109 protein-coding genes, 2 pseudogenes, 4 riboswitches and 1 other annotated feature (1 of these 116 only partly in view) are annotated in these 115,343 nt (G+C 30.7%); of the genes and pseudogenes, 99 read left to right on the top strand and 12 right to left on the bottom strand.

The features are described from left to right. Positions 1-399 precede the first annotated feature (399 nt). The 17 genes from KQI42_RS21230 (at position 400) to mgtA (ending at position 18,958) form a co-directional block, all read left to right on the top strand. Positions 400-522 carry a hypothetical protein gene (locus tag KQI42_RS21230; protein ID WP_281420282.1) on the top strand — a complete coding sequence of 41 codons (123 nt, stop codon included), beginning with the start codon at positions 400-402 and terminating at the stop codon, positions 520-522. Positions 523-662: 140 nt separating this feature from the next. After that, positions 663-1,712 carry a FecCD family ABC transporter permease gene (locus KQI42_RS03830; RefSeq protein ID WP_216516897.1) on the top strand — a complete coding sequence of 350 codons (1,050 nt, stop codon included), beginning with the start codon at positions 663-665 and terminating at the stop codon, positions 1,710-1,712. After that, a complete protein-coding gene (locus KQI42_RS03825) occupies positions 1,713-2,747 on the top strand; it encodes a FecCD family ABC transporter permease (RefSeq protein WP_246566039.1) in 1,035 nt (344 codons plus the stop codon). It begins immediately after the preceding gene. A 63-nt stretch (positions 2,748-2,810) separates the two neighbouring features. Beyond that, positions 2,811-3,644, top strand: coding sequence for an ABC transporter ATP-binding protein (locus KQI42_RS03820; RefSeq protein ID WP_246566037.1), 834 nt, complete (start codon positions 2,811-2,813; stop codon positions 3,642-3,644). 264 nt (positions 3,645-3,908) lie between these two features. Continuing rightward, positions 3,909-5,069, top strand: a complete 1,161-nt coding sequence (locus tag KQI42_RS03815) for a double-cubane-cluster-containing anaerobic reductase (protein ID WP_216516895.1) — start codon at positions 3,909-3,911, stop codon at positions 5,067-5,069. A gap of 254 nt (positions 5,070-5,323) precedes the next feature. Further along, positions 5,324-5,935, top strand: coding sequence for an NAD(P)H:quinone oxidoreductase (gene wrbA, locus KQI42_RS03810; protein WP_216516893.1), 612 nt, complete (start codon positions 5,324-5,326; stop codon positions 5,933-5,935). A 55-nt stretch (positions 5,936-5,990) separates the two neighbouring features. Beyond that, a riboswitch (Fluoride riboswitch) is annotated at positions 5,991-6,049 on the top strand. Positions 6,050-6,105: 56 nt separating this feature from the next. Next, a complete protein-coding gene (locus KQI42_RS03805) occupies positions 6,106-7,296 on the top strand; it encodes a cation:proton antiporter (protein ID WP_216516891.1) in 1,191 nt (396 codons plus the stop codon). 74 nt (positions 7,297-7,370) lie between these two features. Then, a riboswitch (TPP riboswitch) is annotated at positions 7,371-7,480 on the top strand. Between the two features lie 71 nt (positions 7,481-7,551). Further along, the gene (gene thiE / locus KQI42_RS03800) at positions 7,552-8,565 is read left to right on the top strand and encodes a thiamine phosphate synthase (protein ID WP_216516889.1); all 1,014 of its coding nucleotides are present in this window, start codon (positions 7,552-7,554) and stop codon (positions 8,563-8,565) included. Positions 8,566-8,580: 15 nt separating this feature from the next. Then, positions 8,581-9,894, top strand: coding sequence for a phosphomethylpyrimidine synthase ThiC (gene thiC / locus KQI42_RS03795; RefSeq protein WP_216516887.1), 1,314 nt, complete (start codon positions 8,581-8,583; stop codon positions 9,892-9,894). Positions 9,895-9,896: 2 nt separating this feature from the next. Then, entirely contained in the window at positions 9,897-10,391 is a 495-nt protein-coding gene (gene thiW, locus KQI42_RS03790; protein ID WP_216516885.1) for an energy coupling factor transporter S component ThiW, read from the top strand. A gap of 156 nt (positions 10,392-10,547) precedes the next feature. Continuing rightward, positions 10,548-10,730: a bifunctional hydroxymethylpyrimidine kinase/phosphomethylpyrimidine kinase gene (locus KQI42_RS03785; protein WP_216516883.1), complete on the top strand. Its 183-nt coding sequence runs from the start codon at positions 10,548-10,550 to the stop codon at positions 10,728-10,730. A gap of 310 nt (positions 10,731-11,040) precedes the next feature. Then, entirely contained in the window at positions 11,041-12,174 is a 1,134-nt protein-coding gene (locus KQI42_RS03780; protein WP_216516881.1) for an MGDG synthase family glycosyltransferase, read from the top strand. Then, the gene (locus tag KQI42_RS03775; RefSeq protein ID WP_216516879.1) at positions 12,164-13,270 is read left to right on the top strand and encodes an MGDG synthase family glycosyltransferase; all 1,107 of its coding nucleotides are present in this window, start codon (positions 12,164-12,166) and stop codon (positions 13,268-13,270) included. The genes KQI42_RS03780 and KQI42_RS03775 overlap by 11 nt, the downstream gene beginning before the upstream one ends. A 32-nt stretch (positions 13,271-13,302) precedes the next feature. Then, positions 13,303-14,010, top strand: a complete 708-nt coding sequence (locus KQI42_RS03770) for a polysaccharide deacetylase family protein (RefSeq protein ID WP_216516877.1) — start codon at positions 13,303-13,305, stop codon at positions 14,008-14,010. Continuing rightward, on the top strand, positions 14,003-14,545 hold the full coding sequence (locus tag KQI42_RS03765) for a YkoP family protein (protein WP_216516876.1): 543 nt from the start codon (positions 14,003-14,005) through the stop codon (positions 14,543-14,545). Before KQI42_RS03770 ends, KQI42_RS03765 begins: the two co-directional genes overlap by 8 nt. Next, positions 14,542-15,564, top strand: a complete 1,023-nt coding sequence (locus KQI42_RS03760; RefSeq protein ID WP_216516874.1) for a lysylphosphatidylglycerol synthase transmembrane domain-containing protein — start codon at positions 14,542-14,544, stop codon at positions 15,562-15,564. Before KQI42_RS03765 ends, KQI42_RS03760 begins: the two co-directional genes overlap by 4 nt. Before the next feature lie 218 nt (positions 15,565-15,782). Beyond that, a riboswitch (M-box (ykoK) riboswitch) is annotated at positions 15,783-15,944 on the top strand. Between the two features lie 371 nt (positions 15,945-16,315). Beyond that, on the top strand, positions 16,316-18,958 hold the full coding sequence (gene mgtA / locus KQI42_RS03755; RefSeq protein WP_216516872.1) for a magnesium-translocating P-type ATPase: 2,643 nt from the start codon (positions 16,316-16,318) through the stop codon (positions 18,956-18,958). A 42-nt stretch (positions 18,959-19,000) separates the two neighbouring features. Here the strand turns inward: mgtA and KQI42_RS03750 are convergent, their stop codons facing one another. After that, positions 19,001-20,545, bottom strand: a complete 1,545-nt coding sequence (locus tag KQI42_RS03750; RefSeq protein ID WP_216516870.1) for a putative polysaccharide biosynthesis protein — start codon at positions 20,543-20,545, stop codon at positions 19,001-19,003. A gap of 381 nt (positions 20,546-20,926) precedes the next feature. Beyond that, positions 20,927-21,039, top strand: a riboswitch (SAM riboswitch). A gap of 204 nt (positions 21,040-21,243) precedes the next feature. On the opposite strand from KQI42_RS03750, the gene KQI42_RS03745 reads away from it, so the two are divergent. From KQI42_RS03745 to KQI42_RS03620, 25 genes and pseudogenes are all read left to right on the top strand, one after another. Beyond that, on the top strand, positions 21,244-22,116 hold the full coding sequence (locus tag KQI42_RS03745) for a homoserine O-succinyltransferase (RefSeq protein WP_216516868.1): 873 nt from the start codon (positions 21,244-21,246) through the stop codon (positions 22,114-22,116). 22 nt (positions 22,117-22,138) lie between these two features. Continuing rightward, on the top strand, positions 22,139-23,368 hold the full coding sequence (locus KQI42_RS03740) for a homoserine dehydrogenase (RefSeq protein WP_216516866.1): 1,230 nt from the start codon (positions 22,139-22,141) through the stop codon (positions 23,366-23,368). A gap of 17 nt (positions 23,369-23,385) precedes the next feature. Next, the gene (locus KQI42_RS03735) at positions 23,386-24,597 is read left to right on the top strand and encodes an aspartate kinase (RefSeq protein ID WP_216516864.1); all 1,212 of its coding nucleotides are present in this window, start codon (positions 23,386-23,388) and stop codon (positions 24,595-24,597) included. Between the two features lie 62 nt (positions 24,598-24,659). Further along, positions 24,660-24,842 (top strand): annotated as a pseudogene (locus KQI42_RS03730) (Asd/ArgC dimerization domain-containing protein); the annotation flags it as partial. Positions 24,843-24,939: 97 nt separating this feature from the next. After that, positions 24,940-25,845 (top strand): acetamidase/formamidase family protein, encoded by a 906-nt coding sequence (locus KQI42_RS03725; RefSeq protein ID WP_216516862.1) that lies wholly within the window; start codon positions 24,940-24,942, stop codon positions 25,843-25,845. A 93-nt stretch (positions 25,846-25,938) separates the two neighbouring features. After that, positions 25,939-26,256, top strand: coding sequence for a nucleoside triphosphate pyrophosphohydrolase (locus KQI42_RS03720; RefSeq protein ID WP_216516860.1), 318 nt, complete (start codon positions 25,939-25,941; stop codon positions 26,254-26,256). A gap of 136 nt (positions 26,257-26,392) precedes the next feature. Beyond that, complete coding sequence (locus KQI42_RS03715; protein ID WP_216516858.1) at positions 26,393-26,986, top strand: histidine phosphatase family protein; 594 nt, start codon at positions 26,393-26,395, stop codon at positions 26,984-26,986. A gap of 301 nt (positions 26,987-27,287) precedes the next feature. Further along, positions 27,288-28,226 (top strand): metal ABC transporter solute-binding protein, Zn/Mn family, encoded by a 939-nt coding sequence (locus KQI42_RS03710; RefSeq protein WP_216516856.1) that lies wholly within the window; start codon positions 27,288-27,290, stop codon positions 28,224-28,226. 11 nt (positions 28,227-28,237) lie between these two features. Beyond that, entirely contained in the window at positions 28,238-28,954 is a 717-nt protein-coding gene (locus KQI42_RS03705) for a metal ABC transporter ATP-binding protein (RefSeq protein ID WP_216516854.1), read from the top strand. Positions 28,955-28,988: 34 nt separating this feature from the next. After that, complete coding sequence (locus KQI42_RS03700) at positions 28,989-29,909, top strand: metal ABC transporter permease (protein WP_216516852.1); 921 nt, start codon at positions 28,989-28,991, stop codon at positions 29,907-29,909. 16 nt (positions 29,910-29,925) lie between these two features. Continuing rightward, positions 29,926-31,065 carry a metal ABC transporter permease gene (locus KQI42_RS03695; protein ID WP_216516850.1) on the top strand — a complete coding sequence of 380 codons (1,140 nt, stop codon included), beginning with the start codon at positions 29,926-29,928 and terminating at the stop codon, positions 31,063-31,065. Between the two features lie 315 nt (positions 31,066-31,380). Further along, positions 31,381-33,207, top strand: a complete 1,827-nt coding sequence (glmS, locus tag KQI42_RS03690) for a glutamine--fructose-6-phosphate transaminase (isomerizing) (RefSeq protein WP_216516848.1) — start codon at positions 31,381-31,383, stop codon at positions 33,205-33,207. A gap of 157 nt (positions 33,208-33,364) precedes the next feature. Continuing rightward, positions 33,365-34,213: a TnsA endonuclease N-terminal domain-containing protein gene (locus KQI42_RS03685; RefSeq protein WP_216516846.1), complete on the top strand. Its 849-nt coding sequence runs from the start codon at positions 33,365-33,367 to the stop codon at positions 34,211-34,213. Further along, positions 34,210-36,261 (top strand): Mu transposase C-terminal domain-containing protein, encoded by a 2,052-nt coding sequence (locus KQI42_RS03680; RefSeq protein WP_216516844.1) that lies wholly within the window; start codon positions 34,210-34,212, stop codon positions 36,259-36,261. The genes KQI42_RS03685 and KQI42_RS03680 overlap by 4 nt, the downstream gene beginning before the upstream one ends. A 99-nt stretch (positions 36,262-36,360) precedes the next feature. Next, positions 36,361-38,046, top strand: a complete 1,686-nt coding sequence (locus KQI42_RS03675) for an ATP-binding protein (protein WP_216516842.1) — start codon at positions 36,361-36,363, stop codon at positions 38,044-38,046. Positions 38,047-38,048: 2 nt separating this feature from the next. After that, positions 38,049-39,943 (top strand): annotated as a pseudogene (locus KQI42_RS21765) (TnsD family Tn7-like transposition protein). A 31-nt stretch (positions 39,944-39,974) separates the two neighbouring features. Beyond that, positions 39,975-41,099, top strand: a complete 1,125-nt coding sequence (locus KQI42_RS03660; RefSeq protein ID WP_216516838.1) for a hypothetical protein — start codon at positions 39,975-39,977, stop codon at positions 41,097-41,099. Beyond that, on the top strand, positions 41,087-41,320 hold the full coding sequence (locus tag KQI42_RS21760) for a Tn7-like element transposition protein TnsE (RefSeq protein ID WP_216517063.1): 234 nt from the start codon (positions 41,087-41,089) through the stop codon (positions 41,318-41,320). The genes KQI42_RS03660 and KQI42_RS21760 overlap by 13 nt, the downstream gene beginning before the upstream one ends. 1,009 nt (positions 41,321-42,329) lie before the next feature. Continuing rightward, a complete protein-coding gene (locus tag KQI42_RS03650; protein ID WP_216516836.1) occupies positions 42,330-44,567 on the top strand; it encodes a YcaO-like family protein in 2,238 nt (745 codons plus the stop codon). A 45-nt stretch (positions 44,568-44,612) separates the two neighbouring features. Then, positions 44,613-46,403 carry an ABC transporter ATP-binding protein gene (locus KQI42_RS03645; protein ID WP_216516834.1) on the top strand — a complete coding sequence of 597 codons (1,791 nt, stop codon included), beginning with the start codon at positions 44,613-44,615 and terminating at the stop codon, positions 46,401-46,403. Beyond that, positions 46,400-48,190 carry an ABC transporter ATP-binding protein gene (locus tag KQI42_RS03640; RefSeq protein ID WP_216516832.1) on the top strand — a complete coding sequence of 597 codons (1,791 nt, stop codon included), beginning with the start codon at positions 46,400-46,402 and terminating at the stop codon, positions 48,188-48,190. Before KQI42_RS03645 ends, KQI42_RS03640 begins: the two co-directional genes overlap by 4 nt. 91 nt (positions 48,191-48,281) lie before the next feature. Further along, positions 48,282-48,482, top strand: a complete 201-nt coding sequence (locus tag KQI42_RS03635; RefSeq protein ID WP_216516830.1) for a hypothetical protein — start codon at positions 48,282-48,284, stop codon at positions 48,480-48,482. Positions 48,483-49,094: 612 nt separating this feature from the next. After that, positions 49,095-49,406: a hypothetical protein gene (locus tag KQI42_RS03630; RefSeq protein ID WP_216516828.1), complete on the top strand. Its 312-nt coding sequence runs from the start codon at positions 49,095-49,097 to the stop codon at positions 49,404-49,406. A 439-nt stretch (positions 49,407-49,845) separates the two neighbouring features. Then, a complete protein-coding gene (locus KQI42_RS03625) occupies positions 49,846-50,211 on the top strand; it encodes an ArsR/SmtB family transcription factor (RefSeq protein ID WP_216516826.1) in 366 nt (121 codons plus the stop codon). Between the two features lie 20 nt (positions 50,212-50,231). Continuing rightward, positions 50,232-50,600 (top strand): NifB/NifX family molybdenum-iron cluster-binding protein, encoded by a 369-nt coding sequence (locus tag KQI42_RS03620; RefSeq protein WP_216516824.1) that lies wholly within the window; start codon positions 50,232-50,234, stop codon positions 50,598-50,600. Positions 50,601-50,838: 238 nt separating this feature from the next. Here KQI42_RS03620 and KQI42_RS03615 read toward each other — a convergent pair whose 3' ends face one another. The 3 genes from KQI42_RS03615 to KQI42_RS03605 all read right to left on the bottom strand — a co-directional run bounded on the left by KQI42_RS03615 (position 50,839) and on the right by KQI42_RS03605 (position 54,883). Further along, on the bottom strand, positions 50,839-52,068 hold the full coding sequence (locus tag KQI42_RS03615) for a metallopeptidase TldD-related protein (protein WP_216516822.1): 1,230 nt from the start codon (positions 52,066-52,068) through the stop codon (positions 50,839-50,841). Between the two features lie 11 nt (positions 52,069-52,079). Beyond that, entirely contained in the window at positions 52,080-53,417 is a 1,338-nt protein-coding gene (locus tag KQI42_RS03610; RefSeq protein ID WP_216516820.1) for a TldD/PmbA family protein, read from the bottom strand. 332 nt (positions 53,418-53,749) lie between these two features. After that, positions 53,750-54,883 (bottom strand): YibE/F family protein, encoded by a 1,134-nt coding sequence (locus KQI42_RS03605; RefSeq protein ID WP_216516818.1) that lies wholly within the window; start codon positions 54,881-54,883, stop codon positions 53,750-53,752. Positions 54,884-55,564: 681 nt separating this feature from the next. On the opposite strand from KQI42_RS03605, the gene KQI42_RS03600 reads away from it, so the two are divergent. The 27 genes from KQI42_RS03600 (at position 55,565) to rsmI (ending at position 79,199) form a co-directional block, all read left to right on the top strand. Continuing rightward, complete coding sequence (locus tag KQI42_RS03600; protein WP_216516816.1) at positions 55,565-56,497, top strand: ABC transporter permease; 933 nt, start codon at positions 55,565-55,567, stop codon at positions 56,495-56,497. 18 nt (positions 56,498-56,515) lie between these two features. After that, entirely contained in the window at positions 56,516-57,697 is a 1,182-nt protein-coding gene (locus KQI42_RS03595) for an ABC transporter permease (protein WP_216516814.1), read from the top strand. Positions 57,698-57,712: 15 nt separating this feature from the next. Next, positions 57,713-58,705 carry an ABC transporter ATP-binding protein gene (locus KQI42_RS03590; RefSeq protein WP_216516812.1) on the top strand — a complete coding sequence of 331 codons (993 nt, stop codon included), beginning with the start codon at positions 57,713-57,715 and terminating at the stop codon, positions 58,703-58,705. Between the two features lie 26 nt (positions 58,706-58,731). Further along, entirely contained in the window at positions 58,732-58,947 is a 216-nt protein-coding gene (locus KQI42_RS03585) for an ATP-binding cassette domain-containing protein (RefSeq protein ID WP_216516810.1), read from the top strand. Positions 58,948-59,844: 897 nt separating this feature from the next. Then, on the top strand, positions 59,845-60,672 hold the full coding sequence (locus tag KQI42_RS03580; protein WP_246566035.1) for an ABC transporter ATP-binding protein: 828 nt from the start codon (positions 59,845-59,847) through the stop codon (positions 60,670-60,672). An 83-nt stretch (positions 60,673-60,755) separates the two neighbouring features. Continuing rightward, positions 60,756-62,423: a peptide ABC transporter substrate-binding protein gene (locus tag KQI42_RS03575; protein ID WP_216516808.1), complete on the top strand. Its 1,668-nt coding sequence runs from the start codon at positions 60,756-60,758 to the stop codon at positions 62,421-62,423. Between the two features lie 140 nt (positions 62,424-62,563). Beyond that, on the top strand, positions 62,564-63,766 hold the full coding sequence (locus KQI42_RS03570) for a metallophosphoesterase family protein (protein WP_216516806.1): 1,203 nt from the start codon (positions 62,564-62,566) through the stop codon (positions 63,764-63,766). Between the two features lie 119 nt (positions 63,767-63,885). After that, the gene (locus KQI42_RS03565) at positions 63,886-64,746 is read left to right on the top strand and encodes a MurR/RpiR family transcriptional regulator (protein ID WP_216516804.1); all 861 of its coding nucleotides are present in this window, start codon (positions 63,886-63,888) and stop codon (positions 64,744-64,746) included. A gap of 120 nt (positions 64,747-64,866) precedes the next feature. Further along, on the top strand, positions 64,867-65,700 hold the full coding sequence (locus KQI42_RS03560; RefSeq protein WP_216516802.1) for an Mrp/NBP35 family ATP-binding protein: 834 nt from the start codon (positions 64,867-64,869) through the stop codon (positions 65,698-65,700). Between the two features lie 306 nt (positions 65,701-66,006). Beyond that, positions 66,007-66,786 (top strand): zinc transporter ZupT, encoded by a 780-nt coding sequence (gene zupT / locus KQI42_RS03555; protein ID WP_216516800.1) that lies wholly within the window; start codon positions 66,007-66,009, stop codon positions 66,784-66,786. 125 nt (positions 66,787-66,911) lie between these two features. Continuing rightward, positions 66,912-67,793 (top strand): GGDEF domain-containing protein, encoded by an 882-nt coding sequence (locus KQI42_RS03550; protein WP_216516798.1) that lies wholly within the window; start codon positions 66,912-66,914, stop codon positions 67,791-67,793. Positions 67,794-67,857: 64 nt separating this feature from the next. Beyond that, positions 67,858-68,142 (top strand): DUF2508 family protein, encoded by a 285-nt coding sequence (locus KQI42_RS03545; RefSeq protein ID WP_216516796.1) that lies wholly within the window; start codon positions 67,858-67,860, stop codon positions 68,140-68,142. A gap of 56 nt (positions 68,143-68,198) precedes the next feature. Then, the gene (locus KQI42_RS03540) at positions 68,199-68,459 is read left to right on the top strand and encodes a pro-sigmaK processing inhibitor BofA family protein (protein WP_246566031.1); all 261 of its coding nucleotides are present in this window, start codon (positions 68,199-68,201) and stop codon (positions 68,457-68,459) included. Positions 68,460-68,564: 105 nt separating this feature from the next. Beyond that, positions 68,565-69,197, top strand: a complete 633-nt coding sequence (locus KQI42_RS03535; RefSeq protein ID WP_216516792.1) for a 50S ribosomal protein L25 — start codon at positions 68,565-68,567, stop codon at positions 69,195-69,197. Between the two features lie 228 nt (positions 69,198-69,425). After that, a complete protein-coding gene (locus KQI42_RS03530) occupies positions 69,426-69,908 on the top strand; it encodes a hypothetical protein (protein WP_216516790.1) in 483 nt (160 codons plus the stop codon). A gap of 11 nt (positions 69,909-69,919) precedes the next feature. Beyond that, positions 69,920-71,329, top strand: coding sequence for an AmmeMemoRadiSam system protein A (amrA, locus tag KQI42_RS03525; protein ID WP_216516788.1), 1,410 nt, complete (start codon positions 69,920-69,922; stop codon positions 71,327-71,329). A gap of 12 nt (positions 71,330-71,341) precedes the next feature. Continuing rightward, the gene (gene amrS, locus KQI42_RS03520; RefSeq protein ID WP_343231638.1) at positions 71,342-72,319 is read left to right on the top strand and encodes an AmmeMemoRadiSam system radical SAM enzyme; all 978 of its coding nucleotides are present in this window, start codon (positions 71,342-71,344) and stop codon (positions 72,317-72,319) included. A gap of 95 nt (positions 72,320-72,414) precedes the next feature. Further along, positions 72,415-72,606 (top strand): sigma factor G inhibitor Gin, encoded by a 192-nt coding sequence (locus KQI42_RS03515; protein WP_216516786.1) that lies wholly within the window; start codon positions 72,415-72,417, stop codon positions 72,604-72,606. Positions 72,607-72,701: 95 nt separating this feature from the next. After that, the gene (locus KQI42_RS03510) at positions 72,702-74,114 is read left to right on the top strand and encodes an aminotransferase class I/II-fold pyridoxal phosphate-dependent enzyme (protein WP_216516784.1); all 1,413 of its coding nucleotides are present in this window, start codon (positions 72,702-72,704) and stop codon (positions 74,112-74,114) included. A 17-nt stretch (positions 74,115-74,131) separates the two neighbouring features. Continuing rightward, entirely contained in the window at positions 74,132-74,764 is a 633-nt protein-coding gene (gene tmk, locus KQI42_RS03505) for a dTMP kinase (protein ID WP_216516782.1), read from the top strand. Between the two features lie 4 nt (positions 74,765-74,768). After that, positions 74,769-75,095: a cyclic-di-AMP receptor gene (locus KQI42_RS03500; protein WP_216516780.1), complete on the top strand. Its 327-nt coding sequence runs from the start codon at positions 74,769-74,771 to the stop codon at positions 75,093-75,095. Positions 75,096-75,109: 14 nt separating this feature from the next. Further along, positions 75,110-75,394 carry a cyclic-di-AMP receptor gene (locus KQI42_RS03495; protein WP_216516778.1) on the top strand — a complete coding sequence of 95 codons (285 nt, stop codon included), beginning with the start codon at positions 75,110-75,112 and terminating at the stop codon, positions 75,392-75,394. A gap of 15 nt (positions 75,395-75,409) precedes the next feature. After that, positions 75,410-76,387, top strand: coding sequence for a DNA polymerase III subunit delta' (gene holB, locus KQI42_RS03490; protein WP_216516776.1), 978 nt, complete (start codon positions 75,410-75,412; stop codon positions 76,385-76,387). A 4-nt stretch (positions 76,388-76,391) separates the two neighbouring features. Beyond that, positions 76,392-77,282: a PSP1 domain-containing protein gene (locus KQI42_RS03485; RefSeq protein WP_216516774.1), complete on the top strand. Its 891-nt coding sequence runs from the start codon at positions 76,392-76,394 to the stop codon at positions 77,280-77,282. 103 nt (positions 77,283-77,385) lie between these two features. Continuing rightward, complete coding sequence (locus KQI42_RS03480; protein ID WP_216516772.1) at positions 77,386-77,553, top strand: DUF362 domain-containing protein; 168 nt, start codon at positions 77,386-77,388, stop codon at positions 77,551-77,553. 73 nt (positions 77,554-77,626) lie between these two features. After that, a complete protein-coding gene (locus KQI42_RS03475; protein WP_216516771.1) occupies positions 77,627-78,370 on the top strand; it encodes a tRNA1(Val) (adenine(37)-N6)-methyltransferase in 744 nt (247 codons plus the stop codon). 1 nt (position 78,371) lies between these two features. Then, on the top strand, positions 78,372-79,199 hold the full coding sequence (gene rsmI, locus KQI42_RS03470) for a 16S rRNA (cytidine(1402)-2'-O)-methyltransferase (RefSeq protein WP_216516770.1): 828 nt from the start codon (positions 78,372-78,374) through the stop codon (positions 79,197-79,199). Between the two features lie 76 nt (positions 79,200-79,275). On the opposite strand, the gene KQI42_RS03465 is transcribed toward rsmI, so the two are convergent. Continuing rightward, the gene (locus KQI42_RS03465) at positions 79,276-79,515 is read right to left on the bottom strand and encodes an AbrB/MazE/SpoVT family DNA-binding domain-containing protein (RefSeq protein WP_216516769.1); all 240 of its coding nucleotides are present in this window, start codon (positions 79,513-79,515) and stop codon (positions 79,276-79,278) included. Positions 79,516-79,670: 155 nt separating this feature from the next. On the opposite strand from KQI42_RS03465, the gene KQI42_RS03460 reads away from it, so the two are divergent. Then, positions 79,671-80,660 carry a DNA double-strand break repair nuclease NurA gene (locus KQI42_RS03460; RefSeq protein ID WP_216516768.1) on the top strand — a complete coding sequence of 330 codons (990 nt, stop codon included), beginning with the start codon at positions 79,671-79,673 and terminating at the stop codon, positions 80,658-80,660. 11 nt (positions 80,661-80,671) lie between these two features. Beyond that, the gene (locus KQI42_RS03455) at positions 80,672-82,513 is read left to right on the top strand and encodes an ATP-binding protein (RefSeq protein ID WP_216516767.1); all 1,842 of its coding nucleotides are present in this window, start codon (positions 80,672-80,674) and stop codon (positions 82,511-82,513) included. A gap of 59 nt (positions 82,514-82,572) precedes the next feature. Here the strand turns inward: KQI42_RS03455 and KQI42_RS03450 are convergent, their stop codons facing one another. Then, on the bottom strand, positions 82,573-83,247 hold the full coding sequence (locus KQI42_RS03450; RefSeq protein ID WP_216516766.1) for a fructose-6-phosphate aldolase: 675 nt from the start codon (positions 83,245-83,247) through the stop codon (positions 82,573-82,575). A 63-nt stretch (positions 83,248-83,310) separates the two neighbouring features. Here KQI42_RS03450 and KQI42_RS03445 point away from each other — a divergent pair, with 63 nt between their 5' ends. Together KQI42_RS03445 and KQI42_RS03440 are read left to right on the top strand one after the other, a co-directional pair. Beyond that, positions 83,311-83,898 carry a nucleoside recognition domain-containing protein gene (locus tag KQI42_RS03445; protein ID WP_216516765.1) on the top strand — a complete coding sequence of 196 codons (588 nt, stop codon included), beginning with the start codon at positions 83,311-83,313 and terminating at the stop codon, positions 83,896-83,898. Continuing rightward, a complete protein-coding gene (locus tag KQI42_RS03440; protein ID WP_216516763.1) occupies positions 83,892-84,413 on the top strand; it encodes a spore maturation protein in 522 nt (173 codons plus the stop codon). Before KQI42_RS03445 ends, KQI42_RS03440 begins: the two co-directional genes overlap by 7 nt. 33 nt (positions 84,414-84,446) lie before the next feature. Here KQI42_RS03440 and KQI42_RS21225 read toward each other — a convergent pair whose 3' ends face one another. After that, positions 84,447-85,475, bottom strand: a complete 1,029-nt coding sequence (locus KQI42_RS21225) for a resuscitation-promoting factor (protein ID WP_216516762.1) — start codon at positions 85,473-85,475, stop codon at positions 84,447-84,449. Positions 85,476-85,881: 406 nt separating this feature from the next. Further along, positions 85,882-86,184 carry a hypothetical protein gene (locus KQI42_RS03430; RefSeq protein WP_216516760.1) on the bottom strand — a complete coding sequence of 101 codons (303 nt, stop codon included), beginning with the start codon at positions 86,182-86,184 and terminating at the stop codon, positions 85,882-85,884. 130 nt (positions 86,185-86,314) lie between these two features. After that, positions 86,315-86,548 (top strand) — a binding site (T-box leader). 44 nt (positions 86,549-86,592) lie between these two features. Here KQI42_RS03430 and metG point away from each other — a divergent pair. From metG to KQI42_RS20850, 6 genes are read left to right on the top strand one after another with little or no spacing between them, the layout of a single operon-like run. Continuing rightward, complete coding sequence (metG, locus tag KQI42_RS03425) at positions 86,593-88,548, top strand: methionine--tRNA ligase (RefSeq protein ID WP_216516758.1); 1,956 nt, start codon at positions 86,593-86,595, stop codon at positions 88,546-88,548. A 14-nt stretch (positions 88,549-88,562) separates the two neighbouring features. Then, complete coding sequence (locus KQI42_RS03420) at positions 88,563-89,330, top strand: TatD family hydrolase (protein WP_216516756.1); 768 nt, start codon at positions 88,563-88,565, stop codon at positions 89,328-89,330. A 59-nt stretch (positions 89,331-89,389) separates the two neighbouring features. Next, positions 89,390-89,938 carry a ribonuclease M5 gene (rnmV, locus tag KQI42_RS03415; protein WP_216516755.1) on the top strand — a complete coding sequence of 183 codons (549 nt, stop codon included), beginning with the start codon at positions 89,390-89,392 and terminating at the stop codon, positions 89,936-89,938. Continuing rightward, a complete protein-coding gene (rsmA, locus tag KQI42_RS03410; protein WP_216516753.1) occupies positions 89,928-90,794 on the top strand; it encodes a 16S rRNA (adenine(1518)-N(6)/adenine(1519)-N(6))-dimethyltransferase RsmA in 867 nt (288 codons plus the stop codon). The genes rnmV and rsmA overlap by 11 nt, the downstream gene beginning before the upstream one ends. 31 nt (positions 90,795-90,825) lie before the next feature. Further along, the gene (locus tag KQI42_RS03405; RefSeq protein ID WP_216516751.1) at positions 90,826-92,178 is read left to right on the top strand and encodes a hypothetical protein; all 1,353 of its coding nucleotides are present in this window, start codon (positions 90,826-90,828) and stop codon (positions 92,176-92,178) included. Between the two features lie 26 nt (positions 92,179-92,204). Then, the gene (locus KQI42_RS20850; RefSeq protein WP_216516750.1) at positions 92,205-92,573 is read left to right on the top strand and encodes an ArsR/SmtB family transcription factor; all 369 of its coding nucleotides are present in this window, start codon (positions 92,205-92,207) and stop codon (positions 92,571-92,573) included. A 12-nt stretch (positions 92,574-92,585) separates the two neighbouring features. On the opposite strand, the gene KQI42_RS03395 is transcribed toward KQI42_RS20850, so the two are convergent. Next, positions 92,586-92,867, bottom strand: coding sequence for a late competence development ComFB family protein (locus KQI42_RS03395; RefSeq protein WP_216516748.1), 282 nt, complete (start codon positions 92,865-92,867; stop codon positions 92,586-92,588). A 259-nt stretch (positions 92,868-93,126) separates the two neighbouring features. Between KQI42_RS03395 and KQI42_RS03390 the strand changes: the two genes are divergently transcribed. Then, the gene (locus KQI42_RS03390; RefSeq protein ID WP_216516747.1) at positions 93,127-93,360 is read left to right on the top strand and encodes a glutaredoxin family protein; all 234 of its coding nucleotides are present in this window, start codon (positions 93,127-93,129) and stop codon (positions 93,358-93,360) included. A gap of 45 nt (positions 93,361-93,405) precedes the next feature. Here the strand turns inward: KQI42_RS03390 and KQI42_RS03385 are convergent, their stop codons facing one another. Further along, positions 93,406-93,591 carry a DUF1858 domain-containing protein gene (locus tag KQI42_RS03385; RefSeq protein ID WP_216516746.1) on the bottom strand — a complete coding sequence of 62 codons (186 nt, stop codon included), beginning with the start codon at positions 93,589-93,591 and terminating at the stop codon, positions 93,406-93,408. A gap of 157 nt (positions 93,592-93,748) precedes the next feature. Here KQI42_RS03385 and KQI42_RS03380 point away from each other — a divergent pair, with 157 nt between their 5' ends. The 6 genes from KQI42_RS03380 (at position 93,749) to KQI42_RS03360 (ending at position 98,645) form a co-directional block, all read left to right on the top strand. After that, positions 93,749-94,147: a phage holin family protein gene (locus KQI42_RS03380; protein WP_246566030.1), complete on the top strand. Its 399-nt coding sequence runs from the start codon at positions 93,749-93,751 to the stop codon at positions 94,145-94,147. Positions 94,148-94,291: 144 nt separating this feature from the next. Continuing rightward, positions 94,292-94,588, top strand: coding sequence for an iron-sulfur cluster biosynthesis family protein (locus KQI42_RS21625; RefSeq protein ID WP_343231637.1), 297 nt, complete (start codon positions 94,292-94,294; stop codon positions 94,586-94,588). Positions 94,589-94,876: 288 nt separating this feature from the next. Next, positions 94,877-96,214: a magnesium transporter gene (gene mgtE / locus KQI42_RS03375; RefSeq protein ID WP_216516744.1), complete on the top strand. Its 1,338-nt coding sequence runs from the start codon at positions 94,877-94,879 to the stop codon at positions 96,212-96,214. 313 nt (positions 96,215-96,527) lie between these two features. Next, positions 96,528-97,133, top strand: a complete 606-nt coding sequence (locus KQI42_RS03370; RefSeq protein ID WP_216516742.1) for a nucleoside recognition domain-containing protein — start codon at positions 96,528-96,530, stop codon at positions 97,131-97,133. A gap of 18 nt (positions 97,134-97,151) precedes the next feature. Further along, positions 97,152-97,691, top strand: a complete 540-nt coding sequence (locus tag KQI42_RS03365) for a spore maturation protein (protein WP_216516741.1) — start codon at positions 97,152-97,154, stop codon at positions 97,689-97,691. Positions 97,692-97,715: 24 nt separating this feature from the next. Beyond that, complete coding sequence (locus tag KQI42_RS03360; RefSeq protein ID WP_216516739.1) at positions 97,716-98,645, top strand: S66 peptidase family protein; 930 nt, start codon at positions 97,716-97,718, stop codon at positions 98,643-98,645. 86 nt (positions 98,646-98,731) lie between these two features. On the opposite strand, the gene KQI42_RS03355 is transcribed toward KQI42_RS03360, so the two are convergent. After that, positions 98,732-99,916 carry an iron-containing alcohol dehydrogenase gene (locus KQI42_RS03355; protein ID WP_216516738.1) on the bottom strand — a complete coding sequence of 395 codons (1,185 nt, stop codon included), beginning with the start codon at positions 99,914-99,916 and terminating at the stop codon, positions 98,732-98,734. A 442-nt stretch (positions 99,917-100,358) separates the two neighbouring features. Between KQI42_RS03355 and KQI42_RS03350 the strand changes: the two genes are divergently transcribed. The 6 genes from KQI42_RS03350 (at position 100,359) to KQI42_RS03325 (ending at position 106,427) form a co-directional block, all read left to right on the top strand. After that, positions 100,359-102,311 (top strand): BglG family transcription antiterminator, encoded by a 1,953-nt coding sequence (locus KQI42_RS03350; protein ID WP_216516736.1) that lies wholly within the window; start codon positions 100,359-100,361, stop codon positions 102,309-102,311. Positions 102,312-102,323: 12 nt separating this feature from the next. Then, on the top strand, positions 102,324-102,782 hold the full coding sequence (locus KQI42_RS03345) for a PTS sugar transporter subunit IIA (protein WP_216516734.1): 459 nt from the start codon (positions 102,324-102,326) through the stop codon (positions 102,780-102,782). Position 102,783: 1 nt separating this feature from the next. Further along, positions 102,784-103,092 (top strand): PTS fructose transporter subunit IIB, encoded by a 309-nt coding sequence (locus KQI42_RS03340; RefSeq protein WP_216516732.1) that lies wholly within the window; start codon positions 102,784-102,786, stop codon positions 103,090-103,092. Further along, complete coding sequence (locus KQI42_RS03335; protein WP_216516730.1) at positions 103,092-104,132, top strand: PTS fructose transporter subunit IIC; 1,041 nt, start codon at positions 103,092-103,094, stop codon at positions 104,130-104,132. Before KQI42_RS03340 ends, KQI42_RS03335 begins: the two co-directional genes overlap by 1 nt. A 34-nt stretch (positions 104,133-104,166) precedes the next feature. Next, positions 104,167-105,069 carry a class II fructose-bisphosphate aldolase gene (locus tag KQI42_RS03330; protein WP_246566029.1) on the top strand — a complete coding sequence of 301 codons (903 nt, stop codon included), beginning with the start codon at positions 104,167-104,169 and terminating at the stop codon, positions 105,067-105,069. Between the two features lie 131 nt (positions 105,070-105,200). Continuing rightward, on the top strand, positions 105,201-106,427 hold the full coding sequence (locus KQI42_RS03325; RefSeq protein WP_216516728.1) for an MFS transporter: 1,227 nt from the start codon (positions 105,201-105,203) through the stop codon (positions 106,425-106,427). 37 nt (positions 106,428-106,464) lie between these two features. Here KQI42_RS03325 and KQI42_RS03320 read toward each other — a convergent pair whose 3' ends face one another. Continuing rightward, a complete protein-coding gene (locus KQI42_RS03320; RefSeq protein WP_216516726.1) occupies positions 106,465-108,267 on the bottom strand; it encodes a heme NO-binding domain-containing protein in 1,803 nt (600 codons plus the stop codon). A 111-nt stretch (positions 108,268-108,378) separates the two neighbouring features. On the opposite strand from KQI42_RS03320, the gene KQI42_RS03315 reads away from it, so the two are divergent. The 7 genes from KQI42_RS03315 to KQI42_RS03285 all read left to right on the top strand — a co-directional run. Beyond that, positions 108,379-109,743 (top strand): N-acetylmuramoyl-L-alanine amidase, encoded by a 1,365-nt coding sequence (locus tag KQI42_RS03315; RefSeq protein ID WP_216516724.1) that lies wholly within the window; start codon positions 108,379-108,381, stop codon positions 109,741-109,743. Positions 109,744-109,900: 157 nt separating this feature from the next. After that, positions 109,901-110,170 (top strand): Veg family protein, encoded by a 270-nt coding sequence (locus KQI42_RS03310; RefSeq protein WP_216516722.1) that lies wholly within the window; start codon positions 109,901-109,903, stop codon positions 110,168-110,170. A 428-nt stretch (positions 110,171-110,598) separates the two neighbouring features. Next, on the top strand, positions 110,599-112,146 hold the full coding sequence (locus tag KQI42_RS03305) for a DUF3794 and LysM peptidoglycan-binding domain-containing protein (RefSeq protein ID WP_216516719.1): 1,548 nt from the start codon (positions 110,599-110,601) through the stop codon (positions 112,144-112,146). Between the two features lie 73 nt (positions 112,147-112,219). Next, complete coding sequence (ispE, locus tag KQI42_RS03300; protein ID WP_216516717.1) at positions 112,220-113,068, top strand: 4-(cytidine 5'-diphospho)-2-C-methyl-D-erythritol kinase; 849 nt, start codon at positions 112,220-112,222, stop codon at positions 113,066-113,068. Between the two features lie 62 nt (positions 113,069-113,130). Next, positions 113,131-113,340, top strand: coding sequence for a CLC_0170 family protein (locus KQI42_RS03295; RefSeq protein ID WP_216516715.1), 210 nt, complete (start codon positions 113,131-113,133; stop codon positions 113,338-113,340). Between the two features lie 10 nt (positions 113,341-113,350). After that, positions 113,351-114,847 (top strand): spore germination protein, encoded by a 1,497-nt coding sequence (locus tag KQI42_RS03290; protein ID WP_216516713.1) that lies wholly within the window; start codon positions 113,351-113,353, stop codon positions 114,845-114,847. A gap of 4 nt (positions 114,848-114,851) precedes the next feature. After that, positions 114,852-115,343: the start of a GerAB/ArcD/ProY family transporter gene (locus KQI42_RS03285; protein ID WP_216516711.1), read on the top strand. The gene runs 603 nt beyond the window's last position; only the first 492 of its 1,095 coding nucleotides appear in the window; its start codon is at positions 114,852-114,854; its stop codon lies beyond the right edge, outside the window.

Genomic DNA, 115,343 nt, shown 5'->3' with positions numbered 1-115,343 from the left:
TATATACTCGTGTTATTTCCTCCTAATTTTCTACTTTGGTTGTTTGGGAGCTACAAGCAGAAAGCAATCCACCTAACACCAGTATGATAGAAAAAGATAATACTATTTTTTTATATGTTTCATAATTTAACCTCCATAATTTAGTATAACGATTAATAAAGATTTTCATTATTAGTTATTATCTTAATTAGAACTAATAGTTATTTCAATGGATAAATTTAAATATTGTAAATTTTTTGTACAAAAAAGTTACGTCTATGAGATTCTAGTATTGGAGGTATTGAATTATATTGACTTCCCAGTAATAAGCTGATAAAATGAAAACGATAATCATTATCAACGAGGGAAAACATTTATGTTTAAAAAGGATTAAGGCAATCATTACTTATTTTAGTTGCTATGCTTTCTTTACTTACTACCGCTTATAGTGGAAAAAGTGAAAAAGAAGTTTCTTTGGAAAATACAAGAGTTAAAACAAAAATTGTAAATACAATTAATGGAGATATTGAAATACCAGTGTAACCCAAAAGAGTTATAGTAGATGTTTTTATAGAGCGCAGTTTAGTGCTTAACTGCTGAATGAACTGAACAAGTCGAAGTTTATAATATTTAACAAATATATAGACATGAAAAAATGATTATATTTGAGGAAGGTATTTGCAATGATACAGACAAAAACAAATAAGAATGAAATTGAAAATGAACTTAAAGATAAAAGTCATCCGTTAACAGCTTCTTTTATTATAATAGGAGGATTATTTGCTCTATTAATAGGAATGGCTGTATCCGTTTCTTTTGGAGCTGCTGATATTAAAATAGCTACTGTATGGGAAGCAGTATTTCATTTTAATCCTGATATAACGGAACATATTATAATTCAAGAGCTTAGACTGCCAAGAGTATTAGGAGGAGCTTTGGTCGGAGCCTGTTTTGCTGTTTCGGGGGCTTTAATGCAGGGGATGACTCGTAATCCTTTAGCAGATTCAGGTTTAATGGGACTAAATGCTGGCGCAGGCTTTGCTTTAGCCGTTTGTTTTGCTTTTTTCCCAGGTACTCCATATTTACATTTGATTTTTTATTCCTTTTTAGGAGCAGGTGTTGGTGCAGGTCTTGTTTATGGGATAGGATCTTTTGCAAGAAATAGATTGACACCAGTTAGGTTAGTACTAGCAGGCTCTGCCGTAAGTGCTTTGTTGGGTGCTCTTAGTCAAGGAATAGCTATCTACTTTGATGTTGCACAGGATTTAGCTTTTTGGACAGCAGGAGGAATAGCAGGAACTACTTGGCTACAACTTAAAATCATGTTTCCGTGGGTAGCTGTAGCCATTATTGGATCTCTTATTATTTCACGCTCCATTACTCTTCTAAGTCTTGGAGAGGAAGTTGCTCAAGGTCTTGGCTTGCAGACTGGTATGGTAAAATTGGCAGCTACAATCATTGTACTTATGTTGGCAGGAGCAGCTGTATCCGTAGTTGGTGCAGTAGGATTTGTAGGTTTGATTATACCTCATCTTACTCGCTATCTTGTAGGAGTTGACTATCGTTGGATTGTTCCTTGTTCAGCGGTACTTGGAAGTTTATTGGTAGTATTAGCGGACCTTGGAGGAAGAATGATTAATCCTCCATATGAAACTCCAATAGGAGCTATCATTTCTCTAATAGGAGTTCCTTTCTTCCTTTGCCTTGCACGAAAGGAAAGGAGGGAATTATAAATGAATATGGTAGATATTTCTATAGAGGAGAAAAAGAAAAAAACAAGAGGAATTACTGTACTTAGTATTCTAAGTATATTAATAATAATAACTTTTATCATTAGCATAAATACAGGCTATATTAGATTATCGCCTATAGATGTAATTAGAGTTTTATTTGGAGGAGGAACAGATAAAGAAAAATTAATTCTTTTTGATTTTAGACTTCCTCGTATTGTAATCTCCATTATGATTGGAGCAGGTCTTTCTCTATCTGGATGCATTATGCAGGGAGTTTCAAGAAATGCTTTAGCAGATCCAGGGATTTTGGGAATTAATTCTGGTGCAGGTTTAATGGTAGTGTTATTTGTTTCCTTTTTTTCAACTAACTCTATAACTTCTATTTTCTTCTTGCCCTTTTTAGCTTTAATAGGAGCAGGATTAACAGCAACATTAATCTATGTATTGGCCTATAAAAAGCATGAAGGAATATCTCCAACACGATTGCTTTTGACAGGAATTGCAGTTCAATCAGCAATAAGTGCTGCAATGATCGTATTGACTATTCGTTTAAATCCTGAAAAATTTAAATTTGTTTCTGTATGGTTAGCGGGAAGTATTTGGGAAGCTAACTGGAAATTTGTACTTGCTTTATTACCTTGGCTAGTAATACTTATTCCCTTTGTTTTCTATAAAGCGAAAGTACTTAATGTTATGAACATGGGAGATCAAATTGCTACTGGTTTTGGAGTCGAAGTTGAAAAAGAAAGACGGGTTTTATTAGCTAGTGCTGTTGCTTTAGCAGGATCTTGTGTTGCTGTTAGTGGAGGAATAAGTTTTGTGGGGTTAATTGCTCCTCATCTGGCTAGACGACTTGTAGGTCCTAAGCATGAATTTTTACTTCCTGCTTCAGCATTGACAGGTTCATTATTGGTAGTTGTAGCAGATACATTAGGACGTTGGATAGTACAGCCTTCAGAAATACCTACGGGCATTGTTGTAGCCATTGTGGGAGCTCCTTATTTTTTATATTTGCTGGCTAAAACTAAAGAATAAAAGATTAGTGAAAGTAATGGCAAATATATTGCAATAGAAAATTTATAGAAGGGTGGAATAAGTTTGTCAGAACGACTGAACACAAAAAACCTAGATATTGGATATAATGAAAATTTAATTGTTAAAGAGCTTAATTTAGAAATACCTATAGGAAAGATAACAGCTTTAGTGGGAGCAAATGGTTCTGGTAAATCTACTATATTAAAAACTATGGCAAGAATTATGTCTCCAAAAGAAGGAACCGTTTTATTAGATGGAAAGTCCATTCATGCCCAATCTACTAAGGAGGTAGCTAAGCAATTAGCCATATTGCCACAGAATCCTACGGCACCCGATGGTTTAACGGTTTATGAACTTGTAAATTACGGAAGATTTCCTCATCAGCAAGGATTCGGGGCATTAAGTACTGAAGATAAACGAATTATCAATTGGGCATTAGAAATGACAGGAATGAATAAATTTTACAATCGACCAGTAGATCAACTTTCTGGTGGACAGCGTCAACGAGCTTGGATTGCTATGGCACTTGCACAGCAAACAGATATCTTATTCTTAGATGAACCTACAACTTTTCTAGATATGGCTCATCAGTTAGAAGTATTAAAATTACTAGAAAAGTTAAATCGTGAAGAAAAAAGAACGATTATTATGGTAGTTCATGATTTAAATCATGCTTCTAGGTATGCTCAACATATGGTAGCTATACGATCAGGAACTGTAGTTAGTGAAGGGGCACCAGAAAAAGTTATGACTCAGAAGGTGCTTAGAGAAGTGTTCGGCATCGAAGCAGATATCATATTGGATCCAAGAATAGGGGTACCCCTATGCATACCTTATGAGCTAGCGTCTATAAATGAGAAAGAAAAACATAAATATAAAGCTTTGAAAACTGGATAGAGGTTAAAGGGGGATTTTTCGGTAATTAATACTAAGTGTAAAAGATACACGTAGAAATTTATTTAAGGTTTAATTAAATAACACAAAGTAAAGAAAGCTTTTCAACCATAGTTGAATAAGCTTTCTTTTTTATTTGTTATAGATAAATATAATATGAACCTTTGAGCATATTGATATTTATTATTGGTAGGTAATTTAACCTAATGTTACAATTAAATAGGAAAATTATATAAAAAATTAATAATGTAAAGAGGAGAGATAAGGATGAGACCACTACTTATGGAGGAAGTAGAAGCGTTAAGAGGAGTAAATTCCGTGAAGATTAAGGAAGCCCATGAAGCTGGGAAAAAGGTAGTAGGCATGTATTGTGTATTTTCACCTCAAGAAATTGCTTTAGCTGCTGATGCAATTGCTGTAACCCTTTGTGGCACTGCACAAGCACCTATTGAAGATGCAGAAAAAGAACTTCCAAGAAACCTATGTCCACTTATTAAATCTAGTTATGGATTTGCAATTACGGATAAATGTCCCTATTTTTTCTTTTCCGATGCATTATTAGTGGAAACTACTTGTGATGGGAAGAAGAAAATGTATGAGTTAATGAGCAAAATAAAACCTATGCATAGAATGAATTTACCACAGACTGCCGAAGATGAAGATGCGCTAGAAATGTGGAAAAAAGAAATGATTAAATTTAAAAATTTTTTAGAGGAACAATTTAGTGTAGAAATTACAGAGGATAAGCTTAGAGATTCTATCAAATTAATGAATAGAGAAAGAGATGCAATGAAAAGATTGCATAAATTAAATGCTCATAAGCCTGCTCCATTAACTGGAATGGATATGATGCTATCACAATGGCTAAAGGGTTTCAATGTAGATAAGGAATCTGGTATAGAGTTAATTGAAAAACTAATTACTCAAGTTGAAGAGCAAATGGAAAAAGGTATTTACGCTTTTGATGAAGACGCACCAAGAATTTTATTAACAGGATGTCCAATTGGAAGTGGTTCAGAGAAAGTATTGAGAGCTTTAGAAGAAGCAGGAGCATCTGTAGTTGCTTTAGAAAATTGTACAGGCTATAAAGGTTTAGATGTAATGGTAGATGAGGATAAGGATCCTATTACAGCGTTGGCTGAAAAGTATTTATCAACGCCTTGTTCTTGTATGACACCTAACAATACAAGATTAGATTTAATTAAGAGATTATCAGAGGAATATAAGGTAGATGGGGTAGTAGATTTAACGTGGCAAGCTTGTCATACCTATAATATAGAATCTTTTACTGTTGGAAACTTTGTAAAAAATGAATTAAATCTGCCATTTATTCAAATAGAGACAGATTATTCTGAAGCTGATACTGGTCAAATTAAGGTTAGAGTTGAAGCTTTTCTAGAAACTATAGTTTCATCAGCAGAAGCTTAATAACTTGATTTATATAACTGCGAATAATTACGACAACATCCTTATGTTTAAAGGTGATTTAAAATAAGAATCAAGAAGAACAAGAGAATGAACGGCACAATTTCTTGTTCTTTTTTGATTTATTAAAGAATATTCGTTTTAAATAATTCAAGAATTTCTTTGATTAAATTTTTTGAAAATAGGGTAAATTACAAGTAAGATTTAGAATTAGTATTGAAGTTTATTATAAAGGTTATCTGAAGGGAGACAATTAAATGGGAAAAGTAAAATTAGGGATTATTTATTATAGTTCTACAGGAACAAATTATAAATTAGCTAAATGGGCAGAAGAAGCAGCATTAGAGGTCGGAGCAGAAGTAAGAGTATTAAAAGTCCAAGAATTAGCACCAGAAGCAGCAATTAACTCTAATCCAGTATGGAAAGCTCATGTGGAAGAAGCCAAAGATGTACCGATAGCGACTACTGATGATCTAGAGTGGGCAGACGCCATAATATTTAGTACACCTACACGTTTTGGAAATATATCTTCTCAAATGAAGCAATTTATAGACATTACAGGTGGAATCTGGGCACAGGGGAAATTGACTAATAAGGTTGTAAGTGCCATGTCTTCTGCTGGAAATCCTCATGGTGGGCAAGAAGCTACCATAAAAGCCTTATATACATCTATGATGCATTGGGGAGCAATTATAGCAACTCCTGGATTTACAGATAGATCGATATATAAAGCAGGGGGAAATCCTTATGGAACCAGTGTTACAGTGGATCAAGATGGTAAAATGGTAGAAGACGTAGAGGATGCTGTAAAACATCAAGCAAAACGTACAATAGAAATTGCCTCTTGGATTAAAAAAGGAAAAGAATAATTAAATTATATTTTATTGAACTTAGTATGAAAATATAGTAATATATAACATATAAAAGTAAATAGGCGATGGAGTTCGCCATAACTGCTAAATGCTAATGACTCCTACAGATATAATTATAATGTATCTGTAGGATTTTTTGTTTTTTAGAATTTTAAGGAGGGATTTTTTTGGCAACAGATTTAGCTATTATAATATTGTTGGGACTTTTAGCAAATGCTCTATTTACAAAAATGAAATTACCAGGACTATTGGGAATGCTTATCTTAGGAATCATTATAGGTCCTTATGGACTCAATTGGTTAAAAACAGATATTATAAACATATCTCCAGATCTCCGTAAAATTGCCTTAATAGTAATTCTTTTGAGAGCAGGACTTGGTATTAGTAGAGATGATTTAAAGAAGGTAGGTATACCTGCTATTAAGTTAAGTTGTATTCCAGGTTTAATTGAAGGCTTTACTATAGTTTTTATTTCAACAAAACTGTTAGGATTTTCTTTTATACAAGGAGGAATATTAGGATTTATACTAGCTGCCGTTTCTCCAGCAGTAGTTGTTCCTCAAATGCTAAATTTTATGGAAAGAGGTGTAGGAACAGATAAGGGGATACCTACTTTGATATTAGCAGGAGCTTCTATAGACGATGTTTTTGCAATAACTATATTCAGTACATTTTTAGGATTATATAGCGGTAATCAAGGTAATATAGGAGTAAAAATACTGGGGATTCCTTTTTCAATTATTTTAGGTATTGTTTTAGGCGGGATTATTGGATTTATTATGGTAAAGCTCTTTGAAAAATACCATATTAGAGATACAAAGAAGATACTTTATATACTTGGATCTGCAATTTTACTTACAGCATTAGAAAATTTATTAAAAAATAAAATTGAAATAGCAGGACTTTTAGGAGTCATGACTATTGGATTTATTATTCTAGAAAAAATGCCTCAAGTAGGAAAAAGACTGTCTATTAAGTTTAACAAAATATGGGTATTTGCAGAAATCTTGCTCTTTGTTTTAGTGGGAGCTCAAGTAAATATTGGAGTAGCTTTAGAAGCAGGAATTAAAGGAATTATATTAATATTTATAGGCTTAATAGGGCGAAGTATTGGAGTTATGATTTCTCTTATAGGAACCAATTTAAACTGGAAGGAAAGATTATTTTGCATCATATCCTATATTCCTAAAGCTACAGTACAAGCAGCTATAGGAGGAGTCCCTCTATCTTTAGGAGTAGCATCAGGAGATGTGATCTTAGCCTTAGCTGTACTAGCCATTGTAATAACTGCACCATTGGGAGCTTTAGGAATTAGTTTATCTGGTGATAAATTGCTTAATAAGAGAAAAGGGATATAAACTTGTAAAAGCTTTAATTCTATGTTATATTTCTATTAAGGATATAAAGTTGTATCTAAAAACTGAAATTTAATATCAAGTTAAAGGGGGGCTTATATTGATAGGCTGAGATAGGAATGTTATTCCTGACCCTAAGAACCTGATTTGGGTAATGCCAACGAAGGGATTTAGCTAGGGAACTAGAGGAGCTGTATTTTTGCTGTATACTTTTGTTGGTATACAGCTTTTTTATTTTTTGTAAAAGGAGGTGAAAAGATGGAAGTGCTTAGAATAATAGATGCAAATATAAACAGAGTTTCAGAAGGGTTACGAGTAATTGAAGATATACAAAGATTTATCTTTAATAATGAAGAAATATCAAAGAAGTTAAGGGAAATGAGACATTTGGTAAGAAAGGGTTTTTATTGTAAGGAGTTGTTAGAAAGTAGAAATGTAATAGGAGATATTGGTGTAACCATATCTAAGAATAGTTTATTAGATCAGAAACATAGTCTAGAAGATCTGTTAATATCAAATTTTAAAAGAGTAGAAGAAGGGCTAAGAAGTATAGAAGAATCTTTAAAAATAATTGACCACTATAAAGAATCTAAAATCTATGAAAATATTAGATTTCAGGTATATGATTTAGAAATAATGCTGTTAGCGAAAAAGAATATTCCTAAAACTGATATTTATGCCATATTAGGAGAAGAGTTTTCAAAAAGTAGAAGTAATATTGAAGTAGCAAAAGAATTAATAGAAGCAGATGTAAAGATAATTCAATACAGAGAGAAAGATAAAAGTAAAAAGAAGAAATACGAAGAATGTAAGGCTATTAGAGCATTGACTAAGGAAAAAGGAGTTACTTTTATAGTTAACGACGATATATCCATAGCCTTAGCTGTTAAAGCTGATGGTATCCATATTGGACAAGATGATATGCCTATTGAAGAGGTAAAAAGACTAGCACCTAATATGATAATTGGACTATCAACTCACAATGAGAGCCAAGCAAAATTGGCTATAGAAAAAGAAGCAGACTATATTGGAGTAGGATCGATATTTAATACTACAACAAAGGAAAATGTAGAAAAATCAGAAGGACTAAATTACTTAAAATGGGTTTCTGAAAACATAAGTATACCTTATGTGGCAATAGGTGGAATAAAGGAAGAAAACATAATCTCTGTGAAAGATTATGGAGGATATTGTTTCGCTATGATATCTGAAATAACAGGTGCAGAAAATATTAAAGGAAAAATCAAGTCTATAAGATCAAAACTAAGGTAAGGGAGGATTCTGAAAATGAATTATACGACTCAAATGGATGCAGCCAAAAAAGGGATTATCACTAAAGAAATGGAAGTAGTTAGTAGAAAAGAAAATATAGATATAGAAATTCTAAGAGAAAGAGTAGCTAAAGGTCAAATTGTAATACCTGCCAATAAAAATCATAAATCTCTAGATGCAGAAGGAGTAGGGAAAGGGTTAAAGACAAAGATCAACGTCAATTTAGGAATTTCTAGAGATTGTCCTAATGTAGATACAGAGTTGGATAAAGTGAAGACCGCTTTAGATATGAAAGTAGAAGCCATAATGGATTTAAGTTCCTTTGGTAAAACTGAAGAGTTTAGAAAAAGGTTAATAAATATGTCTACAGCTATGATTGGAACCGTTCCTGTATATGATGCTGTAGGTTTCTATGATAAAGAACTTAAAGATATTACAGAAAAAGAATTTTTAGATGTAGTAAGAAAACATGGAGAAGATGGAGTAGACTTTATCACTATTCATGCAGGTATGAATAGAGAGACGGCTAAAGTTTTTAAGAAAAATGAAAGAATTACTAATATAGTTTCAAGAGGTGGATCTTTATTATATGCTTGGATGGAACTAAACAATAAGGAGAACCCCTTCTATGAATATTTTGATGAGTTATTAGAAATATGCCAAGAATACGATATGACCATAAGTCTTGGAGATGCTCTAAGACCAGGAAGCATAGAAGATGGAACAGATGGACCTCAGATAGCAGAACTTATGGTATTAGGAGAGTTAACAAAGAGAGCATGGGAGAAAAATGTACAAATTATAATAGAAGGACCAGGGCATATTCAGCTAAATGAAATTGAAGCTAATGTTCTTTTAGAGAAAAAGCTTTGTTATGAAGCACCTTTTTATGTATTAGGACCTATTGTAACAGATATAGCTCCTGGCTATGATCATATAACCAGTGCTATAGGGGGAGCCATAGCTGCTAGTCATGGAGTAGATTTCCTATGTTATGTAACTCCAGCAGAACATTTAAGATTACCTACTTTAGAGGATATGAAGGAAGGGATTATAGCTTCTAAGATAGCTGCCCATGCAGGAGATATTGCCAAAGGTGTACCAGGTGCTAAAGAATGGGACTTAAAAATGAGCAGAGCAAGACAAAAATTAGATTGGGAAGGAATGTTTAAGTTAGCTTTAGATGAAGAAAAAGCTAGAAGATATAGAGCTGAATCTAACCCAGAACATGAAGATAGTTGTACTATGTGTGGTAAAATGTGTTCCATGAGAAATATGAATAGAGTCATGGAAGGTAAAGATATAAATATATTAAGGGCAGAAGATTAAGAATGGATACAAGAAAATTAACTATTTCTGCTATGTTTATTTCTATAGGAGTAGTATTAGGGAATTTAGTATATATTCCTGTAGGAGTTTCTAAATGCTTTCCAATACAGCATACAATAAATTTATTATCTGCAATAACCTTAGGACCTTTTTATAGTACAGCTATAGCTTTTCTTATTTCTCTAATTAGAAATCTTATTGGTACAGGAAGTTTTCTTGCTTTTCCCGGTAGTATGATTGGAGCTTTTTTAGCAGGAGTAATATATAAGAAAACGAAAAATAGTTATGGAGCAGCTATTGGAGAAATATTTGGGGCAGGAGTATTAGGAGGATTAACAGCTTTTCCTATAGCAAAGTATATAATGGGAAAAGAAGTTATAGCTTTTTTCTTCGTTTATCCTTTCCTATTAAGCACTATAGGAGGAAGTATAATAGGTTTAATATTAATTAAAATATTTAATTCCATGAAATGTAATTTAAAAATATTAAAGCATTAGATTAAGTCAGGAGAAGCTTTATGAGTTATGATAATATTGGAGAACATCTTTGTAATGATATCTAAAAGTAGATTTAAACTCATTTAAGAATATGGAAATGAAATTTTTTATAAAAGTTATTGCTTTTAGTCACCATTATAATTTCTAGTTTATTTGATGCTGAAGAAAACTATAAATGAAGGAAAAATCATACAATTTAAATCAAATAGGACAAATACTAAAAACCTTCATGGAACTAGTTGTACCTTTTCATTAATTATAGCTTCTAATTTAGCCAAAGGTATGAATATTGAAAAAGGAATAGGTCCTGTAAATCATTTTTATAAATTTAATATGTAAAAACCTAGGATGTTTAGTTATATTTTAACTAACATCCTTTTTATTTGGGAAAAAGTAAAGTTTCTTTTATAATAAATATAATTAAAATATACTAAATCATTAGCCTCCATTTACCAGGATATAAACCTAGGAAAATACGGATACTATAAATAGAAAGATAAGTCTATATTTAACTTTCATAATAGATGGAAATTATTATATTATATATATATAATAATTTAAGAAACTTTTAAGACATTGTTAACGTTATATTAACGTAAATATGATATCTTATTTATGACATAATAATTTAGTAAATGGAGGATTAAATATGGAGAAGGTTTTAATATTTACTGCTGCCACAGGCGGTGGTCATAATGAAGCTGCTTCCTCTCTAGAGAAAGAATTTATAAAGAATGGTTATGAGGTAAAAAAAGTAGATATTTTAAAAGAAATAAATAAAATGCTAGATATTCTTATTTCAGATTCCTATAGGATTCTTGCCAGCAAGCTTCCTAAATTCTATGGAAGCCTTTATGAAATAAGCAACAAAGAAATAACTAATAAGTTTATTACTAAGTCTTTTACTAAAATTGCACGACAAAAAGTTTTTCATATTATTTTAGGAGAAGACCCTAGTTTAATCATAGGAACTCATGCTTTTACAGTAAGCGTAATAGGATATTTAAAAGCAAATAAGTTAATTAATATACCTTTTATTTCAGTGATAACAGATTATGAAGCACATCAAACTTACATTGATAACAATGTAGATGCATATATTACTGGAAGTATTTATACAAGCAAAACTTTGGAGAAGTATGGTATAGAAAGAGACAGAATCTATCCCTATGGAATACCTATTAAAAGAGAATTTTTCCGTAGTTTTAATACTGAAGAATTTAAAAAAGAGCATTTTCAAATTTTGTTAATGGCAGGTAGCTTAGGACTTAAAAATATAAAAAAAGCATTAAAGAGTATAATAACTTTACAAAGAAATTTTCATATTGTAGTAGTTTGTGGGAACAATAATGAGCTAAAAAAATCTATAGAAAAGACTTACACTGACTTAATTAATAATGGTAAGATTAGATTATATGGCTTCACAAAAGAGATTCCCTATTTGATGGAAACTTCTAACATTATAATAACTAAACCCGGAGGTTTAACGGTTTCTGAAGCTATAGCAAAGAAATTACCTATGATTATACCATATTATATACCAGGACAAGAAAAAGAAAACTTAGATTTTCTAGTAAAGCAAAATGTGGCCATTTATGTAGATGAAGAAAATCATATAAGTAAAATTGTAGAAAAGATTATGGACAATCCTGAAATTCTAGAAAGTATGAGAAACAACATGACAAAATTGGCTAAACAGTTTTGTCTAGATAATATATGTAAACTTGGAAAAAAATTAATAGAAGATTATAATTGTGGAGTAGGTGTAGTTGATGAAGGATAGGATAGATATATTAATTTTGACAGCAAACTTTGGTCAGGGACATATATCTGTATCTAAAGGGATTAAGGAGAATATTTTAAAAATAGATCCTTCAATAAATATAGAAATTGCAGATTTATTTCAGATATTTATGCCCAAACTATCAAAAAATATGTACAAGGGATATGGAGTCTTAGTGAAGAGTAGTCCTGAAATTTATAATCATTTTTATTATAAGAAGAATAAAGAAAGTTCAATAGGGAAAGATCAATTTTCTTATAAATATAATTTAAATAAATTACAAAACTATCTTATAAAACTTCAGCCTAAAATGATAATTTCAACTTTTCCTGGAGCAACATACTATATTTCAAAACTTAAAGAACATCCTTTTTTCTCCTTCCCATTAATTACTTGCATTACAGATGTAGTTTCTAGTTGGGAATGGATTGTTCCAAACTGTGATAAGTACTTTGTAGCAACGGAAGAAATAAAGGAAAGAATGATTGAAAAAGGAGTACAAAGTGAAAAAATTGTAACTACAGGAATACCTTTAAGGAGGGAGTTTATAGAAGAAAATAAACCTGTCCCAAACATTACTCTGCCTAAAGATGGACTAGTCATGATGATTATGGGTGGCGGTATGGGACTTTTGCCTAAAAATAAAAACTTTTATAATTGGCTCAATAATTTAGAAGGGGTAACTACCTTAGTTCTAACAGGAAAAAATGAAGAATTATTAGAAAAACTTATAGAAACAGATATGGATAGAGTTATACCCGTTGGATATATTGAAGAGGTAGCTTATTTGATGGATAAATGTGACTTGTTAATAACAAAAGCAGGGGGAGTAACTGTGTTTGAAGCCATTGCTTCTAATTTACCTTTAATTGTATACAAACCAAAATTAGGACAAGAAATAGAAAATACAAATTTTATAGAAGAAGAATCTATAGGTCGTATTGCATTCAGTATGAAGGATTTACAATGGATTGTTGAAGACCTAATAAACAACAGAGAGAAGATTAAAAATTATAAGAGGAATATAGATGCTTTAAAAAAGTATATAAATATGAATAGATTAGCGGAAGAATCAATAAAATTGCTTTATAGTTAACCTAGTATGAGAACAAAAAAGGGATGATATGAATGAGATTTTTTATTGTAGTGGGACTTTTAGGTCTAGGATTTTTACTTTATGCTGTAATACCCAACTTATATTATAGAAACAAATCCCCTCACATAGTTAAAAGATTTGATAGTTCTAACAGTATTTTCTTAACCTTTGATGACGGACCCGATATTAGATACACATTAGAGTTATTAGATCTTTTAAAAGATTATAATATAAAGGCAACTTTTTTTATGGTAGCCGAAAAGATGGAAGATAATTATAACATAGTTAATAGAATGATAAGTGAAGGACATGGCTTAGGGATACACTCCTATAGCCATAAAAGTGCTTGGTTATCTTTTCCCTGGCAAACCAAAAAAGACTTTGAAGAATCATTAAAAGTCTTTAAAAAATTTAATTATTCTGTAGAATATTTTAGACCGCCATGGGGTACTTTTAACTTATTTACCCATTACTATTGTAAAAAATATGGATTGAAAACTATATTATGGACCTTAAATGCTAAAGATTGGAGCAAAAAAACTACTCCAGATTATATTGTTAATAAAATTTTAGATAATATAAAGTTTGGGGACATAATAGTACTACATGATAGTAATGGAGCTGAAAATGCACCAAGAAATACTATTAAGGCTCTAGAAACTATTATTCCCAGCTTAATAGAAAGAGGTTTTAATTTTAAAACTATAAACAATGGTATAAGGAGTGGAGTCAATGAATAGATTATTTCAAAAAAATTTTGAAATAATTGATAGGAAAATAGTAGAACATAGAAATTGGTTTCATATTCCAAAGACTAAAGCAGAAGTATTATATATAGCACCCCATATTTATAAGGGGAGGGATAAGTATTTACCTGATGGTACTGTTATTAAAAGAGGAGATTTGTTAGCAGGGATTCATATTGATAATCAAAAAATAAAAAATATGAATATAAATATTAAAGCTATCTTGAGACTTCTTGATGACGAATTAAATTGTTTATCCTATGCTATTGTTGCAGATACTAGGTTTAAAGATATTAAAGCTTTTCACGGAAAAACTTTATTTTACCCTTTTTTAAAAAGAGAAGGTTTTATGATTGTGGACTTAGATTTCTCTTTGAATCTTTTATTTGTTAAATCATGGGAAAAAATGTTAAGAAAAACTTATAGTAAGAATAAAATCAGAAAAAGAGTTAATAGAGAGATAAAAGAATTTTGGATAACCAATGACCAACTAATGGACAGAAGGAATAGGATAGGTAATGAATTATGAAAAAAGCTATAAATTATATCGTATTAATAACTCTTATAGGAGTAACAACATGGGTTCTAATCAATAATAATGATTTAGCTAAACTACCTGAATTAATTGAAGATACAAACAAAAATTATTTAACATTAGCTTTTTTGGGAATGGTATTATTTTGGATTTGCGATGCCTATATAATCAATAAGATGAAGAAGATATTAAATATAGAAGACAACTTTTTTCAATCTTTAAAGTCAACTATGATAGGACAATATTACAGTTCTATTACACCTTTTGCTGCGGGCGGGGAACCTGCTCAAATTTATTCTTTAGTGTATAAAGGCGTATCTGGGGGAACAGCAACATCTTTATTTATAAATAAATTTTTAATTTATCAATTAATAGTTACATTTTATTGCATTTTTATGTTTATATTTAAATTTGAATTTTTGTATAATGAGACTAAATTAGCATTATCCTTTGTAATTACTGGATGTATATTAAACTTTCTTGGACTATTAATCATAATCGGACTTTTTCTAAATGAAAAACTTATTAAAGGTATCTTTAATAAGCTATTTAAGATTGGTTATAAGATAAAACTAGTAAAAGATATAGAGAAAGCTGAGAAAAGTTTAGATAATAGCTTAAAAGATTATATGGAGAGTATTAATATTATAAAGAATAACAAAAAAGCTGCTGTAGAGTTGGCGTTGGCTACTGTGTTACAACTAACCTTTTACTTTTCTATTACCTATTTTGTATATTTGGCAGTAGGTCTTAGAAAGGTTTCTTACTTTAATATTGTCGCCCTTCAATCTCTACACTATATGGCAGTTTCTTTTATGCCTACTCCAGGAACAGTAGGTGCTTCAGAGGGAGGATTTTACATGCTATTTAATACTATCTTTCCTAAGTATACTTTAGCTTATGCCATTATTTTATGGCGTATTATAGACTATTATTTTAGGCTAATATTGAGTGGAATGGTTACGCTTGTAGATTATATTTATAGAAAGATAAAAAAAGCTTCTATTCAATAAAACTATTTAAACTTACTCTATTTCAATACAGGTAAGTTTAAGAATATATGTTTATCCAAAGAAGATACTATTAAGTAGGGTTATTATTGTAAATATTAGAACTATAGAGGAGATATTCATGGTAGAAATTAAATTGCTATCAATGAACCATAGAAAAAATATTTTTATAAATAAGCTTGACAATTATAGTAATTAAGAATAACATAGTAGTGTAAATTAAATAGCCTCGGTAGGTGAGGTTACTACAAGGATACGGGTTGCTGCCGTGAAAGAGTGGAAACATTCTCAACTGGTTAGCAGATTTTGCCGAACAAAGAAGGCTTAATCTAATGCAACTTCATTGCCTTGCAGAGCCAAAACTTGAACGAGTGATGTATGGGTTGTTATGCCTTCGTCTAGTTCAAGTTGACGGAGGTTTTTTATTTTGAAAAAAGATTATTAAAATGGAGGTGAGAAGAATGGAATCTGGTAGTAGTATGGACGGTGGAGGTAGTATATGTTATAAAAAAATATTTTATTTATCAAATTCCATTCTTAATCTTTGGGATTTAATAAATAAAATATTCCACTCCATTATGCATATACATTTCTTTATTTAATCTTAAAAATACTTTCCACTGTTTCTTTACTCATGTAAATTCACAATATTTATTTTGAATTTTTCCAGATTTTAATTAAGTATTAGTAAAAAGGTTAAAATAACACTTAACCTTTAGTTTCTTATTGCAATTTTTAGAAAGGGTGAATTACGATGAAAAAAAGAAACATAAATATAAGAGATACAAATGCTATAACTAAGAATTTAAATAATCTTAGTAAGAAAGATATAAGTGAAGTATATAAAATAATGAATACCGACGTTGAAGGTATAGCTAAGGAAGAAGTAAATAACAGAATAGATACCTATGGATTAAATCAGATAGCAAATGAAAAACCAATTCCTTGGTATGTTCAACTTATTAAAGCTTTTATTAATCCTTTTATAATAGTTTTATTAGCCTTAGCTATGATATCTCTTATAACAGATGTTATTATTGCACCTCCTGGAGAAAAAAGCTGGGAAGCAGTGATAGTTATTACTTTAATGGTGACAGTTAGTGGCATGATACGATTTATCCAAGAATTTAAGTCAGGAAGAGCAGCAGAAGGCTTAAAGGCACTAGTAAAAACTACTAGTGCGGTAGCACGTAGAGAAGAAGGAGTTAAGGAAATAGATATATTACAAATTGTTCCAGGGGATATAGTTCATTTAGCAGCAGGAGATATGATACCTGCAGATATAAGAATTATTACATGTAAAGATCTTTTCATTAGTCAATCAGCTTTAACTGGTGAATCAGAACTTGTTGAGAAGTATCCTAATTTAAGGGAAGATTCAAATAAAGATTCTAATGTGGCAGATCTAGATAATATTTGCTTATTAGGCACAGATGTAATTAGCGGCAGTGCCGTAGGTGTAGTTGTTGCTACAGGAGATAACACTTATTTTGGTTCAATGGCCGCCTCCCTTATAGGACAAAGAACTAAGACTAGTTTTGAAAAAGGCGTAGATAGTGTGAGCTGGTTATTAATAAAGTTCATGCTAATAATGGTTCCTTTAGTATTTTTCATAAATGGTATTACCAAAGGAGACTGGCTAGAAGCTTTACTATTTGGAATATCTATAGCTGTAGGGTTAACACCAGAAATGCTGCCAATGATAGTAACAGCTAATCTAGCCAAAGGCGCTGTGTCCATGTCAAAACACAAAACTGTTGTGAAAAGATTGGATTCAATTCAAAACTTTGGAGCAATGGATATACTTTGTACCGATAAGACTGGCACATTAACTTTAGATAAAATAGTAGTAGAAAAGCACTTAGATATTCATGGGAATGAAGACGATAGAGTCTTAAGACATGCATATCTAAATAGTTATTATCAAACTGGACTTAGAAACTTAATGGATAGAGCCATATTAGAATTTGGAGATAAAAAGAACTTCCATGATTTAAAAGATATATATACTAAAGTTGATGAAATCCCTTTTGATTTTACAAGACGTAGAATGTCCGTAGTGTTACAAGATGGAGAGGGTAAAAGACAGTTAATAACTAAAGGTGCCATTGAAGAAATGTTATCTATTTGTACTTGGGCAGAGTATAAGGGAGAAGTAGTACTATTGACAGAAGAGATAAAAGATATAGTAGTGGATATGGTAGAAAAGCTAAATAAAGAAGGAATGAGAGTAATTGCCGTTGCACAAAAGAATAATATTCCCGATGAGAATACCTTTAGTGTAAAAGATGAAAAGAATATGGTTCTTATGGGCTACATTGGATTTCTTGATCCACCAAAAGAAACAGCAGCTTCTGCAATTAAAGCTTTGCATGAACATGGAGTAAAGGTTAAGATTTTAACTGGAGATAATGAAACTGTTACTAAAAAAATATGTAAGGAAGTTGGATTACCTGTTGACAAGGTTTTGCTTGGAAATGACGTTGAAACCATGACAGAAGAGGAACTAACTTTAGCTGCTGAAGAAACTACTGTTTTTGCAAAATTATCTCCTATTCAAAAGTCTCAAATTATAAGAGTTCTTCAAAATAATGATCATACTGTAGGATATATGGGTGATGGAATTAATGATGCACCAGCTCTTAGAGAAGCAGATGTTGGAATTTCTGTAGATACAGGTGTAGATATTGCTAAAGAATCTGCGGATATTATACTTTTAGAAAAAAACTTAATGGTTCTTGAAGAGGGTGTAATAGAAGGACGTAAAATATTTGGAAACATTGTAAAGTATGTAAAGATGACAGCCAGCTCAAACTTTGGTAATGTATTTAGTGTTTTAGTAGCCAGTATATTTTTACCCTTTTTACCAATGCTTCCAATCCATTTATTAGTTCAAAATCTGCTATATGATATTTCTCAAATTTCTATACCTTGGGATTCAATGGATGAAGAATATATTGAAATGCCTAAGAAATGGAACGCAGATGACTTAGGAAAGTTTATGATATATATTGGACCTATTAGTTCCATATTTGATGTTGTAACTTATTTAGTTATGTGGTATGTATTTAAGGCTAACACACTGGAAATGCAAGCTCTTTTTCAAACTGGATGGTTTGTAGAGGGACTATTATCTCAAACTTTAATAGTTCATATGATTAGAACTAAAAAAATACCATTTATTCAAAGTAGGGCAGCAACACCTTTAATGATTCTTACAAGTGTAATAATGGTAATAGGCATAGCTATACCTTTTACACCTTTTGGAAATACCATTGGATTACAAGCCCTACCATTATCTTATTTTCCATGGCTAATAGGCATACTTCTATCTTATTGTATATTGACACAAATCATTAAAAAAATCTATATTAAAAAGTTTGATAGATGGCTATAAAATTACGTTTAAGAGTCAAGAAAAAATCTTGACTCTTTTTATCTATTTAATTAATTTTTTAAGAAGATTTTTTGGAATCGCTTTTGTAATTTTAAGAGCAATAATATAGGATATTCCACCTATTATTAGACTCGAAGTAAAAATCAGTGCATTGCTATTCTGAATATTACTTAAGTAATATGTAGATATATATATGGACAAAATCATGAAAGCAGAAGCGGCTAAGGGTTTTCCAATAAGATCTACATAATCCATTTTAAACTTAACCATCTTTTTCAAAACAATAAAATCTAGTCCTATAGTAATAAATGTAGAGAGAAAAAAGCCGATAAAGTAACCGTTTATTCCAAACTTAGGATTACCTACAAGAAAATATATAAACAATATTTGCAGAATCATACCTATTAATCTATTAACTGTTACATTAAACTGCTTATTTAAGCCATGAAGAATACCGGAGAATGTATGTTGTAAGGCTAAAAATACTGTACTATACCCCATAATATTTATAAACTTACCAACCTTTGGATCATGGTATAAAATAAGTCCTAAGTCTTCAGATAAACAAGCATACAATACAGTCAATGGAATAGAGATAAGTAATGTTACTTTTATTGCAAGTATTATATCACTCTTCATATTTCTATAATTTTTTAAAGTAACTTGCTCAGATAAGCTAGGAATAAGGTTAATGACCAAAGCTGATGTAACAATAAAAGGCAGATGTACTAAGGGCATAGTCATACCCGTAATTCTTCCAAAGGTTGCAACGGCTTCACTATTTGTATAACCTAGAATCATAAGTCTATTAGGAATTAATATAGTATCCATGAATCTTAGAAGAATACCAAAAAAGTTAGATATTGTTAAAGGTATAGCTATGAGCAAAATTTGGGTTAAACATGTGATTCCATTTATCTTTTTAATGGGAAGATTTTCTGAACCTCTATGCCTACGATTTCTTCGTTTTTTTGCAGAAGATATCCAAATAAAATCAAATAATTCACCAATGCTAATACCACAAATAGCAATCATAGCCCCATATACTGGTTCAACAGGATATACATAATATAGAAAACCTAAAACAATTATGAACTTCATTATATGTTCAATGATTTGACCAATGCTAGGCATTATCATGTTTTTCATTCCATAATAATATCCTCTCATAATGGCATTGAGAGAAATAATTATAATAACTGGAGATAAAAGGTATACACAAAATAACATATCTTCATTTTTAAAAATCTTTAGAGTAATAAATTTACCAGATAAAATGAGAATCAAGCTGAGAATAATTGAAAGAAATAAATTAAATAACATAGTAACTTTAAGAGCCTTGTTAACGGCATAATCATTGTTTCGTGAATTTTGTTCTGCTATAAATTTTATCAATGCTGTAGGAATTCCAGAAGTTGTAATAATTATGAAAATCATAAGTATGGACATAGCCATTTGAAAGAGTCCCATTGCTTCTGCTCCCAGGAATTTTGATAATATGATATCATAGATAAATCCTATAATTCCTATAATAAAATTCATAATAACCATAATGATTGATCCATAAATAAATCTATCTTTTTTCAAGACAACACCTCACCAATTACAAAAGATATATTAATTTATATGCAATATATAAGATAAAATTACTCACGTTACAATAACCTAATCTAGAAACTCAGATTAAGTTACTGATTAAAACCAGATGAATTAATAAGAGATATATGGTATAAAGATACTTAAAAAATAAGTTTACAAAATAAATATAATGTGCTATAGTTATAATAATATTTTAATAGAATAGCTTATCAAGAGTTAGGGTAGAGAGTTAGCTCGTTGACCCTACACCAGCCTGCTTGTTTAGTAAGGTGGTTCTGCTAACGTCGATAAGGAAGGATTTTTAGGAAATATATACCTTCTTGGCGGTAGCTGAGGAGGTTTTTTTAATTTTAACTAAAATTTAATATTTTCTTATCAAGAGAGGTGGAGGGACTGGCCCAATGAAGCCCGGCAACAGTTTCTAAGTGAAATATCTTAGAAAAAATGTGCTAATTCCTGCAGCGAAAGCTGAAAGATAAGAAGAGGAAGTTTAAATCATATTTGATATTTATCCCCTTCTTATTTTGAGAAGGGGATTTTTAATATTAAAAGGAGGAATAGAAAAATGAAAAAAGTAATCATTTGTATTCATGGAGGGAAACCAGATATAGTAAGGGGTTCCGTTGGTATAAGGGGTATTGAGGATATGATAGACGATTTAGAAACAGAATTGAATAGGTGATTTTATGGGGTTAATACTTAATCCAAATATCTCGGCAATAGATTTGCTACTTAAAGAAAATATAAATTTAAATTGGAAAGAAAATATTGTTAACTTACCAACAGTTTTAATACTCAATTTAATGCCAATTAAAAAGAATGCTGAGGTTCAATTATTAAGGTTATTAGGAAATAGCTTTATGGATATAAAGGTAGACTTTTTATATACCAGTACCTATAAGCCAAAGAATACAGAAGAAGGCTATTTAAGAAAAAGTTACAAAACGTTAGAGGAAGTACAAAACACAAATTATGATGGAATGATAATAACAGGAGCTCCCTTGGAATTTTTAGATTTTGATGAGATTAAATATTGGACGGAGCTAAAGGAAATAATGGACTATTCTTGTAAAAAGATAAAATCTACTATTTATCTATGCTGGGGAGCAGCTGCTGGATTATATTATCACTATAATATATCTAAACATATAACACAGAAAAAGGTATTTGGTGTATTTTCTCATAGGATAACAGATATAAACTATCCGTTATTTAAAGGTTATGATGAAAAATTTATGGCACCTCATTCTAGATATTTAGAAATTAAAGAAGAAGATATAAATAGAATTAAAGAATTAGAAATATTATCTAAGTCAAAAGAAGCTGGAATATATATGGTTGCAAAGAAAAATGGTCAACAGATATTCATAATGGGTCATCCAGAGTATGACGAAATTACTTTAAAGGAGGAATATGAAAGAGATTTAAATAAAGGGTTATCTCCCTCCATACCGAAAAATTATTTTCCTCAGGATAACCCTAAAGAAGAACCAAGAAATACATGGAAACACCATACCCAGCTGTTAATTGATAATTGGATAAAAGAATATCTTTTATAAATAAAAATTAGGAGTGAAAATTATGGTGAATATAGGATTATTAGGGTTGGGAACTGTGGGAACAGGTATTGTTCAAATAATAGAAGACAGAAAAAATTATCTACAGAAACTAATAGGAACAGAAATAAACATATCTAAGATTCTAATAAGAGATATGAATAAGAAAAGAAGAATAGGAATCCATGAAGATAAGTTAACTACAGATTTCTCAGAAATAGTAGGGGATCAAGATATAGATATAATTATTGAAGTAATGGGAGGACTAGAAGAAGCTTATGTTTATATCAGGGAAGCCCTAAATAGAGGGAAACACGTTGTAACAGCTAATAAAGCTGTAGTTGCAAAACATTTAGAAGAACTTACCTTTTTAGCTAGAGAAAAAAATAAAGCTTTTCTCTATGAAGCCAGTGTAGGAGGTGGAATACCCATAATAAAACAATTAAAGGAGCAAGCAAACTTAAACAATATACAAGAGATAAAAGGAATATTAAATGGGACATCAAATTTTCTGTTAACTAAGATGATAGAGGAGGATTTAGATTTTAAAGAAGCCTTAAAGATGAGTCAAAAATTGGGATACGCAGAAGCAGACCCTACCGATGATATAGAAGGTTATGATACTAGAAGAAAGCTTAGAATCCTAACTACTATAGGATTTAAGGATAGAGTGAAGGAAGAAAGTATTTTATGTCAAGGTATTAGTTCTATAAAAACTATAGATATACAAAATATTAAAAGCATGGATTGTACAATAAAATTATTAGGGACAGCGACTTTAAAAGATAATAAATATTATGCTTTAGTAGAGCCTGTAATCATAAAAAAGAATTCATATTTTGGAAAAGTTGACTATGCTACCAACTTAGTTTCTTTTGTAGGAAATAAAGTAGGAGAGTTAAGGTTTTATGGTGAAGGGGCTGGTAGTTTTCCAACAGCTAATGCAATTTTAAGTGATGTAATAGATATAATTCTTAAAAATTATCACAAAAATTATTCCTTAGAAAGCAATGACTTAGATAATATTAATAAATTATTTCAAGGAAGATATTATATAAGAACTACCTTAGAGAATGATACAAAAGATAAAATGATCAGATATATTAATGAAAAGGAAATCACGGATAAATTAATTACGAAAGAAAAAGATGTTGCTTTTATTACTAAGAAAATATTAAAGAAAGAAATAGAGAATATCATTAGCAAATTTAACATAAGAACAGAAAATTACTTTATCGGAAGGTTAGAAGTTTAATTAGAGGAGGCGAGAGGTTGACTCTTTTAGAATCTAATATAATTGTACAAAAATATGGGGGTAGTTCTGTATCCACTCCTAAGAAAATTAGTCAAATAGCTAATAAAATTGTTAAGAGAAAAAAAGAAACTCAATATATAGTGGTCGTAGTATCTGCTATGGGAAAAACTACAAATCATCTTATTCAATTAGCTAAAGAAATATGTACCACCCCTTGTGATAGAGAACTAGATGTTTTGCTATCTACAGGAGAGCAGCAGTCTATAGCTTTACTATGTATGGCTTTAAACCAACTAGGCTGTGAAGCCATTTCATTAACAGGAATCCAAGCTGGAATAAAAACAAAAGGAAATTATACTAGGTCTAGTATATTAGATATTAGAGATGATATCATAAAAAATCATTTATTAGATGGAAAAGTAGTAGTTATTGCAGGATTTCAAGGTGTTAACCAAGAAGGTGATATTACAACTTTAGGAAGAGGAGGATCAGATACTACAGCTGTAGCTCTAGCAGCTAAGCTTAATTGTCCCTGTGAGATATATACAGATGTAGATGGTATATATCCGATTGATCCTAGAATATATTCAGATGCTAAAAAGTTATCTAAAATAAGCTATGATATAGCTCTAGAAATGGCTAGATTAGGAGCTAAAGTAATAGATAAAAGAGCGTTATCTCTAGGTAAAAAGTTTCAAGTGCCCATATATGTAGGGCATAGCTTTAATGAGGAGTTAGGAACAAATATAGGAGGGGATATGATGGAAGAATTAAAGGTTACATCTTTAGTAATAGATGATAGTCAAATAGAAGTTAAGATAAACAATATTCCTAATAGGATAGATACTTTATCAAAGGTTTTTGAAATAGTAGGCAGATATAACTTAGATATTTCGATGGCAGAAAATAATTCATTTGATGCTACTGCCAATATTTCTTTTACATGCCCTAGAGAACATACTTATCTTTTTCCATCTATAAAAAAAGAGATAGTATCTACTATAGATCAATGGATTAACATAGAAATCAATGATACCACAAGGGTTTCCGTAGTCGGAACTGGGAGAGTAAACCAAGCAGAAATAACAGCACAAATATTAAATGCAGTAAAAGAGAGTGGATTAAAATATAAAAAGATAAGTACATCAGAGTTGAGTCTATCCTATTTTTTTGAAGGAGAACAAAAAGGAGATTTAATTAATAAGTTAGCTAAAGTATTTGACCTGTAAAGGAGGAGTTATAATATGAAAAGTATTAACGTAGCTGTCTTAGGAGCTACAGGAATGGTTGGAATAATTTATATCCAACACCAATAAAAATTGAAGGAAAAGATGAAGTTTTTGTAGGAAGAATAAGAAGAGATTATAGCCTAGAAAATGGAATTAACCTATGGATAGTAGCAGATAATGTTAGAAAAGGTGCTGCAACTAATGCAGTTCAAATAGCAGAGTTGTTGATGAAGCAAGGTTATTAATAAAATTTTTAAGAAGGAGTTTCATAGATACTTGTCAAATATATTAAATATGATCTTATAATTGTAGATTAAAGTATTAAACGAGGAGGTGTTTTATATGAAAGTTATTCAAAGAAATGATGTTATATATAAGTTTAAGGCTGAAATGCCAGCTGTAGAAAGGGTAAATCCAGGAGAAATATTTAAAGTCATAACTAACGACTGCTTTTTCCAACAAGTATTTAGAGAAGATCAAGTATTGACTGAAATTGACTACTCTAGACTAAATCCTGCAACAGGACCTATTTTTGTAGAAGGGGCTGAGCCGGGAGATTTATTAAAAGTTAAAATTTTGAGTATTGAAGTAGCAACAAAGGGAGTAGCAGCAGTTGTACCGAAAGAAGGCGTTCTTGGGAATAAAGTTTCAAAGCCTATTATCCGAGTAATTTCTATAAACGATGGTTGTTGTGATTTTGATGGTATAAAAATACAAGCTAGACCTATGATTGGTGTTATAGGCGTTGCTCCTGCCAAAGAAGATGGAGAATGGGCAACAGATAGCCCATGGAAGCATGGTGGAAATATGGACACTACAGATATATGTCAAGGTTCAACACTATACTTTCCAGTAAGACAAGAGGGGGCTTTATTAGCTTTAGGAGATTGCCATGCTGTAATGGGAGATGGAGAAGTCTGCTTCACTGGATTAGAAGTTCCAGGTGAAGTAATTCTTCAAGTAGATGTCATAAAAGGAAAAGCAACTACATGGCCATTGCTAGAAACTCATAAAGCTACTATGATTATTGCTTCTGGAGATACTCTAGACCATGCTATTCATGAAGCTACAAACCAAGCAGTGGATCATTTAAAGCATAGTCTTAACTTAGAGTGGGAAAATGCTTATATGTTAGCAAGCCTTTCTGTAGATTTAAAAATAAGTCAAGTTGTAGACCCTAAAAAAACTGTACGTGCATCTATACCGAAATCTATACTGTCTACAGAAAAATTAATAAGATCAATTTAAATTTTTACTTAAAAGTAACAAACTATTATATAATATATAAAGGGGTACATTTCATAAGGGGTTTAAAAATATGTTAAGGGAAGAGGGATAAATATGAAGGGGATAGAATATAACAAATTAATTAGAGATAGGATTCCTAAAATTATAGAGGAAAGCGGGAAAAAGGCTGTAGTTAATAGAATTAAAGGGGAAGAATTATTAAAAGCATTAAACGATAAATTAAAAGAAGAATTAGAAGAATATATTCAAAGTGGTAGTATAGAAGAATTAGCAGATTTAGTGGAAGTAATTTATGCTATATTAAATTTTCAGGGGATATCAGTTAGTGAGTTTAATGAAATGAGAGAAAATAAAAATAAGTATAGAGGATCTTTTAGAGAAGGATTGTTATTAGTAGAAGTTACTGAATAATAAGTGATACATAAAACCTTAGGCGATTTTAGCCTAAGGTTTTGATATTTTAAATAAAAAAATATTAAATAAAGGAAAAATAAGATAAATATAGAATACAATTATATAAGGATAAGTATAAAAATGGGGGGAAAATATGATTGAGTTAATTATTGTAAGACATGGTCAATCTATTGCAGATATTGAGAATAGGTATGAGGGGAAAGCAGATTTTCCATTAACTGATTTAGGGAAAAAACAAGCTAAAAATGTATCTAAATTCCTCAAAGAAAAATATATATCTGATGAAATATATAGTAGTCCATTAAAAAGAGCTAGTGAAACTGCTGAAATAATAGGAAAAGAATTTAACCAAAATATTATATATGATGATAATTTGAGGGAATGGGATAATGGAGTAATTGCAGGGCTTTTAAGGAAAGAGGCAAATATTTTATATCCAGAGCCTAAAGGTGGAAGAAAATATTTTCAGAAAATAGAAGAAGGAGAATCCCTATTGGATTTAAGATATAGGGCAGAATATTTTTTAGCTAATCTATTGGAAACTTTACAACAAGAAGATAAAGACAAAAAAATATGTATAGTATCTCATGGAAAGATGATATCTATGCTTTACAGAAGTTTTTTAAATTTACCATTAGATTGTGATATATGGTTGGATACAGGGGATACAGGAGTACATATTTGGAGAATAGTAAATAATAAAAGAATAATAGTATATTGTGACTAGAAAACATATTGTACAATAGATATATTTTATTTGTATTATAGAGTATATGGAAAAATAATAGACTGGATTATACAAAGAGTGTTTTTCTATCGGTACTATACTTAAACATTTAGAAAGCAAGTAGGGACTTAATTATAAGAGTCTTTACTTGCTTTTTTACTATATCTGAAATTAAGAACATATTTATAGGGTATATGAATATTATAAAAAAGACTTTACAAAACAATAAAATATGGGTATAGTATAATTGAGAATGATAATCATTCTCAGTACGTTTATTATTTCAAAGGGGGAAAAAAGAATGAAACGCTATGTAGGATTTCTCACAGCATTAAGTTTATTTATGCTGATTTTAACAGGATGTAATAATGTAAATCAAAATACAGAAGAATACTCAAATAAATATAAAGTTGTTGCTACTACCACTATGATAGCAGATTTAGTAAATACTATAGGTGGGGAACATGTAGAAGTTCAAGGATTAATGGGTCCTGGTATTGATCCACATTTATATAAGGCTAGTGCAGGAGATGTAACTAAAATGCAAAATGCTAACATTATTTTTTACAATGGGATTCATCTAGAAGGTAAAATGGGAGATCTTTTGGAAGACTTAGAAAAGACTAATATAAAGACTGTAGCTGTAGCTAAAGATATAGATATTTCTGATTTAATTCAATCAGAAGATTTTGAAGGAAATTATGATCCTCATATTTGGTTTGATGTATCTTTATGGATGAAAGCCGTAGAAACCGTAAAAGAATCTTTAATAGAATTAGATAATGAACATAAAGATTATTATGAAGAAAACGCTAAAAACTACATAGAAAGATTGAAGAATCTTGATCAATATGTAGTAAATGAAATAGAAAAAATTCCAGAAGAATCAAGAATACTGGTAACAGCTCACGATGCGTTTAGTTATTTTGGAAGAGCATATAAATTTGAAGTAAAAGGATTACAGGGAATAAGTACAGCTTCAGAAGCAGGCACATCTAACGTTAAAGAATTAGCAGATTTTATTGTAGAAAAAAAGATTCCAGCTATATTTATAGAATCTTCTGTACCAAGAAAAAATATTGAAGCTTTACAGGAAGCAGTAAAGGCTAGGGGATTTAATGTAGAAATTGGAGGAGAACTTTTCTCTGATTCTTTAGGAGAACCGAATACAGAAGCTGGTACTTATGAGGGGACTATTAAGCATAATATAGATACTATAGTTAATTCTTTTATTGAATAGGGGGTATTAAAATGGAAGATTATATAATAAAAGTCGAAGATCTAACAGTAGCCTATGAAAAAAAACCTGTATTATGGGATATTGACTTAGAAATTCCATCAGGAACTTTAATGGCAATAGTTGGTCCCAATGGAGCAGGGAAATCAACCCTTATTAAAACTATGTTAAATCTAATAAAGCCTGTAGCAGGAAGAATATCTTTTTGGGGTAATCCTTATGAAAAGGAGTTAAAAAGAATAGCGTATGTACCTCAAAGGGGTTCTGTGGATTGGGACTTTCCTACAAATGTTTTTGATGTTGTAATGATGGGAAGGTATGGTAATCTAGGATGGTTTAAAAGACCAGAAAAGATAGATAAAGAACTTACTATGGAAGCTATAGAGAAGGTAGGGATGACAGAATTTGCTAAAAGGCAAATTAGCCAATTATCTGGTGGGCAGCAGCAAAGGGTGTTCTTAGCTAGAGCATTAGTTCAAGATGCAGAAATTTATTTTATGGATGAACCTTTTCAAGGAGTAGATGCAAAAACAGAAGAAGCCATTATAGGATTGTTGAAAGACCTACGTTCTAATGGAAAAACAGTAGTAGTAGTACATCATGATTTACAAACTGTACCTAAATATTTTGACTGGGTTACTCTTCTTAATATGCAAATACTTGGAGTAGGACCTGTAGAAGATGTGTTTACTGATGAAAATATTAGAAAAACTTATATTACTAGAAATTAAAGTTTAATGGTAACGTTGGGAAGGGGTGAAGACTTTGAACTTTTTATATGATATTTTATTAGACCATACTCTTATTACAGTAGGATTAGGTTCTGCTATTTTTGGAATCATTAGTGGAGTATTAGGAACTTATGCAGTATTGAGAAAGCAGAGTCTAATAGGGGATGCAGTTTCCCATGCTGCTCTCCCCGGTATATGTATAATATTTCTTATTACAGGCACTAAGGAAACTTCTCTTTTCCTTATTGGTGCTTTAATCTCAGGAATAATTGCTAGCTCGGTAATCATGTATATTACCAATGTTTCCAAAATAAAATACGATAGTTCATTGGGAATGGTTTTATCAGTTTTTTTTGGACTTGGATTAGTATTACTTACTTATATTCAAAAAATTCCTAATGCCAATCAAGCAGGGTTAGAAAGATTCTTATTCGGGCAGGCTTCTACCCTATTAAAATTTGATGTTAAAATAATGGCTATTGTAGGATTACTAGTTGTATTTATTACATCTTTATTATGGAAGGAATTTAAGCTATTGTGTTTCAATAGTGAATTTGGTGCCAGTTTAGGATTTCCTATTAAAAAGTTGGACTTTTTATTAACAGGATTATTGGTAGTGTCTATAGTAATGGGACTTCAAACTGTAGGGGTAATATTAATGAGCTCCATGATAATTGCTCCAGCAGTAGCTGCAAGACAATGGACGGATAAGTTATGGTTAATGATGATACTTTCTGCTTTATTCGGTTCCATTTCTGGAATTACTGGGACTTTAATAAGCTTTTTTGTTCCTAAGATGCCTACAGGACCTATTATTGTAGTGGTTATGAGCGCTATAACATTTATATCAATTCTATTTGCACCAAATAGAGGTACAATTTGGAAAATAATTAGGGATAGAAAAAATGAAGAAAATATAAACAATTATGTATTATTAGCAGAAGATAGAAAATAAAGGGAGGGGTGATTTAATGACAACAGCCCAAGTAGAAATATTGGTAATAGGAATTTTAACAGCCGCATCCTGTGCATTAGTGGGTAGTTTTCTTATATTAAGAAAGATGGCTATGATGAGCGATGCTATAGGTCATACAATATTATTAGGAATTGTGATTGCTTTCTTTATCACTCAAGACTTATCTTCTCCTCTATTGATTATTGGTGCTGCATTTACAGGGGTTATTACAGTGTTTTTAGTAGAAATGTTGCAGAAAACTAATTTAGTTAGTGAAGATTCTTCTATTGGCATTATTTTTCCTTTTTTATTTAGTATAGGAATAATAATGATCAGTATGTATGCAGGAAGCGTACATTTAGATGTAGATGCAGTCTTGCTGGGAGAGTTAGCGTTTGCTCCTTTTGATAGATTTATTGTAAACGGAGTGGATTTAGGGGCAAAATCCCTCTATGTTATGGGAGTGGTTTTCTTAATAGATTTAATTTACATCATATTATTTTACAAGGAATTAAAGATAGTTACTTTCGATGCTTCCTTAGCAGCAGTCATGGGTATTTCTCCTGTAATTATACATTATTCCTTAATGAGTTTAGTATCAATTACAGCTGTAGGTGCTTTTAATGCTGTAGGAACTATATTGGTTGTAGCTTTAATTGTAGTACCTCCTACTACGGCATATTTCCTAATGGAAGATTTGAGAAGTATGATTCTATGGAGCGTTATATTTGGAATCCTAAGCGGGATCTTAGGCATATTTATGGCCTTCTATCTTGATGTATCTATTGCAGGATCCATATCTGTGATGACAGGAGTTATATTTGCTATTGTATTCATATTTAGCCCAAAGAAAGGTCTACTAACTATTATACAAAGAAGAAGGAATCAAAAATATGAATTTGCAGAATTATCCTTATTAATTCATTTATTCAATCATGAAGATACAGATAGAGAGGAAATAGAATTAAATCCTCAAAATATAATAGAGCATTTCAAATGGAATAAAAAGTTTTTGAAGGCTGTTTTAGAACAATTAATTAAGGATGGATATGTGGAATTTGAAAAAGATCTATTGAAGATCAATAAAAAAGGTATGGAATATTTAAAAACAAATTCTATTTATAATATAAATGATAATAAAACATGTTGTAATTAAATAAAAGGCTTCATAGGTGGAGATGATACCTATAGAAGCCTTTGTATATTGGTTTAGATTAAATTTTTAATGACATTTAAAGGGAGTTAATGATAAAATATAAGATGGAGGTGATATCTGAAAGAGAAAATTTATTAATAAAAACAAACAAAAGCGCCAGAACTCATATAGAGAGTTGACGAGGACATGGTTTATCGAAGATTCGGCGGATGCCATGGGGTGAACTGCCACCTTTAGAGCTATACAAAGTCTATAAGAAATTATAGATACAAAATTAGCTTAAGCAGTAAAGAACTTAATATAGAAGGTGATAGAATGTGTGGAATAGTTGGATATATCGGAAAAGGTAAGGCTGCAAATATATTAATGGAAGGCTTAGAAAAGTTAGAATATAGAGGATATGATTCAGCAGGAATTGCTATTCTAAATAAAAATGAAATGGAAGTTAGAAAATATAAAGGAAGATTGAAGGTATTAAAAGAAAGCCTAGAAAAAAATTCTATAGAAGGGACTATAGGTATCGGACATACAAGATGGGCTACTCATGGAGAACCTTCAGATATAAATTCACATCCTCATTTAAATGGTGAACATACTATAGCAGTAGTTCACAACGGTATAATTGAAAACTTTTCAAGACTAAAAGATGAACTTAAAGAAAAAGGATATAACTTTTTATCAGAAACGGATACAGAAGTACTACCTCATTTATTAGATTTATATTATGATGGCGATATGGTAGAGGCAGTAAAAAAAGTAGTAAATAAAGTTGAAGGTTCTTATGCATTAGCTATATTGGATAAAAATAATCCAGATTCTCTTATTGCAGTAAGGAAGGATAGTCCTTTAGTAATAGGATTAGGAGACGGAGAAAACTTTATTGCCTCAGATATTCCTGCTATATTGAAATATACAAGAAAAGTATATATTTTAGAAGATAGAGAAATGGCTGTTATTACTAAAGATAAAATAGATATTATGAAAACTGATGGTACATCTATAGAAAAGGAAATATATGAAGTTACTTGGGATGTAGAAGCTGCTGAAAAAATGGGTTATGATCATTTTATGATAAAAGAAATCTATGAACAGCCAAAGGCTATAAAAGACACTTTATCTCCAAGGATCATTAAAGAAGGAAAACTTAAACTTGATGAAGTTAATTTAAGTAGAGAGTATCTAAATAATATAGATAAGGTTTATATTGTTGCTTGTGGTACGGCATACCATGCAGGACTTCTTGGAAAATCTTTTATTGAAGAGTATGCTAAGGTTCCTGTAATGGTTGATGTAGCCTCTGAATTTAGATATAGTAATCCATTTATAGATGATAGAACTCTAATGATTGTAGTAAGCCAATCTGGGGAAACAGCAGATACTTTAGCAGCTTTAAGACTTGGAAAGGAAAGGAATGCTAAGGTAATAGCCATAACCAATGTAGTAGGAAGTTCCGTATCCAGAGAAGCAGATCATGTCCTTTATACTTGGGCTGGACCAGAAATAGCTGTAGCATCAACGAAAGCTTATACTACTCAAGTAGCAGCCTTAGCTTTAGTGGCTTTAGACATAGCTGTTAAAAGAGGAACTATAGATGAGGAATCTTTAGGGAACATATTGAAAGAATTAAAAAAGGTTTCTGGGCTAGTAGAAGAAATTTTTAAAGATGTTGAAGATATAAAAGAAGTTTCAAACCATATATGTAAATCTACTAATTTATTCTTTATTGGTAGGGGTATAGATTATGATGTAGCTAGAGAAGGATCTCTTAAGTTAAAGGAAGTAACCTATATTCATTCAGAAGCTATGGCAGCAGGAGAACTTAAACATGGAACCTTAGCTTTAATTGAAAAGGATACTCCTGTAATTGCGTTGGCTACTCAAGATAATCTATTTGATAAAATGCTAAGTAATATTAAAGAAGTAAAAGCTAGGGGAGCATATGTAGTAGCCTTAGCTAAAGAAGGTAATGAAGAAATAGAAAAATCGGTAGATAAGGTAATCTATATTCCAAAGATATTAGATAAATTAGCAGGAATTTTAGCAGTAGTACCTTTACAGCTACTAGCGTACTATGTAGCTTTAGAAAGAGGCTGTGATATTGATAAGCCTAAGAACTTAGCGAAAAGTGTAACGGTAGAATAAGGTAGGGAAAATAGTTGTTATTATTGTGAGTTTATAAAAAAGTTTGAACTATTGTAAAAAAGATTGAACTTTTTGAAAAAAGATTGGACTTTTTTAAAAAAGTTTGAATTAAAACCACCTCTTTGTGGTGACATATATCACAAAGAGGTGGTTTTTTATGGCCAAAAGAAAAAGGATTACAAATGAGAAAGTAATTGAAAAATTAATAAAAGAAGGTAGGGGTCAAGGCATAGGAGAGAATTATAAACCTTGGATTCTAATACAAGACGTGCCTTCAAGAGGAAGAGCAACTAGATTAAAAGGAATAAAAACTAATAGGCAGCATGAGTTTCTTTCAGATTTAGAAAGGAACTATTTTTATATACTAGAATATTCCGATATAGTAATTGATATTAGGGAGCAGTTTCCTTTACTTCCATTAGAAGAAACAGTATTAATAGCAAAAGAATTAGGAATAAAACATCCTACAGATCCAATAACTAATGAAGCTATAGTGATGACTACAGATTTTTTAGTAACTGTAAATAGAAACGGAAAAGATATAGATATTGCTAGAACAATTAAACTAAAAGATGATTTAAATAATAAAAGAGTATTGGAGAAGTTTGAAATAGAAAGAAGATATTGGGAGAAACAAGGAGTCGATTGGGGAATTGTTACAGAAGAAGAAATAAATAAGGATTTAGTTCAAAATATAAGTTACATTCACACGTATTATGATTTACGAGCCATAGATTCTTTCAAAAATATGGAGAAACATGATGTAGAAGATTTGGCTATTGAGTATATTAAAAGAGTGATTGATGGAACTGTAAGTATAAGAGAAATATCTAATAAGTTTGATGATGATTTATTTTTACAAAAAGGAACAGGGATCTCTTTATTCAAATATATGTTGATGAGAAAAGTAATACAAATTGATTTATACACTCCTATGGATATAAATAAAAGAATAAAAGTAAATCTTGTATCTGAAGAACTTGATAAGAAGTGGGAGATATCATGATACTTGAAAATATGGTTTTCCAATACATGGATAAAAGTGATGGAGAAAGAATTAGAATAATAAATATTGATAGTGAGTATAAGTATTTATATTATGTTACCCTAGAATTAGGAGTATCTATGCCTAAGAAAGAAATGATAGAAAAAATAGAATCTGAGATAAATAATAATATATTGATAAAGATACCAGAGCCATTTTCACAGACCATAGATGAAGAAAGAATTTCACCAATTCAGAAGGAAAAAAGAGACTTTCAATGGATAATAGTAGATAAATACTGGAATGAATATAAAGAAAAACTAGTAGAAACTAGGGGTAGACAAAAATTATTAGAAGAAATATCAATAGAAAATAACGTAACCATTAGCAGTGTTAAAAGAATATTTACTAGGTTTTGGCAAAGAGGGATGAATAAAAATGCTCTTCTTCCTGATTATATGAATTCAGGTGGAAAAGGAAAAAGTAAAACATTGAGTTTGGATAGCAAAATAGGAAGATCTAGAAAAACTAATTATAATGGAGAAACTATTCAAGGAATAAATGTAACAGAAGATATAAAAAAAATATTTGAAGTATCAATAAATAGATTTTATAGAAAAAAAGATAACCTAAGTCTAACTGAAACTTATAATTTAATTCTTAGAAAATTTTTTTCAGAGAAATATTATGAAGATGGAGAAATTAGATACAAAGTTTGGGATAAGTCAAGAATACCAAGTTATCAACAATTTTATTATTGGTTCAAAAAAACAGAAAATATAGAGAAGGACATTTCATTTAGAATAAGTGATAAAGAATTTAATTTGAAATATAGGCCAATTTTAAGTAATTCTACAATAGAAACAGATGGACCGGGAACTAGATTTCAAGTAGATGCAACAATAGCAGATATATATATAGTAAGCTCACTTAATAGGAATAGGATTATAGGAAGACCTATTCTATATGCAATTATAGATGTATATTCAAGAATGATTACAGGTATATATGTAGGATTAGAAGGACCTTCTTGGCTTGGAGCTATGATGGCATTAGATAATATGATTACCGATAAAGTTGAATTTTGTATGAAATATGGAATTGAAATAACAAAAGAACAATGGCCATCACATTATTTGCCAGAGATAATAATAGCGGATAGAGGTGAATTTGAAGGATATTCAGTTGAAAATTTGATAAATAACTTGAATATAAAAATAGAGAACACATCGCCTTATCGTGGAGATTTAAAGGGAATTGTTGAAAGAAGCTTTAGAACAACAAATGAAAAGATAAAGCATAAGGCCCCAGGTGCTATCCAAAAAGAATATAGGGAGAGAGGAGATAGAGATTATAGATTAGATGCAACACTTACTTTAGAAGAATTTACTCAAATATATATAAAAATGGTCTTACATCACAATCATAAAATAAAGGTAGATTATCCTATGGATAAAGAGATGATATCAGATGAATTGACTCCAACACCTATTAATTTATGGAACTGGGGAATTGAAAATAAAAAGGGGCGACTTAGACTAGTAGATAGGGATATTATGAGGCTTAATATACTACCTAAGGGAAAAGCTAGTGTGTCAAGAGCAGGATTTAAATTTAAAGACTTATACTATAGTTCTAAGAAAGCAGTAGAAGAGCAATGGTTTATAAATCCAAAAAATAGATGGATTGATATAGTTTACGATCCGAGAAATATGAATCAAATATATATACCACGTGAAGATGGTAAAGACTATGAAGTATGTTATCTTCTAGAAAAGAGTAGGCAATATAAAGATTGTTTATTTGAAGAAATAGTATTCCAGCAAGAATTAAAAAAAGAACTAATGGAGCTAGAATTAAATCAACAGGTTCAGTTAAATATAGACTTAGATAAAGAAATAGAGGAAATAGTTAAAAAAGCTAAGGAAGTGAAAATGGGAACAATTATTGATACAACTACTAAATCGAAAAAGATAAAAGGTATAAAAGGGAATAGGCGTTTTGAAAAAGAATTTAATAGATTTGAAGAAGCTTTTGAAATTGGAAAAAAAGAAAAAAAGAAGGAATAGTGAGCCATTTTAATAAAAATACAAAACAGGAAGAAGAGCAAAAGGATACTCGGCATGAAACTCTAATGAATAAATTGAGAATGAAAAGGGATGAGAATCTTGGAAAAAAATAAAATAGCACCTTTATTAAAAGGAAGAGTTGAAATTGCAAATTACAAAGATCAAGAGCTGCTAGAATATTCAAATAATCCATTTATTGAAGCTTTACCAGCAATATTTTCAGAAGATAATATATTAGAACAATTTACTAGATATCCAATAGTAGATTACACAGAGAAATCTAAGAATAAAAATTTAAGGCATCATATGATAAAAAGGATAAAAAACTTTATACAACCACTGCCAGATCATTTCATAATAGAAAGTAAATTATCGACAATTATAAGGCGAGGATATCTTGCAAGAAATCCAATGGATAAAACTTATTTTGAAAGATTAAAAATATTAAATGATATACAGTCTATAAAGCAAGAAGAAAGAGATGATATTTTAAATCAAAATATGGAACATATACGATCCACAGCTGACAGTCTTTCCATTATAGGAATTTCAGGAATAGGTAAAACTACCACAATTGAGAGATTATTGCTTATGTATCCACAAATTATAAAACACGAAGAATATAAATCGAGAGCATTAAGTAGAACACAAATAGTATGGTTAAAGATTGACTGTCCATATGATGGAAATCTTTCTACACTTTGTAAAAATTTTTTTAAAGCTATAGATGACTTGTTAGGAACAAGATATTTAGAAAAGTACGGATATCTAAATAGAATAACATCGTCAATGATGCTACATATGACATCATTAGCAAGTATGTATGGAATAGGTGTTTTAGTAATAGATGAAATACAACATTTAATTAATTCTAAAAATGATCCTGATGAAATGCTTAATTTTTTTGTAACATTAACTAATACTGTAGGAATACCAACTGTTTTAATAGGAACATTTAAAGCACTTAAAATATTTAAAAGAGATTTTAGACAGGCTAGAAGAGCAGGAAGTGAAGGAAATATTATATGGGACAGAATGTCTAAAGATAGTGATGAATGGGACTTTTTTATAGAAACATTATGGGAGTTTCAATGGCTTAAAAATAAATGCGAGTTAACACAAGAACTGAAAGATTATTTTTATGATGAATGCCAAGGAATAACAGCAATAGCTGTAAATTTATTCATACTAGCTCAAGAAAGGGCTTTAAATACAGATAATGAAAAAATAACAAAACAAATTATAACTAAGACTTCTAAGGAAGATCTTTCCATGATACAACCAATGATAAAAGCACTTAAAACCAATAATAGGACAGAAATAATGAAGTATGAGGATATAACTATAAATTTAGATGACATTACTTTTAGACATAAAAATAACTTGCAATTATCAGGAAGAATTAAAGAAATGGCGAAAAATGAAGAAAAATTATTTGAGCTAAAGAGAAATAATATGGTAGAAAATTTAATATTAGATTTGAATTCATTAGCAATATTTAATGAACTTACACAAACAGAAATAGAAAATTTAGTTAATACAGTTGTTAATAAATTTGGAATAGATGATGAGTATAATGTTATTAAATCAGATACGATAAAAAAGGCTTTAAATATGAATGAGAAAAAGAAACATGATAAAAGTAATAACACCTTATTATACGAGGAAAAAGATTTAAGAAAGATATATGAACTTGCTAAAAATAAAAATATTCATGTATATGAAATATTAAAAGAGAAAGGCTATACTAGAGATTCAACACAAGAACTTTTAAAGGTGGAGTAGTTATGCTTACTTTCTTTACAGATCCTTATGAAAGTGAACTTTTATATGGAGCTATTGGTCGGTATCATTATTATATAGGGAATAAAGATTATAAAGATACTATTAGAGAAATTTTTGTTAATGAAAATGTCATTCCAACTTTAGGACTAGCTAGTTATTTAGATAATGTATCTAATAATTTAGGTAGTAAATATACATCAAATTATATTATAAAAAATCATACTATATTTCCTTTTTATTCTCCGTTTCTACCTGAAAATAGAAAAATAGAATTAATAGACAATATGAAATATAGTGATGGAAAAGGCATATATCATAAAATAGGAATAATAGCAGGATCTGTATGTAAAAAACAAGGTATATATTATTGTCCTGAATGTGCTAAAAATGATATTGATAAATATGGAGAAGTTTATATCCGTAGAGATCATCAATTACAAGGTGTGTTTTTATGTAAGAATAACGGCGTAAAATTAAAAAAATATAAAATAAATAAAACAAATACGAGTAGATTAGAATTTATAAAATTGGATGAAAAATTATTAGATTTAAAAGTTGAGTATGAAGAAGATGAAGATATTTCAGAAAAACTAATATCAGTATCAAGGTGTGCAAGTTATATATTGAATACAAATTTAGATACTTTTAATAAAGATATAATTAATAAAAAATATAGACAAATTCTTCATACGAAAAATTTATTATCAATAAATAATAGAATAAGACAAGAAGAATTATATGATGAGTTAATTAGTTTTTATGGAGATAAATTTTTAGAATTAATGGAATCAAGTATTGATAAGAATGATGAATATAATTGGCTAAAAGTCATAACAAGGAACTCTAATAGAGTTGTTCATCCAATAAGACATATATTATTTATAAACTTTTTAGTAGAAAACATAGAAGTTTTTTTGAGACAAAGGAATCTGATTATATTAATCCATTTGGAAAATCTCCTTGGCCATGCTTGAATGTTGCGGCAGAACATTATAAAAAGGATGTAGTGGAAAATATAAACATAACTTCTGATTATAAAACTAGAAATCCTATAGGAACATTTACTTGTGATTGTGGATTTATATATTCTCGAAAAGGTCCGGATAAAGACAGTAAAGATAGATATAAAATAGGAAGAATTAAAGAGTTTGGACATGTTTGGGAGGATAAGATTCAAGGGTATCTTAGTGAAGGAAGATATGGACTTAGAGAATTATCAAGGATAATGAGTTGTGATCCTAAAACTATAATTAAATTTGATAAAAATCTTGATATAAATTATTTTAGAGGTAGTAATATTAAAATTGATAAAGCAATTATAAAAACAGAAAATAAGGATACACATATTGAAACTTATAAGAAGAATATATTAAATAAAATAATGGGAAATCCTACATTTTCAAGAACTGAAATAAGAAAACTTTGCCAAAAAGAATATACATACTTATATAGTAATGATAAGAATTGGCTATTAGAAAATTTACCTGAAGTTGTTGATAAGTCTAAAATAAATTTTAAAAGTAATGAAAGGGTAAACTGGGAAAAGAGAGATAAAGAAATAGTTAGTAAATTAAAAATTAAATATAACAAGTTAATAGAGCAAGAAAAACCTATACGTATTAGCAAGTCTAGCTTATGTAAGGAGATAAATATTTTAACAATGATAGAAAAAAATATTAAAAAGTTACCTTTGACAGAAGCATATTTTAATTTGGTTAATGAATCTATAGAAGATTTTCAAATTAGAAGAAGTAAGCTAATCGTTGATAAAAAATATGAAGATGAAGAATATATAAAACTTTGGCAAGTTCAGAGACTTGCTGGAATTAGAACAGATGATTTTATGAAAATAAATAATACTATTCAAAAGCATATAGATTGGAGGTATAAGCATTAATAAAATAATTCAAAAAAATTGGCCATTTAAAATGGATGAATATGTAAAACTATATTGGATAGATACGCCATATAAATTTGAAAATAAATGGGTAATAGATGCTTATTTTAAAAGCAATACCACAGTAGAAAAAATAATGCTTGATTGGGCATCAACCCACTTTTTAGCATTTGGAAGATATTACTCTAATGGTAATTTAAATAGTGTACAAAACAATAAAAATGAATTAGTTATAGATTTGAACTTAAATAATATAGATTTTAGACTTACTCAAGATTATTTAAATATTAATTCTAAAGAAATAAGAACTGATATTTTTGTAGGATATAAAAATGGAAAAGAGTACAGGATACCTGCATTAGAAATTATAAGAGCAGTAATAGCAACAAATAGATTTCTATTAAATAGAATAGTTGAACTAGATTCTCTTACAAAATATTTTGTATTCAGATTTGATAAAGATAGAAACTTATATATAGACTTTTTTGATGAATATGAAAGAAAATTATTAGAATCATCTTATATAAAACATTTAGCTTGGATTATAACAAATGAAAATATTTTAAAAATGTTTAATCAGATAGGAAAAAATATATGGCTTTGTGGAAATATAAGCTACGATTTTTTATTTGAAAATTTACAAATAAAAGCTAGGATACATGAAGAAAAAAATATAATTAGAATATTTGAGATTATTGAAGTAAAAAACAAAATAATAAATGCTAAGGAGATATATATAAGTTCTAAATATATAAATAAATTAAATATTAGTAATCATCCTAAATCCAGAAGGTATAAAAATTTAAATATAACTGATGATAAGACTTTAGATTCAAAAATAGATGGTGCAAAAAATCAACAATCTGATTTCATAGATACTTTAAATACAAAACATTCCTATATTAATAATATAAAAATAAATGGAAAGAAAAAGAACATAAGACCCTTGAGAATAAAAGAGGATGAAAATACTAATGTTTATGAAATAGAGAATAATAACCTAAGAACTTCAGCAGATATTGGTGGAATATATAGATTAAAAGGAATTGAATATAAAAACATAGAGAATATATCAGTAAAAGGAGAGTTGCAAGAGTTTATTGAAATAATGAAGCTACTCCAAAAAAAGAAGAAGTTGACCATATACAAGTTATAATTAATGATTTACCAGAAGGAAAACGAGGTAAAAAATTTACAAAACTTAAAGATGGACAAACCAATAGAAAATATGTAGCGGGAAGAATAGTATTAAAAGATAAAAGAGAATTTAACTTAATTGAAATAGAAAGAGAAGAAAAATCATTATCTATGTTATTATTATGTAATTCTAAAAGAGAAAGTTGGGCGAGCATATGTTTTAAAATTGTTTTAGATTAGTTAATGGTAATGGAGTCTGGGATAGTAAAGAATTAAACAAGTTAGAGAAAATGGTGTTTATACTACTAGAATCAGACATAGATATAATGAAAATCAATTAATCATACATATGAATACATATATAGATTGATTGAAATAAACAAAATATAATTAAATAGGACAAAATTCTGAAATATGATACAATAAAATGAAATAGGAATATTAAAAATAAAACATATCTAATAGGGGGAAAAATGAAAAAAAGATCAAATGAAAAAGGTTTTTCAAATAATAGTCTTAATAAATTAAATAGTATAAATTCATTGAAAAAAATATTTATAGAGATATTAAAGGATTAAAAAATCATTTATCTATTATTAAATATGATTTTAATAGAAAAGAAAAGATAGAAATTTTACAATTAATTTATGATAAAAATTTTCCAGGATATGATTATGTATATAAAGGAATGATACCACAAAAAATATTCCTTGTACCATTTGTAGTTACAAGGTTATAAAGTGTAATATTTAAGATTTGGGTGAAAAAGTAGGGAGATGGACTTACGTCAATATATTTTTTAATACGCTCATGGAATTGTAATAATTTGATTTGGCTTTGCTTTTGCTTCCACTAACTTCTCATGCGTTTGTCGTATATTGTCATTTGATTTTTATTGACTAAAGGAAGAAAGGAATATATACTTACTTTATCAATATGGAAAATTTTAGTATTTATCATATTGAACTTTGACCTAGGAGCATTTGCTACGAAATGTATATTATAGGGTCATAGTATTTTTAAAAATGGGGGGTGTTGTTATGAAGATTACCGTAGTTAAAGAGCAAAAAGAGCAGTTGGTAAAACCGTTGGGTGGAAGCCAAAACGGAAACGAACAAAAATACACAAACTAAGTGCCCCATAAATCAATAGACATTGGGGGAGTGGATATGCCTTTCCCAATGTCTACTTTTATGGCTAGTTGGAATCAATTACATGTGTAACTATTGGTTAGGGGGGAGAAGATATTATGAGATATGACCCATATGACATACCATTAATTAATGAATTATACAACTATCGAAATGATAGCAATAGGGTAATTTCTTCCTTTTCTTCAGGGGAAATTAAGGTGTTTTATTGTGAGCCTACTCTTCTTGAGGAGGTATTGTTATATGTTGATGGAAATAATACCTTTGAAGAAATTGAAAAAAATTTTAAAGATAGATACTCAATGCAAGAAGTTAGAAATTTTCTACTAACTATTTTGAATGAAGGAGTTATAAAGATACCTCAAACTAACTCTACAACAAAAAAACTGCCGAAAACCTTAGTGATAGGGGATGGTGCATTTAGTGATGAATTTGATAAAATTAAAGAATGTTTTCGTATAACTACCGTTAGCTTTCTTGAAGATACTTTTATTTGCGATTTTGATGTTGCTATATTTGCACCATCTGATTGTACATATGCAGATTTATTGAGTGTAAATGAAAAATTATATAAGTATAATAAGCCATTTGTCCAAGTTAATTTTAACGGGATTGATATTATGGTAGGACCGTTAGTTGTGCCTAAAAAAAGTGTCTGCTTGGAATGCATTATAAGCTCTAAGCTCAAAAATATAAACACTCATGTTTCTTGTGATGAAAAGATAGAGATTAATGACTTAAAAAGCCTTAAATATTCATATAGTGTTTCTAGTGTTTCATTTGAATTTGAAGAGAGTGTTATATCGTACTTGGTTAATAAAGTATACGCTGAAATAACAAGGCATTTTAACGGTTTGTCGTCAGAACTTATAAACTGCCAATACCTCTTTAAAACTACATCTTTGTGTGTAGACAAAGATGTAAAGTTGCCTACCACTTACTGCGATTTTTGCAAAGGGATCAATAAAAATTACATTAAAGTTAACACGGAGACCGCTTTAAACGAGATTTTAGACACAAACTCTACCCACCTATCCTATGATACCGTTAAATACCAAACCGGCGGTATTCGTTCAAAAACCGAAAGTGAAACCAAGGAAATACTAGATAAGGAACTTAAAAAGCTAGGATCTAAAATTAGGATTGAGTTTGATGATGGTAACCCTTTTAGAGATATTGCACCTTCATTTAGTGCATATTCCGATGAAATGAGTACATGCGATCTATCATATATCCTAAGATCTGATAGGGGGGCTGGTAAGGGTCTTACAAAATCTCAAGCTTATTTTTCTGCAGGTTTTGAGATGATAGAACATATTAGTAGACAATACACAGGTGACGTTCCAGTCATTGCCGCTAAATACAGAGATGTAAAGAAGCTTGCTATAGATATGCCATACTTAGCTAGCACGATAATGAACACAAACACGGCTTACGAAAAGTTTGATGAAAATATTGAAACCGATTGGGTTGTTGCAACTTCCCTATCTGGTGCGGGTAAAAAGTTAGTGCCAGCTTTTTTAGTTTTTATGTTTGACGTTGAACTTAAGGGTACACTGTTCGGAACAGCGTCAACCGGGGTTGCGTCAGGTGCAACATTAGAGGATGCTATATTACATGGACTTTTTGAGGTCATTGAGCATGATGCTTGGCTTATAGGTCAATCCAACCCGTATATATTGCCTATAGTTGACTTTACGAGTTCAAGTAGTGCGAAAGTAAAAGAAATTGTAGCAAAGGTTAAATCTATGGGATATGACATTATAACACGCGACTATACCAATGATTTGACAATTCCTGTATTTAGAACTTATATAACAAATAGAGAAAATTTCTCGCAATATTCTTATAACGGGTTTGGGTGTCATGTATCACCAGAAATAGCACTTGAACGTTCTATTACAGAAGCTGTGCAGTTTTGCGATTCTCTTTTTGGCGGTAGTAAATCTAGCTTAATAACTAGGAGTGTTTTGTCTACAAGTCTAGTTAATCTTTATAATCAGCATTTTGTAGTAAATAAGGATATACTAGGAAAAACAGATAAGAAAACAGTAATAGGAAAGTCAGTTTTTGAATTTAACAGCTCCTATGATCTCATTCAAAAAATAACGAGTCTAATTAAAGATAAAATTGGTGGAGATGTTTATTATGTTGAATTGACCAAGCCAGGCATGAACGTTAAAGTTGTCAGAACAATAGTAACTGGCGAAATTCAAAGAATGAATCATCCAATAATCTCGGCCAGCAAAAGATTGTTTGAATTTGGTATTAGATGTGGCTATAGCGATAAAAAGATCACGTATGAAGAGTTATTTATGGGTGACTATCAGCATTAAATATCAATGCCTTGTAAAAATATTATAAAGGGGTGGCATGATTTAATGTTAAAAACAAGAAAATACAAATGGATTGATATACTGCGTATTCCTTTTGAAATTTCCCCATTATTACTAGTAGTATATGTTTTATTGGAACTCACACAGGCTATAATATCCACATTTGCGGTTGTTTTTGCAACGTCGTATTTTGTAGATACTGCTTTTGCGGTATTTGCAGATAAATTGATAGTAAGTGAAGTATATGCCCCACTTGGAGTGCTTCTGGGTGTTGTTGCCATAAGTAACATATTTGATAATCTTTTGGGGTTATTGCAATCGCGACTTAAAATTGTTATGGAGCTTAAGCTTGAACCTACTATCTTAGACACACGGGCAAGTCTGAAATATAAATATATTGAAGATTCGGATACTTGGGAACTAGTGGAGCGTTTATCTGAAGGTATTGTTGTAAACATACTAAATGGTGTACGTGCTTGCGCTATAGTTGCTCGTAGTATTGTTTCCATAGCTGCAATTTTGTCCTTGATTCTGACACAGGTTTGGTGGGCAGCAATATTGATTGCCATTTTGAGTGTACCTTTGTTTTGGATGTCACTTAAGGCTGGGGGTAAAAACTACAATGCTTGGATGGAAGCTTGGCCTTACGAACGTCGCTTTAGCTATTACAGCGATGATATCTTGACTAGTCGTGAAGCCACACAGGAGCGTACTCTTTTTGGATATGCCGACTATATTGTAAATCTTCATAGTGAGCACTTTGAAATAGCTAGAAAAATACAAGGAAGAGTAGCAGTTAGAACAAAAATAGCTATGGAGGCTACTGGTATTTTTATGTCAGTTATTGCTTTACTTATATCATTTACTCTTATAAAGCCTGTTATAGCTGGAACTTTAAGCCCTGGTATGTTCATGGGAATTGTTGCGGCTGTTTTTACAATGGCTACAACCATTGGAGGGACCTTACAAGAGTCAGCAAAAAACCTTTCATATGCTAAGAGGTGTATGGATGATTTGACGGCGTTTATGGCTCTGGATTTGCAGGATGGTGCAACTGATTTGCCTGATAAAATACCACCTGTTTTTGAGAGACTGTCGTTCAAAAATGTGTGGTTTAAGTATCCAAATGCAGAAAACTACGCCTTACGCAATGTATCATTTGATATTGAGGGCGGTAAGCACTATGCTTTTGTTGGTGCAAATGGGTCGGGTAAAACTACCATTATTAAGCTTCTAACGGGGCTATATGATATATATGACGGAGAGATTTTAATTAACGGAAAGGAACTTCGTACATATGAAACATCTACTTTAAAGGCTATGTTTTCAGTTGTATATCAAGATTTTGCTAGATATGAGGTTTCTCTTGCGGACAATATTGCCCTTGGTAATACTTCAGAGGATGTAAGTATGGAAGATATTCATAAGGTTACTGATAAGGTTGCCTTGACTGATACAATTGCAAATTTGAAAGATGGATTAAGTACACCTCTTGGAAAAATTCACAAGGACGGTTCAGACCTATCAGGTGGACAGTGGCAAAAAGTAGCTATTGCACGCTCCTTAATAAGCTCGGCACCTATAAAGATTTTGGATGAACCAACCGCTGCCTTGGATCCAATTGCGGAAAGTAGAATTTATCAAGAATTTGAAGAGCTTATGAGAGATAAAACTACAATTTTTATCAGTCATCGTTTAGGTTCTACCAAGTTGGCCAATGAAATTTTGGTAATAGATGGCGGAGAAATCATTGAGAAAGGAACCCATAATGAATTAATTAAAATGAGTGGAGTATATGCTAAAATGTTCGAATCGCAGAGGAGGTGGTATGAATGATAGAGAAAAGATCCAAGTATGGAATTGTATGCGTTGTGTTTCGGTCTATTTTACAGTATATAAAGGCTTCCAAAGGTTGGGCTGTGTTAGAACATGGTATTGCAGTACTTAGTTCTCTTTCGTGGATAGTAGGGATTTTAGTCACGCAACAATTATTCGACTTAATCACTGAGGCGAGCAGGGGTTATGCCAGCTATTCGCAGGTTGGGATTGCATTAGGCACAATGGCAGCTGTAACTGTAGTTCAACAGGTGCTTAGGGGTATTGATAAGTACTTGCTAGGTTATGTATCATATAAAAATGTTGGTAAGTTTATGTCGGAACTTATGCTAAAGCTTAGTCGTGTATCAGCAAAGCATTTTGAAGATCCCAATTTTTTGGACAACATAGACAAATCGAAAAGGTGTATAGAATATGAGGCATTAGGAAGTTTTTCTACCAATTGCTTGCGTTTGTTCACATATTATGGTGTATTTTTTGTATCTGTATCCATTTATTTTTTTGGACTATCGCCCCTACTTCCGTTAATAATTTTCGTGTCATTTGTACCAGCGATTTTGGGGCAATTAGTTCAGGTGAAGGTGTTTATAGGGTTAGAAAATGAAAGTGCGCCTCTTCGTCGTCAGTATACTTACTATAAAAAAGCTATATCAAGCCAACTGTCCTTCAAAGAAACTCGTATACTTGGGGCTTTTGGTTTCTTTAGGAACCTTTTCAGTAATACATTGTTATTATTGACAACAAAGACGTGGAAAGTAGAGCGAAAAGCAGCTTTTATCCGATTAATTCTTGGTTTGGTGTCATTTATTGGATTCGGAGTATCCACTATAATGCTTTTTAATTCGGCTATGTCTGGAGAAATTAGCATTGGTACCTTTGTAGCGGTTTTTGGAGTACTTTCACAAATTTTTTCTATGGCTGAGGAACTAGTATCAATACAGGTTAGTCAAGGTAGTGAAACTATAGGTAAAATTGAAATATACTATAGATTGATGGATATGGAGGAAGTAGATGGAGAAGAGGCTGTTATTGACTTCTCAAAAGGAATTGTAGCAAAAGATGTAAATTTTACTTATCCTGGAAGAAATAAAATGGCAGTGCAAGGTGCAACGATTACTATTTCAGAGGGTGAAACAATTGCCATTGTGGGCGAGAACGGTGCTGGTAAATCCACCTTGGTCCGCCTACTTGTTGGGCTTTACCGTCCCGATAATGGTACAGTAGAAATAGGTGGACAAAATAGTAGCAACACACACCCTAGTTCAATTTTTAGAGAAACTTCGGGTGTTTTTCAAGATTTTTTGTGTTATAAGATGACATTAGCAGAAAATGTAGCGATCAGCAATACGAAAGAAATTCAAAATCATGACAATATACAAAGAGTTCTTCAAGATTGTGAATTTGGTGACGACTCTGTCACACTTGACACAATGCTTTCAACTGAATTTGGTGGCATTGACCTTTCTGGAGGACAGTGGCAGCGAATAGCCATAGCTCGTGGACTTTATAAAACAAATAGCCTCATTGTGCTTGACGAGCCAACCGCTGCTATAGATCCCATTGAGGAAGAACGGGTTTATAGCCAATTTAAGCGTTTATCGAAAGATAAATGTACCATTTTGGTAACACACCGCCTTGCTTCGGCCAAATTTGCTAATCGAATTGTAGTAATGGACAAGGGTAAGATTGTTGATGTTGGGTGTCATGATGAATTGATTGAGCGTAAGGGTAAGTATGCAACAATGTGGGAAGCACAGTCTGCTTGGTATGTGAATAGAGATAATTAGTTATATAGGTTCTGAACAACGAAGGACCTGCTGACAAAGTATGTGTCTAATTATACAATCAAACAGTTTAAAAAGCATAAAAGCAAGACAAATGAGGATAAAACGCCAAATAAAGTGGATAGAAAGTTTAACCAAGGAAAACCCTAAGGATGCCCTGCTTGTTAAAAAGGCTTTTTATTCGGCAAGCGTGCCGCTCTCAAGTATGGGGATTTTCCATACCGACAGGGGAAGTGAGTTTAAAAATAGGATTGTTGACGAGATTATGGCTTCTTTTGACATCAAACGCTCATAAGCAATAAAGGTTGCCCATATGACAATGCCATTGCAGAAGCTATGTATAAGATTATTAAAACAGAGTTCGCCTTTAACAATTGCTATTATAAAAGCATAGTTAAGGGTTTTATGAAGAAGAGCGCTTCACAAAACCCAATTACAATTATTGTCTGCAATCCCCGTGTTGTCAACTGTTTTTGTCAACAAAAAAGTGTAGCAAATATAAGGATATTATTGTAGCACATGCTGTTCAAATATCAGCCACCCGAATGAGTTCATTGATGCCTACGCAAATCAGATAAAGACTGAAAATGTCAAGGGCACAAAGTGGCGACTAAGGCAATCGCATAAAAAAAGAAATCAAGGAACTCAGGGAAGGGAATTAAACAAAACTTTATATAGTAAAATGGATATCTGAAAAAAATATATGCCTGATATGCTTAATATAAATATAGAAGATTATTTAAATTTGTCCTATGATGGAGATTTTGGTGTAGTAAAATTATTTAGATGGGATAATTATTTATCATTATTTTTAGAATGTTATTCTAAATTGCTAAATAGATGTTGATTTGTAACACATAATGAAGGGGATAGGCCAGAAAATGTAAACATAGATTATGAAGATAAAATGTGGGAAATTCCTTATTATATAGAAAATCAATTTAAATTAGACGATTATAAATGGATTTTCAATATAGATATAGACTACTTTATAGATTCTTTAACAGACAATATCGATGATTGTATACAAATATTCTCAGATGATTTCTTATGCAAAATATTTATACCTATTGCTAACGCTTATGAGAGTGGTAAGATAGAGGTAATAACTATAAGTTTGAGTCCAGAATGTTCAGGAGGATGGGGTAATTCTTTGAATATTTGTAAAAAGATATGTAAAATATTTAATATAGAATTTGATTTACCTAATAGCAGATAAATATAATTTATTAAAAATGATCAAACTTTTTTAAAAAAATTTAATAATCTAAAATAAATAATATTAATTTTGATTAATCTTTTTTCAAAAGATAATATTTCTATTCTATATAAAATCAATGTTTATATAGAATAGAATGATCAAACTTTTTTAATAAACTACAATTGTATATATACAATAAACTCCACTCTATAAAAATAAAGTTGATTCTAAAACCTCGCAGTAAATGCAGGAATTTTCCTGTTTTACTGCGGGGCTTTTATTTTTTAGGGGACAGTGTTAAAGTATCCTATTTTCCTTTCAAAACATTCCTAGTAAATGAAGAGAAATTAATACTTAGAAATTATAAGTAAATGTCAAATTTTGCATTGACATTTTTAGTTAAGTATAATATTATTTAATTAAGTATTTACTTAATTAAAAATTAGAGGGGTAAATAATGGAACAAATAGTACAGATATTTAAGGCACTGGGTGATGAAACTAGACTAAAAATATTAATAATACTTTCTAAAAGGAGAATATGTGCTAAAGGAATTGCAAAACATTTAGATATTTCTGAAGCAGCAGTATCTCAACATATAAAGGTTCTAAAAGAAGTGGGAATTATTTTGGGAGAGAAAGTAGGGTATTATGTTCATTACGATTTACAAGAACCAATTCTTTTAGAAATAATAAAATTTATTGAACAAATGAACAATGATCATACAATGATTAATTGCAAGTTAGATATACATATTCCTAATGAATGTAGAGCATCATGTAAAGCAAATAAAAATAAATGTTGTCAAAGAAATAATAAGTAAAAATTGAAAGGAGAAAGAATATGAAAATATGTATTCCTGTAGAAGAAAATAAAGGATTAGAGAGTATTGCTTATAACCACTTTGGAACGGCTCCATTTTTCTTAATTTATGATTTAGAAAATGAGCAAATTAAGGTAATTAAAAATGGAGATTTAAATCATTCTCATGGTATGTGTCAACCTCTAAAGGCACTTGGAGGAGAGAATGTTGATGCTATTTTAGTTGGCGGAATTGGTGCTGGAGCATTGATGAAACTAAATAATCAAGGAATTAAAGTATATAGAGTTGCTAATGAAACGGTTTTAAAAAATATTGAACTATTAAAAAGAAATGAACTAACAGAGTTCTCAATAAATAATAGTTGTAATCATCATGATTGTAGTCATTAAGTAAGTATTTAAGATTATGGCATCTGCCTAAAGGTAGATGTCTTTTTTGAAAAATATAAGGAATATATTTTATCCCTATATTTCTTTTGGATTCTTTCATGTTATACCCATTATAATATAAAATTTCCAAATTAAAATAGTTCATGTTCATTATCCGAGTAAATTAAATATTGAACAATAATTAAAAAAATGGTCAAATCTACTGACTTAAAATAAAGCAGATTTGACCATTTTTCATTTATATATAATTAACATTTAAATTAAAAGCTACAGCATTTTCTCCTAAGAAAGCTTTGTCCTCAGATCTTCCTATAAAGTCATCTCCAAACATTGAATACAACTCACCAGATATAGTAAGCTCAGGAAGTCTTCCTATAAGTTTTTCTCCATCAGTTAAGAAAGCTAGCTGAACAGGTGTACCGAAAACTCCTTCTGCAGTAAAATCCCCACCAGAAGCTACAAAGACTGCTACTCCCAACTGTCCATTTAAAAGTTCCTTTAAAGTTTTATTACTAGATGCTACCTTAAAGTTTCTAGCAGATAAAGAAGGAACTTTATCATACTCTGCTGAAGCACTGCCTGTTAAAGGTAAATTAAATTGGCTTGCAGTTTTTTTATCTGTATAGGGAGCTAATATTTTACCTTTCTCTATTAAAGTATATTTATAGTCTTTATTTATAACGCCTTCTGCATCAAAGAATTCAGATTCTGTTAAATCCTCTTTTTGCGAACTTTGATATAAAGTAAATCCTTCATTAAATTTTTTCTTTCCAATAAAATCTTTAAATAAAGAAGCACCTGTTCCCACCTTATAACCATCTAACTCTTCTAGAATCTTCCTAAGAGGAAGCATATCAACTGCCATAAATACTACAGGTTGTTTTCCTTCTACGGGAAGCTTAACTTTATTTCTATAAGCTATTAATGATTCTCTTATATTATTTAAAAGACTTTCTCTATTGTATTGTCTATCTATAGATAATGCCATTGAATCAAAAACATTAACCGATGATTTTTCTTTTATAATTAGTTGTGTCTCCATCATTTTATCTCTATGAGTTAGATTCAGCCCTATATTATTTATTAATTTAGTTTCTGTTTCTCTGATGGATATATGATTTGAGAAAATGAAGTCTTTAAATTCTACTTTTAATATATTTAGTAATTCTTCAACTTCATTTACAAAAGCTTCATCAGAAAATATTTCTTTACTATAGTCTACTTCTTCAATATGATTACTTGATGGCTCATAAGGATATGGAATTTTAAGATTTAGATTCTCTACAGCTCTTTTTTCAAGCTCAGTTTCATCTATTTTTCCTACAGCTCCTGCAACGCCTATATAACCGTTTTCGTAAATTCTTAAACCTGTTTTAGTTATATCTTTTCTCCTAACAGATTGTATTTCAGTTTGAACTATATTTACGCTTATTTCTTTAAACCTTTTTATATATTTTTCTTTTACCATGACTTCCCCTCCTATTGTACCGTTATATTGTTTACTCTTATATAAGGTCCCCCCATGCCTACAGGAAGAGGATATTGCTCAAGTTTCCCACAGCCGCCTAGAGAGAAAGAAAGTAATTCTATTTCTTTTGAAATACCATCTATTTCGTATAAAGTTTCCATTACATTTCCACTGATTACCGATATATTTACAGGCTCTGCAACCTTTCCATCTCTAATCATATAAGATATACTAGGTGCAATAGTGAAAGTAGACATACCTGAACCATGAGATATTTCTTCTACCAATATCCCCTCTTTTACCCCTGAAATAAGTTCTTCTTTCGTCTTATCTCCAGCTTCTATATAAGTAGTTGTCATTCTGACTATAGGTTCGAATTCAAAGTTTATAGCTCTGGCATTACCAGTAGGATTTTCTTCAAGAGATTCTGCAGTAACGCAGCTATGAAGTCTTCCGGTAAGGATTCCATCTTTGATTAAGTAAGTTTTATTAGATTTAGTTCCTTCATCATCAAAAGGTACAAAACCACTGCCAAAAACATCTCCTCTATCAACAATAGACAGATTGTCTGCTCCTACCTTCTTGCCGATAGCCCATTCTTTCATCATGGTTTCATCTCCAATCATGAAGTCTGCCTCACTTTTATGTCCAAAGCTTTCATGAGTAAATACTCCAGTCGCAACAGGTGAAAGTATAACGGTATATTTTCCGGGCGTTATAGGTTTTGCAGACTTAGTAAATTCAATATCTCTAACCAGATTCTTTTTAAGACCTTTATGAAGTGATTTAAGCTCATTAAAGTCTGTAAAAGTTTTATCATAGCCGTTATTTAATGTTTTGCCTTCTATATTTAAAGAATATCTAAATGCTAAGGCACAAGTTTGATAATCAAATTTTAAATCTGCTCCTTTGCTAGAATAAAATTCTTTTGTAGTCTTACGATCTACATATATGGCTCGCCATATTTTAATTTCTTTCTTATTTTCAATAATAGGGAAATATGATTTTAGAAGATCTAATTTTTCTTCTTGGCTTATTTTTAAGATGTCATTTTCATTAAAGTGGAGAAATTCTCCTTTATTAACTTGAAAATTTTTCACAACAGGATCATCCATTATATTTTCATTTTCTTTAGCCATAAGTGCAAGTTTGTTTATCTCTTCTTGTATATTATCTACGTCCGTTGTGGAGCTATAGTACCATCTTTGTCCATCAAAGATTCTTATAAAGCCTCCTTTAAGGTTTCTTTTCAAGTTTTGTCTTAGTTCTCCATTCTCATAAGTAATTTCACTGGTAAAAACGTTCTCTAGCCTTACATCTGTATAAAGATTTTTTGGAAAGTTAAACATAGAGTCCCTCCTTATTTATTTTGTAGTTAAAGAGTAATTCCTATTGGGTAATTAATACCCATAAATCTATGTCGCTATTATCCATAGGCTATATAAATTTTGTCATAGTCATAAAATATGTATATTTAATGTTAGGATAATATATTCTTGATTACATATTACTATTGCTAATTAATAATGTCAATCTATATTTTAAAAAAATTAATTTTTAAAATAAATATATTAATATTTTTAAAATAAATATATTAAAATGTTTTATTTAAGAGTTATAAATATAATATTAAAAAAGAAAAGCAGCTAAAACTGTTAGGTATTTGGCTGCTTTCTTCTAATTATTGTTTATCTATATTTTCATCTTTATTTTTATCCCTTTTTATTAAGAAACTTGCTACTAAAGCCGTTAAAGGTATTGTAAGAACCAATCCTATACTTCCAGCAAGGGATCTGATAATTTCTGTAGCAATAACATCTAAGTTTAGTATTTTAACTATAGAAGTTTCATAAGCCATAAACAAGAGCAAAAGAGGTATTGAACTTCCAGTATAAGCTAAAATTAAAGTATTTGTCATAGTTCCCATAACATCTCTGCCTACATTCATTCCTGCAGAAAAAAGTTCTTTTCTTGTTAGACTATTATTAGCATTATGAATTTCTTCTATGGAAGATGCAATAGACATTCCTACATCCATTACTGCTCCTAAAGCACCTAATATTATTCCTGAAAATAGCAAGTTTTTAAAGTCAAAAGATATATTTTGTGGAATATACATTAACATAGTTGCTTCTTCGCTACTAAGGCCTGTTAATTGAACTTTACTTCCTACATAATAGGAAATTAGTCCAGCCATTACAACACCTGCCGTAGTTCCTATAATAGCAGCAAAGCTTTTATTATTTATTCCCCCTATTAGGAATATGGTAACGACTGTAACACCTATAGATATTAGAATAGAAATTGGGACTGGATTTACTCCTTTAAGCATTAAGGGAAGAAGTACTTTTAATACTGCTAATACAGTAAAAATAAGGGATATTACTGCTTTTACACCTTTCCCTTTTCCAATGATTATTATTAAAGCTATGAATACAAGGCTTAGATAGAGTAGGTAATTTTGGCGTGAATAATCGGCTATAAATGCTTTTATGTTTTCATTTCCATAGTCTTCTATTATGACTACTACTTTATCTCCTTTCTTTACAACTATATCGTAGGCAAAGTTATTAGATAAAATATTTTCTACATCAATTATCTTATTCTTATATTTGCCGCTGGTAATTTTTAATTTAACATATTGAATTTGTTCTTCAAAAGCATCGTTACTTTTTTCTTCAATTTTACTAGCCTCTAATACTACTGCATTTTCTGTAAAAGAATCAAATTCTTCTATCGTATCATCGGATTCTCCATAAACCACTGAAAATGTGAGAAATAAGGACAATATAAATATGAATATATTTTTCTTCATGTGTTCCCCTCCGAAAACTTATTTATATAAATTATATTAATATAACTGTTATTTTTCAATAAATTATATTTTTAAAGTGTATGGTTCTTATAATTACTTCAGAGTCTTTACTTAATATAATTTTATATAAACAGAAATTGAATTTTCAGAAATTAAAGTAAAAACTTTAATTTATCACAAAAACATATTGACTATACCAAGATATTATAGTAACATACTAAAATATAAAGAAGATTGTTAAACAATTTAAAATTTAATTTAATAACAAAAATCTAATAATTAAAATCCTTTATACTTTTCAAAAATATTTATATAAAAAATTGGTGAAATGTTAAGAACTAAAAAGCTTAATTTTCAGAATATTATAAAACTAATACCAATTACTTCTAAAATTAAGTTGAGGAAATATCTAATATAACAAAGTTAAATAATACAAATTCATTCCATGAAAGGGGGACAAGCTTTAAATATTGATGGATTTTATATTAGATAACAAAAAGGTATATTTAGATAAGTTTATGACGGAAATTCGACAATGATAGAAGTATATTGGGAGGAAACAGGTTTAAGAGAGGTGGTAACGTTTGCATGTGAACTAAGTCTTCTATAAAAGAGTTTATTAATGTTATAAGAAAGGAGTGAAAGTAGTTAATATCTTTCTAAGGTCTTAACTATAAAACTATGGGGAAATATATTTTAAAGAGAATTGTTTATATGTTCTTTACACTGTTTATTATTATTACAATTACATTTTTCCTAATGCATGCTGTTCCTGGTGGACCATTTTCTGTTGAAGACGGAAACGAATGGATGTCTCCAGCAGTACAAAAGGCGATACTAGAAAAATATCATTTGAATGATCCTTTACATAAACAATATATTGATTTTCTAAAAGGAGTAATAAGGTTTGATTTAGGACCTTCATATGCATATGAGGGAAGGTCTGTTACAGAACTTATATCAAGAGGTTTCCCAGTTACAGTTAGAATGACTTTTATTTATATTTTACTGATTATTATATTTGGAATTCCTTTTGGGATGATAGCAGCTTTAAATAGAAACAAACCTTTTGATAGAGGAATTATGTTTCTTGCAACTTTAGGAAAAACTCTACCAGGATTTGTAAAAGCAAGCATGATTCTTTATATATTTGCATTTAAATTAGGGTGGTTTCCCATATTTGGAATCAATGATGGATTTAAATCCTATGTTTTACCTTGTATAGCTATGTCCTTAGGATCAATAGGATCTATGACAAGATTGAATAGATCATCAATGTTGGATGTTTTAGGACAAGATTATATTAGAACTGCCAGGGCAAAAGGCTTAAGTGAAGGAAAGATTCTATATAAGCATGCCTTAAGGAATGCTTCATTGCCTATGGTAACGAGTTTAGGAGGGAATATAGCTAGTGCTTTAACTGGATCCTTTGTAATAGAAAAGATATTTGCTCTACCTGGAGTAGGAGGTTATTTTGTTCAAGCAGTTGGAAATAGAGATTATACCACTATTATGGGAGTCACAATATTTTCCTCACTTATTTCTTTAATTATGGCACTTGTAGTTGACATATCTTATGGAATTGTTGATCCAAGAGTTAGGATAGAAAAATAGATAAAAGAGAGGATGATTATGGACATGGAAAAGGTAGATACTTCTATTCAGATAACTCCAGAGCTATGGAAACCAGTAGAGAAGCATAGAGATGTACAGGAGATAACTGGCGAATCATTGACTCATTGGCAAGATGGCTGGAGAAGGTTTAAGCAAAATAGACTATCTCTATTTGGCATACTAATAATGATATTTCTTATACTTGTTGCTATTTTTGGTCCTTATTTTTCACCTTATAACTATTCAGATCAAAATATTGATTTTAAGTCAATGCCTCCAAGGCTTAGTATAAGAAAACTTAATGAAAATACATATTTTTATTTAGATCCTACCATGGGATTATTTAAAATTACAGAAGATGGGCGACTTTTGGAAAAAACTAAAGACGTAAGAGAAGAATCTTTGGATAAAAAGCGAATTTATAATATTGATGATGAAGAAGTAATTCTTGACTATAATACAAAACCGTATAGGGTATTAAACTCAAAAGGTGAAGAGATACCAGTTTATAAGAAGGTTTTTAATAAGATACATCCTTTCGGAACGGATGATTTAGGAAGGGATTTATGCGTTAGAATTATTTATGGAGCAAGAATATCTTTAATAGTAGGGCTAGTTTCTGCAATATCCAATTTAACAGTAGGTGTTTTATATGGAGCCATATCAGGCTATATAGGTGGAAGAACCGATATTATAATGATGAGAATAAGGGAAATATTAGGTTCTATTCCTAGACTGCTTTATGTAATAATTCTAATGCTTATATTTGGCTCAGGAGTTAAAACTGTAGCAATAACTATTGGATTAACTTCATGGCTTGGTATGTCAAAGATGGTAAGAGGGCAAATATTGTCTTTAAAGGAAAGTGAATATGTGCTTGCAGCTAGAACTTCAGGAGCAAGTACATGGAGGATAATTACTAGACATCTTATACCAAATACTATAGGTATTATAATCGTAGAGGCAGCAATGAGGATACCCAATTCCATATTTACAGAAGCTTCTTTAAGCTTTGTTGGGCTAGGAGTATCTGCTCCACAAGCATCTTGGGGAACTTTAAGCAACGAGGCATTGCCTAGTTTAATGACATATCCTTATAAGTTGTTTTTCCCAGCATTAGCTATATCTTTAACGGTTTTATCTTTTAATTTTGTTGGTGACGGGCTGAGAGATGCGTTGGATCCCCGATTACGTAAATAGAGAAGAGGTGTCTAGATGACTGAAAGATTATTAGAGGTTAAAAATTTAGAAACATCATTTTATACACATTTAGGAGAGGTCCGAGCAATTAGAAATATAAGTTTTGATTTAGATAGTGGAGAAACCTTGGGAATAGTTGGAGAATCCGGAAGTGGTAAAAGCGTAACTGTATTATCCATAATGAACTTATTGCAGCATCCAGGGAGGATAAGGTCGGGTGAAATTATATTTAAGGGAAAAAACTTAGTGCCTAAGAGTCAAAGAGAAATGAGAAAAATCAGGGGTAAGGAAATATCTATGATTTTTCAAGACCCCATGACCTCTTTAAACCCTGTCTTTACAGTTGGAAATCAAATAGTAGAGGCAATAACAGAACATCAGAATATTAGTAAAAAGGAAGCAAAAGAAATAGCAATCAATATGTTAGATGTTGCTGGAATACCTTCTCCTGAAAAGAGGTTTTATAACTATCCCCATGAAATGAGTGGAGGAATGAGACAGAGAGCTATGATTGCTATGGCATTATCTTGTGAACCTGATTTATTAATAGCAGACGAGCCTACTACTGCATTAGATGTTACTATACAAGCTCAAATCCTAAGACTAATGAAAGATCTAACTAACAAACTTAATACTTCTATCATTTTTATCACCCATGATTTAGGGGTAATTGCAGATTTGTGTAAAAGAGTAATTGTGATGTATGGAGGATTAATTATGGAAGTTGGAGGGGTAAGAGATATCTTTTATAATCCTCAACATCCTTATACAAAAGGGCTGTTAAGGGCAGTACCTAGTATCAATCTAGACAAAACTAAAAGATTATACACCATACATGGTAATCCACCAGATTTACTGAATCCACCAATAGGATGTCCTTATGCAGAAAGATGTCACCATGCTATGGAGATATGTCTAAAATATCAGCCCCAATTTTTTAATATTTCAGATAGGCATAAAGCAGCATGTTGGAGATTACACGAAGACTATCTTAATAACTGTAATTAATCTTAATTAGAAAAAGAGGTGAAAAGATGGAGAATAAAGATGTTGTCTTAGAAGTTAAGAACTTAAAAAAATATTTTCCAGTAAGAGAAGGTTTTTTTAATAGAAATCCAACCTATTTAAAGGCAGTTGACGGCATTAGTTTTGATATAAAAAGGGGTGAGACCTTTGGATTAGTTGGTGAATCTGGATGTGGAAAAACTACAGCAGGGAGGAGTGCGACACGTTTGTTAGTGAAAAGCTAACACTCATTATCCAAGTTTAAGGAACAAAACTAGGTAATGGAGAACTGCAATTCTGAAAGAAGGAATGATGGAATCATGGTTTCCTAAAACTTCTTCTCTAAAACTACGGAGTGCATTGTAAAGGTAACAATGTGCTAAGCCCGTTAAAGTCAGCAGAAGGTTAAGAGCTTATTAGTATTTAATTAATAAGAAGTTAGCTCATATGTTGGGAGGCTACAAAAAGAATAAGGGTAGAATGTATTTTATTAAACACTGACGAAATTGCGAAGGAAAACCTCTATAGCTGGTGTATTTGAGAAAATACAGATACCATAAGGTATCGCAGCTTATGGATGAGTAGTGAACCACCAATGAAAGTCCTGTATCAGCCAAAAGTGATACATCCACAAAGGACAAGCTGCAGGGGTAGAGCAATGCCCTAAGTTCTAATGTATAGCTAAGAATTGTGGAACGTGGAAAACCACCTAAGTTAAATGTTAATGATATAAACACCTATTATATCAAATGTTAACTAAACTTTTGGGAAGTTCCTTTTGGGAAAAGAAATTGAGTTGAATAGGTGTGAGAGTAAGGGCACAGTACCTTAGAAACCATGATAATAAGTGGTGGAGGGATAGCCCTAAGTCATAATATTTTTCTTTATATTAGTACTAAAGGCATAAAATACTTAAAATCAGCAATCAAGAGATAAATACTGTAATATAAAATGAGTGTTTTTACACTTAGACATGTGAACCCCATAAATTTATATAAAATATTTTGGTATTTTTTAATCGAATTGCTGCCGACTTATAACAAATAGTTTTCTAAGTTATTAGGCTGATTTAGAGAGAAAGTATTATGATGGAACGCTGTATGATATGAAAGTATCACGTACAGTGTGGAGTGGGGGAAAACTTGGAGATAATATCAAAGAGTTACCTATCACTATCAATCATTAGGCTTTATGAACCTACTTATGGAGATATTATATTTGAAAATCAAAAAATGAACAATATTAATGCTAAGACAATAAGAAAAGATATGCAGATGATTTTTCAAGATCCTTACGGATGTTTAAATCCTAGAATGACAGTAGCTGAAATATTAGGAGAGCCCTTAGAAATTTTCAATATAGCCAAAGGTGAAGAAAAAAGAAGAATGGTACATGAAGCTTTACAGAAAGTAGGATTAAGCAGGAATTCTACGGATAGATACCCTCATGAATTCAGCGGAGGACAAAGACAAAGAGTAGGGATAGCAAGATCTTTAATATTAAATCCTAAGCTAGTTGTTTGTGATGAACCCATATCAGCATTAGATGTTTCTATCCAGGCTCAAATTGTAAACATGCTACAAGATCTACAGGATGAATTAGGATTGACATATTTGTTTATTGCCCATGACTTAGCTATGGTTAAATATATTTCTGATAGAATAGGTGTTATGTATTTAGGCAAGATCGTTGAAATAGCAGAAAGTCATGAGCTTTATGAAAGTCCAATACATCCTTATACTAAAGCTTTACTTTCTTCAATTCCTATAGCCGACCCTGATGCTTCAGCAGAAATGGAGAGAATAATTTTAGAGGGGAATGTGCCAAGCCCGCTATCACCTCCTTCTGGATGTAAATTCAGGACTAGATGTCTATGTGCTATGGATATTTGTGAAAAGGAAGAACCAAGTTTAAAAGAGATAGAAAAAGGACACAGTGTTGCTTGCCATTTAACTGATAAGAAGTTCTAAGATTTTAGAGAAGTAGCAACTGTAATAAGAGTTGATATTATTATTTAATTATATCAAAAAATATGATTAAAGGAGTGTATAAGATGACAAAGAAGTTTTTGATTATTGGTCTTTGTATAGTTATGGTCCTTACTATGATTACTGGATGTAGCAAGAAAACTGATGCTCCTAGTTTAGGAGAAAACTTTGAAGAAAGCAATGATATGAAATCTAAGAAACCAACGAAGTTTATATATCGTATATCCTCAGATCCTCCTACTTTAGATCCTCAAGTAAATAACAAAAGTGTAGGAAATACCATCAATAGTGTTCTATTTGAAGGATTAATTGGAGAAGATGAAAACTTAGATATAGAGGCAGGAGTAGCAGAAAAGTGGGATATTAGTGATGATGGTATTTTCTATACCTTTTATTTAAGAAAAGATGCCAAATGGTCCGATGGACAGTCAATTATTACAAAGGATTTCTTATATTCCTGGAAAAGAGCTTTAAATCCAGAGTATGCTGTAAAGCTTTCAAATGAATTCTTCTACATAAAAAATGCGGAAGAGTATTATAAAGGAGAGAAAGAATTTTCTGATGTTGGAATCCAAATGGTAGATGATTATACAATTAAAATTGAACTATCAAATCCTGTTCCAGAAGATGAAATGTTAAGCAGATTTACATCTAAAGTATTTTATCCATTGAGAGAAGATATAATAGAAGCAAATCCTGATGATTGGACATTACATCCAGAGACTTGTATATCCAATGGACCTTTTAAAATGAAAAGCTATAAGATGAATGAAGAAATAGTTATGGTTAAAGATGAAAATTATTGGAATAGAGAAAATAAAGGTAAGGTAGACGAATTATGTTTTGTATTTATTAGTGATGGTACTACTACATTAAGAGCCTTTGAATCAGGAGATATTGATGGATTCAGTGGTGTTCCCTCAGAAGAGGTTCCAAGGCTAAAGATGGAAAGCGATGAATTCCATATTATACCTGCTCTTAGTTTTTCATATTTTGCACTTAACGTTACTAAACCTCCTATAGATAATCCAAAGGTAAGAGAGGCACTAGTATTAGCAATAGATAAGCAAAAGGTAGTAGAAGCTTCTGTATCGGGATTATCTAAACCTGCTACAGGAATTGTGCCTTATGGATTAGTGGTTAATGGTGTAGATTTTAGAGAAGAAGGAGATAGAAATGGAGACATCTTACCTGTCAATGGAGATATAGAAAGAGCAAAGGCTGCTTTAGCTGAAGCAGGGTATCCAGATGGACAAGGATTCCCCAAAATAGAATATCTATATAATGCGAGCCCTGGTAATAAACAAACTGCTGAAATACTTCAAGAAATGTGGAAGAAAAATTTGAATATTGATGTAGAACTTGTTAACGTTGAATATAAGGTAGAGTCAGAAAGAAGACACAGTGGAGATTTCCAATTAGCTAGATCAGCTTGGAATGGGGATAGATTCCCAATATCATTTCTTCAGATATTTGCCACTGGAAATGCTAACAATAATCCACAATACAGTAATCCTAAATATGATGAATTGATAAAAGAAATAAGAGCAGAATCGGATATATTTAAAAGAAACGTATTACTTCATAAAGCCGAAGAAATGGCATTAGCCGATTATATAGTATGCCCTATAAGTTATGGCTCCTCTACTTTGTTAATTAAAAATAAGGTAAAAGACCTTAAAATTACACCAACTGGTGGAGTAATATTCGACTATGTATATATAGATGAATAATGGAATGATTTGTCATACAGAAGTTTAAATAACTGTATGATTTATAATAAGTTTTAAAAGGGGAAATTTTATTCTAAGTTATTAAAAAAATTTCCCCTTAGCTTAGTTTCAGAAAATAATGAAAGTAAGGTGAAAATACTATGAATAAGTATAAAAATACAGTAGATCGAATGGATAAAGTAAAATTTGATCTAGAGAATAATGGATACAGTAATGGAAAAGATTTAGAATTAGATTTCTTTGCAAGTAATTCTCTGGTCTGGGAAGGTTTAAATGATTTAGCCCATGAGGACTTAAATGACTTGTATAAGGTCCATGAATTTTTAATTAGTGAAGTTTGTAAAATACACAATAATGAAGAAGATCATTCTAATATGCAACTTTTTAGCAATAACTTAAATATAAGAGATATAAAAGAACACCTTGAAGACGGGAAAAGAGCATTTAATACATACTCATTTAATGATTATGATTGGGATTATTATGTAATAGGAGATATTCATTCTGACAGCATTAGTACTAAAAAGGTGTTAGAGAAGATTGAATTTTTTAATAAAGCAGCAAAGAAAGAGAAAATAAGAGTAATATTTGTAGGAGATTATGTTGACAGAGGGAAGGAGCATTTTAAAACATTACAGTTGATTTTATCTTTAAAATATATTTTTCCTGAAAACATATATCTTTTAAGGGGAAATCATGATGGAGGGTATATGGAGAATGGAAAGGTGAAGCTATGGGTTAAAAAGCCAGAAAGTGACAGTGAAGATGATTGGTTTCTTCTTTATATGTATAATCTTGCAAATAAAAATGCAACATTTAAATTGGATATTATTAATAAATATTTAAAGTTATTTGATAGTCTAGCTAATATTGCATTTATATGTCATGAGAATATAAATATAATGGTAGCTCATGGAGGGATTCCAAGACCTAGAAAAGGTGAATCTAGATATTACGGTTATATCAATAGCATTTCAGACCTTACTAATGAGAATATAAAGGATCACTTAAATAAGACTATAGTAAATAATATGATGTGGAGTGATCCGGCTGTTAGTGGAGATGACCTTAGAGAAAATAATACAAGATTTAGATTTTTAGAGGAGCATTTTGAAGAGTTTAGAGACCTAATAGGATTTGACATTTTTATACGTGGTCATCAAGCAGAAAAAAAAGGATATCGTAAATTTTTTAATGATAGATTTATTACTGTTTTTTCAAGTGGTATGCTTTTAGAGGGGAATAAAAATATTAATAAAGAAACAGCCTATAAGAGTGTAAACCCAAAGATACTTAAAGTAAATAAAGAAGGTGAAATTCTAATTTTGGATATGAATGATTAAAGGTTAATAAAAAGATGAAATTTTGAGATAGAAGTAGAAAGAACTATGGTTTAGAGCAACCAAGATAAAAGCATTGGAGCTTGTAAATACCTATGATATACTTAAAAGAGGAGGTGGATGTGATAAATATTATAGACTATATATCTGACAATCTTGACACCTTAAGTAATAAACAAAAAGTTATCGGAAAATATTTGATAAATAATAAAGATAGAATATGTTTTATGAGTTTAAAACAATTAAGTGAGGAAATAAACGTTTCTGAAGTTACGATTTTGAATTTCTGTAAGACAATTGGTGTTGAAAGCTTTACAGAAATGAAGAAACAATTTCAAGATATAATAAAAAAAGAGCTCTATATTCCAAAAGAAATAAAATCCTCCCTTATGGAATTAGATTCTTTAGACGATGCTTTCCAAAATACGATACAGATACAAAAAAGAAATTATGAAAGAATTATTAAAATGAATGACTTAGATACCCTGAAAGAAGTAGCAAAAATCATTGGTGATGCTAAAACAATATATATATGCGGACAAGGATTAGGACGAATCTTAGTAGATTATTTAAATATTAGGTTAAGTTTAATAAATATAGATAGTAGAGTTTTAGAAATTGGAGATATAAAAGCTGCTAGTGTAGATATTGCTAGAGTTAAAGAGGGGGATTTGTTTATATTAATATCTTTTCCAAAGTATTCGCATAATGTAGTAAGTTTAGCAGAGTATTTAAAGGAGAATAATTTACCTTTTATTTCTATAACGGATAGCCTTAAATCTCCAATATCAAAGAATGCAGAAATGGTTTTAAAATGTGATAGTGATTCTTTAATATTTCACAATTTTATCTCTTCTGCCATGGCTTTAATAGAACTTCTTCTAATAGTTCTTTGTTTTAATATAAAAGATAAGCTTATTGTTCATTTAGATAACTTAGAAAACATCCGCAGTTCTCTTATCAGAAATATAACTTCTGAGTAATGTTATAAGCTCTCAATATTTTCTATATAACGTAAAAGGATAGGATTGCTGTTATTTGACAATGATAAAAATAAGGATTAATATATTATTAGCAAATGCCAATTATATGAGGTGGTAAATATGTCAAATTGTAATACATGCCCATCTAATAATTCCTGTAACAAAAACAAAAAGGAATGTAATATAGAGAATAATCCAAGAAACAAGATAAAAAATGTCATAGGAGTTATGAGTGGAAAGGGTGGAGTAGGTAAGTCAACAATTTCCGTTTTAATTGCTAAAGAGCTAAAAAGCCTTGGATACAAAGTAGGTATTTTAGATGCAGATATTACTGGGCCAAGTATTCCTAGGTTATTAGGACTAAAGGATAAAAAGGCTACTATGTCTATAGATAAAGAAATCTTACCAGTGGAAACTAAAGATGGAATAAAGGTTATTTCTTTAAACTTAATGATAGATAATGAAGATGACCCAGTTATTTGGAGAGGACCCATAGTATCATCAGCAGTAAAGCAATTTTGGACAGATGTTTTATGGGGGGAATTAGATTACTTAATTATAGATATGCCTCCAGGAACTGGAGATGTAGCTTTGACTGTAATGCAATTCATTCCAATAAGTGGTCTTGTAATGGTATCTATACCTCAAGATTTAGTGTCCATGATTGTAGCTAAGGCAGTAAAAATGGCTAGGACTTCAGATGTTAAAGTTATAGGTATAGTGGAAAATATGAGTTATATAGTTTGTCCAGACTGTAATAAAAAGATAAAACTTTTTAATGGAGAAAATATAGATAATTTCTTAAAAGAAATGGATTTAGAATTATTAGGTGAACTTCCCATGATAGCTAGTATTTCAAATCTAGAAAGAGAACATGAAGAAGTTCCTAAAGAAATAGAAGAAAGTTTAAAAGAAATTGTAATAAAGATAGAGAAATCTTTGGATAATAAATAGAAAAAGCTCTGATATTATAAAGGTATCAGAGCTTTTTTCTATACTTTATAATAGATCTTTAGTAAATATCATAAAATATATTAATCCATTATATAAAACTTTTTATTCAGACTAAACAATCTATATAAAATAAAAAATGTTATTTATTAATATATACTTATTATTACTAATATATATGTTAATACTCAATTATAGGAATAATAATAAATAAATATTTATTACTATAATATAAAACTTAATTTATTTAAATGTAATTTTATGGGTATTTATGATATACGTCTGTATTTAACTTATTGGAGGAATATTATGATAACGAAGAATGTTTTATTATCATTTGGATTAACATTAATAGTTGGATTATCAATGGCTGTAGGGAGTGGTTTATCTTTTTTTATAAAAAGAAATAATAAAAGATTTTTATCTCTTGCTTTAAGTTTTTCAGCGGGGATAATGATATATGTATCTTTTATGGAAATCTATCCTGAAGGGAAAGAACTTATAGAAGCTCAGCTAGGAGAGCATAAAGGTACTTGGATAGCTTTATTAGGTTTTTTTGGAGGTATGCTTTTAACAGCCGCTATAGAAAAAATAGTTCATATTTTTGATGGACATCATCACCATGATCATGGCGACCATTTATCTAAATTAGGATTGATGTCAGCAGTAGCAATCGCTGTACATAATATACCAGAAGGGTTGGCTCTTTTTACTGCAGGGCTTAAAGATATTAGTATAGCTATTCCTATAGCAGTAGCTGTAGTAATCCATAATATTCCTTTAAGTATTGCTATATCGGTGCCTATCTATTATTCAACGGGAAATAAGGGAAAGGCTTTTACTTATTCCTTGTTAGTAGGATTATGTCAGCCAGCTGGAGCAGTTATTGGATATTTATTATTATCTAAGTTTTTTAATGACATAACCTTTGGTATACTTTTCACCATAGTAGCAGGAATAATGGTATTTGTATCTTTAGATGAATTACTGCCAACATCTCAGAAATATGAAGATCATCATTTATCTGTATATAGTGCTATTGTAGGAATGATAGTAATGGCAATAAGCCTTGGAATTTTTAGCCATTAAGACACCTAAAAAAGACTAGTGATTAATTTAAGGATTATGGCAAATAAAGGATATTAATAATTGAGTGATAAAGAAATGCTATTTATAGTAGATCTCTCTATAAGATAAAAGGTGGTTAAGTTCAAATGGATTTAATTAACGAAATTAAAGATAGGCTCTCAATTTTTGAAAAATTTTATGATGTAATTAGAATAGTGGATCCTCAAAATAAAAAAAGCATATCGGTTAGAGGAGAAGAGGTAGAATTGGTAGAAGGAACTTGCTATAATTACTGGAATAAGGATTCTTTTTGTGAAAATTGCATTTCTATGAAAGCTTATTTACAACAGGATACTATAGTAAAAATAGAGCATAAACAAGGAAAAATATTTCTAGTAATGGCTGCACCTATACATTCTGCAAAAGGGCAATATGTAGCAGAAATATTAAAAGATATATCAGAAAGTGGAAAGGTACTAGATGAAGTAGAAAACAGTAATGAATATGTAGAGTATGTATTAAGGGATGTAAATGAGAAGATAATAAGAGATGGACTAACCAAAGTTTATAATAGAAGATATATAAATGAAAGATTACCGTTGGATATAGATAATAGCATAGCTAATTCCTCACCTTTATCTATAGTAATTACAGACATAGATCGCTTTAAAAAAATAAATGATGAGTATGGTCATCTTGTAGGAGATAAAATCCTAATGGATTTTGCGAAGATATTAAAAAATTCTATACGAAAAGAAACAGATTGGGTCGGAAGGTTCGGAGGAGAAGAATTTTTAATAGTGCTAAATAATACAATTGAAGAAAATGCATATAAAGTAGCAGAAAAACTTAGAAAACATGTAGAAAAATTTATATTTGAATATGATGAGGTAAAAATTAAAGTTACAGCTAGCTTTGGTGTATGTGGATTACAGGATAGAAGCTTAAATATAGAAGAATTAATAGAAGGTGCAGATAAAAACTTATATAAAGCAAAGAAAATGGGAAGAAATAAGACTATCCTTTAAGTTTAGGTATAAACCCTTACTTTTTTGTCAAAAATAAAGATAATAAAAAAGTGGGGGTATTTTTATGGATAAATCCAAGGGATATTATAAAGAAAAAGGAAATAAGATAATTAAATATGCGAAAATGATTGAGAAGAGGTTTAGAGCTCATAAGTCTAAAGAAGATAAAGAGAAAGATGAAGCTTTAGAGAGTTTAAGAGAAGCTCATAGAGAGTGGAAGGATAAAGAAGAGTATTTTCAATACGTAACAGATCCAGATTTAATCGACTATGCAATATATGAAATGGAGGCTTCAAAGATTAAATATATATATTTATTAAAAAAAATTAAGGAAAAAAATATTGAGTAATATTTGAGAAACCTGTCCTATATTTATAGTATAATAGGAATATAGGAGGGATGTTAATGGGTATAAATACAATTTTAGCTTATGTTTTTGGGCTTTTTCTACTTTATATAATAGGTATGATTCTCGTAATTCCAATTAAAGTAATCATGAAGTTAGTAATTAACGGTATCATAGGTGGAGTACTGTTATTTATCTTTAACTTAGTGGGAGGCTTGTTTGGGCTAGGTATAGCACTTAACCCACTAAATGCTATAATTGTAGGTTTCCTGGGAATACCTGGTGTGATCCTGCTATTAGTGCTACAAATTGTCCTATAAAAAAATATTAGGATACCCAGGGATGGTATTCGTATATTTGCACAAAACTAGAAAATTTGATATAAATATAATATAGTATTAAAAATTGAATAGGGGGTATCAAAAATGTCAGCAATAAAAATGCAGGTAGAGAAGAGAAATGAGACTGGAAAAAATCGTGTAGACAAAATGAGAGATAAGGACTTTATTCCTGGAGTTATATATAGTAAAGGTGAAGAAACTCAAAATATATTAGTAGATACTGCAGAGTTTCTAAGAGTATATAAAACTGCAGGTGCTTCATCTTTGTTAGATCTACAACTAGAAGGTAAATCAATGCCAGCGATAATTAAGGAAATTCAAAAGCATCCCTTTAAAAACCAATACATTCATGTAGATTTCCAAAAATTGAATATGAATGAAAAAGTGAAGATGACTGTTCCTATTGTATTAGTAGGTAGAGATAGTATTAAACTTCAACCATCAATTTTAATGCAATTATTAGATGAAATTGAAATTGAATGTTTACCAGGAAATATTCCTCAATCAGTAGAGGTAGAAGTTTCCGATATGGACTTTAGTACACCAATATTTGTTAAAGATTTAAACATAGCTCAAGATGAAAACATAACTATATTAAGAGATTTAGAAGATGTAGTTTGTACATTAGCAGAACCTTCTAAGGCAGCAGAGGCTAATGGAGAAGGCGAAGAAGAAAATACAACTGCTGAGGAGCCTACTGAAAAAGTAGAAGAATAATAAAATGAAATACATTTTACTAGGGATCTTACTAATACCAGTATTTATTTTTATTTTAATTATTGGTGTCACTGTACTAAAAGATTATAAAAGACAAGCTGTAAAAAAGAATAAAAAAGGCAAAAAGGGTAGATAGGCTAGACTTATCTATCCTTTTTATTTTTTGTATAGACATTTATTTGCTATTATTTCTTCCATCTTTTAGAATAGACTTAAGGAGGGGTTACCATGAAAGAAATAACAGAAATAGTAGAGAGAAAAGAGAAACCTGTAATAAAAATATTTTTACTAATTTTAGGATCAGTATTTTTAATTAATTTTGTAATATTCGTAGTAAATAGGTATGTAGAAAGGTATCCTTATATATCCAATATAATTGTAATATTTTTAACAGTTATTAGCTGTACTCTAATTTTAATAAATTATTTCTCTAAATACTCTTATACAATTTTCGATGAACAAATAATATTTAATAGAATAATTGGAAAGAGAGAATTTGAGATGCTAAGGCTTAGTTCTTCTGATGTAATAGCAGTATATTCTTATAATAAGGAAATAAAAAAGAAAAAATATATACATAACTTTACCTTTAAGAAGGAGAGAGAAAATTTGTATTTAGGAGAATATAAGAAGGATGGTAAAGTAGAAACTTTTTTATTTAGCCCTAGTGAGAAACTTCTTAAGGAGCTAAATAAAGAACTAAAAAAATAAGGAGTGATTGTATGGGTAGAGTGTTAGGAGGATATTTATTTCCCCATCCACCAATAATACTAGAAGAGATAGGAAAAGGAGAAGAAGAAAAAGCTTCTAGAACTATTGAAGGATTAAAGGCTTTAGCTAAAGATATAAAAGAAAAAGGTCCAGACACAATAATAGTAATTACACCTCACGGTCCCTTATTTGCCGATGCCATATCCATATCCATAGAAGAAGATCTATATGGAGATTTTAGTAGTTTTGGCTATGGCAATTTAAAGTTTAATTATAAGAATGATTTAAAATTAGTAAACAAAATCATCCACAATAGCAATAAAGAAAATATAATTATTGCAGAAATAGACGAGAACTTTGCTAAGGATTATAGTATAGAAAAAAATTTGGATCATGGAACCTTAGTGCCATTATATTTTGTGGATAAAGAGTATACAGATTACAATCTTATCCACATAACTTATGGACTTTTATCTCCTAGGGATCTTTATAAGTTTGGAAAGATTATTAATAAATCAGTAGAAGGTTCAGAAGATAATGTAGTAATTCTAGCTAGTGGAGATTTATCTCATAGATTATCTCATAAAGGACCTTATTCTTATTCTCCTTACGGCGAAGAATTTGATAAACGAATAGTTGATATATTAAAGAAAGGCGAAATGAAATCTATTATAACCTTTGATTTGAATTTAAGTGAAAAAGCTGGAGAATGTGGGTTAAGATCTTTAATGATTTTAGCTGGAACTCTAGAAAATTATGATATTGAAACAAAAGTACTGTCTTATGAAGGACCCTATGGAGTAGGTTACTGTACTGCTAAGATCGATATCAAAGGGAAAGTAGAAAATAGAGATCTTCTTAAAGTCATAGATGAAGAAGAGATAGAAAAGATTCAAGAGATTAGAAATAGGGAAGATTCATATGTTAAATTAGCTAGAAAAAGTTTAGAATATTATATTAAACATGGTAAATATATGACTATTCCTGAGAATATAGATAATAGTATATTGAAGACAAGAAAAGGAGTTTTCGTATCCATTAAAAAAGAAGGAATGCTTAGAGGTTGCATTGGTACTATTGAACCTACTGAACGAAATACTGGATTAGAAATCATAAAAAATGCAGTAAGTGCTGGACTTAGAGATCTTAGGTTTGATCCAGTAGAGGAAGAAGAGCTAAATAGTTTAGTCTATTCTGTAGATATATTAAGTGATCCAGAGCCTATATCATCTAAGTCTCAGTTAGATGTAAAACGGTATGGAGTAATAGTTACTAAAAGTCATAGGCGAGGTTTGCTTTTACCTAACCTAGAAGGGGTAGAGACCATAGAGGAGCAGGTAAGTATTGCTCTTAGAAAGGCTGGTATAAAAGAAGAGGAAGACTATACTATGGAGCGTTTTGAAGTAATAAGGCATTATTAAGGAGGATTAATAGTGAAAGAAGCTATGTATTATAAGAAAGGGGAAGCTTCTAAAGTTTATTGTTCTTTATGTCCCCATTATTGCAGCATTTCAGAGAATAAGGCTGGAAAGTGTAGAGTAAGAAAAAATATAGAAGGAACTTTATATACTTTAAATTATGGAAAGATTACTTCGTATGCCTATGATCCTATAGAAAAAAAGCCTTTATATCATTTTTATCCAGGATCCAATATTTTTTCCATAGGAAGTTTTGGCTGTAATTTAGCCTGTGAATTTTGTCAAAACTGGGAAATCGTAAATAAAGAAACTTTAACAATGGAAATAGAGGATCAGGATATGTTAACCTTATCTACAGCTAAACACTCCATAGGAATTGCCTACACTTATAATGAACCTACTATTTGGTTTGAATATGTACGCCATTTATTAGATGTAATAAAGGATAAGAATTTAAAAAATATATTAATAACCAATGGATATATTAATGAGGAACCTTTAAGACAATTATTGCCTTATATTGATGCTATGAACATCGATTTAAAGTCAATCAATGATAGTTTTTATAATAACATTTGCAAAGGCAGCTTAGAACCAGTTTTAAAGACTATTGAGATTAGTTCTAAAGTTACTCATATAGAAGTAACTACTTTAGTAATTGATGGAGAAAATAGTTCTCTTGAAGAAATAGACTCCTTATCTCAAAAAATTGCTTCCATAAATAAATCTATACCTCTGCATTTAAGTAGATATTTTCCTGCCTATAAGATGAAAAGACAGCCAACCAATTTTAATACTTTAATGGAAGCTAGAAATATAGCTAGAAAACATCTAGACTATGTTTATATCGGCAACGTATGGGGAGTAGATAATAACACCTATTGTCCTAATTGCTATACTAAAATAGTGGACAGATACAATGGAGGAAAGGTTCTAGGCGTAGAAAGAGGTAAGTGTATAAAATGTGGATATAAAATAAATATTATATATTAAAAATGCCCTTTGCCAAGCACCAAAATCTTTTTTTGGAATAATATATACTATTAAGGCAATACTCCTAATAAATGCTTGGTAAGGGGTTGATATTTATGTATTGTAAATTATGCAACAGAGAAGAAGATGGTATTGATTTATTAAATTTAAATATTTGTAGAAACTGTTTAGATAATTTGTCAGATACCTCTGTATTTGATATAAAATACGATGATTTTAAAAATCTTATTAGAATTATGTTAAGATTGTACATATATGAAAAAATCCATTTAAACCCTGTAAACTAATGCAGGGTTTTTTTAAATTTTTAGTTTATATATCGAAAGAAGTGATATATAATAAATAAGAAATTTATTTATTATTAGGAGGATGATGATGGGGAATGAAGACTCCCGTATTTGATGGATTAAAGAAACTAATGGAAGAAAACAGTGTATCTTTTCATATGCCAGGTCACAAAGGTAAGAATACACTAATTAACTGGGGTGATTATATCCCTTATATAGACACTACAGAAGTAGCGGGTATGGATAATCTCCTTGACCCAAGGGGCATTATACAAGAAAGCCAAGAGTTAGCAGCAAAAGTATTTGGAGCTAAGGCAACCTATTATACAGTAAATGGTTCAACTGGTAGTATATATATAGCTCTATCTACTATAACAAAACCGGGGGACAAGATTCTTGTCCAAAGAAATTGCCATAAGGCAGTATATAATGCGATGATTTTAAATAGATTAAATCCTATTTATTTATATCCAAACTACAATGAAAATTACCAAGTATTAACAGGCCTATATCCAGAAGATATAGAAGAGGCATTGAAGAATGATAGTGATATAAAGGCAGTAGTTATGACTTATCCAAATTATTATGGAGTATGCTCAGACTTAGAAGAAATAGCTAATATAGTACACAAATATAACAGAATACTAATGGTTGACGAGGCTCATGGAAGCCATATGACTTTCTCTGATAGAATGCCTAAATCTGCCATAGAAGCAGGAGCAGATATAGTAATACAAAGTACTCACAAAACTTTGCCAAGCTTTACACAGACATCTATGATTCATGTAGGATCAGATAGGATAGATCTAAATAAATTAAGAGATAGATATTCTTTATATATAACAACAAGTCCTTCATATCTGTTTACAGCATCCTGTGAAATAGCTACAGCTTATATGGATGGTGAAGGAAGAAAAAGACTTGACTGGAGTATAACGAAGGTAAATGAAGTAATTGAAAGACTAAAATCTATAGATAGAGTATTTGTATTTACTGGAGATGAAGGAGATGAAACCATCTATGCTAAGGACAATACAAAGATACTCTTTAAAATAGATGGAATAAGAGGATCTGAAGTGAAGAAAAGACTTTTATCTGAGCACAATATTCGATTAGAAATGGCTGATTATTACTATGGATTAATTCTTACTAGTCTTATGAATGATGAAGAGGACTACGAAAAAGTTATAAAGGCTATAGAGCATATGGCAAAAACCTCTCCTTATGAAGAAGTAAAGAAAATAAGTATTAAAATGCCAACTCCAAAGATATCAATGCCAATTTATGATGCATACTACGGAAAGAAAAAACAAGTTGATCTAAAATATAGTATAGGCAAGATTTCTGCTACTTCTATCATCCCATATCCACCAGGAATACCCTTAGTAGTACCTGGTGAAGAGATTACTCAAGAAATATACGAGCATATAATGTTTCTAATGGCAAACGGTATGGAAATAGTGGGACTTATGGGCTATAATAAAGATAAGACAGTAGTAGTGGAATAGGAAAGGAAGGACTTTTAGTGAGGGGATTATTTATAACATTAGAGGGACCAGATGGATCAGGTAAAAGTACTATAATTAAATTAATTGGTGATTACCTTAAAGATAAAGGCATAGACTCTATAATGACTAGGGAACCAGGAGGTACATTAATAGGTGAGGATATACGGTCTATAATTTTAGATGAGAAAAATACAAATATGGGGGCAGAAACTGAAGCGCTTCTTTATGCTGCATCTAGAGGACAGCATGTTCACGAGAAAATAATTCCAGCCTTAGAGGAAGGAAAAGTTGTTCTTTGTGAAAGGTTTCTCCTATCAAGCTTAGCTTATCAAGGAGTAGGGAGAGGCCTAGGAATAGAGAGGGTAAAAGCTATAAATGATTTTGCCTTAAGAGGAGTATATCCTCATTTAATCTTATTTTTTCATGTAGATCCTGAACTTACTTTAAAGAGAAAGACTGGAAATTTAGCAGGAGATAGGCTAGAAAAAGAAGGCAATGAATTTCACAGAAAGGTCTATGGGGGTTATTTAGACCTATTAGAGATGTATCCAAAAAATATTAAAATAATAGATGCTACAAAATCCATAGAAGAAGTATTTAACCAAAGCATAAAAGAAGTTGAAAACTTACTAAGTAAAAAGGAGGCGTAATTTTATGAAACTAATTATTTCCATAGTTCAAGATCAAGACGCTCCAAGTTTAATTGATGATTTGACAGAAAAGGAATTTAGGGTAACAAAATTAGCTTCTACAGGAGGATTTTTAAAATCAGGAAATACTACATTACTAATGGGAGTAGAAGATGAAGAGGTAGAAGGAGTCTTAGATATTATAGAAGATAATTGTAAGACAAGAGAAATAACTACTTCCTTGTTATCTGTGACTATGCCAGGAGATACTTATATACCTTATCCTTTAGATGTAAAGGTAGGAGGGGCAACCATATTCATTCTAGATGTAGAGAAGCATATTAGAATATAGAAGGAGTGACTAATATGAAGCTAATAATAGCCATAGTTCAAGATGAACAAACTCCTAAAGTTGTAAAAAGTTTAATGTCTAATAAATATAGAACTACTAAACTTTCTTCTACAGGAGGATTTTTAAAATCAGGTAATACTACATTGTTGATTGGAGTGGAAAATGAAGAAGTCAATGATGTAATAGATTTAATAAAAGAAGAATGTACCAGCAAAAAAATTAAGAATGGAAATAAAGAAGTTACTGTTGGAGGAGCAAATATATTTGTAATGGATATAGATCAATACAAGAAGATATAGCTTAGGAGGAATCTAATGGATTTTAATCAAATAATAGGTCATGAAAATGTAATACAGAACTTGAAAAAATCCATAGAAAAAGGAAAAGTAAGCCATAGTTACTTATTTGAAGGAGAAGAATCATTAGGTAAAAAAATGGTTGGTTTAGCCTTTGCTAAAACTCTACTTTGTAAAGAAGATGGATGGGAGCCTTGTAATAAATGTAGTTCTTGTATTAAATTTGATACAGGAAATCATCCAGATTTTCAATTGATAGAGCCAGAAAAGGACTCTATAAAGAAAGAAAAGATGGAACTATTAGTTAAAAGTATTACAACGGCTCCCTTTGAAAGTAAAAGAAAGGTATTTATTATAGATGACAGTCATAAAATAACTATGGAGGGACAAAATGCTATTCTGAAAACTCTAGAAGAACCGCCTGAGTTTATGAATATTATACTCATAACCTCCAGCAGCAATAAACTTCTTCCTACTATATTATCTAGGTGTCAGGGAATAAAGTTTTATCCAGTAGAAAATTCAAAGATAATAAATCTGTTAGTAAATAAATATGATAAAATTGAAGAAGAATCCAAATTTATTGCTGATTTTACCAAAGGAAGTGTAGGGAAATCTATAGAACTATCTATTTCTAAAGATTTTTTTAATAGAAGAGAAGAAGTTATAAGGATAGTAGATAGTATATTAAAAGGGGACAAACTAAGAGCCTTAACAGCTATAGATTTTTTTATGGAAAACAAGGAAAATGTTGATGAAATATTGGATATGTTACTCTATTGGTTTAGGGATTTAATAATATATAAAGAAATTGGAGAAACAGATTTAATAATTAATAAGGATAAAATACTAGTATTATCCAATCAATCTTTTATAGATTTAAATAAGATTAATGATATAATAGAAAAGATACAAGAAACAAAAGTAAATATCCAAAGAAATGTTAATTTTCAGCTATCCTTAGAAGCCATGCTTCTTAATATACAGGAGGTATAGATTTATGACGACAGTAGTAGGAGTACGCTTTAAAAAAGCAGGGAAGATTTACTACTTTGACCCTGATGAAATAGATATAAAGATGAACGATTTCGTAATAGTTGAGACAGCTAGGGGTGTAGAATTTGGTCTTGTAATAGTAGGGCCTAAGGAAATAACAGAGGAAGAAATAGTTTCTCCTTTAAAGAAAGTTCTTAGAATAGCAGAAGATGAAGATTTTGAAATTCATAGAACTAATAAAGCAAAGGCTAAAGAAGCCTTTAGTATCTGTCAACAAAAGATAGAAGAACATGGTCTACATATGAAATTGGTAGATGTAGAATATACTTTTGATAATAATAAAGTCATTTTTTATTTTACAGCTGATGGTAGAGTAGATTTCAGAGAACTGGTTAAAGATCTAGCTTCCATATTTAAAACTAGAATTGAATTAAGACAAATAGGAGTTAGAGATGAAGCAAAAATGGTAGGCGGTTTAGGACCTTGTGGTAAACCCGTATGTTGTACTCAATTTTTAGGAGAGTTTGAACCTGTTTCTATAAAAATGGCTAAAGAACAAAGTTTATCTTTAAACCCTACAAAGATATCAGGACTCTGTGGAAGACTTATGTGTTGTTTAAAATATGAACATGAAGTATATGAGAAACTGCTGGAAAAGATGCCTCAGGTAGGCACTATAGTAGAAACCCCTTTAGGTAGGGGGACAGTAATAGATACTTATACCCTATTAGAAACGGTGAAAGTAAAAGTAAAATTAAAGGATGATACCGAAGATTTATTTAATTATAAAATAGATGAAATAGTAATTACAGAAGAAATAGATCCTGCTTATGAGAAGATTATTGAAACTATAGAAGAAGTAGTAGATATTGCAGAGTTGAAAGAATTGGAATAAATAATTAATTAAATATATTTAATACCCCTTTAATTATTATAAAGAATCTGTTAAAATATTAGCGTATAGAGACAAGCTAAGCTTACCTGAGGAGGTGAAACAGTTGTCATATAAAATTACTGATGCATGTATTGCATGCGGAGCATGTCAACCAGAATGTCCAGTTGATGCTATAAGTGCAGGAGATATTTATGTAATCGACCCAGATAAATGTATTGAATGTGGTGCTTGTGCGAATGTTTGTCCAGTAAATGCACCTCAACAAGACTAATAATTAAACAAAAATAGACCCTATAATAAGGGTCTTTTTTGATATAATAGATAATAAATCTGAGGAGAAATCTATGGAGATAAATTTAAAATGTGGAGAAAGAATAGATATTGTTCCAGGCAGTAATTTGAAGATAATACAAAATAAAGATAGGTTTTCCTATGGTACCGATGCCATATTTTTATCTAATTTTGCTAAAGTAAAAGGACAGGTAATTGATTTAGGCACAGGAACTGGAATTATTCCTTTAAGACTTTATTCAAAATATAAGGTAGAAAAGATTTATGGTATAGAGATTCAAAAAGAAGTAGCAAATATGGCTATTAGAAGTCTAGAACTAAATAAACTTTCAGAGAAAATTCGAATACTCAACATGGATTTAAAAGGCCTTCCTAATGAATTTAGAAAGAGCACCTTTGATGTAGTGACATCAAATCCACCGTATATGAAAGCTGGAAGTGCTTTAGTGAATTCTGGAGAAAACTTTGCTATATCTCGCCATGAAATAACTTGTACTTTAGAGGATATAATGAAGGTTTCTGAGTACTTATTAAAGCCTGGAGGCAAACTATACTTAGTTCATAGACCAGATAGATTAGTAGATATTGTTTGGACTGCAAGAAAATATAATTTGGAGCCAAAATATATGCAATTTGTCCAGCCGAAGGCTTATAAAAAACCTAATTTATTATTGATAGAATGTAGCAAAGGAGGAAAGCCTGATTTAAAATTTAAAGATCCTTTAATAGTATATAATGAAGATGGATCTTATACAGAAGAAATACTTAGGATTTATGGAATGGATAAGGAGAAATAGTATGGAAAAAGGTGCTTTATATATATGTCCTACTCCCATTGGGAATTTAGAAGATATTACTCTTAGGACTTTAAAGGTATTAGAGGAAGTAGATATAATAGCTGCAGAGGACACTAGACATACAATAAAACTATTAAATCATTATAATATTAAAAAACCTTTGACGAGCTATCATGAACATAATAAAAGGGAAAAAGGAGTAGAACTAATTGAGAAATTGAATATGGGGGAAACTATAGCGCTTGTATCAGATGCAGGAATGCCTGGAATTTCAGACCCAGGAGAAGAGCTTATAGCTTTAGCTATAGAAGAAGATATAAGGGTAATTGCTCTTCCTGGACCTACAGCTTCAGTGACAGCATTAATTCTTTCAGGTTTACCTACAGGAAAATTTGTATTTGAAGGCTTTTTACCTTCGAAAAAGAGAGATAGGATTAGAGAGCTAGAAAAATTAAAAAAAGAAGAGAGAACTTTTATATTATATGAATCTCCACATAGACTTTTAGATCTTTTAAAGTCTATTTTAGATGTTTTAGGAAATCGAAAAGTATCTATATCAAGGGAATTGACTAAGGTTTATGAAGAAACTTTTAGAGGAACAATACTAGAGGCTATAGAAAGATTTGAATCTCAAGGAGTAAAGGGAGAATTTGTATTGATTATAGAAGGCGGTAAAATAGAAGAAGAGCCTATTTTAGATATTACTATAGAAGATCATATTAGAAAATATATAGAAGAAGGCTTAACAAAAAAGGATGCTATAAAAAAGGTAGCAGAAGAAAGAAATCTACCAAAAAATAGAGTATATAAGGAAAGTCTAAAAATATAACAAAGGCTTCCGTAGAAGCCTTTGTTCCAATAGATACATAATAAAAGCTCGTCTTTTTATAGACGGATATGTATACTTACTTCTTTAATTCTTCTCTACAAGCAGGACAAATGTTTTTACCTTTATATACTTCTACATCTTTAGCTTGTCCACAGAAAATACATGCTGGAGCATATTTCTTAAGGATAATATGTTCTCCATCGACAAAAATTTCTAAAGCATCCTTAACTTCTATGTCTAAGCTTCTTCTTAGTTCTATTGGGATAACTACTCTACCCAATTCGTCTACTTTTCTTACTATACCAGTTGATTTCATAAAAAATTCCTCCCATTTAAATTTTATCGACTTTTTTCTACAAATTAAAGAATACCATAAATTCCAAATACAGTCAATACAATTTATTTTAATATTAAAATAAATTAATGATAAGATATTTTAATATAACATCTACTATTGAAAGGAGTTTTTCCATGTATAGTATAAACAATGATTTAAAGGAAAAAATAAGCCGTTTAAATAATATGTTAGTTGATAAATATAGAGGGGTATTATCTTTAGAAAGTTGTGATTTAAGAAATTTTATCGAAAAAAATGTAGGGCCAATAATTCCTATTTCTAAATTAAGTAAGGATCAGCTTTTATACTATTCACAAAAAGGAGGTATAGTAGGTGTGGATGGTTCCAATAATAGAATGGGAGGAGCTTATCCACATTTTGTGGAAGTATACCAAGGTTTAGCTAAATCAACTTTGTATAAAGATGACCCTATATTTAAGACCGATATATATACTCCTCTATATTCAGAAACAAAGGAAGATATACTTGAAGAAGATGGAAGAATAGAGGAAACTGAGAAAAATAAAAGATTGTCCACTATAGAAGTAGAGGTAGCTTTAGAAGGAATAAAAAAATTTAAGCCTTATGCAGTGCTAATGGATGGAGGATTTATTAGATATAATATTTATTCCTATGAAAAATGGATGGAACTAAGACAAGAATGTGAAAAAAGAGGAATTTTGTTAGTTGGAGTAATAAAAGATATTAAAACTTCTATTATTGGAGACAAGCTTAGAGAAGAAGATGCTTTTGTAAAAGAATGTTTTTATGACAGAGAGTTATTATTTGGACTTCTTAACTATGGTGAAATAATAGCGATAAAAGACGATGCTACAAAGAAAGCCAAAATAGGATATTCTTCCATATTTATGCGTAGCTCTTTAGCACCTTCTGTTATAGGAATGGACATTTTAGATAGCCAAAGAGATCATATAGAAGAAATGGCAAAATTAATTTTTACTTTAACTCCGGAAAATAGTAGAGGAGTGCCTCTTTGGTTGGATATGGTAGATAAAGAAGTCAAAATATCTGATGCTATGATGAGAGGATTAATGGAACGATATATGAATAGGGATGTTTATGAACGGTTTTTCTTATCGGAAAGAGATAAAAGAACTTTATAGGAGGGATTAATATGAAGGTTGTTGGTATTACTACGCAACAAGAAGTTTTTGTAGGTTCTAAAGAAAGGAATTTTAGAATAAATGAATTTATAATCATAGAGGATCCCTATCAAGGAGATTTAATGGGAGAAGTAGTGGAAGCAAAAACCTTTAATAGGTATATTCCGCTAAATATTTATGGGGATTTTGTAGACGGATCTGTATTAGAATCTTTAAAGGCATTAGGATACAATGTAGATGAGGATACAATATACATATCTAAAGTAAGACTTTTAAATGAAGCATTATATCCTGTTCAAACGGGGTCAGATGTTAGATTACCTGAGTTCTATGAAGTAAAGGACCTAATGATAAAGTCATCTAAAGAAGAGGGATTGGTTCTTGGAATTATAAAGAATACAGACTCTATAGCAGCAGATATGGGGAGTGAATATAAGAATTTATTATATACCTTTGAAGAATCAGGACTAATACCTCAACGAGAGATACCCTATATATTAGATATTAAGTCTATGCACCATTATCCCCATATAGGAGTTTTTGGAGGATCTGGTTCGGGAAAATCTTTTGGGCTTAGGGTAGTCTTAGAAGAGTTGATGAAATTAAATATTCCCACTATTGTATTGGATCCTCACTTTGAAATGGATTTTAGCCAAGTTGGAGATTATATGCCTAGTGGAATGGATGGAGCCTTTAAGGAAAAGTTTAAATGTCTTCAAGTAGGATTTCATGTAGGAGTCAAGTTTGAAGATTTATCTGCTCAGGATTTAAAAAACTTATTAGATGCAGCTAGTCCTTTAACGGATGCTATGAGCAATGTAGTAGATGTTTTATTTAAAAGAAGAGATTCCTTTATAAGTTTTCATAACAAGCTTCAGATGTTAACAGAAGCCCAAGAAGAGGGTTCTTTAGATAGAATAACTATTAGAATTACAGAAGCGGCTTCTAATGATGAAAGAGAAGCTTGGTTAAAAAGAAAGGAACTTTATTTAACTTACGATAAAACTTGTCCATATAATTCTGTAAAGGGAATTATGTGGAGGTTAAAAAGACTAGATAATGAAGGCGTTTTTAGTAAAGATATAAGAGAAATTGAGGAAGGACTCCAACGAGGAAAACTCATGGTAATTCAAGGTAGTACTAGGATTCTTCAAGTTTTTAGTACCTATCTTTTAAATAATCTATATCATAAGAGAAGAGATTATAAAGATGCTCTATATAAAAAGACTGCTGCTGATTATTTTCCACCATTTATTATAGTTACAGATGAGGCTCACAACTTTGCTCCAAAAGGATACGATTCACCTTCTAAATCTATAATAAAGGAAATATCGCAAGAAGGTAGAAAATATGGTGTATTTTTAATATTAGCTACTCAAAGACCTACTTTACTTGATGAGACCATAACAGCTCAGCTTAATACTAAGTTTATTTTTAGAACTGTAAGGGCATCTGATATTCAAACTATAAAAGAAGAAACAGATTTAACAGAAGAAGAATCTAGAAGACTTCCTTACTTAAGAACTGGAGATGTATTTATTTCTTCTGCTTCCATGGGAAGGACCATCTTTGCTAGAATAAGAGCAGCTATAACCTGTAGTCCTCATACAGAAAATCCTTTTGATGAATTGAAAAATAAGGGCAAAGAAGATGATGAAAAGTTCTTAAACCTTATAAAAGATAAGTTACCGATTAATGATACAGATTTACTTCATGTTATAACAGAAATAGAAAAGGAATCTAGAGTAACTTATACCATAGATAATTTAGAAGATAGACTTATGCAGATGGTGGACAAAGGCCATATTAGAAAAGAAGAAACCATTTTTGGATATAGATATAAGGAAGTATAAAATTAGGGAAGCAGTTAATGGATAGTTTTCATTAACTGCTTCTTAAATTATAAGAAGTTTTAAGGAAGTAAAGTTTTATCTTTACCATAAAGATCTTCCCAATCTTTTATAAAATTTTCTACACTAACATCTGTTAAAGGATGAAAAATTAAGTATTCCATTAATTCCAAAGGTATAGTTGCACTATGAGCACCAGCTAGGCTAGCCTTATGAATTTGCTCTACATTTTTAAAACTAGCAGCTAAAATCTTTGCCTGGGTTTTTTCTGCTTCAAATAATTTATACATTTCATTGATGACATTAATTCCATTACCAGAAATATTATCTATTCTGTTTACATAAGGTGCAACATAAGTAGCTCCTGATTTTGCAGCTATTAAACCCTGCTGTGGAGTGAATACAGCAGTAGCTGTAATCTTTATGTTCTTTTCACTTAAAGACTTCATAGCCTTTATACCTTCAGGGATTACAGGTATTTTTATATAAACATTATCTCCTAAAAGCTCATTTATATAAAATGCTTCCTCTATTATATTTTTAGCATTGGTTCCTAGAGCTTGAACATGTAGGGATTTATTATTACCAAGAATCGATTTAATATTTTTAAGTAACTCTATAAAATTAGTCTTTTCTCTACTGATAATTGTAGGGTTGGTAGTTACTCCTGAAATAGGGTAATATTCTATTCCTTTTTTAATACTATTAATATTTGCTGTGTCTAAAAAAAATTCCATTATCAGCCCTCCTTCATAAATATTATACTCCTTTCATAAACTAAAATGAAAGGGGTTTTATTCATGTTAAACACTATATGGTTTTTAATGATATTTATTGGGATAATCTATGGCGCACTTACGGGAAATTTAAATGAAATAAACAATATAATAATAAGCGAAGCAGGAGAGGGTGTAACTTTTGCCATAAGTCTAATAGGTATTATGGCTTTTTGGCTAGGTATTATGAACATAGCAGAAAAATCTGGTTTAATAAAATCTATAGCTAAACTATTTCGTCCAATAATTAGAATTTTATTTCCAGAAATACCTAAGAATCATCCTGCAGAAAGATGGATTTTAATGAATTTTATAGCCAATATGTTTGGAGTAGGAAATGGAGCTACTGCTTTTGGATTGAAGGCTATGAAGGAATTAGATTATTTAAATTCCAATAAAAAAAAGGCTTCAAATGCTATGATTATGTTTTTAATAATCAATATGTCATCTCTTCAACTAGTACCTTTAACCATATTAAAAATTAGACATGATTATGGTTCAGTTAACCCGTCAGTAATAATTGGACCAACAATATTAGCTACCTTTTTATCTACCTTAGTAGCTGTAATAATTGGAAAGCTAATGGAAGGAGGCAGTCGGAGTAGATGTTAGAGATAATATCAATAGCAATAGTTCCCTTTATGGTTGGGGGAATTCTTCTTCATGGATATATTAAAGGAGTAGATATATATGAAGCTTTTATTGAAGGAGCTCAAGAAGGCATTAAATCCTCTATAAAGATTATGCCCTATTTAATAGCCATATTTATAGCTATAGGAATATTCAGAGGATCAAAGGCATTAGATCTTTTTATCAATCTGTTAAGCCCTATAACTAATTTTGTAGGTGTTCCAAAGGAAGTAATACCCTTAGTTATCTTAAGGCCAATTTCTGGTAGCGGAGCCTTAGGAGCCGTTAAAGATATAATGAGTTTTTACGGTCCAGATTCATTTGTTGGAGTTCTTGCTTCTATAATGATGGGGTCATCGGAAACCATATTTTATACTACAGCAGTTTATTTTGGATCTATAGGTATAGAAGATTATAGACATACATTAAAGGCTGCTCTTCTTTCTTATTTAATTTCTATATTTATAACCATTTTTATATGTGGAGTGTTGTATTAAACCAAAAGAAGATTAGGTTCCCTAAAAGGGAATCTAATCTTCAATTATATAGACTTTTACTTTTCTTCTTCCAAATCTATTAACTTCATTAGCAGAGTTAAAGAATAAATCAATTTTATTGTTCTTAATAGCTCCACCAGTGTCTTCTGCTATAGCAAAACCATAATCTTTAGAACCATCAAGGCTTTGAACATATAGTTTAGTGCCTAATGGTATAATTCTAGGGTCAACAGCGACTACACCAGGTCTAGCCTTTGTACCAGAGGCAGTAAGACCATAGTATTTATCTCCTGGATTTTTGCCTGTACTTTCATAGGAAAGGTCATAGGCAGTAGCTGTCATTATAATAGATTTTTTGTAATTAGTTTTACCCCTAGAAGAAACAAAGAAACTTTTAGAACCTTTTTCTACAATTTTATCAACGGGTTCTGAGATAATTTCTTCTTTAATAACTGTAGTTGAGGTAAGTACACCATTAACATACTCTTTTTTTATTTGAGATTTTTTTAATCCATCTTTACCTTCTTGAACTATATTAACTGCTCCTACATCCAATTTGTTATTAGTGGTGACAATATTTTTAAAAGGAATAGCTGCTTCTACCTCTTCCACTTGTTGTCTAATTCTAAAAACCTCAATATTAGAGTTAGGAGTTAATTTGCCATCCAGCTTTGGATAAGTATAGTCCTTTTCTCCTAATACTATACCCAGATCTTTCAATACTTCTCCAACAGTATCGTGAACAGATTTAACATCAAATAATGAACCTTCTAGGGATAAAGTATAAGGTTTTGGATTCTTTATAATTATGTTCATTTTGTCTTCTAACTTGCTGTCTAAACTAACATTAATATATGCACCTTTCTTTAGGTGGATTTTTTCCTTCTTTAAAAGGTCATTCACTGTTTCTGCATAGGAAATTACATTTTTAATTTCACCATCCATAGACAAAGAAATTTCCTTTCCTTGGTACATATATACTCCTAAAGATAAACTTGCAGCTATAGCGAGGACAGTCAAGACTTTAAATTGATTAGTCTTATTGACCGGATGATTTTCCATAATTTTCCCTCCTATAATTTTGACTGTATAGTATTTTATTCAAAAAGTTAAATTTTGTCAAATTTTATCATATATGTTCGAAATATTCAGATTAATTCCCTCAAACCACAGAATATACATTGTCGTACAACCTTATTTTGCCCCATACTTACCAATATATTCCCTTATTGTTATAAATATATTAAAATCATAAAAAAATGCCTTCGTCAAGAAGACAAATTTTATAATATGAAGAGAAGTATAGGTTTCTTCAGTATAAGTCTAACTTAAATAAATTTTAAAAAAGGCTTCTCTAATTTAATATTCTTAGATAGAAGCCTTTTTATAATATATTTAGGAAAATATAGATTTATCTAATATTGTTTATGAATAGTCTTTTAATATATAGTTAATATAAAAGGTTTAGCTATTCAGCAGGTATATGTGGATTTAATTCATTTATATCTACAGAATATATACTTTCGTAATCTACTTCAGACATTGGTATAGGATTCATGTGTCTCCCACATTGCAACATGCACATTTCAACACATTTTCTTATCATAGGATTCATCATAGGACACATGTGCATTGGATGATCATAGTGTATCGGCTCCATCCCTGGAGGCATAATAGGTCTTACTGGGTGAGGTCTATTAGGACAATTTAGTTCCATAGGATATAGTGGTGGTACTGCTGGTCTATTATAGCAATCATTAGTCTCATACATTAAAAATCAGCTCCTTAAAAACATCTTTTAATAATAGTATATGTAGAACATAAAATATGGATACAATTGTTTAGAGTTGACAAACCTAATTATTTCCTGTATATTATTTAAGTAAATAACCCAATATATAGTAAAGGTAATGAAGGGAAGAGTAAGAATAATCTTATTCTAGAGAGAACTGGGATAGGTGAAAGCCAGTGTTTAAGCTTATTCTGAATATGGACCCTAAACTTTACAGCTGAAATAATTTAGGCTGTAACGGTAACAACCGTTATATTGTATGGTTAATTAACCTAGTAAGATCTAAGTCGTAAGATTTAGATGAATTAGAGTGGTAACACGAACTTATACCTTCGTCTCTATACGAGATGAGGGTTTTTTTATATCAGAAAATAGGAGGTATTTAGGATGAAAAAATTTTATTTAACGACACCAATCTATTATCCAAGTGACAACCTTCATATAGGGCATACTTATACAACTGTAGCAGCAGATGTACTAAAAAAATTTAAGAAAATGTTAGGTTATGATGTATACTTTGTAACAGGTTCTGATGAACACGGACAGAAGATTCAGCAAAAAGCAAAAGAAAACAATGTAGAACCAAAAGCTTATGTAGATGCTATAGTAAAGGATATAAAAGAGTTATGGAAGATGCTAGAAATAGACTATGATGAATTTATAAGAACTACAGATCCTCATCATGAAAAAGCAGTACAACAAATATTTGAAAAATTATATAATCAAGGGGATATATATAAGTCTAAATATGAAGGACATTATTGTACTCCGTGTGAAGCTTTTTGGGCTGAAAGTCAATTAAAAGACGGAAAATGTCCTGATTGTGGAAGAGAAGTTCACTGGGCTGGGGAAGAAGCGTATTTCTTTAAATTATCTAAATATAGAGATAAGTTAATAGAGCTTTATGAAAAAAACCCTGAATTTATCCAACCTGAATCTAGAAAAAATGAAATGATCAACAATTTCTTAAAAGAAGGATTAGAAGATTTATGTGTTTCAAGGACCAGTTTTAATTGGGGAATTAAAGTTCCTTTTGATCCTAAGCATGTAGTATATGTTTGGATAGATGCTTTATCTTGTTATATAACAGCTTTAGGTTATGGTACAGAAAATGAAGAAAAATATAAAGAATTTTGGCCAGCTAATGTTCATCTAGTAGGAAAAGAGATAGTAAGGTTCCACACTATAATCTGGCCAGCACTGCTTATGGCATTGGATATAGAATTACCGAGTAAAATATTTGGTCATGGATGGATATTATTTGAAGATGATAAGATGTCAAAATCTAAGGGGAATGTAATTTATCCAGAGCCAATTATTCAACTATATGGAATAGATGCCTTTAAATATTTTTTATTAAGAGAGTTTTCTTTTGGTCAAGATGGTTCCTTCTCAAGAGAGAAGTTTTTACAAAGATTGAACTCCGACTTAGCCAACGACTTAGGAAATTTAGTTAGTAGAACAGTAACCATGGTTGAAAAATATAATGAAGGATTAATTCCTGCACCTATTAAAGAAGGAGAATTCGATGAATCTTTAAAGGAAATAGGTATAAATGTAGCTAATAAAGTGGAACAACATATGGATAAACTAAACTATAGTCAAGCTTTAGAAGAAATATGGAAGCTAATTAGAAGAACAAATAAATATATAGATGAAACAACGCCTTGGATTTTAATCAAAGAAGATAAGGAAAGATTAGATACAGTTTTATATAATTTAACAGAAAGCTTAAGAATTACGGCTATTTTGATTAAACCATTTATGGAAAAAACATCAAGAGAAATATGGACTCAACTAGGGTTAAAAGAAAATATTGTTTGGGAAGATACTAAAGTTTGGGGTAAAATTAAAGCAGAAACTAAAGTTCAAAGAGGTCAAGGAATATTCCCTAGATTAGAAGTTGAAAAGGAATTAATAAGGCTTAATGAAGCTAATCAAAAGCTTATAGAAGAAAGAGCTAAGAATAAGGGCAAAAACGAAGAAAAGAAGGTTGAAAATGTGGAAAAAATAGAAGAATTTATTACCATAGATGATTTTGCAAAAGTACAATTAAAGGTAGCCGAAGTTGTTGCTTGTGAAAATCATCCGAAGGCAGATAAACTTTTAGTATTACAGCTAAAATTAGGAGAAGAAACTCGACAAGTAGTATCTGGTATAAAGGAATTTTATTCACCAGAAGATTTAATTGGTAAAAAGGTAGTAGTAGTATCTAACTTAAAACCTGTTAAATTAAGAGGAATAGAATCAAAAGGCATGATATTAGCTGCCGAAGATAGTGAAGGTAAACTAACTCTTGTATCTACTTTAGAAGAGATAGAATCAGGAGCATCCATCTCTTAAAAGGAGGAATAAATTTGTTAATAGATAGTCATGCTCACTTAGATGATGATAGGTTCGATAGAGATAGAGATAGATTAATAAAATCTTTAAAAGATAATGGAATAGAGTTGGTAGTAAATCCAGGAGCAGATTTACAGAGTAGTATAAAAGCCGTCTCTTTAGCAGACGAATATGAAAACATATATGCTGCTATAGGAGTTCATCCTCATTCAGCTAAGGAAATGGATGAATCTACTATAGAAGTGTTTAGATCTTTTTCTAAAAGAGATAAGGTAGTAGCCATAGGAGAAATTGGCTTAGACTATTATTATGATAATTCTCCAAGGGATATTCAGCGAAAGTGGTTTGTGGAACAGTTAAAACTAGCGAAGGAAGTAGACTTACCTGTAATAATCCATTCTCGTGATGCGGCTAAGGATACTTTTGATATCTTAAGTGAAGCTCAAGATGGAAGTCTAAGGGGGGTCTTACACTGCTATTCTGGAAGTACTGAAATGGCTTTAGAATATATAAAATTAGGATTTTATATTTCTATTGCAGGACCCGTTACATTTAAAAATGCCAGAGTGCTTAGGGAAGTAGCAGAGGCAGTTCCTTTGGATAAATTGCTTATAGAAACGGATTCACCTTATTTAACTCCAGAGCCATATAGAGGAAAAAGAAATGAACCTATATTTGTTAAACATGTAGCTGGAACTATAGCTGAAGTAAAGGGAGTATCTTTTGAAGATATAGCTATTGCTACAAGTAGAAATACAAAGAATTTATTTAAAATAAGGTAATCTAGATATATAAGGGAGAGAACTACTCTCCCTTCCATCTAAAGTAAGGAGAGATTCTTTTGATAAAGGAAATAATAGTAGTAGAAGGAAAAGATGATATAACTGCAGTTAAAGCTGCAGTGGAAGCTGAAGTTATGGCCACTGGCGGTTTTGGATATAAAAAAGAATTAATAGAAACCTTGAAAACTTTGGCAGATAGACGTGGAATAATTATCCTTACAGACCCAGACTATGCAGGAGAGAAAATTAGAAAAGATTTATCAAAACATATAAAAAATTGTAAACATGCTTTTCTTCCCCAAGGGAAAGCCTTAAAGAAAGGCGATATTGGAGTAGAAAATGCCACTAGAGAAGATATAAGGGAAGCCATAAGGAAAGCAAGACCAAATAAAGTAGAAAGAAAAGAAGAATTTACAAAAGAGGATTTGATTTCTTTAGGGTTAGCTGGAGGTAAAGATTCTAGAGAAAAAAGAGATAAGGTAGGAGAAATACTCGGAATAGGTTATGCTAATGCTAAACAGTTTTTAAATAGATTAAACAACTTTGGAATAACAAAAGAAGAATTTATTAAGGCAGTAGAGAGGATGGAAGAAATTAATGGAAGATAAGAGACTCTATTCTCCCAAGTATGTGAGAGAAATTTTAAATAGATATGGATTTGAATTCTCCAAAAGTTTAGGACAAAACTTCCTTATAGACGGTAATATAGTAAGAAAGATTGGCATTGAGGGAGAAATTACTAAAGAAGATTATGTCTTAGAAATTGGTCCCGGTATGGGAACTTTAACAGAGGAGTTAAGCTTGAGAGCTAAAAAAGTGGTAGCCGTAGAGTTGGATAAAACACTACTTCCTATTTTAGATGAAACTTTAGAATCTTGTGACAATATAGAAATCATTCATGGTGATATTTTAAAAATAGATATACAGAAATTAATTGATGAAAAATTAGATGGTGGCCCTGTAAAAGTAGTAGCTAATCTACCTTACTATGTTACTACACCAATAATAGCTAAATTATTAGAAGAGGATTTAAATTTAGAATCTATAATAGTCATGGTTCAGAAAGAAGTAGCAGAAAGAATGGTAGCTAATCCAGGCAGTAAACAATACGGATCTCTTTCTGTATTTGTAAACTTTTACAGCCATCCTAAAATAGTTGTAAAGGTGCCTAAAACTGTTTTTATGCCCCAGCCTAAGATTGATTCTGCAGTTATCAAGCTTACTTTAAAGGAAAACCTGCCTGATGTAGATAGGGATCAATTTTTTAAAGTGGTTAAAGCTGCATTTTCTAAAAGGAGAAAGACTATTATAAATTCTTTATCTACTTATGGTTTTAATATAGATAAAGAGTGTATAAAGGAAACCTTGGAACAACTAAATATTAAATTAGAAGAAAGAGCAGAAAACTTATCTGTAGAAGATTTTATAAAGATTAGTAAAACATTGCCCCCCTTAGACATATAATGATATAAAAGCTAAAAAAGGGGGGCTATTTATGTTTACAAACTTAGCCTATACAAGAAAGTTTATTATACTTAAAAAGGAATACTTAAACATTCGTACCCTAAATCCTAAAGGCCATGGTAAAATAGAATTACGGGGCATTAGAGGTAATATGAGTTTAAATCTAGAGAATGCAGAAAAAGACAATTACTATAACATATTTCTTATCCATCCAGACAAAGGTATATTACCATTGGAATTAGGTAGAATATATACGAATGAAGAAGGTAGAGGAAAAGCAGAATTTTCTTTTAATTTAAAGGAAGTGGAATCAAATGGCTTTTCAATGGATAAAATAAATGGTATCCTTGTTATGAGGGATTCTAGTATTCTACTAGGAGGTTATATTACTAGAGAAGATGGTTCTATTGAAAGGTACATAGAATCCATTGATAAAAAGAATGAAGAAAAGTATATAAAATCAATTCAGGAAAAAGTCGTAGAAGAGCCAATTGAAGATGAAATTGTTAAAGTAGAGTTTACTGAAGAGGAGATCATTCATAAAGAAGACGTAGAAGAGAAAATAGAAACAGAGGCAATAATTTTTGAGGAAGAAATAGAAGAAAAACCAATATTAGAAGAACCAATTGAAGAAACAATAGAAGAACCAGTATCTGAAGAAGTAACAATTGAGCAGGTTCTTGAAGATGAAATGGTTGAAGAGGAAATCCCTGAAGAACAAACTATCGAAGAAGAGATTCCTGAAGAAGAAAGTGCTGAAGAGCAAATTTTTGAATATGAGAATACTGAAGAAACTGTAGAAGAATTAGGAATATTAGAAGAATTACAGGAAGTTCTAATAGATGAACCAATAAGATCTAATGAAGAATATATACTAGAAGAAAATATGCCAAAAGAATCTAACTATGAAACTTTAGAGTATATTAGAAGATTAAACCAAAAAAATCAAACTACAAACTATATTCTTAGTATATTAAGATTTTTTCCTTATACAGATCCTTTTAAGATTGACTTAAAGGGTTATAATTGGTGGAAAATTAATGGGGAGGGTGTAGATGATTATAGAGGTTTTCTTCCTTATTTTAGCTATTTAACAGGAGGAAATTATAAATATCCTTTTGTGAAAAGTTCTATCAATTGTAATGAGCTAATGAAGAAATATAGGCATTACTTATTTGGATTATATAATGAAAGAGAAGAAGTAAAGTATTATTTATATGGAATTCCAGGAAAATTTTCTAAAGAAGAGCATCCCTATGGTGGAATTACTGGATTTAATACTTGGTTTGAAGGGAATGAAACAGAAGGTTATTGGCTCCTTTATATAGATCCGATGACTGGAAAAGTAATACACCCCTTAAATCCAATGATACCAAATGATTAGGTCTATATAGAGAGGGGAGAAAAATTGTGAAAAAAGAAGCAGAAGATAAAATTACTTGTTTAACAAATGCTACAGACGAAAAAACCATAAATGAAATAAAAGAGAGTTTATACGGAGAAGAAATTATAGGTCTTTTAGCAGAAACTTTTAAAGCTTTAGCAGATCCTACAAGACTAAAAATTATTTATGTTTTATCTAAGTCATCCTTATGTGTATGTGACATTGCAAACCTATTGGACATGACTCAATCGGCTATATCTCATCATCTTAGGCTCCTTAGAAATTTAAAGCTGGTTAAGTTTAGAAAAGAAGGAAAGATGGTTATCTATTCCTTAGATGATGAACATGTACTAGAATTATTTAAACAAGGGCTAAATCACGTAAGACACCAATAAAAAAATGAGGGGCTATAATATTTCCCTCATTTTTTCATCCTTGCTACATTTAGAACACACTAGTTCAGCAGCTTCAGCTAATTTAGCCAAGACAGAAATTTTACGCTGTCTATCCAATAAAAATGCTTTCTTTTCACCCTCATCCACATTAGATAAAAAATAAACTGGAGGCAAATTAGTTAAAGCTAAAGACTTTATATCACTTATGCATTGTTCACAACTACAAGTACTATAGATATTTTTTACTTCATTAAATACTTCATCGACTAAAATTTCCATATAATTTTTTATCATCTTTATCAATCCTTTAAAAATTATCAAAATACTTTATGTAAGTAAGTACACATAGTACTAATTAACTATATCGGTTTTTAATATTATAGTACTTTATGACTAGACTGTCAATTGATTTGTCCATCAGGAGCCTTTTATTTTATAGTTTTTGGTTAATAGATTTAATTGCGGGGTAAGATAGTATTGTATTTAAAGTTATTGACAAAGATACCCCTGAGGGGTATAATGTATATAAGAAAGTATGAAGGAGGAATTTAAAATGGCTAACGTAGTTGTTTATACAAGTAGTACTTGTCCTTATTGTGTTACAGCAAAAGACTACCTAAAAGAAAAGGGAGTAGACTATACTGAAAAAAATATTCAAACAGATAAAGCAGCAAGAAAAGAACTAATGGGTATGGGACATATGGGAGTTCCAGTAATACTAATTGATGGTGAAGAAGTAGTTGGTTTTGATCAAGAAAAAATTGATGACTTATTGGCAAGAGAATAAATTTAAAAAAGCGGGGAACTAAAAGTTCCTCGCTTTTTTGTAAATCTATTCGTTTAATGCGTTCATTAATTTTTCTAAATCTATACCATGAACCATAGCAGCTTCTTCTAAACTTTCCATTTGGCTTCCTGGGCATCCAATACAACCCATACCAAATCCTAAAAGGATATCCACTGATTCTGGTTTTTTACGTATTATCTCTCCAATTAACATATCTTTAGTAATTTCCATGCATCTTCCCTCCTTAAACAATTCTTACTAATATAGTAGCATATTTTATGTACTTTTTGCACTATATTTATATCATTTCACCAATATATATAAAATATTTAATATATTTTGCATAAAAAAATTTACATTGGACACACTTGTATTAGGAGGTGAAATTATGGAAAATAATGATAACAACAATAGGGACAGAAATGTAGATAGAAATAAGAATAAAGACATGGATTTTAATTTTGGTGAAATGCTTTTAAGAATATTGGTGACAGCAATAGTAGTTGGAATTGCAGCTTTCTTTACTCCAGGATTTTCAATAGATAATATATGGAGTCTACTATTGGCAGCAGTTATAATAGGTGTATTAGATTATTTAATTCAAAAATTTACAGGAGTAGATGCTACACCTTTTGGAAGAGGAATTACAGGATTTATAGTTGCTGCAATTATTCTTTATGTTACCAAGTTTATAGTACCAGGCTTTAACATATCAGTATGGGGTGCAATAATAGGTGCCTTAGTAATAGGTATTTTAGATGCTATAATACCAGGAAGAGCGATGTAAAGGGAAACCCTCTAATAAAATAGAGGGTTTTTTTATTTACTAACTTTTTCTTTCCTTGACGTAAAAAAGAAAATAATATAAAATGTTTATGGATACCCTAATGGGGTATAAAAGGAATAGAAAAAATATAAGGAGGCAAGATTTATGAAAATAGATTTAACTAATAAAGCTCAACAAGAGCTTACAAAAATATTAGAAGCTAAAAAAACTGAAAAGCCTTTAAGGATATATATAGCAGGATATGGTTGAGGTGGTCCAAGCTTTGGTCTAGCTCTGGATGAGCCAAAAGATGGAGATGATAAAACTCAAGTTGGGGATTTTACTTTTATTCTTGAAGAGGGACTAACAGAGAGCTTTAATAAGTTTACTATAGATTATAGTGATAACTGGTTAAGAAGAGGATTTAGCGTAACTCCCGATGGAGGAGGAGCTTCTTGCTAATAAAAGATAGGTTTTACCCTATCTTTTATTTTTTTGCCAAAAAACTTAAAGAGAAGCTATTTTTATGTTACAATAAAAAGTAGACCAACTTTTAGTAATAGTTTTTTATTTAAACTAAAAATGTGGGTATACTTAAATAGTAGAAAGAATCCTTTAAATATACCAGGAGGTGATGATTGTGGATTCTGGACCTTTGCCCAGTTGTAGCTATAATGCTTATTTAACAAAATTAAATAGGAAGAACCATGATCATTGCCAAGTGACATGGTTTATTTAAGGGGGGTTAATATGGATGAAAGAAAAATTTTAGATTTAATTGAACAAAAAAAATATATAGAATTAAAAAAAGAGTTAGCACAAATGAATGAAGTGGATGTAGCAGAGATATTAGATCCATTGGATATTCATACTACTTTAGTTATCTTTAGAATGTTACCTAAAGATTTAGCAGTAGAAGTATTTGCTCATTTTTCACCAGAACAACAAAGGGATATTATCAATACTATAACTGATAAAGAATTAAAATATATTGTTGAGGAATTGTTCTTTGATGATATGATTGACCTTATAGAGGAGATGCCAGCTAATTTAGTAAAAAAGATACTTGTAAATGCTAAAGAAGAAGAGAGAAAGCTGATAAATCAATTTTTAAAATATCCCCCAAATTCTGCTGGTAGTTTAATGACTATTGAATATGTAGATTTAAAGAAGGATATGACAGTAAAGGATGCACTAGATCATATAAAGGAAACTGGTTTAGATAAAGAAACTGTATATACTTGTTATGTTACTGGTGAAAATAGGAAGCTAGAAGGCATAGTGTCTTTAAGAAAATTGGTTATTAGTGATGAAAAATTATTAATTAAAGATATAATGAACGAAGACTTTATATATGTGAATACTCATGATGACCAAGAGACTGTGGCTAGCGTATTTAAAAGGTATGGATTTTTAGCCTTGCCCGTTGTAGACAAGGAGCATAGATTTACTGGAATTATAACTGTTGATGATATTATGGACGTCATTGATCAGGAAACTACAGAAGACTTTCAAAAAATGGCTGCTATGTCTCCCTCAGAAGAAGCATATTTGGATACTGGTGTATTTACTTTAGCAAAACATAGGATTATTTGGCTTCTAGTACTAATGGTTTCTGCTACTTTTACTGGAGGGATAATAAAAAGATTTGAAGATGTTTTACAGTCTGTAGTAGTTCTTACAGCATTTATTCCTATGCTTATGGATACAGGAGGTAATTCAGGAAGCCAATCTTCTACTTTGGTTATTAGAGGATTAGCATTAGGAGAAATTAGTCTTAGTGATAGTTGGAAAGTAATTTGGAAAGAATTTAGAATCAGTATAATAGTAGGAATAGCACTTGCAGCTGCTAATTTTGTACGAATTATGATATTTGATACCGTAGGAATTTGGGTAGCATTAACGGTTTCTATTACATTGCTGGTAACAGTAGTAATATCTAAAATAGTAGGAGGAATTCTTCCTATGATAGCTAAAAGGGTTAATATAGACCCAGCTATAATGGCTGGACCTCTTATTACTACTATAGTAGATGCTCTAAGTTTAATTGTATATTTTACTATAGCATCCTTGTTGTTACACATATAAATAGATTGCTGCCGTTAGATATAATAGAAAAATGCTAGACTTTTCTGGCATTTTTTTATTGTTGAAAGATTCCATCAAGACATATAAAATATATAGTATATTCCTTATTTTCGGATTTCAGTCCTACTTAGCGTACTAAAGGTTTTTTCTTTTAACTACAGGAAGTAACAAAATTTTCTATTCCAACTATGGACAAGGATTCCCGGAATCGGGAAGTTCTTTATAAAATTGCCTTGTCTGCTAATGGCATATTTATTGCAACAAATAGGTATGTCACAATTCAATTTATTCAAAACTTGAAGGAGGTATTTTGATGATTAACTTTATTTGGGCAGCACTACTTATCGTTGGTTTCGTAGTTGGAGCAGCTACAGGAAACATTGATGCAGTTACAAATGCAGCCATTGATAATGCAAAGACTGGTGTAGATCTTGCTTTAGGACTTATCGGAGTAATGACCCTGTGGTTAGGAATTATGAAAATTGCAGAGGACTCAGGTTTAGTTGAGAAACTTGCAAAAGCATTAAGACCTTTAATGGTTCGCGTATTTCCTGATGTTCCACCAGAGCATCCAGCTATGGGAGCAATGATAATGAATATTGCAGCAAATATGCTAGGATTAGGTAATGCAGCAACTCCACTAGGATTAAAGGCAATGCAAGAATTACAAAAACTTAATGATGAAAAAGATACTGCAACCAATGCAATGGTTACTTTCTTAGCAATTAATACCTCGTCAGTAACATTGATACCTGCATCGACTATTGCAATATTAGCTGCGGCAGGAGCTACAAATCCTACAGAAATAATAGGACCTACATTAATAGCTACAACAGCATCAACAGTTGTTGCAATTATTGTATCTAAAACATTTCAAAACTTACCTAAATACAAAATGACCAAAGCTACTAATAAATAGGGATAAGGGGGAATATCAATGTTTGTTAAAATAATGGAAGCCATATCAACTTATGCAATTCCTTTTATGTTTGTTGGAATTGTTACCTTTGGGATGGCGAAAAAAGTTAAAGTATACGAATCCTTTACTGAAGGAGCAAAAGAAGGCTTTACTACTGCCGTTAGGATAATACCTTTCCTTGTGGCAATGTTGGTCGCTATAGGAGCATTTAGGGCTTCTGGGGCTATGGATTTATTAACTAAAGTATTAAGCCCTATAACTACTAAAATTGGTATGCCAGGAGAAATCTTACCAATGGCATTTATGAGACCATTATCTGGTGGAGGAGCTCAAGGGATTATGACCGATTTAATTACAAATCATGGACCAGAATCTTTAATAGGTCGTATGGCAGCAGTTATGATGGGTTCTACAGAAACTACATTCTACGTATTAGCAGTATACTTTGGTTCAGTAGCTGTTAAGAAACAAAGACACGCTTTGCCAGTTGGGTTACTAGCTGATTTAGCAGGATTATTAACAGCAGTATTTGTGACAAGATTATTTTTTGGAATGTAATTTTTTCATAAAGGAGGTAAACCCATGATTAAACCAAAAGCATTAAAATTTGGAGATACTATAGGTGTTATAGCACCAGCTAGTCCAACAACAGAAGAAAGAGTTAAAAAGGCTCATGATAAGCTTATTGAAATGGGTTTTAAGGTTAAAATGGGCAAAAGCCCATATGAACGTTATGGATATTTATCAGGTTCTGATGCTATTAGAGCAGAAGATGTAAATCAAATGTTTAAAGACAAAGAAGTAGATGGAATTATTTGTCTTAGAGGAGGATACGGAACCCCTCGTATTCTTGGATTATTAGATTATGAAGCCATAAAGAACAATCCAAAAATATTTGTTGGATACAGCGATATTACAGCATTACATATAGCCTTTACTCAAATATGTAACTTAGTTACTTACCATGGACCTATGGTTTCTTCAGATATGATAGGTGATTTTTCTGATTTTTCTAGGGATAACCTTTTCAAAGTTATTATGAATAATGAGTCTATAGGGGAAATTTGTAATCCTGAGGGAGAAGAGATAATTAGCATAAATGGTGGGATAGCTGAAGGAACTATAATAGGTGGAAACCTATCTTTAATCGTTGATACAATAGGTACTCCTTATGAAATAGATGTAAAGGGTAAGATCTTATTCATCGAAGAAATAGGGGAGGAACCTTATAATATAGATAGAATGTTTAATCAATTAAGGTTGGCAGGTATATTAGAAGACGCTAACGGCATCATACTTGGTGATTTTAATAATTGTGTATCAGAGAAGCATGATGAAAACTTAACTTTAGAGCAAGTAATTGAAGATCATATTAAGCCAATTGGAAAACCAACCATATATAATCTTCAAGCAGGACATTGTGATCCAATGGTTACGCTGCCTTTTGGCGTAAAAGCAAGACTTGATGCAGATAAGAAGGAACTTATAATATTAGAAAAACCAACGATTTAAATCATAATAATAATAAAGGTAGAAGCTAATTTAATCAAAGCCTCTACCTTTATTTGTGTTGAGACGATATTTCATTTCTTTCAAGCTTATCGAGCTGCTTGATAAATTTTTAATACATCATCTTTTCCAAGCTTTTGGAAGAATCCTATAGTGCCATTACCTGTAGCAACACATTTTTCAGCTAATTCCTCTAATTGTTCCTCTGTTGGGTTAATACCTAATTCTGTAAGACTTATCGGCATTCCAATAGAATGGAAGAAATCTTCCATGGCCTCAATCCCTTTAAGGGCTGTTTCTTCTAAATCATGAAAGTTCATTTCACATCCCATAACATTAACTGCGAATTGTGCAAAACGAGGTGTATTTACTTTATATACATAGCGAGCCCAACTTCCCCAAATAGCGCACAAACCTGCACCATGTGCTACATCAAACATACCACCTAGTTCATGTTCGATTTTATGACATGCAAAATCACTTACACGACCTGTTCCTGTTAGTCCATTATGAGAAATACTACCAGCCCACATTAATTCGGCACGAGCATTGTAATCATTCGGATTTTTCAAAGCTTTTACTAAATTTTCGCGAACACATACTAATAATCCTTCACTTATTCTGTCTGTTAATTCTACATGATCTATATTGGTAAAATATCTTTCCATAGTATGCATCATAATATCAGCACCGCCACTAGCTGTTTGATAAGGTGGAAGAGTATAAGTTAATTCAGGATTCATAATTGCAAATTTAGGTCTTGCACAATCATGATTATAGGAGCGTTTTAACATACCTTTTTCAATAGTAATAACGGAGGAATTACTAGTTTCTGAGCCAGACGCTGCAATAGTAGATATACAACCTACAGGAGCACACTTATCAGTTGTAACTTTTCCTGTATATAAATCTTCTAAATCAAAATCGTTAGCAATACCATAAGCTATTGCCTTTGCAGAATCTATAGCACTGCCCCCTCCAATGGCTAATATAAAATCTACGCCTTCTTTTTTACACAATTCAACCCCTTCTTTTGCCAGCTGTAAACGTGGGTTTGGCACTACTCCTCCTAAGTCAATGTACTGAATTCCAGCATCTTCTAGACTTTTATGCACTCTATCTAAGAGTCCACTTTTAATCAAATATTTACCGCCACCTCCAAAATGGATTAAGACTTTATTATATCCTAAGGATTTTATTTCATTACCAACTTGTTTTTCTGTATCCTTTCCGAATATAACCTTTGTAGGATTATAAAATTCAAAATTAATCATTCCTCTTCCTCCTTATTTTAGTATTTAACATTATTTACAAACTTCAAATAGAATGTTTTTCTGCTATACTTTTTTATGATAAATATTTTCAAAAAACTATTAATTTTTCTTTATTTTTTAAATAAAAATTAATTTCATTATAACTTAAAAGTTATAAATTTAATAATCATAATTTTTCATCATGATAGTGCATTTATTTGTAATACATAAGAATACAAGTGAAATTTTCATATTTGTATTAGATAAATCTATATATTATTTGTTGACATAGGATGTAAAACCGCAATTTAACAGAAAAATCGACTTTTTAAAGGATTTTACACTAAGTTCGGAATCAGAATTATTAGATTAATTTCACTAATATAGTGTAATAAAATGAGTTTACCTATACCTTGAGGTGACTTATAATGAACTTGTAATAACATGAAAGAAAGGTGATCATATGTTATTATCTCGCGAGAAAAAGATAATAAAGTTGCTTTATGAAGAACCTAGGTACTTTACAACTTATGAATTATCTCTTTTATTAGAAGTAAGTCCAAGGACAGTAAAATCTGATATAAAAGGAATAAATGAAATTATAAAAAAAGAAGGATGTTATATTGAAACAAAAACAAATTATGGGGTAAGATTAATTTTCAATGAGTTTGGCAAGAAGTTTTTAGAGAAGCTATTATTTAATGGAAATTATGTATCCCCATCTGTACCAGATGTAAGAAAATATTGGGTGGCAAAGATGATATTAGATATGGATGGATTTATATCTATTGAAAGTATATCTGAAACATTTTTTGTGAGCAAAGGTACTATTGGAAATGATTTAAATGAATTATTGGCCTTCTTTCAGAGTTATGACCTTGAGTTAGTAAAGAAAGCAAAATACGGAGTAAAAATTATTGGAGAAGAAAAACAAATTAGAATAGCAACAGCAGATATTATAAAAAAGCTTTTTAATAATCAAAATAATATTTCAATGGACAGATTAAAAAGGTTTTTCCTAAAAATAGATTTAAATAAAGTAGAAGAAATTATTAAATCCGCAGAAGAAAGGTTTTCCTTTATATTATCAGATATTGCATTTAATGAATTACTTATACAAATAGCCATAACAATTGATCGTATTAATCAAAATCATAATATTCAAATTGAAAATTACGACTATAAATTATTTGAGTATGAAAAAGAATGGGAAATAACCAATTTTATTACTGCTAAAATTGAAGAAAGTTTATCCATTTGTTTAGATGAATCTGAAAAGGGATATATTCTAATTCATTTATTAGGTGCCAATATACAGTGTACAGTTGATTTATTAAAAGTTGAACTAGAACCTTGCGAGGACTTAGATACAGGACTATATGCTGCTATGCTTGAAGCAATAAATGAAACTAGTCTAGCTTTTAATTTTGATTTTATCCATGATGAAAAATTAACTTCTGCTTTGTTTTTACATTTGAAAGCTATGTTTAATCGTCTAAATCATGGAATAAGTATAAATAATCCTTTGTTAGATATGTTGAAAAAAAGCCATTTATTTGAATATGAAATGGCAGCCTATTTAATAGATTCTTTGATGAAAAATTATAACTTAAAAATTAGTGAAGACGAAATAGGTTATGTAGCACTGCATATTGCTGCATCAGTAGAAAGATATAAGATTAAGAATAAATATAAAAACCATATAAGAGTTGTTATTGTTTGTACTACAGGTTTTGGAACTAGTCAATATATGAAGGCTAGAATTCAAGGTTGTTTTCCTTATATCTTTATTAGTAAGATATTACCTATTAATAAAGCCAAAACTGAAATATATTCAGATGAAGTTGATTTCGTGTTGTCTACAGTTCCTTTAACAATAGATGGTGTAGATGTTATTAAAGTATCACCTTTGTTAAATGATAAAGATATTAACTCAATTAAAGCCAAAATAAACAATATTGACGTAGAAGAAAAAAAGCTTGAATCAAATAAAACAATAAAGTTATTTATAAATGAAAGAATATCTATATTCAAATGCGATTGTAGGACAAGAAATGAAGTAATACAATTATTAGGCACTAGAATGATAGAAGAAGAATATGTAGATGATAATTTTATTTCATCTGTATTTAATAGGGAAAATGTTTCAACAACTGCTATAGGATCTTTGTTAGCTATTCCTCACGCCTTTGAGGGACATGTATTAAAACAAGGAATTGGGATTATGACTTTAAAGAAACCTATTGACTGGGGAGATAATAAAGTACAAATAATATTAATGCTCAGTATTGATGGTAAAACACAAAACCAATTTGAAGAGTTATTTACAGAAGTAGTCAATATTGCAAAACAACCAGCTTTAATCAAAGAAATATTAGAAGTAGATAATTTTAAAGATTTTGTTAATGTTATTTAGGAGGAAAATATTATGGATTTGTGTTCGTTAATTGACAAACGTTTAATCGTATTTAATTTTGATGGACAAGACAAAGAAGAAATTATACAAGGAGTAGCTGAATTAATGTTTAATTCAGGCAAGATTGCAGACAAAGTGAAGTATGTGGAGGGGGTTTTTAAAAGAGAATCAGAATGTTCAACAGGAATTGGTATGGGAATAGCAATTCCTCACTGTAGAAGCGATGTTGTTACACAACCATGCTTTTCCCTTGTTAAATTAAAAAATGAAGTTGAATGGGATTCTTTTGATGGTAAACCTGTATCTTACGTTATTATGTTAGCTGCACCTAATGATGCAAATAATGAATTTTTAAAACTTTTATCCTCATTATCTTATAATCTAATGGATGATGATTTTAGAGAAACATTGATTAATGCTTCATCAATTGAAGAAATAGAATTATTGTTCAAAGAGAAAGGAGAGAATTAATATGTACATTTTAGCTGTTACAAGTTGTCCGGTAGGCATTGCTCATACTTATATGGCAGCAGCCAATTTGAAGAAAGCAGCAAAGAAAAGGGGGATAGACATTAAGATAGAAACTCAAGGTGCTCAAGGATTAGAAAATGAAATTACAAAGGACGATATAGCAAGAGCAGATGGAGCGATTATTGCCAGTGATATAAAGATAAAATTCCCAGAACGTTTTGAAGATTTACCAGTTCTTGAATGTAAAGTTCAAGAGGCCGTAAAAGATGCATTGGGAATACTGGATGAATTATTGGAGGCGATTAGTTAATGGCTGTTATCGAGAGGAAAGCTGGTAAAAAAATATCTAAGACAGAAAAAATCAAATCATCTTTTCTAACGGGTACTTCCTATATGATTCCTGTAATCGTTGCCGGAGGTGTAATTCAAGCTATTGCAAAAGCTATTGGAGGCTATGATGTTGCTAATAATCCAGGTACATTTGCATATTTGATAAATCAAATTGGAGCTTGTGCTTTCTTTTTTGCAGTCCCTGTTTTATGTGCTTCTATAGCTTATACGATTGGGGACCGTCCAGCCATTGGACCAGGTCTAGCTATTGGTTATCTTGCAAATCAAATTAATGCAGGATTTGTTGGTGGATTAATTGGAGGATTTGCAGTAGGATATTTAATTTCGTGGATAAAAAAATGGAAAGTTCCAAGTTGGATGACGGGCATTATGCCTATACTGGTTATTCCTGTTCTAAGTACTTTAACAGTAGGGGCTATATTTCAGTTTATAATTGGTCATCCAATTGCTGCAGCCATGACCGCATTCCAAAATTGGTTAGCATCACTACAAGGAACATCTAAGTTTCTTCTTGGTTCTGTAATGGGTACATGTTGGGGAATAGACTTTGGAGGGCCTGTTACTAAGACAGCTGCATCATTTGCTAACGCTTTGAATGCAGATGGAATTTTCGGACCTACTGCTGTAAAAATGGCGGCAGGAATGGCTCCACCGCTTGGAATGGCTATTGCAGTATTATTAGCAAAGAAAAAGTTTACACAAGGAGACATTGAAAATGGAAAGGTTGCTGTACCACTAAGCCTTTGTTATATAACTGAAGGAGCTATTCCTTTTTACTTAAATGATCCTATTAGAGTATGGTGTGCGACTATTCCAGGATCAGCAATTGCTGGAGGACTTTCAATGGCATTAAATGTTGAATCTCCAGCCTTACATGGTGGAATATTTGTTGTTCCAATGATGAATAAGCCTTTAACATTTCTATTCTGTTTAGGTGTAGGCTCAATTATAACAGGCGTTATTTATGCAATAATTAAAAAACCAGTTGAAACATATTAAACCATTAAGAAGTAGATTAAGCTATCAATAATAAATGAAAGGACTTATAAAAATGTATGTATCAATGAAATCTATTTTACAAAATGCTCATGAAGGTAACTATGCAGTAATGGCAATTAACTGCGTGAATATGGAAACAACTAAAGCAATTATAGAAGCTGCAGAGGAAGAACATTCAGCTGTAATTATTAATGTGTCCCCAAGACAAATGAAAGCTCATACTCCTGGGTATATTTTAGCACCAATGGTGAAGAATCTAGCAATCAAAGCAAGTGTGCCTATAGCTTTAAATTTAGATCATGGTGGAGATTATGAAGATTTAGTTAAAGTAATGGAATACGGTTTTTCAAGTGTAATGATAGATGCATCTAAATACCCATTTGAGGAAAATATATCACGTACCCAAACTATAGTCAGCGTTGCTCATGGAATGGGACTTGCCGTAGAAGGTGAACTAGGTCATGTTGGAATAGCTAATGAAGGAGATAATGCAAAAGAGGATTTATATACTAATCCTAATCAAGCTAAAGAATTTGTAGAAAGAACAAAAGTAGACTGTTTAGCAGTAGCAATAGGAACAGCTCATGGAAGTTATCCAGATGACTTTACTCCCAAACTAGACTTTGATCGTTTAAAAGCTTTAAAGGAAACCTTACAAATGCCTCTTGCTTTACATGGAGGTTCTGGTGCAGGTGAAGAGAATATTAAGAAGGTTGTTTCTCTAGGAATTAATAAAATCAATGTATGTACAGATGCTTTTAAAGTTGCTAGACAAGCTATGGTAGATGCAGCCAAAGAAAATCCTAATATTGACTATATGGATATTTGTATGGTTGCACAAAATGCGATGAAAGAATTTATTAAAAGATATATGAGATTAATAGGTTCAAGTAATCGTTATACATTTGAAAAAAGTACAATGGGGTATTTAGACTAAATTTTCTTCTAATAAGGAAAAGACATTCTATATATTGAGATGAAAGCCGGATAATGAAAATTTCCGGCTTTCATTTATAAATTCTATATAAACTTTAAAAATATTTATGTTTAATGCTAGGAGAATATGAAATGGATGAACTAAAAAGAAAAAGATTATTAATGATGATTTCAGGAGCATTTATTATATCATTTACTGGTTTTCCACATATGTGGTCAATTTATCAACCTTATATTATTAAAGAAATTGGATGGTCAGTGGGACCGTCAACAATAAGTTTTTATTTAGCCATTGTATTTTTTGTTATAGGGAATATTATAGGAGGAAGGATTCAAGATAAGTTTTCTCCTAGAATTGTTATATTTATAGGTGGAGTTTTATTTTCAAGTGGACTTTTTTTATGCACTACAGTTACATCAAATTTTCCTATGGCTATGTATATATATTATGGAATTATGCAAGGATTCGGTACTGGTGCTATATATACTTCTGTTATTACTTCTGCCCAAAAATGGTTTCCAGATAGAACAGGATTTGCATCAGGAGTTATTATTGCTTCCAATGGCTTAGCTGGATTTTTTATAGCTCCCTTTAGTAAATATATGCTGCAAACATATGGAGTAAATTCAGCTTTTACTGTTTTTTCTATTATTATTACAATTGCTTGGATACTAGCTTTTATATTTGTAAAAAATCCTCATAGTGGATATATAGAAGAGTTTAGTAATGTAAAAGGTTTAAATAAAGAAACAAAATTACACATCTTAGATAAGAAACAATATACGACAAAAGAAATGTTAAGAAGTAAGAGATATTATTTACTTGCTGCTTCTATGATGTGCTCCTTATTAGCTTATTTTACTATATCACCTATATCCCAAATCTTACAGATGTCTAGGAATGTACCAGAGAATATTGCCGTAATGGCAATTATGATCGGTTCCTTAGCTAATGCTTCTGCAAGATTAATCATACCGACATTGAGTGATAAGATAGGGAGAATTAAATGTCTTTTCTTTCTAGTATTTGTATCTCTTGTTTCAACGGGTTTACTTATTGTACCTGGTTCCTATACGACAACTATAGCCATAATAGCAATATATTTTTGTTATGGTGGAATTTTAGGGATTTATCCAGCCTTGACCACTGCTCTGTTTGGGGTAAAACATGGTGGAGAGAATTATGGATATGTAATGATAGGCCTTGGAATAGCCTCCGTATTATCTCCTATACTTTCAGCAATAATACCAATAGATTTACTTAATGGGAAAGGATTATTCATGCTTATAGGAATTGTAGAATCTATTAGCATTATATTAGTTAAGAAACTACAGAAGGAATTAAATATTATAATTTAAAAAATATGGCACCTTGTAAATCTAAGGTGCCATATTTTTAAATTGTATACTTTTCTAAATCCTTACTAAACTCTTCTGATACTTTTTTAAACTCCACTATACTTTCGGTCATTTTCTTAATCTCTTCAGTATAAGATTGAACATTTGCACTTACCTCTTGAGAAGAAGCAGAGTTCTCTTCAGCAATTGCTGCTAAGGATTCAATGTTGTGAGATATTTGATTTATAGAGTTTGTTTCCTTAGTAAGTTCTTCTGTAAGTTCGATTATTAAATTAGCAACTTTTTTAATGGAATTTACAGAAGCATAGTTTTCTTCCGCTACTGAAGTTAGACTTATATTTTCTTTTTCAAGAACCGTATATTGGTTATCAATATCATCTACAAAACCGTCAATATCTTTAATAAAAGATTCTAAATTATTATTTATACTTTTAACAGCTTCTTTTGATCCCTCCGCTAATTTTCTGACTTCTAAAGCTACGACAGTGAATCCTCTTCCGTATTCTCCAGCTCTAGAAGCTTCTATACTAGCATTTAAGGCCAATAGATTAGTTTGTTCCGCAATCTTTTCTACGGTTTCTACAATAATCCTAACATCATTAGCTCTATTTTGTAAAGCTTGTCCCTTTCCTTTGACTTTTGAAAACTCTTTTAAGATTTGATTTAAGCTTAAAGAAGTAGCTTTTAAGTCTTCAAAACCCTGATTTATTTTTCTGACAGCAGATTCTAATTCTTCCTTACCTTTACTTTCCTTATCAACTACTTGATTTAAAGAATTGATACTATTATTTAAAAGGTAGGCTGCATTTTCCGTTTCTTCTGCTTGGTTTATAGCTCCACTAGCTACCTGTTCTACTACATCAGATATTTCTCCTGAAGTAAAAGACATATTAGAAGAAATTTCGCCAAATTTATTTCCAAAAACATTTAATTCATCAGTACTACCTTTATATCCTACAAAATCTGTCTTAATGTGAGATTTTATAGAATTTATCCTATCATTAATTTCTTCTAAGAAATCATTGGTGGAAATATCTTCTTCCATGGACAAATCTTTTTCTATTATACTCTCTAGAGATAGATATATATCTTTTAGCGGCTTAAATAACATTTTTCCTGTTAATAAAGGAATAATAACAGAAAGAGCAAGAACAGTAGCAGTATATAAATTGTTATCTATTATTTTAGGCAAAATTACTGCTGGAATTCCAATTAGTAGTAAAGAAACCAAAGCAATTTTCCCTTCTATGCTTTTGATAAATCCTAGAGATAAAACTTTATTTAGCATAAAGGTTTTCCTTTGATAAATCTCTTTAGAGAATGTAATGGAGACTTTGGTAAAACCTTCTTTCTTTTCCAAAGTGTCAATTTGAATGTCTTCTTTGTAAAACATAGCCGCTCCCTCTAGCATGCCTTGAAAATACCCAAACATTTCTCTTGGAGAAGAATAGCTCATTACAGCCTTCTTTTTATCAATAGCTTTCATATGAAGGATCGGTGGTTTAGCACCAGGAATTCGTTTAGTCACTATAACGTGTATATCGTACATAGCACTTAAGAAAGAATATAAACTCTTATATCTAAAAAATGCAGGATAATCTTGAGAAAAAGTAAATATATTATTGTTCCCCATTTTTCTCCAAACTTCATAAGGTTCTTCACCTATTTTATTTGCTATGTAATTTACAAAACCTATAGCTGCTCTATCTTCTATATCTTCTGTAGGTCTGAATATCTTCTTAGGATTGATGTTAAAGTGCTCTAATGCTTCATTTGTCAAATTATCTCCAAACAAACTTTTACAGGTTTTTACCCATGCGGATACAATGGTGCCTTTCAAAAAGACCCCCTCCTTATTCTCGAATACACAATAATTATACCACACTAATCACTTTAAAGGTCAATTTTCATAAGATATATTAGATAGAAAATATTATGGAGGGGTAGCACCATGGAAAACTATTTTCATATTAAATATTATGATCAAGAAGCAAAGCAAATATATCAAATGCCCCTAGAGGAAATGGTCAAGGCTCTTTTGCCTTCTCAAATAGATATTGATTTTCATATAGAGGCCCTTAAAACTCAGGCTGTAATAATAAGGACAAATTTGTTAAAAAATTATTTGAACCATAAAGATAATGATATAGATTTAAAAGATTGTGTGAAAGACTTATATGAGGGTAATGATGAATATATTGATAAAATAAATAGGGCAATAGAGGAAACAAAAGGCATTGTAATTGTATATGAAGATAAGCCTATATTCGCAGAATATCATGATACCTGTGGAGGGAGTACAGAAAATTCAGAGAATGTATTAGATAACAATATAGTATATTTACGGCGAGTACTTTGTGGGCATTGTACAGAATCTCCTTTTTGGAGGGATGAAAAGATCTATTCTACAGAAGAAATAGAAGAATTATTAAATGTGAAATTTCCGAAAAACATTATAGGGGATGACCCTAAAATAACAGGATATATAGAAAATATTGAAAAGGATGGTCAAGAGCGAATAATTTCATTAGATATATCAGGAAAGAATATGAGTGGAAAAGAATTAATGGAAAAGCTTAATTTGAATTCTACCCGTTTTGATATAACGCCTACTTCTATAAAATTTATAACTAGGGGTAAAGGTCATGGATTAGGGCTTTGTCAGCGTGGAGCCGAAGAGATGGCTCAAAAGGGTTATAAGTTTAAAGAAATTTTAAAGTATTATTATACTGGAGTTGAAGTCTTAGAATATAAGCTGCCTAGTATAAATAAACCGTTATTAGGCATAATAATAGTAATAGATCCAGGGCATGGAGGTAAGGACATTGGATATGTAGGAAAAGAAGGGCTTATGGAAAAAGATATTGTATATACAATATCTGTAGCTTTAAAGGAAAGATTAGAAGGGTTGGGGGCTTTAGTCCATTTAACCAGAGGAGAAGATGAAAACATATTAATTACAAAGAGAGCTGAAATTACTAATGAAATAAGACCTAATTTTTTTATTAGCCTTCACATGGATTACTATCCAAATTCTACTATGAAAGGGTGCGAACTATATTATTTCAGAAAGGATGAGGAGAGTAAGAAACTAGGGAAAAATATATTGGAGGCACTAGAAGAAAAGGGAATTCCTACTAGAGGAGTAAAAGAAGGAAATTTTTATATTTTTAGAGGTATAAATGTAAGCTCTTTGCTGATGGAAATAGGTTATTTGTCGAATATAGAAGAAGAAAAAAGATTTAAAGATGAAAAATATATATCAGAGTTGGTTGAAGGAATATGCAAGGGAATCCTGCAATATTTTGAATATTAGTTTTATAGCTTTTGTAATTGACAAGGGAACCATTTCATAGTATAATAATTGTTTTATTTGACATAACGGACAACTCGTGGTATAATCATATCATGAGTGTCCCTTAACACTCCTTCTGCCCCCTTGATAGGGGAGAACTCTATGGAAGGTGGTTACTTTGTTGGAGAGAAATAGCTTAACCAAGATTCGTAAGGATGTGGAAGGCTGTATAGGTAAGAAAGTAATACTAAAGGCAAATAAGGGGAGAAAAAAGACAACAGTTAGGGAAGGAATACTAGAAAGCGCATATCCGAGCTTATTCGTTGTTAGAATATGTAATCAATATGACAGCACTAGAAGAGTATCTTATACTTACTCAGATATTTTGACAGAAACAGTTGAAGTTACAATTTGTGATGAAGCTCAACGAAAAATAAAGATAAGCTAAAAAATGACTGTACATTTTTAGTGCTTGACACTAAAGAAGTACAGTCATTTTGTTTCTTAAAGACAAAAAAAGACCGACATTAATTTGTCGGTTTAAATAGGGAATGAGCATAACTTAAGTTAGCTCATACGGGGAAGAAAGACCACTTGGAAGTCTTCTTAGGTTAATTATATAGTATGAAAGATAAAATTGAAATAGGACTAATGGATTACTTGATATCCTTCATTAGTCTGGTTTTTCTAAGTAAATTATATAAACTCTATGGACTCTAAGGAATAATAAAATATTTCTATTTATCAGTCATATGGAGCAAATAATTCAAAATACATAAATCAGGGGAAAGTCTCTAATTTTTTATGCATTTTTTTGGACATTAACACATATATTTCTTCATAGAATATATAAAGTTAATAAATAGGGGGGATATCATGGCAATGGAATTAGTTAAGGATGTCCTTAAAGTAGAAGAATTAAAAGGATACCAAGAGACTCAAACCTTGATTGAAACGGAAATATATTTAAATCAATTGAAACCTGACATAGAAAAACTACTTTGGACTGATGGAAAGGTAGAAATACTAAACACTAAGATAATAAGGGATAAAATTATAACTAATGGAATAGTAAGATTTAAATCGGTTTACAAGAGTAAAGAAGAAGAAGTAAATATTTATACTCTAGAAACCACCGCTGATTTTAGACAAGAAATAGAGATAGAAGGTATAACAGAGGAAATGGCAGCAGAAGTAAAGGCAAACCTAGAATATATAGATGAAGAAATAAAAGATGAAAGAAAAGTTTCTTTAAAGGCTGTAGTAAATCTAATAGGTAAGGTAGAACAAACTAACACTATAGAAATAATTAAAGAGATAAAAGAAGGATTAAATCTTCAAGTATTAAGAGAAAAGATAAAGTATAAGGATGTTTATGGAAAAGAAGATTCTTATGCCCTTGTGAAAGAAGCTTTTGAAGTAGAAGAGTATATGCCGCCGATAGAAGATATTCTAAAGGTTTCTATTCATGCTTATGAAAAAGAATCAACTTTAGTAGAAGATAGAATAATAGTATCTGGTGTAGTTGAGGCTTCTATTATTTATTATGGAGAAAATAGGCTTAACTCTGTAAAGAAAGAATTGCCATTCAATCATTTCTTAGATATGCCAGGAGCCCTTAGAGAATCTGAATGCCAAGTAGATATGGAAGTAGTAGATGGAGAATATGAAATAAGGGAAAACATGAATGGAGATTATAAAGTCTTAGATTTAGAATCAAAGATTAGAATTACAGGAAAGGTTTATGAAGAGAAAGAAAAAGAAGTTATAGTAGATGCTTATTCTACAAAAAAGAAAATAAACCTTGAAAAAGAAGAAATAAAGGTTATAGAAAACATTAAGGATATAACTCATAGAGAAAAAGTAGAGAAAGATTTAAATGGTAAAGCTATAAAAGAAGTATATGGAATAGATGGAACCCCGATAATATTAGATAGTAGATACTTAGAAGAAAAAATCGTAGTAGAAGGAATTCTTTCGTTAAATCTATTTTATCTAGAGGAAGGAACAGAAGAAATATCTACTTTAAAAGAAGAAGTTCCATTTAAATCCTATATTTCAACAGAGGAACTGAAACAGAATATAGCAATAAATGTAGAAGCCAGTCTTGAAACTTTAGACTATTCATTAAAGAATGATAATTTATCTATAGATGCAAGCATCAAGAATCGTGTACTAGTAAATAGAGAAAAGAAGACAAATATTATAAACAAAATAGAGGAAACTGACGAAATAATAGATAAGAAGAATAGACCCAGTATAACGGTATATATAGTACAAAAAGGTGATGTTCTCTGGGATATAGCAAAGAGATATAATACTACAGTAGAAGAAATTGTTTTATCTAACAATATAAATAATCCATCTATCTTAATGCCTGGAGAAAAAATAATCATTGAAAAGAATGTAGACTTTGCATTCTAAAGTCTTCTGTCTTTTAATTACTAGTTAATTATGGTATAATGTATCCGTTAAATTGACAGAAGGAGAAATAAAAATGGATGAAATAATAATAGAGTCCTATGGGAAAATAAATCTATCCTTAGATGTATTATATAAAAGAAATGACGGATACCATGAATTAAATACCTTAATGCAGCAAGTTGATTTAAAAGATACATTAACATTAAAAGAGATCAAAGAAGGAATAATTATAGAGTGTAATAATAGTGATGTACCTCTAGGATCTGCTAATTTAGTTTATAAGGCCTGGGAGAAAATTAAAGAGAGAACGGGTGTAAATAAAGGGATACATATAAAAATAGATAAACAAATTCCTTTGGCATCAGGCTTAGCTGGCGGTAGTACAAATGGTGCAGCTGTTCTTAAAGGTTTAAGTGAGTTATGGCAGTTAAACTTAGAGGAAGAAGAGTTAAGGGGTATAGGAGTAGAAATAGGTGCCGATGTACCATTTTGTATAATGGGAGGCACTGCTTATGCTCAAGGCATTGGAGAAAAACTAAAGAAGCTTAAACCATTTTCTAATAAACTGGTGTTATTAGCTAATCCTGGAATAGAGGTATCAACGGCTTATGTATATAAAAATCTTGTGTTAAATAAAGATAAAAGGGTGGATATTGATAGGCTTATTAGGTATTTAGAAGAAGGAAATCTTAAGGGTTTAGCGGAGAATATGGTAAATGTTATGGAAGAAGTAGTAATAAAAGATCATCCAATAATTTCAGAAATAAAAAAAGACATGATGAAATATGGTGCTTTAGGAGCATTAATGAGCGGCAGTGGACCAACAGTATTCGGAATATTCGATGATGAAGAAAAAATGATATATTGTAGGAATAAGTTATCCAGTAAAATAAAAAAGATATATATGTGTAAGACAATATAAATAAGGAATAATATTCCCACTTCCTGTTAACTATATTAATGAAAGTTACAGGAGGTGGGATTTTGTTTTATAAAATAATAGGAATTATGAAGGGCATATTTGATAATATAGCTATTTTAATGATATTCTTTGTAGCGTTATTTACCCTATTAGTAGATGGAAGAAAATTTAAAAGGTTGGGTTATGTAAAGGAATTTAATTTAGCGAGAATAATATCCTACTCCTACATTATAATAGGTGCATCTGTTTATATATTACTAAAATTTGTGTAGGAGGATATTTATGCAAACAATATTGCTAAAGGATTTAGAAAAAAATATTACTACATTAAAAACCTTGCTAAAAGATTGTGATGATATAGTTTATAGAAATATAGAGATTGGTGACGTCTATAGGGTAAAACTATGCTTTGTGTTTGTAGATGGATTAATAGACAAAACATTTATTAGTGAATATGCAATACAATCTTTAATATCTGAAGAAGAAATAAAGAATTTTACTCTTCAAGGATTTAAAACCTCCTTAATCGATATTATAGCCAAAGAATCTCTGGCTACAGCAGAGATTAAAGAAGAATTTCATATGGAAAAAATAATCAATTTTCTTCTTTCAGGGGATACTATTCTTTTAATAGATGGAGTAGACAAAGGAATTATAATTGGATCTAGAGGTTGGCCTGGAAGAGGAATTGGAGAGCCTACTACAGAAACTGTAGTTAGAGGACCAAGAGATGGATTTACAGAAACTTTAAAGTTTAATACTACTTTAGTACGAAGAAGAATAAAAGATACGAGATTGAAACTGAAGATTAGACAAATAGGTAAAAGATCAAAGACTGATGTGGCCATAATGTATATAGAGGATATAGTAGATAAAAACCTGCTGCAAGAAGTAAATTCGAGAATAGATGAGATAGATATTGATGCTATAATGGATAGTTCAATATTAGAAAATTTAATAGAAGATAATTATCTATCTCCTTTTCCTCAAATAGAAAATACTGAAAGACCAGATGCTGTGGCAGCTTCTCTTTATGAAGGAAGGGTTGCTATATTAGTAGACAATTCTCCCTTTGCACTAATTGTACCTGCTACTATAGGAACTCTTATGCAATCATCTGAAGATTATTATTCCAGGTGGACAGAATCAACTGTTATAAGAATATTGCGACTGCTGGCACTGGGGCTATCCTTATTGGCACCAGCTTTATATGTTGCAATAACTGCTTTTCATCCTGGGCTTCTTCCGACAAAATTAGCTTATTATTTAGCTGCCAGTAGGATAAATGTTCCTTTTCCTGCAGTAGTGGAAGCATTCTTAATGGAAATTACAATAGAGCTTATTAGAGAATCGGGAACGAGGATTTCTGGCCCTGTAGGCACCACTATAGGTATAGTAGGTGGATTAATAATAGGGCAGGCAGCAGTAGAAGCAGGAATAGTCAGCCCTCTTATGATAATCATAGTGGCTGCAACGAGTATTTCTGCATTTGCTATACCTAGCTATGAACTTTCTGCAGGATTTAGAATATGCAGGTTTATATTTATTGTTTTAGCTGCTATCTTTGGCTTATATGGCATAATGCTAGGCGTTATTATCCTTGGAACTCATCTTATTAAGCTAGACAGCTTTGGAATACCTTATACTTCACCTTATGCAGGCTTAGGGATAAAAGAAGGAGAATTAAAGGATACTTTAATTAAGGCACCAGTGCAAGAATTTGAATTTAGACCAGTTTTTACTCACCCAAGAAATAAAAGAAGAATGAGAAGAAGGTGATAAGATGGATAGAAAACATAAAGTATCGAACCAACAAATAAAAGGATTAGTTGTATCCATGATGGTAGGAATAGGAATTCTTTCTCTCCCTAGCGTTATTGCAAACATTATGGCGAATGACGGATGGATTGGTATATTGTTAGGAGGAATATTAAATATTCCTTTTATTATTATTATAAATAAAATATTTCAGCTATATCCAGATAAAGATTTTTTTGAGATAGGTAGAGATGTCTTATCACCAGTAATATTTAATATATTTCTCGTTGGATTTTTAATGTATGTAATATTATTAGCATCCTATGTGACTAGAAATCTTGTTGAGGTAATGAGAATATTTCTATTGGATACTACTCCTTCAGAAATAATTGCAATTACATTTATATTGGCTACGTCTTATATAGCTAGATCGGAAATAGATATAATTGGGAGAGCAGGTTATCATATTTATCCTATAATAATAGGATTTGCAATATTTATTATAATAGTATCTATA

The organism is Tissierella simiarum (assembly GCF_018917865.1).
GTDB classification, from domain to species: Bacteria; Bacillota; Clostridia; order Tissierellales; family Tissierellaceae; genus Tissierella_C; species Tissierella_C simiarum.
The sequence above is the reverse complement of the archived record's forward strand: the minus strand, read 5'-3'. Positions and strand labels throughout refer to the sequence as shown.

Excerpts from the sequence above, each read along its gene's own strand:
- KQI42_RS21230 (WP_281420282.1), top strand. The coding sequence starts at position 400 with ATGCTTTCTTTACTTACTACCGCTTATAGTGGAAAAAGTGAAAAAGAA.
- KQI42_RS03830 (WP_216516897.1), top strand. The coding sequence starts at position 663 with ATGATACAGACAAAAACAAATAAGAATGAAATTGAAAATGAACTTAAA.
- KQI42_RS03825 (WP_246566039.1), top strand. The coding sequence starts at position 1,713 with ATGAATATGGTAGATATTTCTATAGAGGAGAAAAAGAAAAAAACAAGA.
- KQI42_RS03815 (WP_216516895.1), top strand. The coding sequence starts at position 3,909 with ATGAGACCACTACTTATGGAGGAAGTAGAAGCGTTAAGAGGAGTAAAT.
- wrbA (WP_216516893.1), top strand. The coding sequence starts at position 5,324 with ATGGGAAAAGTAAAATTAGGGATTATTTATTATAGTTCTACAGGAACA.
- thiE (WP_216516889.1), top strand. The coding sequence starts at position 7,552 with ATGGAAGTGCTTAGAATAATAGATGCAAATATAAACAGAGTTTCAGAA.
- thiC (WP_216516887.1), top strand. The coding sequence starts at position 8,581 with ATGAATTATACGACTCAAATGGATGCAGCCAAAAAAGGGATTATCACT.
- thiW (WP_216516885.1), top strand. The coding sequence starts at position 9,897 with ATGGATACAAGAAAATTAACTATTTCTGCTATGTTTATTTCTATAGGA.
- KQI42_RS03785 (WP_216516883.1), top strand. The coding sequence starts at position 10,548 with ATGCTGAAGAAAACTATAAATGAAGGAAAAATCATACAATTTAAATCA.
- KQI42_RS03780 (WP_216516881.1), top strand. The coding sequence starts at position 11,041 with ATGGAGAAGGTTTTAATATTTACTGCTGCCACAGGCGGTGGTCATAAT.
- KQI42_RS03775 (WP_216516879.1), top strand. The coding sequence starts at position 12,164 with ATGAAGGATAGGATAGATATATTAATTTTGACAGCAAACTTTGGTCAG.
- KQI42_RS03770 (WP_216516877.1), top strand. The coding sequence starts at position 13,303 with ATGAGATTTTTTATTGTAGTGGGACTTTTAGGTCTAGGATTTTTACTT.
- KQI42_RS03765 (WP_216516876.1), top strand. The coding sequence starts at position 14,003 with ATGAATAGATTATTTCAAAAAAATTTTGAAATAATTGATAGGAAAATA.
- KQI42_RS03760 (WP_216516874.1), top strand. The coding sequence starts at position 14,542 with ATGAAAAAAGCTATAAATTATATCGTATTAATAACTCTTATAGGAGTA.
- mgtA (WP_216516872.1), top strand. The coding sequence starts at position 16,316 with ATGAAAAAAAGAAACATAAATATAAGAGATACAAATGCTATAACTAAG.
- KQI42_RS03745 (WP_216516868.1), top strand. The coding sequence starts at position 21,244 with ATGGGGTTAATACTTAATCCAAATATCTCGGCAATAGATTTGCTACTT.
- KQI42_RS03740 (WP_216516866.1), top strand. The coding sequence starts at position 22,139 with ATGGTGAATATAGGATTATTAGGGTTGGGAACTGTGGGAACAGGTATT.
- KQI42_RS03725 (WP_216516862.1), top strand. The coding sequence starts at position 24,940 with ATGAAAGTTATTCAAAGAAATGATGTTATATATAAGTTTAAGGCTGAA.
- KQI42_RS03720 (WP_216516860.1), top strand. The coding sequence starts at position 25,939 with ATGAAGGGGATAGAATATAACAAATTAATTAGAGATAGGATTCCTAAA.
- KQI42_RS03715 (WP_216516858.1), top strand. The coding sequence starts at position 26,393 with ATGATTGAGTTAATTATTGTAAGACATGGTCAATCTATTGCAGATATT.
- KQI42_RS03710 (WP_216516856.1), top strand. The coding sequence starts at position 27,288 with ATGAAACGCTATGTAGGATTTCTCACAGCATTAAGTTTATTTATGCTG.
- KQI42_RS03705 (WP_216516854.1), top strand. The coding sequence starts at position 28,238 with ATGGAAGATTATATAATAAAAGTCGAAGATCTAACAGTAGCCTATGAA.
- KQI42_RS03695 (WP_216516850.1), top strand. The coding sequence starts at position 29,926 with ATGACAACAGCCCAAGTAGAAATATTGGTAATAGGAATTTTAACAGCC.
- glmS (WP_216516848.1), top strand. The coding sequence starts at position 31,381 with ATGTGTGGAATAGTTGGATATATCGGAAAAGGTAAGGCTGCAAATATA.
- KQI42_RS03685 (WP_216516846.1), top strand. The coding sequence starts at position 33,365 with ATGGCCAAAAGAAAAAGGATTACAAATGAGAAAGTAATTGAAAAATTA.
- KQI42_RS03680 (WP_216516844.1), top strand. The coding sequence starts at position 34,210 with ATGATACTTGAAAATATGGTTTTCCAATACATGGATAAAAGTGATGGA.
- KQI42_RS03660 (WP_216516838.1), top strand. The coding sequence starts at position 39,975 with ATGGATGAATATGTAAAACTATATTGGATAGATACGCCATATAAATTT.
- KQI42_RS03650 (WP_216516836.1), top strand. The coding sequence starts at position 42,330 with ATGAGATATGACCCATATGACATACCATTAATTAATGAATTATACAAC.
- KQI42_RS03645 (WP_216516834.1), top strand. The coding sequence starts at position 44,613 with ATGTTAAAAACAAGAAAATACAAATGGATTGATATACTGCGTATTCCT.
- KQI42_RS03640 (WP_216516832.1), top strand. The coding sequence starts at position 46,400 with ATGATAGAGAAAAGATCCAAGTATGGAATTGTATGCGTTGTGTTTCGG.
- KQI42_RS03635 (WP_216516830.1), top strand. The coding sequence starts at position 48,282 with ATGAGGATAAAACGCCAAATAAAGTGGATAGAAAGTTTAACCAAGGAA.
- KQI42_RS03630 (WP_216516828.1), top strand. The coding sequence starts at position 49,095 with ATGTGGGAAATTCCTTATTATATAGAAAATCAATTTAAATTAGACGAT.
- KQI42_RS03625 (WP_216516826.1), top strand. The coding sequence starts at position 49,846 with ATGGAACAAATAGTACAGATATTTAAGGCACTGGGTGATGAAACTAGA.
- KQI42_RS03620 (WP_216516824.1), top strand. The coding sequence starts at position 50,232 with ATGAAAATATGTATTCCTGTAGAAGAAAATAAAGGATTAGAGAGTATT.
- KQI42_RS03615 (WP_216516822.1), bottom strand. The coding sequence starts at position 52,068 with ATGGTAAAAGAAAAATATATAAAAAGGTTTAAAGAAATAAGCGTAAAT.
- KQI42_RS03610 (WP_216516820.1), bottom strand. The coding sequence starts at position 53,417 with ATGTTTAACTTTCCAAAAAATCTTTATACAGATGTAAGGCTAGAGAAC.
- KQI42_RS03605 (WP_216516818.1), bottom strand. The coding sequence starts at position 54,883 with ATGAAGAAAAATATATTCATATTTATATTGTCCTTATTTCTCACATTT.
- KQI42_RS03600 (WP_216516816.1), top strand. The coding sequence starts at position 55,565 with ATGGGGAAATATATTTTAAAGAGAATTGTTTATATGTTCTTTACACTG.
- KQI42_RS03595 (WP_216516814.1), top strand. The coding sequence starts at position 56,516 with ATGGACATGGAAAAGGTAGATACTTCTATTCAGATAACTCCAGAGCTA.
- KQI42_RS03590 (WP_216516812.1), top strand. The coding sequence starts at position 57,713 with ATGACTGAAAGATTATTAGAGGTTAAAAATTTAGAAACATCATTTTAT.
- KQI42_RS03585 (WP_216516810.1), top strand. The coding sequence starts at position 58,732 with ATGGAGAATAAAGATGTTGTCTTAGAAGTTAAGAACTTAAAAAAATAT.
- KQI42_RS03575 (WP_216516808.1), top strand. The coding sequence starts at position 60,756 with ATGACAAAGAAGTTTTTGATTATTGGTCTTTGTATAGTTATGGTCCTT.
- KQI42_RS03570 (WP_216516806.1), top strand. The coding sequence starts at position 62,564 with ATGAATAAGTATAAAAATACAGTAGATCGAATGGATAAAGTAAAATTT.
- KQI42_RS03560 (WP_216516802.1), top strand. The coding sequence starts at position 64,867 with ATGTCAAATTGTAATACATGCCCATCTAATAATTCCTGTAACAAAAAC.
- zupT (WP_216516800.1), top strand. The coding sequence starts at position 66,007 with ATGATAACGAAGAATGTTTTATTATCATTTGGATTAACATTAATAGTT.
- KQI42_RS03550 (WP_216516798.1), top strand. The coding sequence starts at position 66,912 with ATGGATTTAATTAACGAAATTAAAGATAGGCTCTCAATTTTTGAAAAA.
- KQI42_RS03545 (WP_216516796.1), top strand. The coding sequence starts at position 67,858 with ATGGATAAATCCAAGGGATATTATAAAGAAAAAGGAAATAAGATAATT.
- KQI42_RS03540 (WP_246566031.1), top strand. The coding sequence starts at position 68,199 with ATGGGTATAAATACAATTTTAGCTTATGTTTTTGGGCTTTTTCTACTT.
- KQI42_RS03535 (WP_216516792.1), top strand. The coding sequence starts at position 68,565 with ATGTCAGCAATAAAAATGCAGGTAGAGAAGAGAAATGAGACTGGAAAA.
- KQI42_RS03530 (WP_216516790.1), top strand. The coding sequence starts at position 69,426 with ATGAAAGAAATAACAGAAATAGTAGAGAGAAAAGAGAAACCTGTAATA.
- amrA (WP_216516788.1), top strand. The coding sequence starts at position 69,920 with ATGGGTAGAGTGTTAGGAGGATATTTATTTCCCCATCCACCAATAATA.
- KQI42_RS03515 (WP_216516786.1), top strand. The coding sequence starts at position 72,415 with ATGTATTGTAAATTATGCAACAGAGAAGAAGATGGTATTGATTTATTA.
- KQI42_RS03510 (WP_216516784.1), top strand. The coding sequence starts at position 72,702 with ATGAAGACTCCCGTATTTGATGGATTAAAGAAACTAATGGAAGAAAAC.
- KQI42_RS03500 (WP_216516780.1), top strand. The coding sequence starts at position 74,769 with ATGAAACTAATTATTTCCATAGTTCAAGATCAAGACGCTCCAAGTTTA.
- KQI42_RS03495 (WP_216516778.1), top strand. The coding sequence starts at position 75,110 with ATGAAGCTAATAATAGCCATAGTTCAAGATGAACAAACTCCTAAAGTT.
- holB (WP_216516776.1), top strand. The coding sequence starts at position 75,410 with ATGGATTTTAATCAAATAATAGGTCATGAAAATGTAATACAGAACTTG.
- KQI42_RS03485 (WP_216516774.1), top strand. The coding sequence starts at position 76,392 with ATGACGACAGTAGTAGGAGTACGCTTTAAAAAAGCAGGGAAGATTTAC.
- KQI42_RS03475 (WP_216516771.1), top strand. The coding sequence starts at position 77,627 with ATGGAGATAAATTTAAAATGTGGAGAAAGAATAGATATTGTTCCAGGC.
- rsmI (WP_216516770.1), top strand. The coding sequence starts at position 78,372 with ATGGAAAAAGGTGCTTTATATATATGTCCTACTCCCATTGGGAATTTA.
- KQI42_RS03465 (WP_216516769.1), bottom strand. The coding sequence starts at position 79,515 with ATGAAATCAACTGGTATAGTAAGAAAAGTAGACGAATTGGGTAGAGTA.
- KQI42_RS03460 (WP_216516768.1), top strand. The coding sequence starts at position 79,671 with ATGTATAGTATAAACAATGATTTAAAGGAAAAAATAAGCCGTTTAAAT.
- KQI42_RS03455 (WP_216516767.1), top strand. The coding sequence starts at position 80,672 with ATGAAGGTTGTTGGTATTACTACGCAACAAGAAGTTTTTGTAGGTTCT.
- KQI42_RS03450 (WP_216516766.1), bottom strand. The coding sequence starts at position 83,247 with ATGGAATTTTTTTTAGACACAGCAAATATTAATAGTATTAAAAAAGGA.
- KQI42_RS03445 (WP_216516765.1), top strand. The coding sequence starts at position 83,311 with ATGTTAAACACTATATGGTTTTTAATGATATTTATTGGGATAATCTAT.
- KQI42_RS03440 (WP_216516763.1), top strand. The coding sequence starts at position 83,892 with ATGTTAGAGATAATATCAATAGCAATAGTTCCCTTTATGGTTGGGGGA.
- KQI42_RS21225 (WP_216516762.1), bottom strand. The coding sequence starts at position 85,475 with ATGGAAAATCATCCGGTCAATAAGACTAATCAATTTAAAGTCTTGACT.
- KQI42_RS03430 (WP_216516760.1), bottom strand. The coding sequence starts at position 86,184 with ATGTATGAGACTAATGATTGCTATAATAGACCAGCAGTACCACCACTA.
- metG (WP_216516758.1), top strand. The coding sequence starts at position 86,593 with ATGAAAAAATTTTATTTAACGACACCAATCTATTATCCAAGTGACAAC.
- rsmA (WP_216516753.1), top strand. The coding sequence starts at position 89,928 with ATGGAAGATAAGAGACTCTATTCTCCCAAGTATGTGAGAGAAATTTTA.
- KQI42_RS03405 (WP_216516751.1), top strand. The coding sequence starts at position 90,826 with ATGTTTACAAACTTAGCCTATACAAGAAAGTTTATTATACTTAAAAAG.
- KQI42_RS03395 (WP_216516748.1), bottom strand. The coding sequence starts at position 92,867 with ATGATAAAAAATTATATGGAAATTTTAGTCGATGAAGTATTTAATGAA.
- KQI42_RS03390 (WP_216516747.1), top strand. The coding sequence starts at position 93,127 with ATGGCTAACGTAGTTGTTTATACAAGTAGTACTTGTCCTTATTGTGTT.
- KQI42_RS03385 (WP_216516746.1), bottom strand. The coding sequence starts at position 93,591 with ATGGAAATTACTAAAGATATGTTAATTGGAGAGATAATACGTAAAAAA.
- KQI42_RS03380 (WP_246566030.1), top strand. The coding sequence starts at position 93,749 with ATGGAAAATAATGATAACAACAATAGGGACAGAAATGTAGATAGAAAT.
- mgtE (WP_216516744.1), top strand. The coding sequence starts at position 94,877 with ATGGATGAAAGAAAAATTTTAGATTTAATTGAACAAAAAAAATATATA.
- KQI42_RS03370 (WP_216516742.1), top strand. The coding sequence starts at position 96,528 with ATGATTAACTTTATTTGGGCAGCACTACTTATCGTTGGTTTCGTAGTT.
- KQI42_RS03365 (WP_216516741.1), top strand. The coding sequence starts at position 97,152 with ATGTTTGTTAAAATAATGGAAGCCATATCAACTTATGCAATTCCTTTT.
- KQI42_RS03360 (WP_216516739.1), top strand. The coding sequence starts at position 97,716 with ATGATTAAACCAAAAGCATTAAAATTTGGAGATACTATAGGTGTTATA.
- KQI42_RS03355 (WP_216516738.1), bottom strand. The coding sequence starts at position 99,916 with ATGATTAATTTTGAATTTTATAATCCTACAAAGGTTATATTCGGAAAG.
- KQI42_RS03350 (WP_216516736.1), top strand. The coding sequence starts at position 100,359 with ATGTTATTATCTCGCGAGAAAAAGATAATAAAGTTGCTTTATGAAGAA.
- KQI42_RS03345 (WP_216516734.1), top strand. The coding sequence starts at position 102,324 with ATGGATTTGTGTTCGTTAATTGACAAACGTTTAATCGTATTTAATTTT.
- KQI42_RS03340 (WP_216516732.1), top strand. The coding sequence starts at position 102,784 with ATGTACATTTTAGCTGTTACAAGTTGTCCGGTAGGCATTGCTCATACT.
- KQI42_RS03335 (WP_216516730.1), top strand. The coding sequence starts at position 103,092 with ATGGCTGTTATCGAGAGGAAAGCTGGTAAAAAAATATCTAAGACAGAA.
- KQI42_RS03330 (WP_246566029.1), top strand. The coding sequence starts at position 104,167 with ATGAAAGGACTTATAAAAATGTATGTATCAATGAAATCTATTTTACAA.
- KQI42_RS03325 (WP_216516728.1), top strand. The coding sequence starts at position 105,201 with ATGGATGAACTAAAAAGAAAAAGATTATTAATGATGATTTCAGGAGCA.
- KQI42_RS03315 (WP_216516724.1), top strand. The coding sequence starts at position 108,379 with ATGGAAAACTATTTTCATATTAAATATTATGATCAAGAAGCAAAGCAA.
- KQI42_RS03305 (WP_216516719.1), top strand. The coding sequence starts at position 110,599 with ATGGCAATGGAATTAGTTAAGGATGTCCTTAAAGTAGAAGAATTAAAA.
- ispE (WP_216516717.1), top strand. The coding sequence starts at position 112,220 with ATGGATGAAATAATAATAGAGTCCTATGGGAAAATAAATCTATCCTTA.
- KQI42_RS03290 (WP_216516713.1), top strand. The coding sequence starts at position 113,351 with ATGCAAACAATATTGCTAAAGGATTTAGAAAAAAATATTACTACATTA.